This window comes from Desulfoplanes formicivorans (genome assembly GCF_001748225.1).
GTDB classification, from domain to species: Bacteria; Desulfobacterota; Desulfovibrionia; order Desulfovibrionales; family Desulfomicrobiaceae; genus Desulfoplanes; species Desulfoplanes formicivorans.
The window spans coordinates 115,344-230,686 of record NZ_BDFE01000016.1; the positions used below are offsets into that span (position 1 = coordinate 115,344).

The 115,343-nt window shown below is 54.2% G+C and carries 97 protein-coding genes, 1 tRNA gene, 1 other RNA gene and 1 pseudogene (2 of these 100 cut by a window edge); 55 read left to right on the plus strand and 45 right to left on the minus strand.

Features of this window, described 5'->3' with window-relative positions:
- Nucleotides 1-1,545 carry the 3' portion of a phosphoglucomutase (alpha-D-glucose-1,6-bisphosphate-dependent) gene (pgm, locus tag DPF_RS08505; RefSeq protein ID WP_069859058.1) on the plus strand. The gene continues 96 nt to the left of window position 1, outside the view, so the window shows 1,545 of its 1,641 coding nt (coding positions 97-1,641); its start codon lies beyond the left edge, outside the window; the stop codon is at nucleotides 1,543-1,545.
- Between the two features lie 376 nt (nucleotides 1,546-1,921).
- Here the strand turns inward: pgm and DPF_RS08510 are convergent, their stop codons facing one another.
- Nucleotides 1,922-4,102: a glutamine synthetase III family protein gene (locus DPF_RS08510; protein ID WP_069859059.1), complete on the minus strand. Its 2,181-nt coding sequence runs from the start codon at nucleotides 4,100-4,102 to the stop codon at nucleotides 1,922-1,924.
- A gap of 488 nt (nucleotides 4,103-4,590) precedes the next feature.
- Here DPF_RS08510 and DPF_RS08515 point away from each other — a divergent pair, with 488 nt between their 5' ends.
- From DPF_RS08515 to tilS, 5 genes are all read left to right on the plus strand, one after another.
- Nucleotides 4,591-5,280 carry a precorrin-2 dehydrogenase/sirohydrochlorin ferrochelatase family protein gene (locus DPF_RS08515; RefSeq protein ID WP_069859060.1) on the plus strand — a complete coding sequence of 230 codons (690 nt, stop codon included), beginning with the start codon at nucleotides 4,591-4,593 and terminating at the stop codon, nucleotides 5,278-5,280.
- Nucleotides 5,258-6,085, plus strand: a complete 828-nt coding sequence (locus DPF_RS08520; protein ID WP_069859062.1) for a cytochrome C assembly family protein — start codon at nucleotides 5,258-5,260, stop codon at nucleotides 6,083-6,085. The genes DPF_RS08515 and DPF_RS08520 overlap by 23 nt, the downstream gene beginning before the upstream one ends.
- A 168-nt stretch (nucleotides 6,086-6,253) precedes the next feature.
- Nucleotides 6,254-7,615, plus strand: a complete 1,362-nt coding sequence (gene hemA / locus DPF_RS08525) for a glutamyl-tRNA reductase (RefSeq protein ID WP_069859064.1) — start codon at nucleotides 6,254-6,256, stop codon at nucleotides 7,613-7,615.
- A gap of 35 nt (nucleotides 7,616-7,650) precedes the next feature.
- Complete coding sequence (locus DPF_RS08530) at nucleotides 7,651-7,986, plus strand: hypothetical protein (protein ID WP_069859066.1); 336 nt, start codon at nucleotides 7,651-7,653, stop codon at nucleotides 7,984-7,986.
- A gap of 1 nt (nucleotide 7,987) precedes the next feature.
- Nucleotides 7,988-8,989 carry a tRNA lysidine(34) synthetase TilS gene (gene tilS, locus DPF_RS08535; protein WP_069859067.1) on the plus strand — a complete coding sequence of 334 codons (1,002 nt, stop codon included), beginning with the start codon at nucleotides 7,988-7,990 and terminating at the stop codon, nucleotides 8,987-8,989.
- A gap of 71 nt (nucleotides 8,990-9,060) precedes the next feature.
- Here the strand turns inward: tilS and nadD are convergent, their stop codons facing one another.
- Nucleotides 9,061-9,765 (minus strand): nicotinate-nucleotide adenylyltransferase, encoded by a 705-nt coding sequence (gene nadD / locus DPF_RS08540; protein ID WP_069859069.1) that lies wholly within the window; start codon nucleotides 9,763-9,765, stop codon nucleotides 9,061-9,063.
- A 258-nt stretch (nucleotides 9,766-10,023) separates the two neighbouring features.
- Here nadD and DPF_RS08550 point away from each other — a divergent pair, with 258 nt between their 5' ends.
- The gene (locus DPF_RS08550; RefSeq protein WP_176724215.1) at nucleotides 10,024-10,434 is read left to right on the plus strand and encodes a YkvA family protein; all 411 of its coding nucleotides are present in this window, start codon (nucleotides 10,024-10,026) and stop codon (nucleotides 10,432-10,434) included.
- A gap of 72 nt (nucleotides 10,435-10,506) precedes the next feature.
- A complete protein-coding gene (gene hrpB, locus DPF_RS08555) occupies nucleotides 10,507-13,029 on the plus strand; it encodes an ATP-dependent helicase HrpB (RefSeq protein WP_069859073.1) in 2,523 nt (840 codons plus the stop codon).
- Between the two features lie 103 nt (nucleotides 13,030-13,132).
- Here hrpB and DPF_RS08560 read toward each other — a convergent pair whose 3' ends face one another.
- The 5 genes from DPF_RS08560 to DPF_RS08580 form a co-directional block, all read right to left on the minus strand.
- Complete coding sequence (locus DPF_RS08560) at nucleotides 13,133-13,432, minus strand: hypothetical protein (protein ID WP_069859075.1); 300 nt, start codon at nucleotides 13,430-13,432, stop codon at nucleotides 13,133-13,135.
- 263 nt (nucleotides 13,433-13,695) lie between these two features.
- On the minus strand, nucleotides 13,696-15,189 hold the full coding sequence (locus DPF_RS08565; RefSeq protein WP_069859077.1) for an alkaline phosphatase: 1,494 nt from the start codon (nucleotides 15,187-15,189) through the stop codon (nucleotides 13,696-13,698).
- A gap of 258 nt (nucleotides 15,190-15,447) precedes the next feature.
- On the minus strand, nucleotides 15,448-22,275 hold the full coding sequence (locus DPF_RS08570; RefSeq protein WP_083254587.1) for a GDSL-type esterase/lipase family protein: 6,828 nt from the start codon (nucleotides 22,273-22,275) through the stop codon (nucleotides 15,448-15,450).
- A 419-nt stretch (nucleotides 22,276-22,694) separates the two neighbouring features.
- Nucleotides 22,695-24,854, minus strand: coding sequence for a RelA/SpoT family protein (locus DPF_RS08575; protein WP_069859080.1), 2,160 nt, complete (start codon nucleotides 24,852-24,854; stop codon nucleotides 22,695-22,697).
- 83 nt (nucleotides 24,855-24,937) lie between these two features.
- The gene (locus DPF_RS08580; protein ID WP_069859321.1) at nucleotides 24,938-26,590 is read right to left on the minus strand and encodes a peptide-binding protein; all 1,653 of its coding nucleotides are present in this window, start codon (nucleotides 26,588-26,590) and stop codon (nucleotides 24,938-24,940) included.
- A 343-nt stretch (nucleotides 26,591-26,933) separates the two neighbouring features.
- On the opposite strand from DPF_RS08580, the gene DPF_RS08585 reads away from it, so the two are divergent.
- From DPF_RS08585 to bioB, 4 genes are all read left to right on the plus strand, one after another.
- Nucleotides 26,934-30,140: a DEAD/DEAH box helicase gene (locus DPF_RS08585; RefSeq protein ID WP_069859082.1), complete on the plus strand. Its 3,207-nt coding sequence runs from the start codon at nucleotides 26,934-26,936 to the stop codon at nucleotides 30,138-30,140.
- Nucleotides 30,141-30,586: 446 nt separating this feature from the next.
- Nucleotides 30,587-31,882, plus strand: coding sequence for an adenosylmethionine--8-amino-7-oxononanoate transaminase (gene bioA, locus DPF_RS08590; protein WP_069859084.1), 1,296 nt, complete (start codon nucleotides 30,587-30,589; stop codon nucleotides 31,880-31,882).
- A gap of 63 nt (nucleotides 31,883-31,945) precedes the next feature.
- Entirely contained in the window at nucleotides 31,946-32,584 is a 639-nt protein-coding gene (gene bioD, locus DPF_RS08595) for a dethiobiotin synthase (protein ID WP_069859086.1), read from the plus strand.
- A gap of 6 nt (nucleotides 32,585-32,590) precedes the next feature.
- The gene (gene bioB, locus DPF_RS08600) at nucleotides 32,591-33,583 is read left to right on the plus strand and encodes a biotin synthase BioB (protein WP_069859088.1); all 993 of its coding nucleotides are present in this window, start codon (nucleotides 32,591-32,593) and stop codon (nucleotides 33,581-33,583) included.
- A gap of 116 nt (nucleotides 33,584-33,699) precedes the next feature.
- Here the strand turns inward: bioB and DPF_RS08605 are convergent, their stop codons facing one another.
- The 4 genes from DPF_RS08605 to DPF_RS08620 all read right to left on the minus strand — a co-directional run bounded on the left by DPF_RS08605 (nucleotide 33,700) and on the right by DPF_RS08620 (nucleotide 36,766).
- The gene (locus tag DPF_RS08605; RefSeq protein WP_069859090.1) at nucleotides 33,700-34,464 is read right to left on the minus strand and encodes a methyltransferase domain-containing protein; all 765 of its coding nucleotides are present in this window, start codon (nucleotides 34,462-34,464) and stop codon (nucleotides 33,700-33,702) included.
- A complete protein-coding gene (locus DPF_RS14075) occupies nucleotides 34,461-35,096 on the minus strand; it encodes an alpha/beta fold hydrolase (RefSeq protein WP_069859092.1) in 636 nt (211 codons plus the stop codon). The genes DPF_RS08605 and DPF_RS14075 overlap by 4 nt, the downstream gene beginning before the upstream one ends.
- Nucleotides 35,093-36,262, minus strand: a complete 1,170-nt coding sequence (gene bioF / locus DPF_RS08615) for an 8-amino-7-oxononanoate synthase (protein ID WP_069859094.1) — start codon at nucleotides 36,260-36,262, stop codon at nucleotides 35,093-35,095. Before bioF ends, DPF_RS14075 begins: the two co-directional genes overlap by 4 nt.
- Nucleotides 36,263-36,340: 78 nt before the next feature.
- A complete protein-coding gene (locus DPF_RS08620) occupies nucleotides 36,341-36,766 on the minus strand; it encodes a hypothetical protein (protein ID WP_069859096.1) in 426 nt (141 codons plus the stop codon).
- A 199-nt stretch (nucleotides 36,767-36,965) separates the two neighbouring features.
- Between DPF_RS08620 and DPF_RS08625 the strand changes: the two genes are divergently transcribed.
- Nucleotides 36,966-38,456, plus strand: coding sequence for a CDP-archaeol synthase (locus DPF_RS08625; RefSeq protein WP_069859098.1), 1,491 nt, complete (start codon nucleotides 36,966-36,968; stop codon nucleotides 38,454-38,456).
- 212 nt (nucleotides 38,457-38,668) lie between these two features.
- On the opposite strand, the gene DPF_RS08630 is transcribed toward DPF_RS08625, so the two are convergent.
- The 15 genes from DPF_RS08630 to pyrG all read right to left on the minus strand — a co-directional run bounded on the left by DPF_RS08630 (nucleotide 38,669) and on the right by pyrG (nucleotide 50,611).
- A complete protein-coding gene (locus DPF_RS08630; RefSeq protein ID WP_069859100.1) occupies nucleotides 38,669-39,103 on the minus strand; it encodes an iron-sulfur cluster assembly scaffold protein in 435 nt (144 codons plus the stop codon).
- Between the two features lie 165 nt (nucleotides 39,104-39,268).
- A complete protein-coding gene (locus DPF_RS08635) occupies nucleotides 39,269-40,189 on the minus strand; it encodes a manganese-dependent inorganic pyrophosphatase (protein WP_069859102.1) in 921 nt (306 codons plus the stop codon).
- Nucleotides 40,190-40,412: 223 nt separating this feature from the next.
- The gene (locus DPF_RS08640; protein ID WP_069859105.1) at nucleotides 40,413-41,051 is read right to left on the minus strand and encodes a PTS sugar transporter subunit IIC; all 639 of its coding nucleotides are present in this window, start codon (nucleotides 41,049-41,051) and stop codon (nucleotides 40,413-40,415) included.
- A 55-nt stretch (nucleotides 41,052-41,106) separates the two neighbouring features.
- Nucleotides 41,107-41,574: a PTS sugar transporter subunit IIB gene (locus DPF_RS08645; protein ID WP_069859107.1), complete on the minus strand. Its 468-nt coding sequence runs from the start codon at nucleotides 41,572-41,574 to the stop codon at nucleotides 41,107-41,109.
- Entirely contained in the window at nucleotides 41,575-41,982 is a 408-nt protein-coding gene (locus DPF_RS08650) for a PTS sugar transporter subunit IIA (protein ID WP_069859109.1), read from the minus strand. It lies immediately after the preceding gene.
- Nucleotides 41,983-41,999: 17 nt separating this feature from the next.
- Nucleotides 42,000-42,881, minus strand: a complete 882-nt coding sequence (rapZ, locus tag DPF_RS08655) for an RNase adapter RapZ (RefSeq protein WP_069859111.1) — start codon at nucleotides 42,879-42,881, stop codon at nucleotides 42,000-42,002.
- Between the two features lie 3 nt (nucleotides 42,882-42,884).
- Nucleotides 42,885-43,334, minus strand: coding sequence for a PTS sugar transporter subunit IIA (locus DPF_RS08660; RefSeq protein ID WP_069859113.1), 450 nt, complete (start codon nucleotides 43,332-43,334; stop codon nucleotides 42,885-42,887).
- Nucleotides 43,335-43,337: 3 nt separating this feature from the next.
- Nucleotides 43,338-43,880, minus strand: a complete 543-nt coding sequence (hpf, locus tag DPF_RS08665) for a ribosome hibernation-promoting factor, HPF/YfiA family (protein WP_069859116.1) — start codon at nucleotides 43,878-43,880, stop codon at nucleotides 43,338-43,340.
- A 104-nt stretch (nucleotides 43,881-43,984) separates the two neighbouring features.
- Complete coding sequence (gene rpoN / locus DPF_RS08670; protein ID WP_069859117.1) at nucleotides 43,985-45,430, minus strand: RNA polymerase factor sigma-54; 1,446 nt, start codon at nucleotides 45,428-45,430, stop codon at nucleotides 43,985-43,987.
- Between the two features lie 159 nt (nucleotides 45,431-45,589).
- The gene (lptB, locus tag DPF_RS08675; RefSeq protein WP_069859118.1) at nucleotides 45,590-46,312 is read right to left on the minus strand and encodes an LPS export ABC transporter ATP-binding protein; all 723 of its coding nucleotides are present in this window, start codon (nucleotides 46,310-46,312) and stop codon (nucleotides 45,590-45,592) included.
- Between the two features lie 4 nt (nucleotides 46,313-46,316).
- The gene (locus tag DPF_RS08680) at nucleotides 46,317-46,841 is read right to left on the minus strand and encodes an LptA/OstA family protein (protein ID WP_083254591.1); all 525 of its coding nucleotides are present in this window, start codon (nucleotides 46,839-46,841) and stop codon (nucleotides 46,317-46,319) included.
- 242 nt (nucleotides 46,842-47,083) lie between these two features.
- Nucleotides 47,084-47,638, minus strand: coding sequence for an LPS export ABC transporter periplasmic protein LptC (gene lptC / locus DPF_RS08685; protein ID WP_069859120.1), 555 nt, complete (start codon nucleotides 47,636-47,638; stop codon nucleotides 47,084-47,086).
- 5 nt (nucleotides 47,639-47,643) lie between these two features.
- Nucleotides 47,644-48,165: a KdsC family phosphatase gene (locus DPF_RS08690; protein WP_069859122.1), complete on the minus strand. Its 522-nt coding sequence runs from the start codon at nucleotides 48,163-48,165 to the stop codon at nucleotides 47,644-47,646.
- Nucleotides 48,155-48,961: a 3-deoxy-8-phosphooctulonate synthase gene (kdsA, locus tag DPF_RS08695; protein ID WP_069859124.1), complete on the minus strand. Its 807-nt coding sequence runs from the start codon at nucleotides 48,959-48,961 to the stop codon at nucleotides 48,155-48,157. The genes DPF_RS08690 and kdsA overlap by 11 nt, the downstream gene beginning before the upstream one ends.
- A 15-nt stretch (nucleotides 48,962-48,976) precedes the next feature.
- Entirely contained in the window at nucleotides 48,977-50,611 is a 1,635-nt protein-coding gene (gene pyrG, locus DPF_RS08700) for a CTP synthase (protein WP_069859126.1), read from the minus strand.
- Between the two features lie 276 nt (nucleotides 50,612-50,887).
- Between pyrG and DPF_RS08705 the strand changes: the two genes are divergently transcribed.
- The 3 genes from DPF_RS08705 to DPF_RS08715 all read left to right on the plus strand — a co-directional run bounded on the left by DPF_RS08705 (nucleotide 50,888) and on the right by DPF_RS08715 (nucleotide 52,413).
- Nucleotides 50,888-51,697 carry a phosphoribosylformylglycinamidine synthase subunit PurQ gene (locus DPF_RS08705; protein WP_069859128.1) on the plus strand — a complete coding sequence of 270 codons (810 nt, stop codon included), beginning with the start codon at nucleotides 50,888-50,890 and terminating at the stop codon, nucleotides 51,695-51,697.
- A 40-nt stretch (nucleotides 51,698-51,737) separates the two neighbouring features.
- Nucleotides 51,738-52,268, plus strand: a complete 531-nt coding sequence (tadA, locus tag DPF_RS08710; protein ID WP_269433414.1) for a tRNA adenosine(34) deaminase TadA — start codon at nucleotides 51,738-51,740, stop codon at nucleotides 52,266-52,268.
- Between the two features lie 49 nt (nucleotides 52,269-52,317).
- Nucleotides 52,318-52,413 (plus strand) — tRNA-Ser (locus DPF_RS08715).
- 104 nt (nucleotides 52,414-52,517) lie between these two features.
- Here the strand turns inward: DPF_RS08715 and DPF_RS08720 are convergent.
- Nucleotides 52,518-53,957 (minus strand): RelA/SpoT-related domain-containing protein, encoded by a 1,440-nt coding sequence (locus tag DPF_RS08720; protein ID WP_176724216.1) that lies wholly within the window; start codon nucleotides 53,955-53,957, stop codon nucleotides 52,518-52,520.
- Between the two features lie 333 nt (nucleotides 53,958-54,290).
- Here DPF_RS08720 and ssrA point away from each other — a divergent pair.
- The 5 genes from ssrA to DPF_RS08745 all read left to right on the plus strand — a co-directional run bounded on the left by ssrA (nucleotide 54,291) and on the right by DPF_RS08745 (nucleotide 64,116).
- Nucleotides 54,291-54,679, plus strand: a transfer-messenger RNA (tmRNA) gene (gene ssrA / locus DPF_RS08725).
- 593 nt (nucleotides 54,680-55,272) lie between these two features.
- Nucleotides 55,273-55,482 carry a helix-turn-helix domain-containing protein gene (locus tag DPF_RS14235; protein ID WP_069859325.1) on the plus strand — a complete coding sequence of 70 codons (210 nt, stop codon included), beginning with the start codon at nucleotides 55,273-55,275 and terminating at the stop codon, nucleotides 55,480-55,482.
- 17 nt (nucleotides 55,483-55,499) lie between these two features.
- Nucleotides 55,500-58,742, plus strand: a complete 3,243-nt coding sequence (locus DPF_RS08735; protein WP_069859134.1) for a helicase-related protein — start codon at nucleotides 55,500-55,502, stop codon at nucleotides 58,740-58,742.
- 3 nt (nucleotides 58,743-58,745) lie between these two features.
- Nucleotides 58,746-62,273, plus strand: a complete 3,528-nt coding sequence (locus tag DPF_RS08740; RefSeq protein WP_069859136.1) for an Eco57I restriction-modification methylase domain-containing protein — start codon at nucleotides 58,746-58,748, stop codon at nucleotides 62,271-62,273.
- 391 nt (nucleotides 62,274-62,664) lie between these two features.
- Entirely contained in the window at nucleotides 62,665-64,116 is a 1,452-nt protein-coding gene (locus tag DPF_RS08745) for an AAA family ATPase (protein WP_069859138.1), read from the plus strand.
- 59 nt (nucleotides 64,117-64,175) lie between these two features.
- Here the strand turns inward: DPF_RS08745 and DPF_RS14305 are convergent.
- A pseudogene (locus DPF_RS14305) lies at nucleotides 64,176-64,655 on the minus strand (ISL3 family transposase).
- Between the two features lie 179 nt (nucleotides 64,656-64,834).
- Between DPF_RS14305 and DPF_RS08755 the strand changes: the two are divergent.
- On the plus strand, nucleotides 64,835-66,004 hold the full coding sequence (locus DPF_RS08755) for a Fic family protein (RefSeq protein WP_069859142.1): 1,170 nt from the start codon (nucleotides 64,835-64,837) through the stop codon (nucleotides 66,002-66,004).
- Between the two features lie 453 nt (nucleotides 66,005-66,457).
- Nucleotides 66,458-67,102, plus strand: coding sequence for a four helix bundle suffix domain-containing protein (locus DPF_RS08760; RefSeq protein ID WP_069859143.1), 645 nt, complete (start codon nucleotides 66,458-66,460; stop codon nucleotides 67,100-67,102).
- A 142-nt stretch (nucleotides 67,103-67,244) separates the two neighbouring features.
- Here the strand turns inward: DPF_RS08760 and DPF_RS08765 are convergent, their stop codons facing one another.
- Nucleotides 67,245-68,669 carry an MFS transporter gene (locus DPF_RS08765; protein WP_218069976.1) on the minus strand — a complete coding sequence of 475 codons (1,425 nt, stop codon included), beginning with the start codon at nucleotides 68,667-68,669 and terminating at the stop codon, nucleotides 67,245-67,247.
- A 200-nt stretch (nucleotides 68,670-68,869) separates the two neighbouring features.
- Between DPF_RS08765 and DPF_RS08770 the strand changes: the two genes are divergently transcribed.
- Nucleotides 68,870-70,882 carry a monovalent cation:proton antiporter family protein gene (locus DPF_RS08770; RefSeq protein ID WP_069859147.1) on the plus strand — a complete coding sequence of 671 codons (2,013 nt, stop codon included), beginning with the start codon at nucleotides 68,870-68,872 and terminating at the stop codon, nucleotides 70,880-70,882.
- A 53-nt stretch (nucleotides 70,883-70,935) separates the two neighbouring features.
- Here the strand turns inward: DPF_RS08770 and DPF_RS08775 are convergent, their stop codons facing one another.
- Nucleotides 70,936-73,461 carry an ABC transporter permease gene (locus DPF_RS08775; protein ID WP_176724217.1) on the minus strand — a complete coding sequence of 842 codons (2,526 nt, stop codon included), beginning with the start codon at nucleotides 73,459-73,461 and terminating at the stop codon, nucleotides 70,936-70,938.
- Nucleotides 73,454-74,146, minus strand: coding sequence for an ABC transporter ATP-binding protein (locus tag DPF_RS08780; protein ID WP_069859151.1), 693 nt, complete (start codon nucleotides 74,144-74,146; stop codon nucleotides 73,454-73,456). The genes DPF_RS08775 and DPF_RS08780 overlap by 8 nt, the downstream gene beginning before the upstream one ends.
- On the opposite strand from DPF_RS08780, the gene DPF_RS08785 reads away from it, so the two are divergent.
- A complete protein-coding gene (locus tag DPF_RS08785) occupies nucleotides 74,145-74,849 on the plus strand; it encodes an arylesterase (protein WP_069859153.1) in 705 nt (234 codons plus the stop codon). The genes DPF_RS08780 and DPF_RS08785 overlap by 2 nt on opposite strands.
- On the opposite strand, the gene DPF_RS08790 is transcribed toward DPF_RS08785, so the two are convergent.
- Nucleotides 74,803-75,723 (minus strand): DMT family transporter, encoded by a 921-nt coding sequence (locus DPF_RS08790; protein ID WP_069859156.1) that lies wholly within the window; start codon nucleotides 75,721-75,723, stop codon nucleotides 74,803-74,805. The genes DPF_RS08785 and DPF_RS08790 overlap by 47 nt on opposite strands.
- A 210-nt stretch (nucleotides 75,724-75,933) precedes the next feature.
- Here DPF_RS08790 and DPF_RS08795 point away from each other — a divergent pair, with 210 nt between their 5' ends.
- Both DPF_RS08795 and DPF_RS08800 read left to right on the plus strand, forming a co-directional pair.
- A complete protein-coding gene (locus DPF_RS08795; protein ID WP_069859158.1) occupies nucleotides 75,934-76,323 on the plus strand; it encodes a hypothetical protein in 390 nt (129 codons plus the stop codon).
- A 122-nt stretch (nucleotides 76,324-76,445) separates the two neighbouring features.
- Nucleotides 76,446-77,042, plus strand: coding sequence for a hypothetical protein (locus DPF_RS08800; protein ID WP_069859160.1), 597 nt, complete (start codon nucleotides 76,446-76,448; stop codon nucleotides 77,040-77,042).
- Nucleotides 77,043-77,231: 189 nt separating this feature from the next.
- Here the strand turns inward: DPF_RS08800 and coaE are convergent, their stop codons facing one another.
- From coaE to DPF_RS08825, 5 genes are all read right to left on the minus strand, one after another.
- A complete protein-coding gene (coaE, locus tag DPF_RS08805; protein WP_069859162.1) occupies nucleotides 77,232-78,860 on the minus strand; it encodes a dephospho-CoA kinase in 1,629 nt (542 codons plus the stop codon).
- 222 nt (nucleotides 78,861-79,082) lie between these two features.
- Nucleotides 79,083-79,565 carry a cyclic pyranopterin monophosphate synthase MoaC gene (moaC, locus tag DPF_RS08810; RefSeq protein ID WP_069859164.1) on the minus strand — a complete coding sequence of 161 codons (483 nt, stop codon included), beginning with the start codon at nucleotides 79,563-79,565 and terminating at the stop codon, nucleotides 79,083-79,085.
- Nucleotide 79,566: 1 nt separating this feature from the next.
- Nucleotides 79,567-80,679: a molecular chaperone DnaJ gene (dnaJ, locus tag DPF_RS08815; protein WP_069859165.1), complete on the minus strand. Its 1,113-nt coding sequence runs from the start codon at nucleotides 80,677-80,679 to the stop codon at nucleotides 79,567-79,569.
- 14 nt (nucleotides 80,680-80,693) lie between these two features.
- Nucleotides 80,694-80,894: a DNA-directed RNA polymerase subunit omega gene (gene rpoZ, locus DPF_RS08820; protein WP_069859167.1), complete on the minus strand. Its 201-nt coding sequence runs from the start codon at nucleotides 80,892-80,894 to the stop codon at nucleotides 80,694-80,696.
- A gap of 217 nt (nucleotides 80,895-81,111) precedes the next feature.
- Nucleotides 81,112-81,426 carry a 4Fe-4S binding protein gene (locus DPF_RS08825; protein ID WP_069859170.1) on the minus strand — a complete coding sequence of 105 codons (315 nt, stop codon included), beginning with the start codon at nucleotides 81,424-81,426 and terminating at the stop codon, nucleotides 81,112-81,114.
- Nucleotides 81,427-81,666: 240 nt separating this feature from the next.
- On the opposite strand from DPF_RS08825, the gene DPF_RS08830 reads away from it, so the two are divergent.
- The 15 genes from DPF_RS08830 to ispH all read left to right on the plus strand — a co-directional run bounded on the left by DPF_RS08830 (nucleotide 81,667) and on the right by ispH (nucleotide 94,540).
- Nucleotides 81,667-82,416, plus strand: a complete 750-nt coding sequence (locus DPF_RS08830) for a tRNA lysidine(34) synthetase (RefSeq protein WP_069859172.1) — start codon at nucleotides 81,667-81,669, stop codon at nucleotides 82,414-82,416.
- 170 nt (nucleotides 82,417-82,586) lie between these two features.
- The gene (locus DPF_RS08835; protein ID WP_231702162.1) at nucleotides 82,587-83,411 is read left to right on the plus strand and encodes a M23 family metallopeptidase; all 825 of its coding nucleotides are present in this window, start codon (nucleotides 82,587-82,589) and stop codon (nucleotides 83,409-83,411) included.
- Between the two features lie 49 nt (nucleotides 83,412-83,460).
- Nucleotides 83,461-84,234 (plus strand): flagellar biosynthetic protein FliR, encoded by a 774-nt coding sequence (gene fliR, locus DPF_RS08840; protein ID WP_069859175.1) that lies wholly within the window; start codon nucleotides 83,461-83,463, stop codon nucleotides 84,232-84,234.
- 44 nt (nucleotides 84,235-84,278) lie between these two features.
- Nucleotides 84,279-85,340 carry a flagellar biosynthesis protein FlhB gene (gene flhB / locus DPF_RS08845; protein WP_069859177.1) on the plus strand — a complete coding sequence of 354 codons (1,062 nt, stop codon included), beginning with the start codon at nucleotides 84,279-84,281 and terminating at the stop codon, nucleotides 85,338-85,340.
- Between the two features lie 41 nt (nucleotides 85,341-85,381).
- Entirely contained in the window at nucleotides 85,382-87,484 is a 2,103-nt protein-coding gene (gene flhA, locus DPF_RS08850) for a flagellar biosynthesis protein FlhA (RefSeq protein ID WP_069859179.1), read from the plus strand.
- Complete coding sequence (locus tag DPF_RS08855; RefSeq protein WP_069859181.1) at nucleotides 87,474-88,535, plus strand: flagellar biosynthesis protein FlhF; 1,062 nt, start codon at nucleotides 87,474-87,476, stop codon at nucleotides 88,533-88,535. Before flhA ends, DPF_RS08855 begins: the two co-directional genes overlap by 11 nt.
- Nucleotides 88,536-88,634: 99 nt before the next feature.
- Nucleotides 88,635-89,450, plus strand: coding sequence for a MinD/ParA family protein (locus DPF_RS08860; protein ID WP_069859183.1), 816 nt, complete (start codon nucleotides 88,635-88,637; stop codon nucleotides 89,448-89,450).
- Nucleotides 89,443-90,195 (plus strand): FliA/WhiG family RNA polymerase sigma factor, encoded by a 753-nt coding sequence (locus DPF_RS08865; RefSeq protein ID WP_069859186.1) that lies wholly within the window; start codon nucleotides 89,443-89,445, stop codon nucleotides 90,193-90,195. The genes DPF_RS08860 and DPF_RS08865 overlap by 8 nt, the downstream gene beginning before the upstream one ends.
- Before the next feature lie 50 nt (nucleotides 90,196-90,245).
- On the plus strand, nucleotides 90,246-90,626 hold the full coding sequence (locus tag DPF_RS08870; protein ID WP_069859188.1) for a chemotaxis response regulator CheY: 381 nt from the start codon (nucleotides 90,246-90,248) through the stop codon (nucleotides 90,624-90,626).
- Between the two features lie 81 nt (nucleotides 90,627-90,707).
- Nucleotides 90,708-91,433: a flagellar basal body-associated FliL family protein gene (locus DPF_RS08875; protein ID WP_083254593.1), complete on the plus strand. Its 726-nt coding sequence runs from the start codon at nucleotides 90,708-90,710 to the stop codon at nucleotides 91,431-91,433.
- Nucleotide 91,434: 1 nt separating this feature from the next.
- On the plus strand, nucleotides 91,435-91,749 hold the full coding sequence (locus tag DPF_RS08880) for a hypothetical protein (RefSeq protein ID WP_069859190.1): 315 nt from the start codon (nucleotides 91,435-91,437) through the stop codon (nucleotides 91,747-91,749).
- Nucleotides 91,750-91,844: 95 nt separating this feature from the next.
- The gene (locus DPF_RS08885) at nucleotides 91,845-92,261 is read left to right on the plus strand and encodes a hypothetical protein (RefSeq protein WP_069859191.1); all 417 of its coding nucleotides are present in this window, start codon (nucleotides 91,845-91,847) and stop codon (nucleotides 92,259-92,261) included.
- A 2-nt stretch (nucleotides 92,262-92,263) separates the two neighbouring features.
- The gene (locus DPF_RS08890; protein ID WP_069859193.1) at nucleotides 92,264-92,572 is read left to right on the plus strand and encodes a hypothetical protein; all 309 of its coding nucleotides are present in this window, start codon (nucleotides 92,264-92,266) and stop codon (nucleotides 92,570-92,572) included.
- A gap of 23 nt (nucleotides 92,573-92,595) precedes the next feature.
- Nucleotides 92,596-93,549, plus strand: coding sequence for a tRNA dihydrouridine synthase (locus DPF_RS08895; protein WP_069859195.1), 954 nt, complete (start codon nucleotides 92,596-92,598; stop codon nucleotides 93,547-93,549).
- Between the two features lie 133 nt (nucleotides 93,550-93,682).
- Nucleotides 93,683-94,540: a 4-hydroxy-3-methylbut-2-enyl diphosphate reductase gene (gene ispH, locus DPF_RS08900; RefSeq protein WP_069859329.1), complete on the plus strand. Its 858-nt coding sequence runs from the start codon at nucleotides 93,683-93,685 to the stop codon at nucleotides 94,538-94,540.
- Between the two features lie 42 nt (nucleotides 94,541-94,582).
- Here the strand turns inward: ispH and hypE are convergent, their stop codons facing one another.
- The 3 genes from hypE to DPF_RS08915 all read right to left on the minus strand — a co-directional run bounded on the left by hypE (nucleotide 94,583) and on the right by DPF_RS08915 (nucleotide 97,029).
- Nucleotides 94,583-95,587, minus strand: coding sequence for a hydrogenase expression/formation protein HypE (hypE, locus tag DPF_RS08905; protein WP_069859197.1), 1,005 nt, complete (start codon nucleotides 95,585-95,587; stop codon nucleotides 94,583-94,585).
- 139 nt (nucleotides 95,588-95,726) lie between these two features.
- Entirely contained in the window at nucleotides 95,727-96,815 is a 1,089-nt protein-coding gene (gene hypD / locus DPF_RS08910; RefSeq protein WP_069859199.1) for a hydrogenase formation protein HypD, read from the minus strand.
- Nucleotides 96,802-97,029 (minus strand): HypC/HybG/HupF family hydrogenase formation chaperone, encoded by a 228-nt coding sequence (locus DPF_RS08915; protein ID WP_069859201.1) that lies wholly within the window; start codon nucleotides 97,027-97,029, stop codon nucleotides 96,802-96,804. Before DPF_RS08915 ends, hypD begins: the two co-directional genes overlap by 14 nt.
- A gap of 278 nt (nucleotides 97,030-97,307) precedes the next feature.
- On the opposite strand from DPF_RS08915, the gene DPF_RS08920 reads away from it, so the two are divergent.
- The 8 genes from DPF_RS08920 (at nucleotide 97,308) to DPF_RS08955 (ending at nucleotide 105,155) form a co-directional block, all read left to right on the plus strand.
- Nucleotides 97,308-97,853 (plus strand): HD domain-containing protein, encoded by a 546-nt coding sequence (locus DPF_RS08920; RefSeq protein WP_083254594.1) that lies wholly within the window; start codon nucleotides 97,308-97,310, stop codon nucleotides 97,851-97,853.
- Nucleotides 97,816-98,727, plus strand: a complete 912-nt coding sequence (locus DPF_RS08925; protein ID WP_069859203.1) for a D-alanine--D-alanine ligase family protein — start codon at nucleotides 97,816-97,818, stop codon at nucleotides 98,725-98,727. The genes DPF_RS08920 and DPF_RS08925 overlap by 38 nt, the downstream gene beginning before the upstream one ends.
- Nucleotides 98,724-99,980 carry a 3-deoxy-D-manno-octulosonic acid transferase gene (locus DPF_RS08930; protein ID WP_069859205.1) on the plus strand — a complete coding sequence of 419 codons (1,257 nt, stop codon included), beginning with the start codon at nucleotides 98,724-98,726 and terminating at the stop codon, nucleotides 99,978-99,980. Before DPF_RS08925 ends, DPF_RS08930 begins: the two co-directional genes overlap by 4 nt.
- 166 nt (nucleotides 99,981-100,146) lie before the next feature.
- Complete coding sequence (kdsB, locus tag DPF_RS08935) at nucleotides 100,147-100,878, plus strand: 3-deoxy-manno-octulosonate cytidylyltransferase (RefSeq protein WP_069859207.1); 732 nt, start codon at nucleotides 100,147-100,149, stop codon at nucleotides 100,876-100,878.
- A gap of 66 nt (nucleotides 100,879-100,944) precedes the next feature.
- Nucleotides 100,945-102,060: a glutamine-hydrolyzing carbamoyl-phosphate synthase small subunit gene (gene carA / locus DPF_RS08940; RefSeq protein ID WP_069859209.1), complete on the plus strand. Its 1,116-nt coding sequence runs from the start codon at nucleotides 100,945-100,947 to the stop codon at nucleotides 102,058-102,060.
- A 72-nt stretch (nucleotides 102,061-102,132) separates the two neighbouring features.
- Nucleotides 102,133-102,933, plus strand: a complete 801-nt coding sequence (locus DPF_RS08945; protein WP_069859211.1) for a tetratricopeptide repeat protein — start codon at nucleotides 102,133-102,135, stop codon at nucleotides 102,931-102,933.
- Between the two features lie 137 nt (nucleotides 102,934-103,070).
- On the plus strand, nucleotides 103,071-104,156 hold the full coding sequence (gene gmd, locus DPF_RS08950; RefSeq protein WP_069859213.1) for a GDP-mannose 4,6-dehydratase: 1,086 nt from the start codon (nucleotides 103,071-103,073) through the stop codon (nucleotides 104,154-104,156).
- Between the two features lie 72 nt (nucleotides 104,157-104,228).
- A complete protein-coding gene (locus tag DPF_RS08955) occupies nucleotides 104,229-105,155 on the plus strand; it encodes a GDP-L-fucose synthase family protein (RefSeq protein ID WP_069859215.1) in 927 nt (308 codons plus the stop codon).
- A gap of 57 nt (nucleotides 105,156-105,212) precedes the next feature.
- Here the strand turns inward: DPF_RS08955 and dapB are convergent, their stop codons facing one another.
- Complete coding sequence (dapB, locus tag DPF_RS08960) at nucleotides 105,213-105,995, minus strand: 4-hydroxy-tetrahydrodipicolinate reductase (RefSeq protein ID WP_069859217.1); 783 nt, start codon at nucleotides 105,993-105,995, stop codon at nucleotides 105,213-105,215.
- Between the two features lie 285 nt (nucleotides 105,996-106,280).
- Here dapB and DPF_RS08970 point away from each other — a divergent pair, with 285 nt between their 5' ends.
- Nucleotides 106,281-108,119, plus strand: coding sequence for a BRCT domain-containing protein (locus DPF_RS08970; protein WP_069859221.1), 1,839 nt, complete (start codon nucleotides 106,281-106,283; stop codon nucleotides 108,117-108,119).
- Nucleotides 108,120-108,139: 20 nt separating this feature from the next.
- Here DPF_RS08970 and aat read toward each other — a convergent pair whose 3' ends face one another.
- The 4 genes from aat to DPF_RS08990 form a co-directional block, all read right to left on the minus strand.
- Nucleotides 108,140-108,871 (minus strand): leucyl/phenylalanyl-tRNA--protein transferase, encoded by a 732-nt coding sequence (gene aat / locus DPF_RS08975; protein WP_069859224.1) that lies wholly within the window; start codon nucleotides 108,869-108,871, stop codon nucleotides 108,140-108,142.
- 39 nt (nucleotides 108,872-108,910) lie between these two features.
- Nucleotides 108,911-111,127, minus strand: a complete 2,217-nt coding sequence (gene clpA / locus DPF_RS08980) for an ATP-dependent Clp protease ATP-binding subunit ClpA (RefSeq protein ID WP_069859226.1) — start codon at nucleotides 111,125-111,127, stop codon at nucleotides 108,911-108,913.
- On the minus strand, nucleotides 111,128-111,442 hold the full coding sequence (locus tag DPF_RS08985) for an ATP-dependent Clp protease adaptor ClpS (protein WP_069859228.1): 315 nt from the start codon (nucleotides 111,440-111,442) through the stop codon (nucleotides 111,128-111,130). It abuts the gene before it with no gap.
- Nucleotides 111,443-111,649: 207 nt separating this feature from the next.
- Complete coding sequence (locus tag DPF_RS08990; protein WP_069859230.1) at nucleotides 111,650-111,946, minus strand: hypothetical protein; 297 nt, start codon at nucleotides 111,944-111,946, stop codon at nucleotides 111,650-111,652.
- 253 nt (nucleotides 111,947-112,199) lie between these two features.
- Here DPF_RS08990 and DPF_RS08995 point away from each other — a divergent pair, with 253 nt between their 5' ends.
- From DPF_RS08995 to DPF_RS09010, 4 genes are all read left to right on the plus strand, one after another.
- Entirely contained in the window at nucleotides 112,200-113,087 is an 888-nt protein-coding gene (locus tag DPF_RS08995) for a branched-chain amino acid ABC transporter permease (RefSeq protein WP_069859232.1), read from the plus strand.
- Between the two features lie 184 nt (nucleotides 113,088-113,271).
- Nucleotides 113,272-114,003, plus strand: a complete 732-nt coding sequence (locus DPF_RS09000) for an ABC transporter ATP-binding protein (protein ID WP_069859234.1) — start codon at nucleotides 113,272-113,274, stop codon at nucleotides 114,001-114,003.
- Nucleotides 113,991-114,782, plus strand: coding sequence for an ABC transporter ATP-binding protein (locus DPF_RS09005; RefSeq protein ID WP_083254595.1), 792 nt, complete (start codon nucleotides 113,991-113,993; stop codon nucleotides 114,780-114,782). The genes DPF_RS09000 and DPF_RS09005 overlap by 13 nt, the downstream gene beginning before the upstream one ends.
- A gap of 262 nt (nucleotides 114,783-115,044) precedes the next feature.
- Nucleotides 115,045-115,343: the beginning of an FAD-dependent oxidoreductase gene (locus DPF_RS09010; protein ID WP_069859238.1), read on the plus strand. Its footprint extends 1,420 nt past the window's final position; 299 of the gene's 1,719 nt are visible here — the first part of the coding sequence; its start codon is at nucleotides 115,045-115,047; the stop codon falls past the right edge of the window.

Sequence of the window (115,343 nt, forward strand, 5' to 3'; positions counted from 1 at the left end):
GCCGCGGATGCACACCAGCGCATCTCGTTCGGCACCTCGGGGCACCGCGGCAGCTCCCTCAAACAAACCTTCAATCAGAACCACATTCTGGCCATTTGTCAGGCCATCTGCGAGTACCGCCGGGTTCAGGGATACACCGGCCCCCTTTTTCTGGGCAGGGATACCCACGCCCTTTCCCAACCGGCCACCATGACCGCTCTGGAAGTATTTGCCGCCAACAGCGTTGAAACCGTCATCCAGGCAGATAACGGCTATACTCCCACGCCGGTGATATCCCATGCCATTTTGACCCATAACCGAAACCGGACATCCGGCCTTGCCGATGGCGTGGTCGTTACCCCTTCCCACAATCCGCCGGAAGACGGCGGATTCAAATACAACCCGCCCAACGGAGGCCCAGCAGATACCGACACCACCAGATGGATTGCCGACAGGGCCAACGAACACCTGGCCAACAAACTCATGGGAATCAAGCGCCTCCCATATGCCAGGGCCCTGGCCAGTCACCATGTGCATGCGTACGACTTTGTCATGCCCTATGTGCGCGATCTGGCAACCATCCTGGACATGGAAGCCATACAACGAGCCAGACTCAAGATCGGGGTCGATCCCATGGGAGGGTCGGGTATCGGATTCTGGGAGCCCATTGCCGAGGAGTATGGTCTTGATATCGACGTGGTCAACAAGAACGTGGACCCGACCTTTTCGTTCATGCGCGTGGACAGGGACGGCAAAATCCGTATGGACTGTTCCTCGCCCTATGCCATGGCCGGGCTCATCGAACTCAAGGACCGTTTTGACATCGCCTTTGGCAATGATCCCGATTATGACCGCCACGGCATCGTGACCAGACAGGCCGGACTCATCAAGCCCAATGACTATCTGGCCGCTGCCATCTCCTACCTTTTTTCCACCCGAACCGGATGGAACAGCCATCTTGCCATGGGCAAAACCATGGTCACCACGTCCATGATCGACCGGGTAGCCGGCGCCATGGGACGAAACGTGGTGGAGGTTCCTGTGGGCTTCAAGTGGTTCGTGCCCCATCTGCTTGAGGGAACATGCGGATTCGGCGGTGAAGAAAGCGCCGGGGCCTCTTTCCTGCGCAAGGATGGTACAGTCTGGACCACGGACAAGGACGGCATCATCATGGATCTTTTGGCCGCGGAAATGACGGCCGTGACGGGCAAGGATCCGGCCACCCTGTACAAGGAGCTGGAAGACCGATTCGGCACCCCGGTGTACCAGCGGATCCAGGCTCCGGCCAGCCATGAGCAGAAAAAAGCCCTCAAGCAATTGTCTCCGGACATGGTCAAGGCAACAACCCTGGCAGGAGAACCCATTCTTGCCAAACAGACCCGGGCAGCAGGCAATGATGCTCCCTTTGGGGGCCTCAAGGTGGTTGCCCCAAATGGCTGGTTTGCAGCCAGACCTTCGGGCACAGAAGAAATTTACAAGATATATGCCGAGAGTTTCAAAGGGGAAAACCATCTGCAGGAGATCCTGGACCAGGCCCAGGAAATGGTGAACAAGGCCCTGGCATAACCTAGAAGCGCCCCTCTGGGCTGATTTGTGCTCAGATTTGTGCTCATGGCCGGCTTGCCCTGTTCCGTACGGTTTGCAACTCTCTCGCCGGCCTCGTACCATCAAGCCGTTGCTCAATAAAAACAAACCGTATGGGCAAGATGTCAGGCAACGGCTTGATGAACGATGCCTGGCTCGCTCAGACAGTCAAACCGCCCGGAACAGGGCAAGCCGGCCATCATATTCCAGATACCAGCATGATAACAACTGTGCCTTGAGGCACCTCTCCCCATCATCTCTATCATCCAAACGAAAAGACCCGCCATAATGACGGGTCTTTTTCTGCGCACTGCGCACTGTGTACTGCGTACTGAGCATTGCGTACTTTTGTTTTTTTTTACTTGATAAACAGCATCTCCTGGTAGGTCGGCAGGGGCCAGAGATCATCGGCCACCACATCCTCCAGGGCGTCTGCACATTCCCGGACCTTGAGCATGGCCGGGATAACCTTGTCACCCATGTACCTGGCTTTTTCCAAGGGATCTTCCATCTCTGTTTCCAAAAGGACTTCAAGTTCACCAATGGCCTTTTTCAGGCTGCGCATTTTATCGGTGACATCCTCCAGAACCGCCATTTCATAGTCCATACCAACCGACTTGAGGCTCGCACAGGTATCAGCCAGTTCACGCATGTAGCGCACGGCCGCCGGAAGGATCATGGTTTTGGCCATTTTCACCGTCAAAAGCCCCTCAGTGACCAGATGCTGGCCATATTGCTCGAGATAGACTTCCTGACGGCTGGCCAATTCCCGTTCGCTGAAGATCCCGTACTTGGTAAACATCTCGACAACAGGCGCTGACGTCAACACAGGCAGGGCATCAACAGCGGTTTTGAGGTTGGGAAGCCCGCGCCTGGCCGCTTCTTCCTGCCATTCCTGGGAATAGCCGTTCCCGTTGAAAATGATGTTTCCGTGTTTGGTGATGATCTCCTTGATAATCCCAAGGACAGCGTTTTTGAAGGCTTCGGGAGTACTTAGATCCATGGCCTCCAGCTTGGTGGCAATGTAATCCAGGGATTCGGTCAACAGAGCATTGATGGACACCAGAGGGCCGGCAATGGACAGGTTGGAGCCAACGGCCCGGAACTCGAACCGATTGCCGGTAAAGGCAAAGGGACTGGTCCTGTTCCTGTCGCCGGCATCCATGGGCAGCGGAGGCAGGGTGTCCACACCCACACGAAGTTCGCCCTTGGTCTTGCATCCGTTGCACGTGCCCTTTTTGATCTGTTCGAAGATATCGGTCAGCTGCTCGCCCAGATAAATGGACATGATGGCTGGCGGTGCTTCATTGGCCCCCAGGCGATGATCATTGCCTGCCGTGGCCACAACAGCCCGCAAGAGATCCCCGTGCAGATGCACGCCGCGAATGATGGCTGCACAAAAAAGCAAGAACTGCAGATTTTCGTGGGGTGTTTCACCTGGATCGAACAGACTTCCTAGGGACTTGGTACCTATGGAATAATTGAGATGCTTGCCCGATCCGTTGATCCCGGCAAAGGGTTTTTCGTGCAGCATGCAGGCCATGCCGTGCTTTTTGGCCACACCCTTGAGGGTGGTCATCACGGTCTGATTGTGGTCGTTGGCCAGATTGGCCTGCTCATAGAGGGGAGCGATCTCGAACTGGCCCGGTGCGACTTCGTTATGCCGGGTCTTCACGGGCACGCCAAGTTTATACAGCTCATGTTCCACATTCATCATAAAGGAAAGAACACGCTCGGGAATGGCACCGAAATAATGATCATCAAGTTCCTGGCCCTTGGCCGGCTTGGCTCCGAACAGGGTCCTTCCGGTGAGCTGCAGATCCGGGCGTTCAAAATAAAAATTGCGATCCACCAGGAAATATTCCTGCTCGGGTCCGGCAAATGATTGAACCTGTTCATCCAGGTCACGTCCAAAAAGGGCCAGGACCCTTTTGGCCTGGGCATTGAGGGCCTGATTGGAACGCAAAAGAGGGGTTTTCTTGTCCAGGGCCTCACCTGTCCAGGAGACAAAGGCCGTGGGGATGCACAAAAACGTGCCATTGGGATTTTCCAGTATGTACGCAGGATTGGTTACGTCCCAGGCCGTATACCCCCGGGCCTCGAAGGTAGCCCGAAGACCGCCCGAGGGGAAACTGGAAGCATCCGGTTCCCCCTGAATGAGGAGCTTGCCACTGAATTCGGCCAGAGCGCCCCCCTTGCCGTCCGGTGTAAGAAACCCATCATGCTTTTCCGCGGTGAGTCCGGTCAGGGGATAAAAAACATGGGTATAATGGGTCGCGCCCTTGGAAACGGCCCAGTCCTTCATGGCCGATGCCACAGCGTCAGCCATGGAAGGATCAAGCTTGCCTCCGGTCTCAATGGTCTTCTTGATGGAAGCAAAAACATTCTTGGGAAGACGCTCCTCCATGACCTTCAGGCTGAACACATTGGACCCGAAAATCTCGCCGACCCCCTTTTCCGCATAGTTGAGGGGCGCGGAAGCGGGCGTATAGTTGGTCACAGCCTTGATGGCGTCTTGTCTCGATTGATTGCCACTCATGGAAATATCTCCTTTGAACATAAGAGGGTGTGCATGCGCCCGCGCCGGCGGGACACAGAAAAAATCATCAATAATACAGGATCTAACAACTTACAGACCAAATTGCATAAACTCATTAAAAACAAGATGTTATATCCAGAACCATCGCTATTCGCGGAATAAAATCCACAATTTTGCAATCCAAAAGCAAGTCACAAACCCTCTTTTCACAAATTTGTCAAGATGATTATTTTATTACACGAAACAGCACCCTTGTCCTCTCCTGCCTTGCCCGCACCGGGAGATATCCTCAAAAGGCAATATTATCTACATGTTACATTTTTATTTTTATAAATACACCCTATTTTCCTTTTTGAGAGGTCTGCATCCCTTTTTGTCCAAAATTGATATTACCACGACAGGCGCGCAATCCACCACCTCCCGGCGAACAAGATTGCTTGCAGGGAATCATTTTACACCATTTCTTCTCTTTGCTAACAAAGCAGGCCATGCGCTATTACCCCCTGCTTCTTGATCTTCACCACAAAAATTGTCTGGTCGTTGGGGCCGGCACAGTCGGTACACGCAAGATCCGTACGCTGCTCAAGGCCTCGCCCAAACATCTGCTTGTTCTGGATACGGCCCCCTTTTCCACCAAACTGACCCGCCTTGCCGCCCGGCATCCGGAGCTTGTTCTGGAAAACCGCACCTTTTCCGCCAACGACCTCGACCAGAAACATCTGGTCTTTGCCTGTACCAGCAATCGAACGCTTAATGCCGCCATTGCCAGGGGGTGCCAGCAACGCAACATTCTGTGCAACATTATTGACGATCCACAGGCCGGTGATGTTGTTCTCCCGTCGATTATCCAGCGGGGAGACCTGCTTGTGACGGTATCGACTTCCGGAAAATCCCCCGCCCTGTGCCGAACCCTCAGACAAGAGCTTGATTGTCGGTTCGGAGAAGAATATGAGATCCTGCTCGACCTTTTGGGCAGAATCAGGCAGGCAATGCTTCCCTTGGGCCAGGATAGTGATGACAACGCCGAATGTTTCAGATCGCTGGTCAATTCTTCCCTGCTTGCAGCCATCCGCGAAAAGGACACCGACGAAATCCGCACCATCCTGGCCAGACTTCTGCCCAAAGAACTCCACCCTTCCATCGGAGCCTTGACCCATGACCTTTTTCCGTCTCTTTGAGTTTTTGGTCGCCTTCCTGTACTTTGCAGGAGCTCTTGTGTTTCTTGTAGGTCTGGTGACGCACAAAACATCCTTCACAAAAGTCTCCATCTGGACCACGGCGACCAGTTTTGGACTGCACACCATTGATCTTCTGGTCACCTGGCTGCATTCCGGAGGACTTGGGGCGGACCAGGGACCCTTTTATTTCAGCCTGCTGGCCTGGTGTTTTCTGGTCATTTTCTTCGCATTCTGGTGGAGGCTGCGCATGAAATTCCTGGCACTCATCGCCTCTCCCCTCGCCCTCATCGTGTTCACCTCATCTTTGGCCATTTCTCCATCCACCCAGCCCGTTCCCCAGACCTTTGTGGGTCTTTGGTTCGGACTGCACATAGGCGCCCTGTTCGTGAGCATTGCCCTGCTGGCCATGGCCTTCGGGTCCGGGGTAACCTATCTGTATCTGGAAAAAAAAATCAAAACCAAAGCGCGTTTCAAGGGCTTTTCCCGGGATCTTCCCTCCCTGCACACCTGTGACCGCGTCAATCATGTCAGCGTGGTGGCCGGGTTTCCCTTGTACACCGTGGGTATCCTCAGCGGATTCATCTGGGCGGCCTTTACCTGGAAACACATGTTCAGCTGGGACCCCAAGGAAGTTGTTTCCCTGCTCATCTGGCTGATCTTCGCCTATGTCTTCCACCAGCGACTGGCCATTGGCTGGAACGGCCGCAAACCGGCCAAGGCAGCCATCTGGCTCTTTCTTCTGGTGATCGCCTCCATGCTGTTCATCAATTTTTTCGTGCCCACGCACCACCAGTTTCAGATGTAGGAAGAAGACCCGACAGAAACAAGGACAAAAACGGGGAGAACAGGAGACAGCAAGGAACCACGGGTTCAAGAAGGTCTCTACCTTGCGCCTTGTCTTGTTGCTTTTTCCCGCATCCAGGTCATATCCCGTTTTCATCGCCATCACTCTTTATACACACGATTGCCCATAATGAATCAAACCATCTACCTCATAGGCCTCAATCACCGGACAGCCGATGTCTCCATCAGGGAGCAGCTGGCCCTGCCGGATTGCAATCCCTGTTTGCAAGGACTGGTCAGACCTGACGGTCCCATCAGGGAAGCCCTGATCCTTTCCACATGCAATCGGGTTGAATTTCTGGTTGTTGGCGATCCTCAAAAAGACCCTGTTCAGGAAGTGCTCCATTTCTGGGGATCAACGTGCTCTGTAGATGCGCAAACCATCAGCAAACACGCCTACACCTATCAGGGCCTTGAAGCCATCCATCACCTGTTTACTGTTGCGTCCAGCCTGGATTCCATGATTCTGGGAGAACCCCAGATCCTCGGACAACTCAAGCAGGCCTACCGCAAGGCCGTGGAATACGGCAGTGCCCGGGTTATCGTCAGCAGGGCCCTGCACAAGGCCTTTTCCGTGGCCAAACGCGTGCGCACGGAAACGGCCATTGCCTCCAATGCGGTCTCCATCAGCTATGCAGCCGTGGAGCTGGCCAAGCGCATTTTCGGCGATCTTGCACCCCAGCGTGCCATGCTGGTGGGTGCAGGCGAAATGGCCGAACTTGCGGCAACCCATCTTCTGGGAGCGGGTATTCAGGGTATCACTGTGGCCAACAGAACCCTTTGCCGAGGGGAAGAACTGGCTGACAAATTCGGCGGCAAGGCCATCGCTTTTGAAGAGCTGGTCGATCACCTTCCCGAGGTGGACATCATCATCAGTTCCACGGGATCACAGCATGCGGTCATCAGGGCACGGGACGTCAAAAAGGTTCTCAAAAAACGCAAGCACCGGCCCATGTTCTTCATAGACATTGCGGTCCCCAGGGATATCGATCCCGACGTGAACGGATTGGACAATGTCTATCTTTATGACATCGACGATCTCAAGGAAGTGGTGGAAGAAAACCTTGCCGAGCGCAAGGAAGAGGCGGGCAAGGCCGAGCTCATTGTCAAAGAGGAAGTGGACAGCTTTGCCCTCTGGCTCAAGTCCCTGGCCCTCAAACCCACCATTGTGGACCTTTTGGAACGGGGAGAGGCCATTGCCGAAAAAGAGATCAAAAAGACCCTCAAATCCCTTGGTCCCGAGGTATCGCCGGCCGTTCACGAGGCCCTTCAGGTCCTTGCCCATTCCCTCATCGGCAAATTGTACTGCGAACCCATTGCCTATCTCAAACGCCGAAGCAAAGAAGAAGACACCCTTACCAAATGCATCCACGACACCCGCAGGATGTTCAATCTTGACAACGAACAGGTTCCCCAGGACGCCCACAAGGACCGCAAAACCAGAACATGTCCCCACAAGACAGCCAATGAACGATTTTGGCCCCACAAATAATCCCTGTTTGCAGGCACACCTTCAAGGAAACCCGTATGCGATCCTATCAGATAGACGAATTCACTCCCCAACAGATGGAAACCATCAACGCCAGGCTCACGGAAAAGGGATTTGCCAGCTCCATTCCCCAGCTTTTTCAGATTCCCCTTCCCGACGAGCTCATGGAACCGGAACAAAAGGAACATGCTGATTCATGCGGCCCCTTTTACATGGCTGTTGAAACCGGCAAGGATTGGCTCAGGTTGGAATTTCTGGTTCGGGCCCGTCAGATCCTGCGTTGTTCCTGTATTGCCTACGCCACCCCCAAGCAGCGGGACTTCATGATGGACTTTATCGACACCACGCTGAAGGAATGGGATATCCCTGTTTGAGATGACCACCTGGCGCCTTCAGGATCTTCCCCCCAAATGGGCTCATTTCTGTCTGGGAATCGAACGGTTTGTCACCAAAGAGCTGAACGTTCGGCTCCAGGACACAACCCTGGTCATTGCCTATTCCACCGGGGTCGACTCCACGGCACTGCTGTACATTTTCCATATGCTGGCGCCCCGTCTGCACCTGCGTCTGGTGGGAGCCAACCTTGACCACGGGCTCAGACCCGAGGCCGCGCGGGAGCAACAGATAGCCCGACAAACATGCAGCCAACTGGGCATCCCCCTGGAATGCGCCCGCAGGGACATTGCATCCCTTGCCCGCCAACAGAGTCTGGGGCTGGAAGAGACCGGACGCCTGGAACGGTATCGCTTTCTGGAGGCTGTCAGGGCAAAGCACAACGCCGATTTCATCCTCACGGCCCATCAAGCCGATGATCTGGCCGAAGATGTGCTCATGCGGCTGATCCGGGGTGTTGGATGGCCCGGCCTGGCAGGCATGGCCGGGGTTGACCAGGATCGACACCTTGTGCGCCCCCTTTTGCAAACCCCCAAGCAGGTTCTTGAACAATTTCTGACTCATCTGGGCATCACCTGGGAAAAGGACGCGAGCAATGCGGATCCCTCTTTTTTACGCAACCGGGTCCGATCAACCATTCTTCCCCTGTTTCTTCAAGAGAACCCTGGTTTTCTCAAAACCGTGTACCAGTTGTGGCAATGCGGTCAGGCCGACCGTTCCTTCTGGGACCAGCGCCTTGCCCAGCACCTTCAGGGCCGAAAACAATACATCCCTTCCAGCCTGGCCGGTCTGGACAAGGCCGAACGCTGCCGATTGATCAAGCATGTGCTTGAATCCATGGGCCCGGGACAACCCCTGGCAGAATCGATCTCCCGACTTGATGCCCTCTGGCAGAACAGAGCCACCGGGAAAACCGTGCAGTTTCCCGGAGACAAGACCGCAACCATAACCCGGGACGGGATCGAGTTTTCCTGGAAACCATAAGGTCCCGGACAAAACATAGTTTGTCCGGGACCTTGTTCTTATCATGGGGAGCATGCCGCCCTGCCAGAAGATCACACGGCATCCACATCCTGCGGGCTGTTTGCCCCTGCTGGTGAAGTCCCCTCTCCCCAGACCCTTGCCACCTCTTCCCTGTGCTCCTGCACATAGTGTTCAACAGAATCCGGCACGAGATAACGAATGGATTGCCCCTTTCGCCATTTATCCCGGATAAGGGAAGAGCTGATGTCAAGCCGGTTCATTTCAAGGAAAAAAATGGCCAGGTGTCCCCTGGGAAGGTGCCAGCCCGTGGGGGTCATGCGGCTTGCAGGCCATATGTTTCTGATCAGTTCATCAGCTTCCGGGCGATCCACCCCGCCCCTGCAAACAACCACCAGATGGGCCAATTGCGGCAGACACGCGGCCTTGTACCATGAAGACAACAGGACAAGATCTTCGCTGCCCATGATGAAAAAAAGACGATCTTGTGGATCGGACAATCGATACGCCTGCAATGTATCATAGGTATAGGAAGGTCCTTGCCGTCGGGCTTCAAGATCATTGACCCGCATCCCGGCAAGATCCTGGACCGTATCCCTGAGCAGCTTGTACCTGACGGAAAAAGGCAAAAGGTTCCGGGTTTCCTTGTGGGGAGGAACGGCCGCCGGTACCAGGTCGATGCGATTGAGACCAAGCTGCTCACGCACCTCCAGGGCTAGGCGAAGATGCGCGATGTGAGGAGGATTAAAGGAACCGCCCAGAATACCGATTGTTTGCATATGTTCTCCCCAAGGGTTGCAGAAAAAGACACATTGCATCATCGTGCTGCAAGCACATGGCGTCTGATGGCCCTATATGCCCTGTTCCCCTGAATCGCAATCTGCCCTGGAACGCAAAAAAGCCCATGACAACCCTGGCCCCGGCATGGCACTCTGCTGCCGCCATGCGGGGGAACATATCCTTTATGCTTCCCATTGATATGTGGTTCATCGGAACATAAGAGTGATCTGCAACCGCCAACCCCGGAAAATGCGCCTGTGGACATTAACGCCATCCTGAAAAAAATCGACAAGGATTTCATCCTTTCCAAAGCCGAAAAACTCGGGAACACTGATTTTGCCAAGGTTCTCAAGGAATCGGAAACCATTCAAAAACTGGCGGCCAAAGAAGGACCGCTCCAGAAATTTGTCAACGACGTCACCCTGCTCATCGCTCTGGTCAAAGACTATTACACGGGAACCTATCGGGATATCCCCATCAAGAGTGTGGCGGCCATTGCATTCACCCTGCTGTATATTCTCAATCCCCTGGATCTGATTCCCGATTTTCTGCCGGGCATCGGCCAGCTGGATGATGCAGCCGTTGTGGCCCTGTGCCTCAAGATCATCAGAGACGACCTTGACAAATATGCCCAGCACACGACCCAACAACCCGACACCAAATCATGACCCTGGGAATGCTGCCATACGGGCCGTCATGACAATGTCCTCCACGTCTCTTTCCTGCAGCAGCCTGTGAACATGTCTTTCATTTCATTTCCAGATCTACCGATCATTCCGGTTCTAGGGGATCTGACCTCCGCCCTTGGTTCGTGCAATCGCGCGGTTTTGCAGGCCCTTCCCGGTGCCGGAAAAACCACCATCGTCCCCCTGCATCTCATGCATGAACCCTGGCTTGAGGGCCGCAAGATCCTGGTTCTCGAACCGCGACGACTGGCCGCCCGGGCAGCCTGCATGCGCATGGCCGATCTCCTCGGACAGCAGCCCGGGCAGGAAATCGGGTACATCACCCGTCTGGATACGCGGACATCCAAACAGGCTCGCGTGGAGATACTCACCGAAGGCATTCTGACCAAACGTCTCCAGAACGATCCCGAACTTGATGATGTGGGACTGATCATCTTTGACGAATTTCACGAACGGTCCATCCACGCCGACCTGGGGCTGACCCTGAGTCTGGACGTTCAGGAAAACCTGCGTGAGGACCTGCGCATCCTGATCATGTCGGCCACGCTGGATACCAGGAGTCTTGTGCATATCCTTGGCCACAAAACTCCGGTCATCACGGCCCCGGGACAATGCCATCCCGTTGTCACACGATATCTCCCCCCGGAACGATACCAGCGCATCGAACACCATACGGCAGCAGTCATTCAAAAGGTTCTTGTGGACGAACCTGGAAGCATCCTGGTTTTTCTGCCAGGTGTGCCGGAGATTTCACGGGTCCTCGGCCTTCTTGAATCCGCCGATCTGCCTGACCATGTTCGCGTTGTTCCCCTGTTCGGCAATCAGAGCAGGGCAGAGCAGGACAAGGCTCTCAACCCCGCCCCCCAAGGATCGCGCAAGGTGGTTCTTGCCACCTCCATTGCCGAGACGTCTCTTACCATCGAAGGCATACGCATAGTCATTGATGCGGGTCTCTGCCGCGTTTCCAGATACTCTCCCCGAACCGGCATGGACCGGTTGGAAACCCTGCCCGTGTCCACAAGTTCGGCGGACCAGCGCAGAGGCCGGGCAGGACGTCTTGAACCGGGGGTGTGCTTTCGCCTGTGGAGCAAAGCCCGACACGCTTCCCTTCCGCCCCACCTGCCTCCCGAGATCATGACCAGGGATCTGTGCGATCTGATCCTGACCCTTGCTGACTGGGGCACCACCGAGCTGAGCGATCTCGAGTGGATCACGCCGCCCCCGCAGCCCCATCAGGACAAGGCCCGGTCACTGCTGATCCAACTCGGTGCCCTTGACCGACAAGGACGCATTACCCCACACGGACGAGAGATGCAGCTGATGGGTACCCATCCCCGACTGGCCCACCTCATCATTCAAGCAGGCAAGCTGAACATGGCATGGACAGGGTGCGTCACAGCCGCCCTGTTCATGGAACGTGATATCTTCGACCATGCCCGCGGCAACCATAAAGATCGTGATATCCGCCTCAGACTCGACGCTCTGGACCATGTGATCCGCAACAAACAACCTGCTCACCGGATCAACCGTGCCGTGTGCAAACGAATTCTCACTCAGGCACGTCTCTGGAAACGAAAGATCAACGCAAAAGACGATAGGCTCTTCCCCGAATCATGCGGCAATCTTCTTTCCCTGGCCTTTCCCGATCGCATCGCACGCCGCCGATCAGCCAGCACCCATGAAACAGGCTACCAGCTTGCCAACGGCAAGGCAGCCAGGTTCCCGGGAACAGATCCTCTGACCACCTTTCCCTGGCTGGTCATTCCGGAACTGGATGACAAGGGAAGGGAAGCTGTGATCCAGCTGGCCGCGCCCATTGAACAGACCTGGCTGGAAGAGCATCTCCCCCACATGTGGCAAACCCGGAAAGCGTATGCATGGGACCCTGCGCGCAAGGAGGTCATGGCCCAGGAAATCCTTTCCTTTGGCAAGATAACGGTCCGGTCGTCCCGTCTGACCCGTCCTGATCCCCACAAACTCCAGGAGATAACCATCCGGGCCGTTCAGGAACATGGACTTAATCTGCTTCCCTGGAACAAAGCCAGCCGTGTGTGGCTCTGTCGGGTGCGCTTTCTCCTCAACTGCGGGGTGGAACTTCCCGCACATGACGATGCAACCCTACTGCGCGAACTCGAAACATGGCTGGCGCCCTTTTTCCCCCAGCCCATACCCCGGCTGGACACCATTGATCTGGTGGCCGCCCTGAAATCGCGACTCTCATGGGACCAACAGCAGCAGGTGGAAAAACTGGCCCCCACCCATCTGACCGTCCCCAGCGGTTCGCGCATTCCTGTGAATTATGAAGGAGAAGTGCCTGTTCTTGCAGTCCGGATTCAGGAACTTTTCGGATGGCAGCAAACCCCAAAAATTGCCGGTGGCAGGGTTGGTCTCTGCATCCATCTTCTCTCCCCGGCCCACCGCCCCGTCCAGATCACCTCGGATCTGGCCGGGTTCTGGCAGACAGGGTATCCGGACGTCAAAAAAGAACTCAAGGGACGCTACCCCAAGCACTACTGGCCCGACGACCCCTTCACGGCCAGGGCAACGAAAAAAACAAAAAAAGGCATGGGGCTGTAAACCTAGGACATGCAGAAACAAACGGTGTTCCCTTGTCAGGTTCCCCCAAGAAACCCTTGGAATCAGACCGCTGAGGATTGTTTCTGCCGTCAGGTCTGGTCTTTTAGAGCATCTCCTTCATCTGGCCGAAATAATCATCCCGATGAAACAACGATCCGTATGTTGTTTCCAGGTCATCCAGTTTCTCAAGAAACACGGGCCACTCCCAGATTTCATCCACCTTTTTGTTGTCCACAAACACCTTGAACGACGTGCCCCGGGGGCAGGTGCTGAAGATGATCTCAAACGTCTGCCCGTTCTTATAGATCTTCCAGGGTGCCGACCACAGGGTCCGATCTCCTTCAGTCTTTTTGTACTTTTCAAAAAATCTGGTGGCAATACCCTGAATTTCCTGATTATCCATTATCTTTCTCCAGCGTTTATCCGCCCGCAAGGGGCAAGGTTATCCTCCACATCCGGACCAACAACACGTCGAACCGGAAACCTTTTTCATGCCAGGAAGAGTAGCGTTATACAATACGTGCAAGGCATAATGTCCAGGATGCCCCTGAAAATGATCACGTTGTCTCCGGGCCTTTTGAGCCCCGGGGCTCTGCGGATGATACACAAAACAAGTTTCCCGGAAAACAGCCTCGCCCCCTAGAGGTAACCCGTGAACCATCGACGTTATGGGACAACGGCTGCTCGGGATGACGTGCTCTCCAGGGGCGCGGTGCATGGCAGCCCCATGGATCGGGCAATGTATTGGGCAATATCGGTGTTGTCGTAATACCCCCCAAAGGCCTCGGCTCCAACACCAAGGGCCGAGGTCATGACCGGAGTTGCCGTGTGCTTGTACGTGGCCCAGCCCAATCCGGCCTTGTGGTTGAGAACATGGGTCAGGGTGACGGTCAGGGGATCTTCACCGCCGTATGCAAGAGATTCCCGGCGCTTGTGGCGTGACCCGGTACCCTTCTGCCTGCTCAGGTCAAAGGCCTGCCTGATCTGCTCCTGTTCCCGATCGTTCACAACCAGGGGATTGGTAGTTGGATCACCTTCAAATTGCAGGGGAAAATGTCGGGTAATGGATGACCTGGCCGTTTCCCATCCCATGCCCTGCATCGCGATGGGCCGGACCACCCTGTCATGGAATTGTTGAAAAGAGAGGCGTTGCCTGCGCAAAAGCGTGTAAAGGGATGCGTATCCGGTACCTGCGTATCCCAGGCTCAAACCGCCACACTCATGATCAGCAGTAACCACAATCAAGGTCTCGGCAGGATGCTTCGTATAAAAGGCATGGGCCGCATCAATGGCCGCATCAAAGGCTAGGATCTCACCAATGGCTGTTGCGGCATCATGGGCATGGCAGGCCCAGTCGATTTTGCCACCCTCAACCATGAGAAAAAATCCATCATCATTGTCCAAAAGTTCAATGCCCTTGGCCGTGAACTCAGCAAGGGAAATATCATTGGAACGGGCATCAATGGCATAGGGAAGAGCACCATGATCCGGCAACCAGCTGTTGCATGCATAGACCTTGCCGCATCCCTGCTCAAGAGCCATGAACGCCTTCTTGCTGGTGACCAGGCGATACCCACTGTCTTGGATCACGTCCCAGGCATTTCCCTGAAAAACAGTAGCGCCATTTCTGACATTGTCAGGATCGATGAGTCCTCCTCCGCCCAGAAAATCAAATCCGCTTGCAGCCAGGGCCATGCTGATATCATAATATTGTTTGCGTTGTGGCACATGGGCGTAAAAGGCAGCAGGTGTCGAGTGGTTCAGGGATACGGATGAAATGAGCCCCACCTTCATTCCCTTGTCCTTGGCCATGGCCGCCAGAGACGCAAGGGGATGTCCCTCCGGATCCATGCCGATCATGCCCACATTGGTTTTTCGACCACAAGCCAGGGCAGTGCCCGCAGCCGCAGAGTCGGTAATAAACCGATCTGCAGCATACGTTGAGGTCACTCCGTGGACAGGGAACCCATCCATGCGCAGGGGCCTGTCATGAACCTTTGCGGCCAGGGCACGCTGCGCAATCCCCATGCCGTCACCAATAAAAAGAAACACATACTTGGCATTGGCTGCGCCCGCCCCTTGGGGCAGCACCATCACCCACACCATGGCCATCCAAACGGTCACCAGACTTTGCCAACAGCCATAAGTACGCTTGTTCATACCTGCACACCCTGTTTCATGATTCCACCGATATGTCCCCAAGAACATGGTCAAAACACATCCGTCCCATTAATGGGTCCAACATCCCTGTTCTACACGCAATGCCAGCATCTTGCAAAAGGGTATGCCTTGATCCCGGGCAACCCGAGGCGTTGTACAACAGCAGCATGCAGGATGCAGATCCTCACAATAAACCAGGGCACGGATCACAGCCGGTCATCAGCCTGATCCGTGCCCTGGCATGGGTCAACAAGGTGTTTAGTCATCCCCAAAAATCATGTAACCCACATCTTCGTTGTAATGGACCACTTCACTGTCCAGCGATGTTTCCTCATCGATATGAATGGCGGCCCTGGTTCCGGTCAGTTGATCCCGGCGGACATTGGATGGATTATCGCCGTTAAACGACTGCATTATCGCCAAAAAATCCGGACTGGAGGCAAACGCATGACTCCACGAGAGACCATACCCAGAGCTGGTCACCACCGTGCCTGTCCTGCCCACAAGAAATTGCTTGCGGTTGACCACGCCGCTTGATGGCTCCCAGGCAATATACCCGACGGATTCGTTGCCATGAATCTGGTCCGCAGCCTCTTCTTCCTGAAGGGTACAGGTAAATCCCTGCTGGGAAATCCCAGACAAACGGATTACACAGGGAGCCGAATCATTGTCTGTGTTCAGTGCAGCCATGACAACCGGAGCCTGCGTGCTCATCTGGGGAAACCAGACCTCTGTACCGACGTCACTGCTTTGGGACACCTCCGCCATGCCGGCCTGGACCATGGTCCCGTCCTGCAGCACATAGGTGCCCTGCTCCATGACCATGTAGCTCACGGATTCCCTGCCATGGTCAGCGCTCTGGTACGCCCATTTCCGGATACCCATATCGCATCCCGTGGAGGTCACATTGCGAACCCGAATGGTGGCCGGCTCAGGATCGTCATGGCCCAAAGGACCCACAACCACAACAGGTGACGTGTAGGTCCGTTTGAAATCCACATGGATCCAGGAACCATCCATATCGAGCACACCGGTTTCAAAAACCATGCTGGTCATGCTGGGTTCAGTGGAATTGTCATCAGCCGGATCATACCCATCCCTGATTTCAAGACCGTCGAGGTCCCCGTCATTGTCCGCATCAGGATCCAGAAGATTGATCAAGCCATCACCATCTTCGTCCTCATTCCAGGCATCATCCCAATACGCCAGTTCGTCCGCATCGTTTAGGTGATCATTGTCCGAATCCGGATCCTGGGGATCGGTCCCGTACACCTCTGTTTCCTGGGTATTGGACAGCCCGTCATCATCCTGATCCACCTGAAGGGAAGCATGGGTACATGCCAGATAGGCAATACGCTCGCCATAATGATCCAATTCCTCATCCAAAGACTGTTCCTCCACAACAGCCAGGCCAACCGATGCAGCCCCTTTGCTGTCATGTCGCACATTGGCCGTGTTCGGGCCAACTATCCCTTGCATGTTGGCAAGAAGCACCGGAGGCGAGACAAAGCCATCACCCAGGGAGCACTCCTGCATCTCATGGGTCAGCAATACGTCGGAAAGGCCGACATCAAAGCGGAACCCGTTGAGCATACCGGCGAAGCTTTCCCAGGCAATGTATGAAACCGTCTCGGAAGCATGCTGCTGATCACCGGCCTCTTCTTCCTGGAGAAGATAGGTAAATCCCTCCTGACTCACCTGCTCGATTCTCCCCACAACAGCAGCCGCATCATTGTGAGATACAATGGAAGCAAATACCTGGGGAACTTCCTGAAACACCTGGTTGAAGACAAAAAACTGCCCGGGTCCGTCATGGACATCAATATTTTCGGCGCACAGGCGCGTGCCATCGGCCAGTTCGTATTTCCCGCTTTCCATGACCACGTATCCCAGCTGTTCAACTCCATGTTCCTGTGTCTGATAATCCCAGGTCTGGATACGGACATCACAACCGGTTGCATTGAGATTTCTGACCCGGACCAGGGCCGGAGCCTGATTGGCGGAGCCCAGGGGGCCTGCCACAAAAACGGGATCCGTGAACCCAGCGGTAAACTCCACATGGGTCCAGTCATCACCAACAGTGATTTCACCAACCTCGAACAGCACATCGGTACTGCTGGGGGACACGGACAAGGGATCGGCAGGATCCGTACCCATGAGCAGTTCATACCCGTCATGATCGCCATCATTATCCGCATCCGGATCAAGCAGATTGATGACACCGTCCTCATCAATATCATCGTCCCAACGATCTCCCCAATAGGCCAGTTCTTCACCATCCGGCAGACCGTCTTCATCGGTATCATCGTCGTCCGGCCGGGTTCCGAGCACATTGGTTTCCCGATCATTGTCAAGTCCGTCACGATCCAGATCCACGTCATCGGGATTATCGGAACAGGCGATAAAGCCAACCTCTTCCCTGACCACATGTTCCATTTCATCATCCAGGGACTGCTCTTCCTTGACCATCAGGGTGATGGTGCCGGTATCTTTGGTCCCATACCGCAGATTGCACGGATTCACGCCCTGCATCGTCTGCATGTCGGCCACCACAGCGGGTATGCCTGCAAAAGTCCTGGTAAAGGTTGCCTCGCGCAACCCGTGATCCATGATCTTCCCGGTCCGGGCCACATTGACTGCCATATTGCCCACGATTCCGGAAAAAGGCTCCCAGGCAATGTAGGCGACCGTTTCAGCCCCGTGTATGCGAGTGCTTTGTTCTTCTTCCTGCAGGAGATAGGTGAATCCCTGTGGCGTAATCCCGGATATTCTGCCCACAACAGGATTGGCTTCCCTTTCCGTGACAACAGATGCCATGACTACAGGTACAACGGAACAGGAATTGCCAAAACCAACCCAAAAGGACTCCCCGCCCTGAATGTCCTCATATCCCGCGCTGACCCGAGTCCCGTCATCAAGCACATAGTCACCATGCTCCATGACCATGTACGTCAAGGTCTCGGATCCATGCACATCATCCTCGTACATCCATTCCTTGATCCGGACATCAAAGCCCGTCCCATTGACCTGGCGGATACTTACGGTTGCAGGCGCCTCATCCTGCAAGCTCATGGGGCCGGCAACAACCACCGGATCCCGGAAGGTTTTGGGAAACGTGACTCGTTTCCAGGTGCTGTCTACTGTTGTCTCGCCAAAGGCAAAAACAATGGCTCCCTCATCAGGCGGAAAAGAATCCGCATCCTGGGGGTCATACCCGTACAGTTTTTCATACCCGTCCAGAAATCCATCCCCATCCGAGTCCGGGTCAACGAGATTGACCAATCCGTCATCATCCGGATCAAGGTTCCAGGCATCCCCCCAGAAATCCCGTTCCTCGCCGTCAACAATGCCGTCGCCATCGGTATCGGGATTGGTGGCGTTGGTGCCGTAGATGGAGGTTTCGTCGTCGTTACGCAGGCCATCATGGTCCACGTCCTCATCGACCATGTACCGGGGCAGGACCATGTACCCCACCTGCTCTCCCACATGATCCATTTCCGTGTCCAAGGACTGTTCTTCTTCAACCTTGATCTCCACGGTGCCGGACGTTTTGTTGCGATATCGAAGCGTAGCCGGGTTGTCGCCGTTAAAGGTCTGCATGGTAGCCAAAAATACCGGTGGCAGGGTAAAAGACTGGTCAAAGGTCATGACCTGAAAAGAGTGAGTCACCTCCAAAGGATGTTTGAGCACGCTGAAAGCCGTACCATCCACGGTACCAGAAAATTCCTCCCAGGCGATATAGGCTACCCGTTCACCGGCATGATCCTGATCCTCGGCCTCTTCTTCCTGGATCAGATAGTCAAAACCGGTTTTGGTCACACTTCCCACTCGTCCCACGGCTGGCGTGGCATCATTTTCCGTTATGATCGAGGAAAACACCACGGGAACGGAGTTGAATTGCTGATTAAACGCAAAACGAAGCAAACCGCTGCCATAGGTATCAATCATGCCGCCGCAAACCCGTGTTCCATCGGCCAAGGTGTATTTGCCCTGTTCCATGACAAAAAAGCCCACATCCTCCAAGGCGTGGGCACCGTCTTCATATGCCCACTCCCTGATGGCCATTTCACACCCCGTGGCATTGACATTGCGGATTCTGACCACGCCGGGATCGTTTTCCGCAAAACTCAAGGGGCCGGCAATCACAACGGGCTGCACAAATGTACGCCCGAATTCCACCCGCTGCCACGTGGTCCCCAGCTGGACCTCTCCCATGGCAACAATGAGATCCAGCTGGTTGGGAGAGCTGGAATTGGCATCCCCGGGGTCATAACCGTTTTCGATTTCATAACCGTCCAGATCTCCATCTCCATCAGAATCCGGATCAAGAAGGTTGATTATCCCGTCATCATCTGCATCCTGGTCCCATAATGTTCCCCAATACTCCAGCTCTTCACCGTCAAGCAGGCCGTCATTGTCAGAGTCCGGATACTCGGGGTTCGTCCCGTATATTACTTCCTGCACATTGGAGATGCCGTCTCCGTCACTGTCCACATCCTGGGGATCCGTGGAAAAGGCAAAATAGCCCACCGACTCCTTGCCGGGATGATCGGTTTCTTCATTGGCGGACTGCTCCTCATCAATAAGCACCTCCATACCCGTCGTCGTTATGGAGGCAGCCCGCACATTGCACGGATCGGTCCCGAGCATGGTCTGCATATGGGCCACGCACCCGGGTTGGGCGGCAAACGTCGTGGCAAAAGGAACCGAACTCAGCGCATCGGTAATGACCGTGTCCGTCCTTCCCACTTCAAAAGCCGTGTTGCCCACGATGCCCGAAGACATCTCCCAGGCAATGTATGAGATAGTTTCCTGGGCATGGGTCTGATCGCTCTGCTCTTCTTCCTGCAAACCGTACTCGAACCCGTAGGCGGTAATGTCGGCAATCCGCCCCACAACGGCCTCACTCTCATTGACACTGTTGATGGTGGTGAACACCACGGGAACCTTGCTGAAAACCTGATTGTAATCGATCTGCTGTCTGGCTCCCGAGGCAAGGGTGACAAATCTGTCCGCACATATGCGTACCCCTCCGTCCAGGGTGTACTTGCCCCGTTCCATGACCAGATAGGACACGGTTTCCGCTGCATGCAGATTGTCCTGATACCCCCATTCCTGGACCATAATTTCAAATCCGGTACTTTCCACATTGCGGATGCGAAGGGTTGCCGGCTCATCCTCGGCAAGGCTCAAGGGCCCGGCCACAAGCACAGGGTCGTTGAATTCCTGTTTGAAATCCACCCGCTGCCATTCACCGGTCACGGTGATCCGGCCGGCTTCAAAAACAGGCAGAACCGTGCCTTGGGAAACAGATGCCGGATCCAGGGGATCATACCCGTTATTGATCTCGTACCCATCCGTGTCGCCATCATTGTCCGAATCCGGATCAAGAAGCTGGATGAGACCATCATGGTCATTGTCCTCATTCCATAAATCGCCCCAATAGGCGACTTCGTCCCCATCATCCATACCGTCATCGTCCGTATCCATACGCGAAGGATCGGTTCCGTACACATTTCTCTCATCCGAATCCGAAATGCCGTCCCGATCGGCATCCACTCCGGATTTTTTGGAAAAAAGGGCTATATAGCCCAGATCCTCGGCCTTGTGACTGACCTCGGCATCAAGGGAACGCTCTTCCTGTGCATACAGGGAAATGGCTGATGCACTTCGCTGATCCCATCTTAAAGTACAGGGATCTGATCCCGCAAAACTCTGCAGCGTACCAACCAAGACCGGTGTACCGTCAAAAGGCGTTACAAAATTCAGGGAAGACGGGATATGGGTAATGGCTGCATCCACACGGCGCACTTCATAAGAAATATCGTGCAATGTACCGTTGGAAGGTTCCCAGGCGATATAGGCAATCCGTTCAACATCATGCACCTGATCATGACCTTCCTGCTCCTGCATCTTGCAGGTAAATCCCCAGTTGTGGACGTCTTCTATGCGCAACGAAACGCCCTGGCCATCATGGGTGGAACTCACACTGGCCATAACAACAGGCGTCACGGCAAAGGTGTAGGCAAAAAGGACCTCGTCAAAATCAACACATTGATCCGTATCCACATATCCGGCACTGATCATGGTTCCATCGTGCAGGGAATAGGTTCCCTTTTCCATGACCATATACCCTACCTGCTCAGGACCGTGATCGTCGGCCAGATAATCCCAGGCCTGAACGCGGATTTCACATCCCGTTGCATTGACGTTTCGAATGCGGACAACAGCCGGGTCCGCATCGCTGGTCCCCATGGGGCTGACCACCACAACGGGGTCAACATACGTGCGCTCAAAATGAAGGCGTTTCCACTCATAATCGGCAGCAAATTCGCCCGCCTCCAGAGGAGGAAGATTCGACTGATCAAGGACATCCTTGAGAGGCCAATACCAGGTGTCGGCTATTTTCTGATACCCGGCTTCCGATGGATGCCGCATGTCGTAAAAATAGGGATATTCCGCATCATAATTCAGCACATGCTCCATGTTCACCAGAGCCAGGTTACTGCCTGCATCAATGCGTGACTGAATCATCTCGGCCAGTAAGTCATTGAACTGTGAGGTGTAGGTCCTGTAGGGTTCTGCTCCATCCTCATCCACCAGGTTGATGATCTGGGCCACGAGCACCATGACCTGAGAATGATAGCGCTCGATTTCATCCAGAATGTTTTCCACTTCCGAGACAATATCTTCCGGGGATTGATGTGCGGTAATGTCATTGGTTCCCACATGCAAAAGAACAATATCCGCAGGATTGCTTTGCAGCCAATCATAGATATTGTCGGCCAGTTCATCGGCCGTCCGACCCCCATAGGATTCATGATCAGGATCTTCAAACCGCCCGTCCTGTTGCAGCCCCACAAAATCGATATCATAACCTTCCTGACGCAAGGCTTCATACAGGGGGCGTCTGTAACCGTTGTAGAACATGCCATCACTGTCCGACTCACCGTATCCCCGTGTAATGGAGTCGCCAAGGGGCATGATGCTATACGCAGGTGAGTAAAAGGCCATGGCTCTGAAAATACAAACAAATTGCAATAAACAGAACAGACTCACCATTTTTACGGAGCACAATCGATTCATCAACCCTCCAGGTGCATGCGGAATCGTTTTTCATGAAAACAGGTAGCGACATACGTATCCGTACATTCGCAGGAACCAAAAATGTCCTGTTTCCTGGTAGACAAGGAATATCCGAAGACCTGCTTGCATTTTTGTCTCCAAAATCAACATATTTTTTTGTTTGTTTTTCAAACTAATTGCGCAACCCATACAAAAAAGCCCGGGAACATTCCCGGGCTTTTTTGTCCATATAAACCAGAATAATGCGAATTTAGTAGACATGTTTGAGGTATTTTAGCCTACAACCTGACTAGTGCATACTACAAGATTTTGCCAATTACGGATTATTTATGCTATTATAAATATCCCACAACAACAAACCGCCTGCACGATACGTTGTACAGGCGGTTTGCAAAGGATCACAATACAATCCGTTTTTTCTAATCCGTTGTTCGGCGAATAACCTCCAACACCGGGGGAAGTTTTCTCAATTTATCAATAGTGTCATAAAGATGGGTGGTGTCACGTACCTGGACGGTCATAAGGATCTCTGTGTTGCCATCGATATCCGACCTGAAGTTTCCCGATTCAATATTCACGTCTTCCTCGGAAAGGCGTGTGGCCACGGTTGCCAGAACCCCCCGCTGGTTTTTGCACTTCATCTTGATCTTGACGGGCAAGCGCTGATGACCGGAATTTTCCCAGCTGACGTCAAGGAGTCGTTCATCCTCCATGTTGGCCACGTTGGGACAATCCTGGGTGTGAATGGTCACCCCCCTGCCCCGGCTGATATACCCGACAATGGGATCTCCGGGAACAGGGTTGCAGCATTGGGCAAACCGTACCAGAACATCCTCGACCCCACGTACCCTGATGGAATCCGAAGCCAAACGTTTTTCTTCCCTGGATCGTACCGCTTCCAGTTCCCTGGCTTTTTCCGCTTCCTTTTCCGGCAGCATCTCTTCCTTGGGAAGAAGCTGATGCAGGAGCTGTTTGGGGGTAATGCGGGCATAGCCAACAGCAGACAGAAGATCGTCAACCGTCTTGAGGGACATTTCCCGGGCAATGGGCTCGAGATCACCGTTCTTGAGGGCCTTGACAAAATTGATACCCAGTTTGCGGCCCTCTTTTTCCAGGACCTCTTTGGCCAGGGAAATGGACCGGGCCCGTTCCTCGGTGCGCATCCAGTGCTTGATCCGGGTCCTGGCCTTGGCTGTTTTCACAAATTGCAGCCAGTCGCTGCTGGGATGACGACCTTGCGTGGTGATGATTTCAACGGTGTCCCCGTTGACCAGAGGCGTATTCAAAGGAACCAGCCGTCCGTTGACCTTGGCTCCTGAACACTGGTTGCCCACTTCCGTGTGAATGGTGTAGGCAAAATCCACGGGCGTGGCGCCTTCGGGAAGTTCCCTGACCTGGCCCTGGGGGGTGAACACGTAGACCTCGTCCTGGAAAAGATCGAACCTGAGGGACGACATGAACTCCCTGGGATTCTTGAGCTCTCCCTGCCAGTCCAGAATCTGCCGGAGCCAGGAAAACCGGTCCGCATCCTTTTCCTTGATCCTCGAACCTTCCTTGTAGATCCAGTGAGCCGCAACACCATATTCGGCGAGCTTGTGCATCTCTTCGGTCCGGATCTGGATCTCGATCCGTTCCCCTTCGGGACCAATGACCGTGGTATGCAGACTCTGATACATATTCGCCTTGGGCATGGAGATGTAATCCTTGAATCTCCCGGGCACGGGTTTCCACAGGGAATGGACCAGCCCCAGAACCGTATAGCAATCCTTGACCGTCTTGACCTTGGCCCTGAAGGCAATCAGGTCGTAGATCTGGTCAAAGGTCAGTTTCTGGGTCTTCATCTTGTGGTAAATGCTGTAGGCATGCTTGATCCTTCCGGAAACAGACCCCTCAACATTGTTATCCGCCAGCAACTTGCCAATGAGCGTGCACACATTGTCGATGTAGCCCTGACCGGCGACCTGATGTTGCTTGAGCCCCTCCTGAATCTGGTTGTAGATGTCCGGCTTTTGATACCGAAGACTCAAATCCTCGAGCTGGATCTTGAGAATATACAAACCAAGACGATTGGCCAGGGGGGCATAGATATCCATGGTTTCCTGGGCAATGAGTCGCTGCTTGATGTCCTTTTGAAACTCCAGGGTCCGCATATTGTGCAGACGATCGGCAAGCTTGACCATGATCACCCGGATATCATCGGCCATGGCCAGAATCATCTTGCGGATGTTCTCGGCCTGGGCCTCTTCCCGTGAATCAAACTTCATCTTGCTGATCTTGGTCACGCCTTCCACGATCTTGGCCACATCCTCGCCAAACTGTTCCACGAGATCCTCGCGCGTTGCCACGGTATCCTCAATGGTATCATGCAAAAGCCCCGCGGAAATGGTGGGAGCGTCCAGCTGCAGACCTGCCAGAATGTTGGCCACCTCCAGGGGATGGGACAGATAGGGCTCCCCGGACAAACGGATCTGGCCGGCATGGGCCGAGGCAGAAAAAATATACGCCTTCTGGATGAGGCCCTGCTCGGAAGGAGATAGATACAGGCCGACCTTGTCCAGGATTTCATTGATTCGAATCATTGTACTAGGGGTTTGCAAAAAGTTGATGGTAAAAAAAGGATGCTATTCCCAAATGTTCGCGGGTGCAATCATTTATGGAACCCTTACCGTGTCAGCTGCAGGGTCTTGGGGATCCACCAGTCATTGAAGTTGTACGTGATTCCTGCCGGCGCCGGCTCTATGCCCCTGAACCGTTTCTGGACAATGGGCAGGGACATGGGGACGTAGAGAAAACAATACGGTTGATCACGATGCAGGATTTCCTGGATGCGATCGTACACGGGCTTGCGCTCCCTGGGGTCCATGAGCCTTCGCCCCTTATCCAAAAGCGCATCCAGTTCCTTGTTCTTGTACCCCACGAAATTGAGACCTCCGGGCACGGCCTTGGATGAATGCCACACATTGTAGATATCCGGATCCTGGAGGATGTTCCACCCGAGAATCAGGGCATCAAACCGCCCCTTGTCCACAAATTCCTTGATGAACGTGGCCCACTCCACGGTTCGGATCCTGACGTCGATACCGATCTGCTTGAGCCGATACTGGATGATGGTGGCGGCTTTGATGCGCAGGTTGTTGCCCTGATTGGTAAGAATCGTGAATCTGAAAGCGTGACCGTCCTTGTCCAGCCAGCCATCCCCATCCCGATCCTTCCACCCTGCCTGGGCCAGAAGCGCTCTGGCCCTTTCGGGATCATGGACATAATCCCTGATGGATGTATTGTAGACCCATGTGCCGGGTTTGTAGGGTCCGATAGTGGACTGCCCCTGACCAAGAAGCACTCCCTTGACAATTTCCTCCTTGTCAATGGCATGGGCAATGGCCCGTCGAACCCTTACATCGGCAAACAGGGGCCGTTGCAGATTGTACCCCAGATAGGCGTAACTGAACGAAAGGTAGGTGTACTTGGCAAATCCCTGCTCCCAAAGGGGACCTTTGGTCTGGTAAAGATACTGCTGGGGCGACAGGTTCATCATGTCCAGGTTCCCGGACTTGAGTTCCATGAACATGGTGGTCGTATCCGGAATGAAACGGTACACCACCGTGTCAATATTCGGCCTGCCCTCAAAATAATCCTCATTGGCTTCCAGCACGATCCGTCTGCCGGGTTCCCACTCCTTGAGCCTGTAGGGCCCTGCGCCCATGGGGTTTCTGCTATAGGGTGTATCAAGAAGGTTCTCCTTTTCCAGCACGTGCTTGGGCAGGATAAGGGACGCCCAGGTGAGCAATGCCCGGGCAAAGGGCCTGTCATAAGTGACCTCAAAGGTATACTTGTCAATAAGGTTAAAGGACTTGATGGCCTTGAAATTTTCCGCATAGGCCGTTGGGGTCTCGGGATCGATCATCAGCTTGTAGGTGAATTCCACATCTTCTGTTGTCAGGGGCTGCCCGTCAAACCAACGAATATCATCGCGAAGGGTGAACCTGAGCCGTTGACCACCATCCAGGACCTCGTAGGATCTGGCAGCCCAGGGCTCAAGCTCAATGTTCTTGTTGTAGCGCAACAAGGCCACATACAGATATTCGGCCAGTTCATGGGAGGCACCATCCGAGGCCAAGGGAGGGATGAGATTGCTGGGTTCGCCAATGGAACCGAGAACAATCCGCCCGCCAGGAACAGCCTGTTCGTCAGCAATTTCATCCATTGCCATTGCAACATGCTGACCATGGGAAATCGAGGGAGGACTTTCAAAGGAATCACATCCCATCAACAGACAAACAATAATCACTGGCCAAACAAGACATATATCTCTCATCGCGATACCCTTGATATCTCTTTTCATTTCTTGTTCTGCTGGCAAACATCGCCACAGGCTGCATAATTTTCACGAAGTGCTTGAAAAAAATTCCGACTTTGATTAAATGGATGAATCGTTTGTTGCTCGCTAAAGATTTGTATGACAATTTAAGGGTAACATTTCCCGTGAATGTATGACATCGTGGGATCAAATCCTTTTGCAAGAATACCCGGGACAAAAAAACCGACGCTTGAGGTCCCATGTGGCGCGCTGGTGAATGCCCATGACAATCCCCCCAGGCGATCTGCACGCAAAAAATTGTAAATTCTCATAGATAGAGTTTCAAGGAGAGAATAATTTCATGAAAAATCAAGAAGAGCACAGGATCAAAACTCTTCTCAGCGATTACATCGATGACAATATACCCGAGTATATTCTTGAAGGTGGCAAGGCCATTGTCATGGATGACCGCATCCAGAAGCTGAACGTCCAGAAAAACGAATTTTCCTGGGATGTTGAGGGCCAGATCCAAGGTGATGATTTTCAAGTATACAACTCGGAAATAGGAATCAACCTGGATCAGGGCAATGTGACGGTCTACTGCAATTGCGCCGAGGCCTTTACCGGTGCGTGCAAACACGCTGCAGCAACCCTTCTCAAACTTTCCGACCAATTGTCCGGTGACCAGGAAGAGGATCTGGTCAAGCCCAAGGTCGATTGGAAACAGAATTTCAGGATCTTCTTTTCTACAGAACTGGAACCCGAAGCCGGTCAGCACTATCTCATCTACCGTTTTTTCCCGGAAAACGGTCGTTTGCAGATCGAGTTCTACCGGGCACGTCAAAACAAATCAGGGCTTTCCACGGTCCAGAATCCCATCACCCTGGAACAGATCATCCGCAATCCCAACTGGTGCGAGGTTGCTCCCCAGCTTCCCCGCGTATGCGAACAGATCGGGCAATACCTGGACTACTACGGTCACCGTGTGGAAATCCCCTTTGGGCTTCTGACCTGGTTTTTCTGGGCCATCCGCAAGGAATACTACCTCTTCTGGCAGGATTCCGAAACCCCTGTGCGCATCGAAAGCACGCCCATGCGCTTGCAGGTCAGCCCCCGGATCAACGACGAAGGATTGGGCTTTGAACTCATGCTCGGTCGCGAAGGCAAAGTACCCTTTTCCATTACCAGCCATGAGGTCTATTTCTACGGCAACCTGCCCCTGTGGGTCTGTTGGAAGCACAATTTCTATCCCCTGCAGACCGGCCTGTCCCCGCAGCTGGTCCAGGAGCTGGTCACGGAGCAGCCGGTTATCCCTAATTCGGACATCTCCGAATTTCTGGATCGGGTATGGACCAAAATCCCTTCGTCCGACCTCTATGGCCAGGACGAGTTTCTCGAACGCATGGCCCCCATTTTTGTCCCGGCCACCTATAACCCCAAGCTGTTTCTGGGCGAGGAAGGCAGCCTGCTGACCCTGGAAATTCAGAACATCTACGAAACCGAACACGGGGAGATCACCCTGCCGGGTCCCAATCAGGATTTCCAGACTGGAAGCTACCAGTTTGAAGGCAAGTCCTTTCTTTTACGCCGGGATCAGGACAGCGAAGAAAAGCTGTTGACCATGCTCATGGATATGGGCTTTCAATCCAGGAGCAACGCCCTGTGGTTTCTCGAACCCGAGGAAGCCATTGTCTTTCTGTTGGACGCCTATCCCAAGGTGGTGGAGGAATACCGGGTTTATGGAGAAAAGGATCTGACCCGCTTCAAGGTCAGACTGACCCCGCCGAATGTGGTGGCCAAGATCGAAACCCAGGACGAGGACAAGTGGTTCAACCTGGACATCAATGTGGAATACGAGGACTTGAGCGTCCCCATCGAAAAAATCTGGAAAGCATGGACCAATGGCAAGCGCTATGTTCAGCTCAAGGATGGTTCCTACACGGGTCTTCCGGAATCCTGGCTGGAAAAGCTGGGCCACAAACTCCAGGCCATGGGCCTGGATCCTGAAAAACCGCCCAAGAAAAAATTTGAAAATTTCGAAGCCCCTGTCCTGGACAAGATCCTCGAGGACATCCCGGATACCCAGTCCGACCCCTTCTGGGACACCCTGCGGGACAAAATCCACCAGTTCAAGGAAATCAAGCAGCTGGAAACCCCGCCTGAAGTTCAGGCCACCCTGCGTCCCTACCAGTGCCAGGGGCTGAGTTATCTCAATTTTCTCAAGGAATACCACTTCGGGGGCATTCTGGCCGATGAAATGGGTCTTGGAAAAACCATCCAGACCCTGTCCTTTCTCCAGTACATGAAGAATCAGAAGGTCAAGGAACCCAATCTGATCATTGTGCCCACATCGGTTCTGCCCAACTGGGAACGTGAAGCCCAGAAATTTGTGCCCAACATGAAACGCTTGGTCATCTACGGTTCAAGACGTGAAGGGTTGTTCAAGAAAATTCCCAAATCCGAACTGGTCCTGACCACCTATGCCCTTTTGCGCCGGGATCTGGATGAAATCCTCAAATACGAATACAATGCCGTGATTCTGGACGAGGCCCAGAACATCAAGAACCCCAACACCATCACCGCTCGTTCGGTACGCAAGATCGACGCCAAACTCAGGCTGTGTCTTTCGGGAACGCCCATTGAGAACAATCTGCTTGAACTCTGGTCCCTGTTCGAATTTCTCATGCCCGGTTTTCTGGGGTCCCAATCGGCCTTTCAAAAGGGATTCATCAAGCCAATCAAGGATGGCGACCAGGAAAGCCTGGACTACCTCCAGGCCAGGGTCAAGCCATTCATCCTGCGCAGAACCAAGTCCGAAGTGGCCAAGGACCTGCCGCCCAAGGTGGAAAACGTGTTCTACTCTGCTCTGCTGGAAGAACAGACCGAACTGTATTCCGCCCTGGCCAAAAAACTCAAGGAACAGGTCATGCAGAAGGTGGACGAAAAGGGCGTGGCCGGCAGCCAGATGTCCATCCTGGACGCTTTGCTCAAGCTCAGACAGATCTGCTGCCATCCGAGACTCCTCAAGCTGGATATGCCAGGGGTGAACACGAACATGTCCTCGGGCAAGTTCGAAGCCTTCAAAAACCTCTCCCAGGCCATCATCGAGGACGGACACAAGGTGCTGGTATTCTCCCAGTTCGTGCAGATGCTGCACATCATCCGTTCCTGGCTGACCATGGAAGAGATTCCCTTTGCCTACCTTGATGGAACCAGCAAGGACAGATTCGAACAGGTGGACCGGTTCAACAACAATCCGGATATTCCCATCTTCCTCATTTCCCTCAAGGCAGGTGGTACCGGCCTCAACCTGACATCGGCCGATTACGTTATCCACTACGATCCTTGGTGGAACCCGGCCGTGGAGGCCCAGGCCACCGACCGAACCCACCGTATCGGCCAGACCAGACAGGTCTTTTCCTACAAGATGATCTGCGAAAACACGGTGGAAGAAAAAATCCTCAAGCTCCAGGAACAGAAAAAAGGCATTGCCGATTCCATCATCCCCGGACAAAGCGCCTGGAAATCACTGACCAGGGACGACCTGGAGATGCTGTTTGAAGTATAGAAAAGTGCGCAGTGCACAGTGCGCAGTGCGCAGAAAAAACCACACGAATCGTTTCTCACTGTGCACTGTGTACTAGATGATCTGCGAAAACACGGTGGAAGAGAAAATTCTCAAGCTCCAGGAGCAGAAAAAAGGTATTGCCGATTCCATCATCCCCTGCCAGAATGCCTGGAAATCACTGACCAGGGCGACCTGGAGATGCTGTTTGAAGTATAAAAAAGAACGCAGTACACAGTGCGCAGTGCACAGAAAAAACCACACGAATCGTTTCTCACTGTGCACTGTGCACTTCTGTGTACTGTGCCCTGTGCACTGTGCACTTCTGTGTACTGTGCCCTGCGCACTGCGTACTTCAGTGCCCTGCGCACTGTGCACTGTGCACTTCTGTGTACTGTGCCCTGCGCACTGCGTACTTCAGTGCCCTGCGCACTGTGCACTAATATTATATGACCAACCCATCCATGGACAATCTTCTTGCCTTTGACCGTGAACATATCTGGCATCCCTACACCTCCATGAGCAACCCTCTGCCGGTTTTTCCGGTTCGCTCGGCCAATGGAGTACGCATTACCCTGGCCGACGGGAGGGAACTCATCGATGGCATGTCTTCCTGGTGGGCGGCCATTCACGGATACAACCATCCGGTACTCAACCAGGCGGCTACCCAACAGATCCAGACCATGTCCCATGTCATGTTCGGAGGCCTGACCCATGAACCGGCAGTCACCCTGGCCCGTCTTCTAACGGATCTTGCTCCAGAGGGTCTGACCAGGGTTTTCCTGGCGGACTCGGGTTCTGTGGCCGTGGAAGTAGCCTTGAAAATGGCCCTGCAATACTGGTTTTCCCAGGGGCAGAAACAGAAAAACCGCCTGATGACCATCCGCGGAGGGTATCACGGGGATACCTTCGGGGCCATGAGCGTGTGCGATCCGGTTACCGGGATGCACGAAATCTTCCGGGGCGTTATGCCTGAGCATATTTTTGCCCCCCGACCATCCTGCCCCTACGGGGAGACCTTTGCCCCCGGCTGCATGCACGCCTTTGAAACCCTCATCAAGGACCATGCCCATGAGCTGGCAGCGGTTATTCTGGAACCCATTGTCCAGGGAGCCGGGGGCATGTGGTTTTATGCGCCCGAGTATCTGACCCGGGTCCGGGAACTCTGCAACGCCCACAACGTGCTGTTGATCGCCGATGAAATCGCAACGGGATTCGGCCGCACCGGGACCATGTTTGCCTGCGAACATGCTGGTATCACCCCGGACATCATGTGCGTGGGCAAGGCCCTGACCGGGGGCTACATGACCCTTTCCGCCACACTGACCACCGACAGGGTTGCCGAAAGGATTTCCCAGGGATCGGTTCCCTGCCTGATGCACGGCCCCACCTTCATGGGCAATCCCCTTGCCTGCGCCATTGCCTGCGCGTCCATCAAACTCCTTGTTGCCACGCCGTGGCAAAAAAGGATTCAACACATAAGCGATCAATTGCGTCAGGAACTCGAACCGTGCCGTGCATCCCGCAAGGTTGCCGATGTCAGGGTCCTTGGCGCCATAGGCGTGGTTGAAATGCATGATCCCGTGGACATGGCTGCACTTCAGGCGTTTTTTGTTGATCAGGGCGTGTGGATACGCCCCTTTGGCCGACTCGTGTATGTCATGCCGCCCTATATCATCCAACCCGACGATCTGAGCCGGGTCACCCGGGCCATCAGGGCCGTTGCAACCGGGGACCATGATTGACAGGGGATCATCCATGGGAGCATGTGTACAGGTTGAACAACACTGCAACCCTTCACACATGCCATGATTTTTCCCCAACGTTTTTGTATTACAGGTACGGATACGGATATCGGCAAGACCGTTGTGGCGGCCCTACTCACCAAGGGCCTTGGGGCCAGCTATTTCAAGCCCATTCAAAGCGGCACCGACCAGGGATCAGACACGGATACGGTCAGACACCTGACCGGCCTGCCCCAAGACCACTTTATCCCGCCCGTCTACACCTTCAAGGCGCCCCTTTCTCCCCATCTGGCTGCCGAGCAGGAACAGGTTCACATCGATCTTTCCAGGATAACCCTGCCGTCCCAGGCGGGCCCACCAGCTTCACGATCACATCTTGTGGTGGAAGGAGCAGGCGGACTCATGGTTCCCCTCAACGACAGGGAACTGATGATCGACCTGATCGGACAACTGGCTCTTCCCGTTATTCTCGTGGCTGCCAACCGTCTGGGTACCATCAACCAGACCCTGCTGTCCCTGCAGGCTCTGGCCCTGCGATCCATACCCGTTATCGGGGTCATCCTGAACCTGGGGAGAGATGACAACAATGCCAGGGCCATTGCCCATTTTGGCAAGGTCCCCATTCTTGCCCAGATCCCCCGGCTTGACCCCCTGTCCCCCTCAGCTCTTGCAACCGGCTTCAACCGTTTCTTTGGCGACTAACTGCCCATGTCCATATCCACATACCGCATTCTTGATCTGGCTGAAAAAGCCCTGACCATCAGGCTCACCCGAGACGAACTCCTCCAGCTGATCCCCCTTCCCGACCAGGCCCTGACAGGACTCTGGGCGGGGGCCGAACGGATCCGAACCCATTTTTTTGGCACATCCATCCATTTGTGCACCATATGCAACGCCAAATCCGGTCGCTGCTCGGAAGACTGCCACTACTGCGCTCAGTCAGCGCATTTTGACACCCATGTTGCGGCTTATCCCCTGTTGCCCCACGACCAACTGGTTCAAGACGGCATGCTCGCTGCACATTCTCCCATCCACCGCTATGCCATGGTGACCTCCGGCCGGAGACTCCCCAAACAGGAAATCCCCCAGGTGGCCAAGGCCATGGGGGATCTGCAAGAAGCCAACGTTAATCTGTGCGCATCACTCGGCATTCTTGATAAAGAGGACCTGCTAACCCTCAAGGCCCATGGCATGACCCGATACCATCACAATCTGGAGACGTGTCGGGAGCTTTTTCCACGCATCTGCACCACACATGGTTTTGAGGAACGTGTAGCAACCCTGCGCATGGCCAAAGAAATCGGTCTTCAGGTGTGCTCGGGAGGTATTTTCGGCATGGGCGAAAACCTGGAACAGACCCTTGATCTGGCCCTGACCCTGCGAGACATTGATGTGGATGCAGTGCCCATGAATTTTCTCATTCCCATCCCGGGAACCCCTCTTGAAAATACTCGTCCATTGCAGCCTCTTGAATGCCTGCGCCGCATCGCCCTGTTTCGCTTCGCCCTTCCCGACAAGGAAATCATCATCTGCGGCGGCCGGGTGGCCAACCTCAAGGAACTTCACCCCATGGTCTTCCAGGCCGGAGCCAGCGGCATCATGACCGGCAACTATCTCACCCGCCAGGGAAGAACCCTCCAACAGGATCTCGACCTTCTGGAACATCTCGGGCTTGAGCCAAGAAAACCATCAGGCCATTGATAACCCCTTCATGACGGCCCAGACAGGCTCATAAGGGACAATCCGGCCTCCAGCCCCCCATAACCTTCACGTCTGAACGATTCGAGACAAACCCGGATCTTTTGGCGTGCCCGCTGTCACTCCCTTTCCCTGTGTCCCTGGAGATAGAGCACCTCATAGGTGGCCCGCACCCCGTCCTTGTCGCGATACCTGGCTGCATACTCCCTGCAGAATGCGGCATATCGACGACGGCCGATTCGACCCATGCCCGGAGTAGCCTTGGCCCCTGTTCCCTGTTGGGACCGAAGAAAGGTTCCAACGGAATCATAATGCCAGACCAGCTCCCGGGTATGCCCCTTCCAGCGTATTCCCCTGATCCCGGACATGATCCGTTCATAAAAGGCAACCGAGTGCAGGGGAAAAACCGAACCAAAACCGGTTTTCCGGCTCACCTCACCCAGTTCCTTCAGGGTCCCGTCAACAAACAGGGCCAGAACAAAATCCCCACCAGGACGAAGCAGGGCAAGATTGGCAGGAATCGAACGCTCCGGGTCAAGATACCATTGCAGGGAAGAGGCGCTGACCAAAAGATCGATGTGCAGGGGTTGCAAAGGCGGGGTTTCCCCGTCACCCACCAGGGGCATTACACAGGGCAGGGAAGAAAAAATCGGTTTTTTGACCATGCCATGGGCCAGATCCAGGGCCAGATAGACGCGAGGCCTGATCCTGGGAACAAGGAGCCCGGTCAGGAACCCGGCACCCGAACCGATCTCAAGAACCGTGTCATAGGTTGTATCGGCTACCAGTCTGGCACAATCATGAGCTACATCCTGCTGGACAAGGGCCCACTTCTCATACGACCGGCTGGCACGATCAAAGGCGTTTCTGATACGGGATTTCAAGGGATGCTGGACTCCACAAGGGAAGTGAGGAGATGGTCGGGAACAAAATGGCCACAGGGAAAACAATGGACCTTTGCCCGGGGCAAAAGGGAACCAACACGGGCAAAAGCCCTTTTGGGAACAATCCGGTCCTTTGAACCGTGCACAAGATGAATGGGTGTTTGGACGTCGGCCAGAAGGTCGGGAATGCACCGGGACCTGACAAGATAAGCAAGTCCCCTTATGAGCTGGTCAACATGCACCCCTTCAAGGGGCACAGCAAGATCACTCGGCACCCCGCAATTGGCATAAAACGCCGTGAGTACACCAGGCCCTTCCTGTTCAAGACGCGCCTGCATGTTTCTGATAATCCGACAGGGAAGGCATGCGGTAAAATCCAGAAACGGGGCGACCAGCACAACCCGCGCAAACCGGTCAATGATATCTGCTCCCCATTTGAGGACCATGTGCGCTCCCGTGGACCAGGCCACAAGGGTCTGGTCCCCATCCTGACCCAGCAGAATGTTTCTTATGGCCTGTTCGCCATGGGGAGCAAAGGGAACATAAAAATGAGGCAGCCTGCCCAAAAAGGGAAACAACTCCCTGTACCCGGCCCAGCCCGAAAGGAAACAGATAGGCTGCAGACCGCTCATGCCATGGCCTCCTGCAGGCGAACAAAGGCCGTACGGACCTTGGCTAAATGCTCCGGCAGCATATCCGCCCTCAGGGCCAACCGAAGGCGCGAAGTCCCTTGGGGAACGGTCGGCGGCCTGATGGCGGCAACAAGGACGCCGGATGCCAGAAGATGATCCCGGGCCCACAAGGTTTTTGCATTGTCCCTGATGATCACGGGAATGATCTGCGTGGTCGATGGACCCACATCAAACCCCAGGGAAGCCAGGAACCCGCGAAACCGGGCTGCAAGCTCCAAAAGCCTGTCCCCTTCCTGGGGATGGTCCTGCACCCAGCGTACCCCGCAAAGCCCGGCACCGATCACTGATGGGGGCAAGGCCGTGGAAAAAACAAACGACCGGGCCAGATTTTTGAGCAGATCAACCACTTCCTGTCGGGCACACACAAAGCCTCCGTAGCTTCCGAGCCCCTTGCTCAAGGTTCCCATGTGCAGATGGATTTCGCGTTCAAGCCCCAGCTCACAGGCAAGGCCCCTGCCCTGTCCCACAATGCCGGTGGCATGGGCCTCGTCCACGGCCATGATCACATCATGTTCCCTGCATAATGCCACAAGGGCACCCAGGTCGGCCCGGTCACCATCCATGCTGAACACGGAATCGGTGATGAGAAACTTCTCGCGGATATCCCGGTTTTTTTTCAGACAATAGGCCAGATGATCCATGTCGTTGTGCCGGTAGCGCACATGACGCGCCCGAGACAGGACGATCCCGTCCACAATGGAGGCGTGATTGAGGCGATCGGAAAACACAACACTCCCGCGCCCTGCCAGAGCGGTCACCAGCCCCACATTGGCGGCATACCCGGACCCGAAAACAAGGCAGGCCTCCTGTTTCTTGAGCTCGGCCAGGGCGGACTCCAACTGGTTGTACAATCCAAAGGTCCCGGTAACCAGACGGGAAGCACCACTGGAGGTTCCGTAGGCCATGACCCCTTGCATGGCGGCCTCTTTCATGGCCTCTTGTCCGGCCAACCCCAGGTAATTGTTGGAGGCCAGGTTGATGACCTGCCGGCCGTTCAGGGAAACAATCAGATCCGCCCCATGATCAATATCCGGGATTTCACGCCACCTCCCCCCGGTCTTGAGGCTGTTCCGTTTGGCAACCAGCCACTCATCAAAAAAACTCATTCATCATCCCGCCTGCATGGACAGCAAGTCGATTCACTCGAAAACAACCCGGCCTGCGCGCTCATGATCCTTGATCCATCATTTTACGGAAGCAGCCTCCCACGCCTCGTCAATCCGCTTTTCCACATAGGCCAAAAGGGTTTCTTCATACCCGTCAATATCAAAACAACAGGCGTCCTCGCCAAAAAGTCCTTCAGGAGCGTACTCGCCAAGCTCGTCAGGATCGTTGATCATATGGGCATAAAAACACACGGACAGCCATCGTTGGGTAGGATCGTCATCAATCACGTCGATCATGACAAACAGGGGACGAGTGGACTGGTTGGCATGCTTGGCGCGCAAGGAATAGGTCACTCCGGGCCGGGCACTGAATTCCAGGTTACAGGTTGCACGTCCGCATACATAATCCCGAAGGCGCATGAAGGCCTTTTTGGGCCGAGCTTCGCTTTCCTGCCACTGAGCCAGAAACGCATCAACCTGAGTAAGTGCATCATTTGCAGCCATGAACAGCTCCTTTTGGGTAGAAGGGTTTGCCAATTTCCTTGTCGCTAGGACAGTTTCATGCCGCAGTGGATTTACACCTTCATGCTGACAAAGAAAAGTCCCCATGCAAAAAAACCGAAATCCACATCACCTATTGTCACACATGGCGAAACCAGCTAGCTTGGCATGAACAACTAAAAACCATTACCGGCTGTTCATCATGCTTGTGTATCTCAAAATCCTTATTCTCCTCTGGCTCATCAATTTCGCCCCTCCCCTTGCCGCCTATTTTTTCGAGGACAAGGGCAATCTCCCTGTTGACAGAGGAAAAGCGTGGCTGGACGGAGAACCCCTTCTGGGCTCCCACAAGACCTTTCGGGGGCTTGGGGCAGGATTGGTCTTTGGCCTGTTTTTCGGATATGCGTTGGGGCTGACCCCATGGACGGGTGGGATTTGCGCCCTCTTGAGCATGCTGGGCGATCTGTGCTCGAGCTTTGTCAAACGACGGTTGAAAATCCCCAGCGGCAACGACCGTCCCGGACTGGATCAGGGGGTGGAAGGTTTCTTGCCCCTTGTGTACCTCAGGTACCACCTCGGTCTGCCGTGGGTGGATCTCGTCTTGATGCTGGTCGTATTTTCCGGCGTGGCCTATGTGGGGTCGCGCATGTACAAGGCGTTTTTGCAATCCGCAACAAGCAGATACGCCGACTACCCAAGGCCTCTCAATCCCCGGGTTCTGACCAAGGAGTTGGCGTCCTGCCACCTGCAGTCAAGGTTCTGGCGCAGCTGCATCCATTTTGAAGATGCCATCTACTACCATCTGATCATTCAGACGGTGTTTAAGACCTTGGGACTCTACAATCGCGGCAAGGCCAATGCCCTGTGTTTTGAACGCAACGACATGGAAATCCAACTGGACCATCTTCCCGCACCTTTTGACGAATTTCGCATCCTGTTCATGAGCGATCTCCATCTCGACGGTCTTCCCGGTCTTTCCGAACGTCTGGTCAGCCTGCTGCCCAAAATCAAAGTGGATTTGTGTCTTTTGGGCGGAGATTACCGCATGGCCACCCATGGCAGCTACCGCGATTCCCTGACCCGACTTGAAATGGTCATGGCCGCGATCAGGTCACGACACGGCATATGTGCCGTTCTTGGCAACCACGATTGCATCGAGATGACCGACGCCTTGATGGGCATGGGAGTCCAGGTGCTGGTCAATGATGCCCTGTGTATCAAAAAACAGGGAGAATACCTGTGGATCGCCGGGGCCGATGACCCCCATTACTACAAATGTCACAACATTGATCAAACCTTTGAAGCCGTCCCCCGGGGGGATTGCACCATCTTCCTGGCCCATTCCCCGGAATTGTACCGGGAAGTCTGCTCCAGGGCCGATCTCTACCTGGCCGGTCATACCCATGGTGGCCAGATCCGGATTCCGCCCCTGGGCCCGGTGTTCACCCATTGCAAGGCTCCCCGGCGAGTGTGTTCCGGCCGATGGTTGGAAGAAAGCATGCAGGGGTATACCAGTAACGGGGTCGGTGTGTCGGGAGTTCCGGTCCGGTTCAATTGTCCCGGAGAAATCGTGGTCCTGACCCTGCGGTGTCCACCCCAAACAAGAGAAACAGGGAAACCAGGCACGAATCAACGCCAAACAGACGCACGCCCGCCCCAGACACATGCAGACCAGGGTCACAAAATGCCATAGAAAAAACCAGGCAGTTCCGGGGTAATCCGGGATATGCAAGGGTTGTCGTGCCATGCGCGATTGGAGATCCCAAACGAAAACCATGCCGCCTGCTCGTCAGGGCGAACAGACATGACACCGTCCACCCTGCAATCCACCACCAGACGTAAGCGGTCATCCCACAAGGTCACGGCATGGGGCCCGCCGTCTTGAACCCGGTCCCCTGTTCCGGCCTATGCGTTCTTGCCCTCCAGGTACTTGCGAACCGCCTCGCGCAGGGTCTCGGCAGCAAGATAGGCACAATGCTCGTTTTCTTCGGGCAGGCCTCCCAGGGCTTCAAGCACGTCCTTGCCGTCAATCAGGCCGGCTTCTTCAACAGTTTTGCCTTCGGCATATTCACAGGCCACTTCCCCGCTCACCTGGCTCGAACCACATCCCGTGGTTTCAAAAAGGGCCTTCTTGACCATATCATCCTTGATCTCAAGGTACACGGTAAGCGTGTCCCCGCAACTGCCCTGAAGGGCGGCCCAGGAAGAAGGAGAATCCATCCGCTTGAGATGGACGGGATTGCGCCACCGTTTGTACACTTCTTCACCCATGTTCTCCAGGGTATCTTCAAAAACACGATTTTGCAGATCGTCCAGAAAGGAATCCAGAGTGTTGCTCATTGTTGCTCCTTGCATGGATAAAAGGTGAAAGCCCGGTTTAAAAGGAAAATCCATGAGAGGCAATGGGTTTTTGCCGGACATCCAGACCAGGATCGGCCATACAAAAAGGCCTGCTGCAAACATGTGCAACAGGCCCTTTCTTGTTACAGCAGAGAGGATCGTATTCTAGGCAAAGGCTTTTTCAAAGTTGGGCACAACCTGTTTCTTGCGGCTCATGACGCCGTCAAGCCAGACTTTGCCGCCTTCAGGCTTGGCACCAAAGGCCTTTTCGACCACGGAGGGGTCGTCAGAAGCAATAAGCAGCTCGGTTCCTTCCTTCATGATGTCGGTGAGCATCAGGAATACGGAATGACGGTTGCCTTCTTCCTTGAGGGCCTGAATGTCCTTGGCCAGGTCTTCCTTGATGTCGGCGACCAGGGCGAGATCAACCAGTTCAAGCTGACCAATGCCGACCTTGTTGCCGTTCATGTCGAAATCCTTGTAGTCACGTTCCACCAGTTCACGCATGGGCGTACCCTTGATGGCGGACTTGACTTCAAACATCTTCATGCCCAGGGCCTGAAGATCGGATTCGCCAGCGATCTTGGCCAGTTCTTCAGCAGCCTTCTTGTCCTTGTCCGTGCAGGTGGCGGACTTGAAAATGACGGTGTCGCTCAGGATGGCACAGAGCATGAGCCCTGCGATGTTCTTGGGGATCTCCACGCCGTAGAAATCGTACATGGCCTTGATTACGGTACAGGAACAACCAACAGGCCAGATCCAGCATTCCAGAGGATTGGGGGTGGTCACGTCGCCAAGCTTGTGATGGTCAACAATACCGAGGAGTTCGGCTTCCTTGAGATCGTCGGGGCTCTGGGCCAGATCCGAATGGTCCACGAGCATCACTTTTTCGCCGGCAAAGGACGTCTTGACCTCGGGAACGGCAACACCGAACTTGTCCAGAATAAAGGCAGATTCGGGATTGATTTTTCCCTGGGTGACGGCAACAGCTTCCACGCCAAGCTTGCTCTGCAGGTCGGCAAGGGCGATGGCACCACAAACGGTATCAGAATCGGGATTCTTGTGACCAAATACATACACTGCCATGATTAACCTCCTCAAATGAAAGAAAAGAATGTACTGCTTCAATAGGAATGGATTCCAATGCATGAAGAACGCTTGTGCTAAATATCACAATACCTCACGGATGCCAAGTCCTTATTGGAGAAAAATTTCACAAATTTTGATCTGGTTCCACCTGCAGTCCTGTCCGACAATCCCGGTCACCACCCTTGTCTGATCACGGACCGGACAGGTCCACCCTCATTGTTTACACAAAAAATCCCGACCACAAAACCAGCTCCACCAGACCAATGCCTCCCAGCATGTACAAATGGGCATTGCGAAATCGCATGGCAATAACACCACCAAGGCTGGCTATGAGCCAGAGGATCGGCCATGACACCCAGGGCACAATGTGCACATGTTCAAGAGCATAGCCCAACAACACGTGAAGCAGAGCAAGGATGCCCAGACAGGCCACAGCCTGGATCAGAAAGGTGTGCACGATCCCCTTGCGGATAAACTTCTCCGGGGCAAAGAGACTCGCATTGCCCCGGCGCGTCGCCACCACGAGAAGATTGAATTCCCTGTTCTGCCACATACGCTGCCTGGCTTCGAGCCAGGACATGAAAGACGCAAACGGGGTCGTGGCTACCAGCACCATGAAAATTTCACTGGGATGCTGCAGACCGAGCACGTGCACAAGGGTCAGGGAGGCAATGGTGGAGAAAAGAGAGGCGGGCGGGATGAAGGTGCCCACAGGAATGCAATCAAGCCAGAGAAGCTCGAAAAAAAAGGCCACGCCCAGACCGGTTGACCAGGAACCGGTCACCAGGGACCAGCAGGCACCCGCAACAAGGGGCCGGGACAGCAATTGAACACTTACGCAAAATCTGAACAGGGACAAAACGGCAAAAAAAAACTCCCTGCTCCAAGGACCATAACGATGTATGCGTGGGAACCTACCATGCTGCTACCTGCACTGGTTTGGTGGGGACACACCTGAAATCAAGCTCGATTCCCTGTTTGGAAAAAAATTTCAGGCAGGTAATATCTTCGGCCCCCAGGGCAACATGATCACAAATCTGTTTTTTCCCTGGACCATAATGGAGATTGCCTATGTTCAATTGGGAAAAGGTTACGCCGTGATTATAGGCGATTTTGGCGTCATTGCAGGTGGAAAAAAGGAGCAGAATGGATGCATTGTGCCGGAGCTGACGGGCCTGGGCAATGGCCTTGTCGGCCTTGACCACCTTGGAAAAAACAAGGGAGATATCCTGAGGAATGGCCAGATGCATGATTTCTTGACGGATCATGTCGTCGGCCAGTTCATCGTTGATAACGATAATGGTTCGCGCCTTGGTGTAGGGGAGCCAGGTCTCGATGACCTGTCCGTGCACGAGTCGATTATCTATCCTCACCCAGAGCATTTATCCCTCCACCCTCCTTCGCAAGACTTCACCGGCCACAAGAATTCCCTGTTTACCGGCCGACTTGGCTTCAGAGGCAAGCTTGTGCAGCTCAAGATCTCTATGGGCCAGGACCTTGAGCAAAAGAGGAAGATTGACCCCGGTAACGACCTCCAGTTTTCCGGCCACAAGAAGCGAAAGGCTGATGTTACTCGGCGTCCCACCAAACATGTCCGTCAGAACCAAAACACCGCGGCCCTGGTCACAGGCCTTGGCCGCATCCTTAACTTCGGCGAGAATGGCGTCCATGCCTTTTGAAATATCAATGCCCACACACTGACAATACGGCGTTTCTCCCACAATGGTCCTTGCCGTTTCAAGGAGAACATCGCCCAGTACACCATGGGTTACCAATACGATACCAATCATTCAAGCATACTCCCCGACTAGCCTAATTCAAGATGACGGTGTTCCAGGGAAACGACAAACCCTTTTTGACGAAGAATGGTGAACATTTTCTCTGTCACAGCCACGGATCGATGACGCCCGCCCGTACAGCCAAAACCAATGGTCAAACGGTAGCGCCCTTCCTTGGCATATAAGGGCAACAGGAAAAGGAGAAACCCCTGGAGTTTTTCAAAGAACTCCCGGGCAACGTCCTGGGCAAAAACATACTTGGCCACGGCCTCATCCTTGCCGGAAAAGGGCCGTAATTTTTCATCAAAATACGGATTGGGCAAAAACCTCAAATCCAGCACGATATCTGCTTCCGCCGGCACACCGTATTTGAATCCAAAGGAAATGAGATGAACCCGTAAACCCGAGGCGCTCTCCCTGGAAACGGTCCAATGTTCCTGGATGATTCGGCGCAGATCATGGACCGAATACGCAGATGTGTCCACTACAAGATCGGCCTGTTCCCGAATGGGAGCCAGGATTTCCCGTTCCATGGCCACGGCCTGCTCCAGGCCGGCCACGCGGTTTTCAAGGGGATGGGGACGTCGGGTTGTGGCGTAACGACGCAGCAGAACATTGGTTGCGGCTTCAATAAAAAGAATCCTGGGAACGACCCCCAGCTTGTCCAGTTCTTCCCGGGCAAGAAGCCACTGGTCCATGAAATCCAGTTGCCGCAGGTCCATACCCAAGGCAATCCCCCTGTATTTGCTGTTTTTTTCTTGAGCAAACAGAGTGACCAGGGCGGTAAGGATGCTTGCCGGAAGACCATCGACACAAAAAAAACCGAGATCTTCAAACACGTTGAGAGCGGTACTTTTGCCTGCCCCGGACAAACCGGTCAAAATGACAACAGGGGGTGTGATCGAACTCACAGGCTACGCCTCCTTGAGGAGGTTGCACAAGGCCATCTTGTCAGACGCATTGAGAAATGCCTGCCGAAAGGAAACATCTTGAAGGAGTCGGGAAATATGGGCCAAGATCCGCAAATGCATTCCTGCCACATGTTCCGGTGCCAGCACCAGAAAAAAGATACGGCAGGGCTTGTGGTCCAGCGCGTTGAAATCCAGTCCTTCGAGGCTGCGACCAACAACAAGCCCGACCTCCTGGATCCCCTCCATCTTGCCATGAGGGATGGCAATGCCGTCACCTATCCCCGTTGTCCCGAGCTTTTCCCTGTCCAGAAGAACCGAAAGTATCTTTTCCTGATCAAGTTCGGGCCACCTTGCCTTGAGGGGTTCAATAAGTTCGGCCAGGACCTCCTCCTTGGTCCTGGCCTGCAAGTCAGCGATTACACATGCATCATCGAGAAAATCAGCAAGTTTCATGTATCAAATCCCAGGATCAATAAGACCGAAATCTCCGTTTTTGCGGTGATAGATCACATTGACCCGTTCTGTTTCAGCATTGAGAAAAACCAAAAAATCATCTTCGAGGCTGTCCAGCTGCATGGCCGCTTCATCCACGCCCATGGGCTTGGGAGAAAAACGGTCCGAGCGGACAATAGTCGGGGTTTGCCCCTTGAGTTCCGTTTCATCGGAAAAACTGATGACATCAAATCTGCCGGTTGCCCCCTTTTTCCTGACCTTCTTGCCCTTGTCGCGTACACGGCGCACCTGGGCCTCGAGCTTGTCAAGGAGCAGGTCCACCGTGGAGTACATGTCTTCGCTCTGCTCGTTGGCCGACAATCGGAGGTTGTCACCGGTGAGGACCACATCTGCCCGATGACGAAACTTTTCCACTTCAAGATTGACCTGGAGATCAGCGTTATCCGGATTGGGGACATACTTGGCAATCTTGCCAAAACGACCCTTGGCATACTCGCGCAGATGATCTGAAGGCTCGAAGTTCTTGAAGTTGAAGTTCATATTCATAGAATACCTCCTGGATAAAGGTGGGTACACGACAACACATGTATGCCGTCCCAAACACGGCTCCAAGAAAGTTTCCTTGTACTCCGGAAAAAGCCCTGGGAGAATCAGAAAAATTTTTTGCGCCTGGAAGACGATTCAATATTCAGGGCCGAACGGTACTTGGCCACGGTCCTGCGCGCAATATTCACCTCAAGAATGTCCTTGAGCATTTTGGAAATTTTTTCGTCGCTGTACGGCTTTTTGGGATCTTCTCCTTCAATGATCTTCTTGATGGCCACCTTGACACTTTCCGAACCCACCTGGGTCCCGTCGTCCAGATCCAATGCGCTGTTGAAAAAATATTTGAGTTCAAAAATACCGTGAGGTGTTGCCAGGTACTTGTTGGTGGTGATCCGGCTGACCGTTGACTCGTGCATGTCAATATCAGCAGCCACATCCTTGAGGATAAGGGGTTTGAGGCGTGTGGGTCCGTAATCGAAAAAATCATGCTGAAACTTGACGATACTTTCCACCACCTTGAACAGGGTCCGCTGACGCTGCTGCAGACTCTTCATCAACCACTGGGCAGCACGCATTTTTTCATGAAGATAGGATGAGTCTTCCTTGCTTGTCCGCCCCTGCATGGTCTCCATGTAAAAGGGGTTGAGCTGCAATTTGGGCAAACCATCGTCATTGAGGACAATGATATAATCATCGTCATACTTGTACACGTAGGCATCAGGGCTGACATAAACCGAGGTGGAAGATCCGTAACTGGCACCGGGCAGGGGATCCAGGGCGGTAATGACGTCAAGATATTCCTTGAGATCGTCCTTGGCGAGCTTGAACTTGCGCAAAAGGGGCTTGTACCGGCGTTGCTCAATGTCTTCCAGATGATCCTCGATAAGGGACCTGAGGATGGGATCATGGTCGTCAACAGCATCAAGCTGGATGAGCAAACACTCCTTGGCCGTGCGGGCAGCAATGCCAACGGGGTCAAAATGCTGGACAACCCCAAGCACCCGCTCCACGGTTTCTTCCGATACCCCAAGCTGTTGGGCAAGGTCTTCCACACTGGCGGCCAGATATCCGGAAGAGGTGAGGCTGCCAATGATCATCTCACCAATGCGACAATCTTCTTCGTCTATATCGGAAAGATGGAGCTGCCAGAGCAGATGACCCTCAAGGGAGGGCTTGGCCGAAACGCGGCCTTCATAGGAACTGATCTCTTCCAGGGACTCACTTTCATACCCCTGAACCTGTCGGGTGGTACTGGAAAAATCTCCCAGATAATCTTCCCATTCGGCATTCTTGAGGAAATCTTTTTCCTCAGTTGCCAATTCCTTCTTGTCATCCTGTCCTTTGGTCTCGGCCTCCTGATTGCTCTCCTGCTCGGACTTGTTTTCGCCCTGACCTTGTTCGTCGAGCATGGGATTTTCCAGCAGTTCTTCCTGAATCACGTCCAGCAGCTCTACCCGCGATAGCTGTAAAAGCTTGATCGCCTGCTGCAATTGAGGGGTCATGACCAGCTGCTGAGTGAGCTTGAGATTTTGTCGTAATTCCAGAGCCATAAGTATTCTCGTCGAGGCAGGACTACCCGGGCGTCAAAGAGTGCCCGGCTAAAGAAAGGTTGCAAAAATGTTATGAATTATTTCAATAAAGTGAAAAAAGGATCATTCAAGTTTGCCTGCACTTTCCTTGTGCCACAGAAGCAAACCCCTTGCAATCATCTAAAGGGTGAAATCTTCTCCAAGATAAATCTGCCGCGCCTTGGGATTATTGACGATCTCGTCAGGGGTTCCTTCAAGGATGATCTGCCCATCATACACAATGGAGGCACGATCGCAGATATTGAGGGTCTCCCGGACATTGTGATCCGAAATGAGCACTCCAATACCCAACTCCCGCAGGGAACGGATAATCTGCTGGATATCCTCCACAGCCAAGGGATCAATACCGGCAAAGGGTTCGTCAAGAAGGATGAAGGTGGGGTCCTGAATCAGGGCGCGAGCAATCTCCAGGCGTCGGCGTTCTCCTCCGGACAAGAAGGCTGCCTTTTGATGGGCAAGGCGGGTAATACCCAATTGCTCAAGGAGATGATCGGCTTTTTCGTTGCGCTTTTTCCTGGACAGGCCCGTGTATTCCAGAATGATCATCAGATTCTGGCGAACAGTCAGCTTCTTGAAGATGGAACTTTCCTGGGGCAGATAACTGACGCCGCTTTTGGCCCTCTGATGCAAGGGCCACCGGGTGATTTCCTGGTCCCCCAGAAACACCGAGCCCCCATTGGGCCGAATGATTCCAACAAGCATGTAAAAGGTGGTGGTTTTCCCGGCACCATTGGGACCAAGCAGACCGACAACCTCACCATCCTCAACCTGGATGGTGATGCCTTTGACAACCCGTTTCTTGCCGAAAATTTTTACGAGATCATGAGCCCTGAGAATCGCCATGGTATCACTTCGTCTGTTGGGGGCGGGAAAAGAAAATGGCCTCGACCCGTTTTTTGCCACCAATGATCTCGCTGCGATTATCCCGCGTATACAGCTTGATGATTTCCCCGCTGATGGTGTTCTTGCCGTCTTCAAGGCGGGGACTTTCTTCCATCTGCAACATCTCCTGCTGCTGAAAATAGATGGCCTTGCCGCAGAACCCTTTTTTGCCCTGACTTTCCAACCGGACATTGTTCAGGGCCACAATCTTTTCAACATTGGAAAGATCCTGGGACGGCTGGTCATTGCCCGGGGTGGCCGTGGAAGTGGATGTTTCATTCTCGGCAAGATAAATGATCAATTTCTCGGACCAGATCCTGAAATCATCGCGCACCACATGCACATTGCCTTCAAAGGAGACTTCATTCTTGTCAGGGCTGTAGAACATGCTGTCCGAGGTGATGGTGGTTGCCACCCTGGCCTCCTGGGCCATTCCCGGTCCGGGCCACAAACAGATAATCAGGGCCAGCAATCTGCAAAGATAGTTCACGCCAATGTCCTTGGTTGTAAGCTGAAAACGGTTGACTGATATACATCCGAAACCATCCGGCCCTCGCTCATCTCAACGCCGGTGGCGGTGCAGGGAGAACCGGAATGCAAAGATGATCCGCCATCCCCATGGGATCCGCAAAACACCTGTGCAATTCTTTGGGCAAGATATCCGGAAGAGACGATCCCGTGCATCGCCATTGTTCAATGATGTCGTGACTGCTGCACATCCCGCCTGCAACGCTAGGGTGAAGGCAGAGGCGAATCAGCCATCAAAACCGCCTTTACCTGCCCGTGGGCCTGCACGCGTTTGGTTGCCAGTTCCAGAGTGGCCCTTTGGGAAGTCAGGACCATATCCTTTCTGCGGATCTCCACATCCTTGTTGCACAACAAAAGGGAGCTTGTCCCGTTGTAGTGCAGGCTTTGGGTGGTCAGCACACTGCCCTGGTACCGCACCAGCACATGGGACCAGATATCCGCCTGATCGTTCTTCTGATCAATCCGGCCATGATCGCCTTCAACATACACCGGGGTGCTTTCTTCTTCCTGGAAATAAAGGATCTCGGGATCCGTGACGAACACGACGCCCTGGTCCTTGCGGTAATCAGCACTGGTGGCATTGAGGGTCCACAACAGGCGGCCCTTGCTGCCCTGACGCAGGGTGACTCCCTGCAGTGAAAGATCCATATTGAGGGACGGCGTTTCCGGGGAGACGGACACATCTTTCCGAAGATGCCAAATGGTCAGAACAATGCCCGCAACGGCAACAACAAGAAAAAGGCAGATTGTCTTTTTCATGCTGCTCAATCTGCCCAGGTTCGCCACAGTCCATCCAACCGTTGCTGGGACTGCAGGATGAAACGAATGGCCTCTCTGACCGCCCCCTGCCCACCGTGAGCGTTGGCGATCCACAGGGCCATGGATTTGATCTCGGGCTGGGCATTGGCAACGGCCATGGGCAGACCAACCACTTCCATGGGACCGACATCCACCCAGTCATCTCCCACATAGGCCATTTCCGAAAAGGCAATCCCGGACTGCTCGCTTATTTGGCGCAAAACCGGAATCTTGTGATGATGGCCCGGATAATAGTACTCAATACCCAGTTCCCTGACCCGGGTGGCCACGGCCTTGGAATCAAGTCCGGAGATGACCCCGATGGCAAGGCCTGCCCGCTGGGCCAGCTTGATGCCCAAACCATCCTGAACATTGAACCGCTTCAGGATGTTGCCCTCCTGATCATAATACAAGCCGCCGTCCGTCAGCACCCCGTCCACATCGAGCACGAGCATCCTGACCCTGGCGGCACGTTCCTCAGCATTCATGAGGCACACTCCAATGAGCCATCAATTCCTTGAGCAGGGTTTTGGTGGTACGCAAAGGCCAACTGTTGGGACCATCACAAAGGGCCTTGTCCGGATCAGGATGCACTTCCATGAACAGGCCGTTACATCCTGCAGCAGCTGCCGCACGGGCCAGCAAAGGCACGAACTCCCTGCGACCGCCCGAAGCGCTGCCCAGGCCTCCGGGAATCTGAACCGAATGGGTGGCATCAAACACCACAGGACAGGCAAACTCCTTCATGATGGCCAGTGACCTGAAGTCAACAACCAGATTATTGTACCCAAAGGACGCTCCCCGCTCGGTCAGCCAAACCTTGTCGTGGCCCACGGAACGCATCTTTTCCACAGCCGGTTGCATATCCCATGGAGCCAGAAATTGGCCTTTCTTCACATTGACAATCTTGCCGGTTTGGGCCGCTGCGACCAGCAAATCGGTCTGACGGCATAAAAAAGCCGGAATCTGAAGGACATCAACAACCTCGCCCACAGGTCCAGCCTGCTCGGGAAGGTGAATATCCGTTATCACGGGCAGACCGCTCTCCTCCCTGATGCGCCCCAGCCATTCCAGTCCCCTGGAAAGCCCAGGTCCTCTGAAACTGGTTACCGAAGTGCGATTGGCCTTGTCAAAGGAACTCTTGAAAACAATGGGCAACCCGAGTTCCCCGGCAATGGCAGCAAGTTCCAGGGCGGTATCCCTGGCCAATTCAAAACTTTCCAGGGCACAGGGTCCGGCAATCACAAAATGCCTGGTCAATGAGAGTTTGAAGAGTTCATTCATGCCAAAAGGGGGTTGTTACTGCTTGTATTCAATGGTTGCCTTGACAAATTCCCGAAACAGCGGATGGGCGTGCAGGGGATTTGAATTGAATTCAGGATGGAACTGGCACCCCACAAACCAGGGATGATCCTTGAGTTCCACGATCTCCACCAAGGTCTCGTCAGGAGAAAAGCCGCTCAATATCATGCCATTGGCCTCGAAATCCTTGGCATACGCCTTGTTGAATTCAAAACGGTGACGATGACGCTCGCTCACCTCGTTCTGGCCATACGCCTCAAAGGCTCGAGTACCCTTTTTCACCCGGCAGGGATAGGCCCCAAGGCGCATGGTTCCGCCCTTATGGGACTCCTTGTTGCGAACCTGCAGGCTCTGCTTGCGGATGTCGAACCACTCCTTCATCAGATAAATGACCGGATAGGGCGTCTTCTCGTCAAACTCTTCCGAGTTGGCTTTCTCGTACTTGAGCACGTGACGGGCAAACTCAATGACAGCACATTGCATACCAAGACAAATCCCGAAAAAGGGGATCTTGTTTTCCCTGGCATACCTGATGGCTTCGATCTTGCCTTCCACGCCCCTGTTGCCGAATCCTCCGGGGACAAGAATACCTTTCACCCCGGCCAATTTGGTTGCGCAATTTTTGGCAGTGATCTCTTCGGAATTGACATAGACCAGATCCACGGCATGGTCATTGGCCACGCCCCCGTGAACCAGGGCCTCGTGAAGGCTCTTGTAGGCCTCCTTGAGATCAACATACTTGCCCACAATGGCAATGGACGTCCGTCCGGAAGGATTATGGACCTTGTGGACCAGCTCCTCCCAGGTGCGCAAATTGGGATTTTTGGCGGAAAGCCTGAGCAGAATGGCGATCTTCTGATCAACGCCCTCTTCGTACAGGCTCAAGGGGAGATCGTAAATGCTGGCAACATCAATGGCCGTGAACACGGCGTCCTGATCCACATTGCAGAACAGGGCAATCTTGGCCTTGATATCTTCATTGAGTTCCACTTCGGATCGGCACAGGATGATATCCGGCTGAATGCCTATACCTCTGAGTTCCTTGACACTGTGCTGGGTCGGCTTGGTTTTGATCTCTCCGGCCGTCTTGATGTAGGGAACCAGGGTGAGATGAATGTACAGGACATTGTCCTTGCCAAGATCAGTGCGAAGCTGCCGAATGGCCTCAAGAAAGGGCTGACCTTCAATGTCACCGATGGTGCCGCCGATTTCCACGATGGCCACATCCAGATCATCGCTGGCCACACTCAGGATGGAAGACTTAATCTCATCGGTAATGTGCGGGATGACCTGCACGGTGCCTCCGAGATAATCGCCCCGCCGCTCCTTGGAGATGACCGTATGGTAGATCCTGCCGGAGGTAAAGTTGTTGGCCTGGCCAAGATGCTGGTCAAGGAACCGTTCGTAATGCCCCAGATCGAGATCGGTTTCCGCCCCGTCATCGGTCACATAAACCTCACCATGCTGGAAAGGATTCATGGTCCCGGGATCAACATTAATGTATGGATCGAGCTTGAGAATGGTTACATTGAGTCCCCGAGCCTTGAGTAAGGTGCCAAGAGAGGCGGCAGCCAATCCCTTACCAAGGGAGGACAGCACCCCTCCCGTGACAAAAATAAATTTGGTTTTCATACTTCCCCGCAAGTTCTTAATCCAGCAAAATCAATAAACAAATGGGCCGCCACCGTTGTGCAGCCCACCCAAAGGAAAACGTAGTACAGCCTGTCGAGCATCTGGTTCATTAGACAATGATTTTTCACCTTGTCAAGAATCTTGAATCTCCAAATATCCCTTGCTTCTTGGACCCATGAAAGCTATCTAGAAAGACCCATTTGTTTTTGCACAGCATTTTCTGCATTCTCCCCACCTACGGAGAGCTTCACCACAGCATACCCTTCAGGAGGACCAATGGCCAAGGTCAAAACCTTAGTCATTACCGGATACGGGACCAATTGCGAAAAGGAAAGCGCTTTTGCCGCAACGCAAGCCGGTTCCGACCAAACCGATATTGCCTATTTTTCCGATCTTGTTGCGGAAACCTATTCCCTGACTGATTACAATTTCATCATCTTTCCCGGTGGGTTTCTTGATGGTGATGAGCTTGGCGCGGCCCAGGCGGCTGCCCTGCGCTGGCGGTACATGAAAACGGTCTCCGGCATATCCCTTGAGGATGAGCTCAAAAACTTTCTGGCCTCACAAGGCATCATCCTGGGCATTTGCAACGGCTTCCAGTTGCTGGTCAAACTCGGACTTCTGCCTGCTGCCGGCGGCCGGTATTTCGAGCGACAGGTCTCCTTGAGCCATAATGATTCGGCCCGGTTTGAAGACCGCTGGGTCCATCTGGTCTGCAATCCTGATTCCCCATGCGTTTTTACCAAGGGTCTTGACCAACTCTATCTCCCTGTCCGTCATGGGGAAGGCAAGCTCATTGCCAAAAGCGAGCAGGTGCTTACGGAACTTCAACAGGCCAACCTCATTGCCTTGCAGTATATTGATCCCCAAACCGGGCAGCCAACCCAGAAGTATCCTGAAAATCCCAATGGCTCCCCCCTGGGCATCGCAGGCCTGACCGACCCTTCGGGGCGCATCCTTGGGCTTATGCCCCATCCCGAAGCCTACAACCACCCCACCAATCACCCTGCTTGGACCCGGGGCAAGACAACCATGCTCGGCACAGCACTGATGGAACGGGGAATCCAGTACCTGCGCAGATTGTAAGGTTTTTTTCGCGGACCCAACATAATCCTTGCCTCCCATCATGGAATTCATTAAGGAGTCACCTCCGGGTAACTGGTCCAGCTGGGATACACTCATGGACGCAGCCCTTGACCAGGCCAGACAGGCGGCTCAGGCGGAAGAAATTCCCGTGGGAGCGGTCCTCATTGACAAAGAAGGTCTGATTATCGGCCAAGGGTACAACCAAAGTATTTCCCGGCACGATCCAACAGCGCACGCGGAAATACTGGCCATTCGTCAGGGATGTCAAAACGAGCGCAACTATCGGATTCCAGGCTCCACCCTGATCGTTACCCTTGAACCCTGCATCATGTGCCTTGGAGCGATCATGCATGCGCGCATAAGCATGGTTGTCTTCGGTGCCCATGATCCCAAAACCGGAGCCCTTGGTTCCCGATTGCTGGGCAACATGCTTCCCTGGTCCAACCATGCGTTCCAGGTTGTTGCAGGCATCAGAAAACAGGAATGCAGCACTCTTTTAACGGATTTTTTCAGAAAAAGACGCCAACAACACAAATCACCAACCGTGGCACCGTCTGAATCGCCCACGTGATCTTTGTCCATCACCGCCAGGGACACCTGTTGTACGTCCTTGCCATATTGGAGAGGTAGCGAAGTCCGGCCGTAACGCGCTCGACTCGAAATCGAGTTAGGGGTTAACAGCTCCTACGTGGGTTCGAATCCCACCCTCTCCGCCACAAAATCAAAAGGGTTACATCGTAACGATGTAACCCTTTTTTCATGCGGATGTTTCAATCTGATCTGTACCCATATCCCGGCGACCCTTCGTCTGGACCCAGCATCATTCCTCTGCCTCAGGGGATTTTTCCAGGGGAAACACGGACAATGAACCCGTAAGGGCAGCACGTGATTGTTTTGCCCTCATGGTTTCCCGGCGAGCATCTTTTGCATCTCCATCTGTTGGAACCTCAATGGAATCACCATCCCGCAAGGGGCAATCCAGGGTAACCACCCGGCCATTCACCTTGACCACGTTATTGCGGGGAAGGCGGGCATTGATGATCTTCAGGTAATCCTGCACCGTTGCCCTTTCTTCCAAACGCACAATGCGACCCCCATTCCCAAAGACCACCAGATGATCCTTGAACACCTGGTGGTGCAACCGCCGGATAAAGGCCTCACTGCTGGGCGCTTCACGGTGCTGCACCACCAGGCTGTGCATCCATTGGGTCTGCTGCTGGTCCCGGATCATGCCCTGCCCGTTTTTGTATCGCCAGTGGGCAGCTGTGCCATGTTCGGCTTCCAGGTGCATCAGCTCGGTACGAACCTGAAATTCAATGGGTTTGTGGGAGATCTCGCGGATGGGATAGACACAGGTGTGCAGGGACTGGTACCCGTTGTTTTTGGGAAGACCGATGTAATCATCAAACGTGCCGGGAATCGGCTTGAAATGGGCGTGCAAAAGGCCCAGCACGGCATAGCATTCAGGCACCGAGGATACAATGACACGCACTCCCACCCGATCCATGATGGCATCCAGGGATTTGCCTGTCCGCTGGATCTTGCGATGAATGCTGTACAAACTCTTGGTCCGTCCCTGCACACGACAGGGAATGTGATTGTTGGCCAATAAACGTTGCACACCGATCATCAAGAGATGCAGACATTTGTCATCTTCCGCACGGATGGGCGCCACGCGTTGTTCCAGACGTTCATAATGCGGCGTATCCACAATGCGAAAGCACGCATCTTCCAACCGGCGCTGCAACGCTCCCAGACCCAGGCGGTTGGCAATGGGAAGCAGGAGATCAAGGGTTTCCCGGGCAAGACCTTGCAGGGAATCGGAAAAGGGAGAAACGGCCTGCTCAAGGGTCAGCAGACGAAAAACAATAAGCAGCAGGGCCCGGCGGGGCGTCCCGCGGATAACCGTCAACAGCGACTGAATATCTTCACGGGAGGGATGAGTACCTGATCCACCATGGTGAATAGCAGATGGCAGCAAATCTTCCAGGGTATCGGCTACGTCAACCCCAAAACGCTTTTCAATGTCAGTTGAATCAATCAGACCCTGCCACACCAGGGGAGCAAGCAGGGCGCTGGCTATGGATATGGCGTCAGCCTGCTGTTCCAGAAGCAGGCAAGCCGCCTGCAAGCCAACCCCCTGGTCTTGCAGTCTGGACCTGGCCAAGGCGTGGGCCCGTCCCACCAGGTCTGCGTCCGCTGTATTGAAAGACTGGCGCACCTGTTCAAGAAACCCGCTGTCACCAGTGCTTTTCGCCATCTCCTGTTTCATGTGTCCACAATATCCAAAAAAACGTTCACTCATGTTCATGTTGCAGATACCGGCAAGAGCCCTGGGTTCGCCAAGGCCGGCAGCCATACGCCGGTGTTTTCTTCATCCCGAACTCATACCTTGGCCGCCCTAACGACCTGCCTGGAGCAGGGCTGCACGTCCTCTGGCACAACCCCATAAATCTAAGACACGACCCCACAAACGCAAGATCACGACGGCATTGGTTCACCCACCTTGCACATCTCCTGCCCTAAAGCGCCAATCACAAACTACTTGCCAAACCCGATGAGCGCACTATATATAGACCACTGTTCTTTGAAAGGGGGCGCACTGGTTTCGACGGGGATAGTTGAGGCCGGGGTCGCAGGTCGAGGTGCTGTGAGGTCCTCGTTAAACACACAGCAAACCATTAATTGCCAACAATGACAATTACGCTTACGCAATGGCTGCCTAGCAGTTGTTCGTAACACTGGCAGCTTCGGCTGCCACGTCCCGCCGGCTGACGCCTGATACGCTGAACGGGGCGCCATCTCATCAGGCTGGTTGGTGATTCACGTCTTAGGGATCACCAATGAGATCTTACTCAGACTGGATTTCGGGCCGCCGGGGCAGGGGCTCTCCCGAAATCGAGATGAAAACCTGTCCTAAGCCTGTAGAAGCTCCGAGCCAAGTATTTTCGGACGCGGGTTCGATTCCCGCCGCCTCCACCATCAAATTTAAGACGAACTGATCCAATTGCTAATTACGGCATATCGGAAGGTTCGTTTTTTTTTGTGGCAAAGGGTTACGTTAATACTTGCCGCAGTTGGCTCGTGTTGCCAACATCTTAACCCGGTTTTCTGGAAATCAGGATAATTTTCTTCCTCTGCCAGACCTTAATTTCCCGCTTTCTCAAGGTTCACTTTTGGGACTTGTCCGGTTTTTGGATCCTTTTCTCGCGTTCTTTCCTTTGCAATTTTCTTCGAAACACGACCCACTAAATTGATAATCTCATAAGAAGAGTTATTCATTCCAACAAGAAACATTACATTTCTTATTCTCTGTCTATATTTACAGTAAAGATATAGAAAGTATCGGAATCAATTTGTATTCTAACAAGATATTATACTTGGTATTTGCCATAAATTACTTACCTGGAGTACCGATGAACTGTCGAAATTTAGGAAACATTTCCTCTTGCACGTGACATGTCACCTGTTATATTGTATCTTTTCAATCAGATGGATTGTCTGCAACTGACTGAGCATGAATTAACACTTGTTTGCTTGCAGAAGAAAACGGACATGCAAATGGCAAAAGGATATTGTGGATCGAAAGCGACAAAACATGCCTGGAACTGATCAAAAAAGGCCGCAGACAACAGGGAATCAGCCAGGAAAACCGGGGCTACAAGCTGGGGATGAGCTTCCCCACCATCAACCGCTGGGAAAACGCTAAAACAAGGCTGGTTAAGCTGGCCAGAACGCAGTCTGATCGTTTCTGCAGCAAGATGATCCGGCAGGAGAAATTATAATTGCCCGGGGGAGACGCATGAGCAGCAACAAGACTGATCTGACTTTTTTCACCAACGATGCCAACCAAACGCTGCTGGACCGTTTCAAAGCGACACTGGCTGACACGCGACTGTTCGATATCCTCGTCGGGTATTTTCATGCCAGTGGATTTTATCAGCTTTATGATTCAATCGAACCACTCGATAAGACCCGTATTCTTGTCGGTTTGGGAGTTGATACGGAAGTGTACCGCGCCCTTTATCCGGATGACGGACAAATGAAAATCGACTTAGAATCCCACGCCAACACCAAAAAACGGTTTCAGGATGAACTGGTTCACCAAATCGAGAATGCCCCGGACTCCGACAAACAGCTTGAAGTCGGTCTGAAAAAGTTCATTGAGTTTTTGCAGGTAGATTGCCCATTTGCCGAAAAGGATAAACAGCAGGGGGGGAATGGAAAAAAGCTGGAAATTCGAGCATTTCCGTCACGAAACATCCATGCCAAGGTCTATATCGGCCGGTTTGCGCCTGAGGACCGTGATTACGGGTTTGCCATCACCGGTTCAAGTAATTTTTCCTATTCCGGACTAATCGCCAATCGGGAATTCAATGTCGAACTGCGTCAACGCCGGGATGTGGAATTCGCGCTTTCCCAGTTTGAGGATCTCTGGCGTCAATCCGTAGATATCTCGCAGGAGTTTGTCCATACCATACAGCACAGAACCTGGCTCAACGACACGATCACCCCTTACCAGCTCTATCTCAAGCTGGTTTACGAGTACTTACAGGAGGATATAAACCTGCAAGAAGATATGGAAATCTTTTTGCCCGAAGGGTTCATGTCCCTGCAGTATCAGAAGCAGGCGGTGCAACAGGCGATCAAGAAGCTCAACGAGTACAACGGTGTCTTTCTGGCAGATGTCGTGGGCCTTGGTAAAACCTTCATCGTTGCGCAAATGCTCCAACAGCTCAAAGGGCGGATTCTGGTGATCTGCCCTCCGGTCCTCAAAAATTACTGGGAGGAAAGCCTGCACGATTTTCGGGTACCAGCGCGGGTCGAGTCCCTGGGAAAATTAGAAAAAGTAATTCGGTTTGGTCTTGACCGTTTCGACTACGTGGTAGTCGATGAGGCCCACCGTTTTCGCAACGAGGCGACCCGTTCCTATGCCGATCTGCTTGATATCTGCCGCGGCAAGAAGGTCATCCTGGTAACAGCCACGCCGCTCAACAACACCATCGACGATATTTACGCCCAGCTCAAGCTGTTCCAGGCACCGAAGAATTCGACTATCCCCGGCATCCCCAACTTGGAACGCTTTTTTGCTTCTCTTCGCCGCCGTTTCAAAGGGCTGGACCGTACCGATCCGGCCTACAAGCAGACAATCAAAACGGTCTCTCGTGAAATCCGCGAACGCATTCTCAAACATGTCATGGTTCGCCGCACCCGCGCCGATGTTGTCACCTATTTCAAAAAGGATATCGAGAGCCAGGACCTTTTGTTCCCGGAAATTCAGGATCCTCGGCGAATCATATATTCATTCGAAGGCGAATTGGAAACAACCTTCAGCCGAACCATCAGCGAGCTTCAAAAATTTCGTTATGCGCGGTATATTCCACTGCTCTATTACTGCGGTAGCAAACGACTTTCCGCATTCGAGCGGCAACAGCAGCGCAATGTGGGCGGTTTCATGAAGGGAATCCTGATCAAGCGCCTGGAAAGCAGTTTTTATGCCTTTAGAAAAAGTATCCGCCGGTTTATCAAATCCTACGAGCGGTTTATCACCATGTATGATGGTGGTACGGTGTACATCAGCAAAAATATCGATGTGTATGACCTGCTGGACAAAGACGATGTTGACCTTCTTGAAAAGTACGTTGAACAGGAAAAAGCCGCAAGGTACGCCTCTGAGGACTTCCGTAACGAATTCAGGGATGATCTCGATTATGATCTAGCATTGTTGCGACGAATCGAAGATTTCTGGAAAGATGTCGATCAGGACCCCAAATTGGACGCTCTTAACACTCAACTAAAAGAAGACCCAACGCTGCAAAATCGCTTGATTGTCTTCACCGAGTCCAAAGAAACCGGTGATTACTTGTTCGAGCAGATCAACCGGCAATATCCCGGCCAAGTCATGTTCTTTTGCAGCCAAGGGGGCAGGGCAGGCGCTCCGCCCACAACTCACGTCCCCACCATTGCACGAGATCGGATCAAGGCCGCCTTCGATCCCAACCAACGGAAGAATGACAACAGCTTACGTATCCTGATCTCCACCGACGTCCTTTCAGAAGGGATCAACCTGCACCGGGCCAATGTGCTGGTCAACTACGACCTACCCTGGAACCCCACTCGCGTGCTCCAACGCGCCGGGCGCATCAACCGTCTCGGTACAAAACATACCGACATTTATATTTACAACTTTTTCCCCACTACCCAAGCCGACGCCCACTTGGGCCTTGAAGCCAACATCACCAACAAGATCCAGATGTTTCACGACATTCTGGGCGAAGATGCCCGGTATCTTTCCGACGGCGAGGAAATCGGCAGCCAGGAACTGTTTGACACCCTGAATCGCAAAACGGCGTACACCGGCGAAGAGGTCGAAGGGGATTCTGAATTGAAGTACCTGGAAATGATGCGTAAACTACGAGATGAACAGCCGGATCTGTTCGAAAAGATCAAGCGCTTGCCCAAAAAAGCGCGTTCCGGGCGCCGGGCAAACGACCTTGCAACGGATCATCTGGTCACCTTCTTCCGTATCGGACCCTTGAAAAAATTCTATTGTGCCCAAGGAGGCCAAGGCCGCGAAATCACCTTCTTTGAAGCAGCTGACATGCTCAAATGCGCACCAGATACGCCTCGCCTACCGGTTCCCAACCGATATTACGAATGGCTGGAAACCAACAAGCAACAGTTTACGCAAGATACGATGCAGGAACAGGGGCCTTCCCGCGCGGCCGGCGGTCGCTCCAATATGGCGTATATCGAAAAACGGCTCAAAAACAAAACGTTCCGCAACTACCCAAAGTTCACCGACACGGACGAGGAATTTGTCGAGTCGGTGCGACAAATGATTGCTCAGGGTCTCATGGCCAAAAAGACCGCTCAATCCATCAAAAAAGAATTGGAAAAGACTTTAGATCCTCTCGAAATGCTTGCCATTCTTCGCAAGCATATCCGTACTGTTGAAAACACCGCAGGTCGGTCAACCCGCCGGACTCAGGCGCGGCGCGAAGTGATTCTTTCCGGCTACCTGATCGCAGGAGGAGACGCATAATCCATGGACACCAGCCAGGCAAAAGAACTGATCCGCAATCTGTTTACAAACCCCTTCGGCCGGCAGCGCTATGAACACTTTTTACGCAACCTGCTCAACCGTTTTGAACCGCGCAGCCGCCACTACACCGGCAACTACATCCCCGACGCCTTCAAGCCACATGTGAACCAATATTGGCGCATCGGAAAATATGTGGACCCGGACGGCGAGCCGCTGGATCTGCTGGTGGTCGAAGTCAAAACCCTGGCCAAGCTGGAGCGGGCTCGCTCTGCCCTACGCAACTTTGCCGTCAACCGGCTCAAGCAGTTTGAAAAGGAGGCGTCGCTGATCGCTTTTTATGCCAGGGACGACGAAGGCGCGGACTGGCGTTTTTCTTTTGTCAAGATCGAGCACGAAGCCTACAAGGACGATAAAGGCAAGGTCCGGCTCAAACAAGAGCTGACCCCGGCGCGCCGTTATTCTTATCTGGTCGGCGTGCATGAAAACAGCCACACCGCAGCCCGGCAACTGCTACCCATTTTAACCATGGATTACGCTGATCCACGCATCGACCAGATCGAGGCGGCCTTTTCCGTAGAAAAAGTCTCGGACGAGTTTTTCGAGCAGTACAAGCAGTTGTTTCTCAAGCTGGCCAGTCATCTTAAAAACCAGAATTTTTTTCAGTGCAAAACCGAACCAGAGACCGATCAGGCTGTCAGCCGCTTTGCCAAAAAACTCCTCGGCCAGATCGTGTTTCTTTATTTTCTGCAAAAAAAAGGCTGGCTTGGCGTGCCCAAAGAAAAAAATTGGGGCGAGGGTTCCAGGCGATTCCTACGTGAACGCTTCGACCAGATTGTGCAAAGCAGCGGCAGTTATTTTCATGACTTTCTGCAATACCTTTTCTACGAGGCCTTGGCCCTGGAACGTCAAGGAAAAAACCCGAACTACTATTCCCGCTTCGACTGTAAAATCCCCTTTCTAAACGGTGGCCTGTTCGAGGCCGAATACGACTGGCAAAATGAGTCCATCGATCTGCCCAACAACCTGTTCCACAACAACGAAAAAAACAAGGCGGGCGATACCGGCACCGGCATCCTCGATGTTTTTGATCGTTACAACTTTACCATCAAAGAAGACGAGCCTCTGGAAAAAGAAGTGGCCATCGACCCGGAAATGCTCGGCAAGGTGTTCGAGAACATGCTGGAGATCACCGAACGCAAATCCAAGGGCGCCTTCTACACCCCCAGGCAGATAGTCCACTACATGTGTCAGGAAAGCCTGATCCACTACCTGGACAGCAGGCTGAACAGCTACCCTACGAGCTACCAAAAGATCGATTCTCCCCTGACCAGCCCATTCGGCAACGAAGGCCGCAAGAACCAACTCAAACGAACCGCCGAGCATCAGGACATAAAAGTTCCAAAAGAGGATATCGAAACCCTGATCCGCAAAGGACACCTGGCCCTGGAAAACGATACCCGGGTGCTCAACAGAGGCAAGGAAACCAGGGAATACAAATTCCAGTTACCTGAGGCAGTGCGGAAATACGCTAAGGAGATCGACCAGGCATTGGCCGAGATCAAGGTCTGTGATCCAGCCATCGGCTCCGGCGCCTTCCCCGTGGGGCTGCTGCACGAAATCGTGGCTGCCCGGATGGCTCTAGCCCCGCATTCCGACAACACCAGGAGCGCCTACGAACTCAAGCGTCACGCCATTCGGGAATCTATCTACGGCGTGGACATCGACCCTTCGGCCATCGACATCGCCCGGTTGCGCCTGTGGCTTTCCATGATCGTGGACGAGGAACGTTACGACACCATCGAGCCCCTGCCCAACCTCGATTACAAGATCGTGTGCGGGGATTCGTTGCTTGGCATAGAGGTTGATCTGTGCAACCGCCTGCTCTTCAATGAACTTGAAAAGAAAAAAAAGGATTACTTCAACGCTACCAATCGGAATGATAAGAAACGATTACACGAAGAGATCGAAACGCTCATAACCCGGATAACCAACGGCAGGAAAAATTTTGATTTCAAGGTCTTTTTTTCCGAGATCTGGCACGAAAAGGGCGGTTTTGACGTGGTGATCGGCAACCCGCCCTATGTGCAGATCCAGAAATTTTCAGGACAACAGATTCAAAAGGATTGGGAAAAACAGAAATATCAAACTTTTGCCAAGACCGGCGACATCTACGGTCTGTTCTACGAGAAGGGGCACAGCATTCTGTGTGACAAAGGTGTTCTAGCCTTCATCACCTCCAACAAGTGGATGCGGGCAGCCTACGGCAAGAAGTTGCGAAAATTTTTCAGCACGGAAACACAGCCGATCACCTTGATCGATTTTTCCAGCTTCCAAGTCTTTGAGACCGCTACTGTGGATACCAACGTCCTGCTCTTTGAAAAACGCAAACGGACCAAACCGGTTCGCGCCTGCCTGATCAGCCCGGCCTTCACCCGGGGAACACCGCTGGATACCTTTGTGGCAAAGCACAGCATCGAGCTGGACAATCTTTCCGGCGAGAGCTGGGTGATCAGCGACAAGCGCCATTACGAAATCAAAAAACGCATCGAGCTGGTCGGCACCCCGCTCAGGGAGTGGAACATCGCCATCAATTACGGTATTAAAACCGGCTTCAACCAGGCATTCATCATCGACGGCAAAAAAAAGGACGAGCTTATCGCCGCCGACCCCAAATCCGCCGAGATCATCAAACCCATCCTGCGCGGGCGCGACATCAAGCGCTACCGGGTGGATTTTGCGAATTTGTGGCTGATTGCCACCTTTCCCGCTTTGAATCTGAATATCGACGATTATCAGGCCGTGAGGGATTACCTGAAATCATTCGGTCGCAAACTGCATCAGACCGGCGAGGTCATCAGCAGGGACGAGAAAGGCAATGTCGTCAAAAGTCGTAAAAAAACAGGAAACAAGTGGTTCGAGACCCAAGACCAGATCGCCTATTATGGTGAGTTTGCGAAGGAGAAAATTGTCTGGGGAAATCTTGCCCTCAGCAGTCAATTCGCCTTGGCCCCAGCAGGCATGCATATCAACGCACCAAGCCCCCTCATTGCCGGTGGTGATCGCTTTCTGCTTGCAATTCTCAACTCGACAGTTGGAGATTATTACATTCGTTCCTTAGGCGTTACCCGGAATGGGGGCTATTTTGAGTACAAACCCATGTTCGTTGAAAATCTACCGGTTCCGAAATTAGACACCCCCCGAAAAAAACCATTTGAGATATTGGCCGACTACGCTCTCATCACAACGAAAAAAGACCAGAAACTCCAATCCGCCTTTTTCGAACAACTCATCGACGGTCTGGTCTATGAACTTTACTTCCCCGAAGAGATGCGGGCCGCGGGGAAAGAGATCCCCTCCCGAATGGGCGAACTTGCCCCCATCAACGACAACATGAGCGATGAAGAAAAACTCACCATCATCCAGCGCGAGTTTAACCGTCTGTACGATCCGACCCATCCGGTACGAAACGCCATAGAAACTCTGGACAGCGTCGAGGTGGTGCGAACCATCCGGGAAGCGATTAAAAAATAGTGAATTGGGATGAAAAAAAAATTAAAAAACAATAGGACTACATTTTCTGCGTAAGCCACAGGCGAAACTGCAGATAAAAGTTGCAAACTAATAAAAGCTCTTTATCCAACTTCAACAAAAGCAAAAAGAGGCGAAATAAATCCAGAGAAACATATTCAGAACTATCTTCAAATACGAGTTCATTGAGATGGTCATCAAGCACAAACTACAAATCAATAAATAGAAATATTGGTTTACCATTCAATATAAAAAACTTTTTTTAGTAGATTAAAAATAAAGAATGAGGTTTATAATATGACTTGATAATACATTGTGCTATAGCAGACCACTGGTGCAGATGAACAGTAAAAAAGCGTTGCGCAACAAGGATACTGCCGGACAGGTGTAATTCATGAAAATTCATACCATCGAAGTCACCAACTACAAAGCCTTTCTTGGCACCCACAGAATCGACGTGGGGGGAAAGAATCTCTTTATCTATGGAGAAAACGGCAGCGGCAAAAGTTCACTTTACTACGCCCTGAAAGATTTTTTTCAATCGTCCATGGAGGACATTGACCTCGCTCAACTGGAAAACCTGTTTGTCCCATCAGACAAAAGCGGTAAGACTGCCGTCAAGGTTACTTTCAAACCGAACAACCTGGGGCAGAAGCGGAAGAAAACCTATCGCTTTGATTGCTCTACAAACGATACTCGCGCCGCAGGCGACACCAGCATTCGGGATGGCAACCGGCTTAAAAGCTTCCTTACTTACAAACATCTGCTGGCCATTCACCACCTGAAAAAAGACGACGAGATCAACCTGTTCAATCTTCTGGTCAAGGGAGTGCTCAAACATTTCAAATACTCGCTCACTGCAGGCAAGGAACTGGGCGCACTTTGGGACGATGTCGAGGAGGCTGTTGTCCGCAGCACTGGCAAGGAGTACCCAATCAACAAGAAAAGATCAGACGTGAATGCGGCCATCAAAACGTTCAACGAGGCCTTTGGTGAACTGTTTCATCCGGACAGCCCAGAATATATTCTCAAACACGCGCGGCCCTTTCTCGATTATTTCGGCCACAACGTCGAGTTGGTGCTTCGCTTTGCCCAGGTACGGCCCACTAACGATTACCAAGGGTTAGAAGGTAACCAGGTACGGGTTGAGCTCAGTTATGCCGGCAAGCGTATTGAAAAACCCCACTTATTTTTGAACGAGGCGCGGCTGTCGGCCATTGCCATTTCCATTTACCTGGGCATGATCAAGCGCCATGTCCAAGGTATCCCCTGCAAAGTACTCTTTTTGGATGACATTTTCATTGGGCTTGATATTGCTAATCGTCTGCCTTTACTAAAAATTTTGGAAAAGGAATTTCCGGAATACCAGATTTTTATCACCACCTATGACAAACCTTGGTTCGAATACGCCAAAAGCTTCCTCGAGGGAAAATCCGAATGGAAAACCATGGAGTTTTATGTTTCGAGCAGTTATGAGGGATTTGAAGTTCCGGTGATTTTCGACAACCAGAATCTGCTCACCAAGGCGAAAAAACACTTGGGACAAAACGACTACAAAGCGGCTGCAGTGTATGTTCGAGCCGCCTTTGAAAAAATCATCAGGCAGTACTGCGAAAAGAAAAAAAAGGCCGTGGTGTTCAAATCTAAGCTCAATAAGTACACAACAGAAGATTTTTGGAATGTAATGAAAGAGGACATAGATCCTGATTTGAAAGCAAAAATAGAAACCTATCGATCCCTGGTGTTGAACCCTTTCTGTCATTACAATACTGAGCGCTACGAAATCCGTACAGAACTTGAAAAAACCATACAGATGGTTGCGAAACTGAAAGATGAACTGAAATGAATTAGTTTCGACTTAATATAACACTTCCTCTTGAAATAGAGAAGGTTCTCCTTTTTGGTTCATCCGATAATAGCGTACTTAGCCTCATGGATTCCCAAGATTCTGAGCTTGAAGAATTCCATATCCCTGAAGCCGTATGCCTGTCTTTTCATTTTTTTGATTTTATTGTTTGTGCCTTCCATGGGCCCTGACGAGATAGGATGATCATACCAATCAGGGATACTCCGACGATGTAGGGCCATGGTTTTTCCCATTTTCACGAGCTGTTGTATATCTGAGGACAGCGCCGTCTCGATCCAGGATTCCAGAACTTTTTCAGCTGTTTGTTTGTTGGGCTACTCCCATATCTGGCGTAAATCCTCTTTCATGTAATACGCTGTGGCTAGTGGCTCGTTGAGCCGTAAGGCTTCCTTCAGGAGTTCCTGCTCATCACGCTCTTTACTGAGGTTGTCGGGATTCTTCATCAGAATCCAACGTGATCCCTTCAAGACTTTCTTGCGCATGGTGTCATTTAGTTCCCTGTAGAGGCTCCTTCGGATACCCCCTGTGTCAGGAAAGTTGTCGCCTCAATTGATCACCCACAAAAGGGGGCTTTTTGAGGAAATCGAAACGGCCAATGGGGAAATCCGCTTGATTTTTCCTTCTCGATTCTTTATTTTAGGATATGCAGTGAAAATAAAATAAAGACAAACCTTATTTTAGGTTCGAGGCAGGCAGGATGAAGCGAGAACTCCAAGGCAAATACGTGACCATATCGACGGTGGGTGAGAAGGCCCAGGCCTTCGTTCCCGCGCCGTTGCCGCCATATCCACCCATCAACTGGTCGCCGGAGCTGCGCAGCAAGTTCGACCAGGCGCTGCTGGCGCTCGGGCGTCTGGACAGTGTCTCGACCTTGCTGCCGGACACCTCGCTGTTCCTCTACATGTACGTCCGCAAGGAAGCGGTGCTCTCCTCCATGATCGAGGGGACGCAATCGTCGCTTTCCGACCTGCTGCTGTTCGAGCTGGATCAGAAACCCGGCGTGCCACTGAACGACGTGCGGGAGGTCAGCAACTATGTTGCGGCCCTCGACCATGGTCTGCGCCTGCTGGAGGAAGGTCTGCCGCTGTCGCTACGCTTGTTCCGTGACATCCACGGTGTGCTGCTGACCAAGGGCCGGGGAAGCAATCAAACCCCTGGCGAATTGAGGCGCAGCCAGAACTGGATCGGCGGCACCCGGCCGGGCAACGCGGCCTTTGTTCCGCCTCCGCCCGAAGATGTACTGGAGTGCATGAGCAAGCTGGAGCTCTTCCTCCATGACCAACCGGAGCCGACCCCGGTGCTGCTCAAGGCGGCGCTGGCCCATGTGCAGTTCGAGACGATCCACCCATTTCTGGACGGTAACGGCCGTCTCGGTCGACTGTTGATCACGTTACTCCTATGCGAGCAGAAGGTGCTGCGGGAGCCGATGCTCTACCTCAGCCTCTATTTCAAGACGCACCGCCAGTATTACTACGAACTGCTCAACAACGTACGGATGACCGGCGATTGGGAGGCTTGGCTCGACTTCTTCGCCGAGGCCGTGATCGTCACCGCCACCCAGGCGGTGGAAACGGCGCAGCAGCTTCTCGACCTGTCGAACCAGGACCGTGACAAGATCAGTGGTCTGGGACGGGCTGCGGCATCCACCCTGCAGGTTCACCGGGCGCTTATGGAGCATCCCATCGCCACCTCGGGCTCGTTGGTGGAGAAGACCGGCATCACCCCGGCCACGGTCAACAAGGCACTCGGCCACTTGGAACAGCTTGGCATCGTCAAGGAGCTGACCGCCCAGAAGCGTAACCGCCTGTTCAGTTATGTCGACTATATCGAGATCATGAGTCGCGGTACGGAACTGCCGGGTAGGTAGGCCGGTTCGATTCCGGTTTGCGGAATCGAACCGGATGTACGGAGAAACAGGACAGGGTTGTGACGAGGCCGTTGGTATCCGATTATGCTGCAAACCCAGCATCCTCGTTTGGAGCTTGGAAATCGGGAGAGAAAAGTTGCTTCCCGGGTGGGAACTTGGGGCGTGACTCGACTTTCTATGTGAAGCCCTTATTTTCAATGTGTTACGGGATGGTTTGCGGTCGGAGACAGGGTCGCGGTCGAGAGCTGTTTGCTCCACCAGTCCCTTGTTTTTGTATGTCCAAAATATACCGCTTAGACTTGAACGCGTTGAAATTTCAAGCTAAACGGTTTTTTTGTGCCTGTTACTTTCCAAGGGTGTAACGCTGAACCCAAAAAATTTGGGGGTAACTTGCAGGATCAAACGGGGTGCGACCTGGTGGACGGTGTGGGCGGAACGTAACAGGGGGGAACCATGTCTGAGCTGATTCCCAAACATGGCGGGTACCGCAAACTGAAGAGCTTCCAGGTGGCGCAGCTTGTCTATGACGTGACGGTGCGGTTCTGCAACCGGTACATCGACCGCCGCAGCCGCACCCATGACCAGATGGTACAGGCGGCGCGCAGCGGGGTGCAGAACATCGCCGAAGGGTCGCAGGCGTCGGCCACCTCAAAAAAGATGGAACTTAAGCTCACCCAGGTGGCACGCGCCAGTTTGGAGGAATTGAAGCTCGACTATGAGGATTTTCTGCGCCAGCGGGGGCTGGCGCAGTGGGAGAGGGATAATCCGCTGCGGCAGGCGTTGATCGATCAACGTTGCCGAACCGCCGACGAGGTGGCGGCATGGGTGGTGAAAGTGGTGAAGAAAAGTGGCCAATGTGGACAGGATGGGCGGTGTGGACAAATCCGGAAGCCGTCCACCGCGTCCATGGCGTCCACGCTGTCCACCAGAATCTACCCCGAACTTTCCGCCAACGCCGCCCTGACCCTGCTGACGGTGGCCTGCTCACTGCTTGATCGCCAGGTCGAGCGGTTGGCTCAGGACTTTGAAACCCAAGGCGGATTTACCGAGCGTCTGTACCGGGTGCGCTCGGCCAAGCGGAGGAGGCAGGGGCAATGACCCCGACTCCCTACACCGAAGACACACTGGTCCAGCATTTGTTTGCGCCCCGTTGTCCCGTTACATCGTTCCAGGATCACTGGGTCTCCACAGCATTGTTGCAGGATCAGCAAACTTCTTTGCCGATGCAGCGCCCTCCTCTTTATCCATGGATCTTTCCCCGCACCAGGGAAAAAATGATCCCCACCGCGCACATGCATGCAAAAACAAGAAAACACAGCCGCACTGTGTGCAGAAAAATCGGGTACGTCGCCGGTTCAATGGGGGCTGTTCCAAGCATGGCGGCAAAAAGAACCGTTGAGGTTCCCATGCTTACCAGCATGCCCAGGGTACGCATGGTGGAAGAAATGCCTGCGGCCAATCCATAATTTTTCCTGGTTACCGAACCCATGATGGCGTTCATGTTGGGCGAAGAAAACAAGGCAAACCCGATGCCCATGAAACAAAGAATGCTCATGATTGCCAGCAGGGGAAACCCCTCGTCCAGAAAGGCGAACCCAATCAATCCCAAAGCGGTCATGCCCATGCCCACCGAGGCGATGATACCGGGTTCCATCCTGTCGGACAGGCGGCCGGCCAAAGGAGATAGCACGGCCTGGAACACGGGTTGGCAAACGAGGATCATGCCGGCCGTATGAGCCTGCATCCCCTTGATGTACTGCAAATACAAGCTGAGCAGAAACATAACCGCATACGAACCGGAATAATGGATCAGGGCGGCCAGGTTGGAAAAAGCAAACACCCGATTTCCGGTAAAGATACGCATGTTCACAACCGGGAAAGCCCCCTGCTTTTGCATGCGGATGAAAACCACCAGCCCGGCCACACCGCCCATAACCAGCAGCCATCCGGATAGCCCGGGGAGTCTGGGCGCCCCAATGACCAGACCAGCCAGGGAAAGGCCATAGATCACGGAACCGGCCAGATCGAATCTTTCCCCTTGCGTTGTGTCCTCCTCCCGGGGAAGCCGGACACACGCCAGCCCAAAAGCGTACAGTCCCACGGCCGAACCCGTCAGAAAGACTGATCTCCATCCCAGCATATTGGTCATCCAGCCCCCCACAAAAGGTCCCAGGGAAAGCCCCAGATACACGGACGCCACCTGAAATCCCATGGCCCGCCCCCTGAAGGCGGGCGGGAACACGCAGGCCAGTATGGCCACCCCTGTGCACTGGATCATGGCCCCGCCAAGGCCCTGCACCACCCGCATGGCAAGAAGCATGGACATGGATCCGGCAAGGCCGGAACCAAGGGAAGAAACCACAAAGAGCACAACACCGGCGAGGAAAAATCGCCAACGGCCATACATGTCGGCCAATCGGCCCATGGGAACCAGAAACACCGCTGTTGCCAGGAGATAGGAAGTGGTCACCCAGGAAAGGGCAACCGCACTGCTTGCAAAGGTCGATTGGATGTGAGGCAGGGCAATATTGATCCCCGAAAGCATGAAAGGGGTCACAAAAGTGGTCAGACAGACCACCATGAGCACGGACCGTTCAAGATCCGGATTCTCATGGCAGCCCATAAGGGGTTCTTGGGGCTTGTCTGATGGGTTGGTTACATGCATAATGGGAGCCTTTGCGCCCTTCTTGCGGGTTTACGGGGATACGGGTATATTCCTCATACCCATTTCCTGACCGGATAGTTTCATGATAACAGGATGTTAAAAAACACACCCCACGCATCCTCTCCGGCGCATCCATCAAATACAAAGAAGACACGGGTTCGGCCAGAGGCCGTTTCCCCTCTTTTGGGGACATACCAGATATGGGCATTACAACCGACATCATCCTTCTTGTGGTCACCTCGTTTTTCAGCGGCCTGCTCATGCATCGGTTGGGTCAGCCGGTCATTCTGGGCTACGTCCTGGCAGGAGTGCTCCTTGGCCCCCACACCGGCGGACTGACCGTCTCAAGCACCCATGAAATCGAACTTTTGGCCGAAATCGGTGTGGCCCTGCTGCTTTTTGCCCTGGGCCTGGAATTTTCCCTCAAGGATCTCAAACCGGTCAAAAAAATCGCCCTCATCGGGACGCCCATTCAAATTCTCTTGTGCATCGCACTGGGTTTTGGCATCGGACAGACCATGGGGCTGGCCTGGCGCCAGTCCTTGTGGATTGGCGGACTCATCTCCCTTTCCAGCACCATGGTCATCCTGAAGACCCTCATGAATCAAGGATGGCTGGGAACCCTTTCCAGCAAGGTCATGATCGGCATGCTCATTGTCCAGGATCTTGCCGTGATCCCGCTCATGATCATCCTGCCCAAGCTGGACAATCCGGACATGGGACTGTCGGAACTGGGCTATGCAGGGATCAAGGCGATCATCTTCATCGCGTCCATGATCATCCTGGGGACCCGCCTTTTGCCTCGACTCATGACCCATATCGCCCGGATGGGTTCCAGGGAACTCTTTCTCATCGCCATCACCGCCATCGGCCTTGGCATCGGCTACCTGACCCATCTGTTCGGGCTTTCCTTTGCCTTTGGGGCCTTTGTGGCCGGCATGGTTCTCAGCGAATCCGAATATGGGCATCAGGCCCTAAGCGACATCATTCCCCTGCGCGATCTGTTCGGCCTGCTCTTTTTCGCCTCAGTGGGCATGTTGCTTGATCCCCGCTTCCTGTTCCATCATTTCGGAGAAATCCTCATTCTGGTTCTGACCATTGGATTCGGCAAGGGAATCATCTTTGCCACCATCGCCAGGGTGTTCAAGTATGGCAATGTGATTCCCCTGGCCGTGGGGCTGGGCATGTTCCAGATCGGTGAATTTTCCTTTGTTCTCGCCCGCATCGGCGTCAACCAGGGATCCATTGACCGGGAGCTCTTTTCACTGATCTTGACCCTTACCGTGGTCACCATGGTCCTTACCCCCCTTGTCTCCTCCATGACAGCCAGGTTGTACGCCCTCAAAAAACGCTACTTCAGGCACGAACGCCTGGAAACCATCAATGTCCCGCCCAGCGGTCTGCATCATCACGTCATTGTGGCCGGATACGGCCGCATCGGCTCCCAGGTTGCCAGGGTGCTCTCCTGCCTGAATCTTCCCTTTGTGGTCATAGAACTGGATCAAAACCGGGTGGAACTGGCACAAAAAGACAATATTCCGACAATCTACGGGGATGCAACCCATGAGATCGTTCTGGAGGCAGCCTCCCTTCACGCCGCTTCCCTCATGGTCATTACCCTGCCGGACACCCTGCAGACCAGAAGCGTGGCCGTCAGGGTCAGACAACACCACAAAGACCTCCCCATTGTGGCCCGCACTTCCACCCGGGAATCCTTCAAGGAACTTCAGGAACTCGGTGTCAGCGAAATCGTGCTCCCCGAAGTTGAAGCAAGCCTTGAAATGACCCGCAAGACCCTGGTTCATCTGCATATCCCGGCAACGCGCATTCATGAGTACATACAAACCCTTCGTGAACGGTGGAATGCAACCCCCGAACAGCATGAAGAATCCAGCCTGTTTGAACGCATGCAGACGGCAAGCGACATGTTTGATCTCCAATGGGTCACCATAGATGCCAAAAGCCCCCTGGCCGGCCGCACCCTGGAAGAAAACGCCATCCGCAAAACAACCGGCACGTCCGTTCTCGGGGTGGTCCGCAACCAGGAGCTCATTCTCAATCCCGGAGCCGATTTCACCATCCAGGGAGGTGACACCCTGGCCATCATCGGCACGGACAAGGCCAGGGAGACTTTTTTTGCCACCTTCAGCCCGGGTTCATGGTCGCCCATCACCATGCAGGACCCCGGCCCTTTGAACCAATGCCGTTCATGAACACCATGGTCTGACTCGGGTCTCCCCTGGCGCGCCCACAACGTTGCACCGGGTTACTCGTTGCGCAGGTACCCGGCCGGTTTCTTGCCAAGGGCCCGGATGGTTCCCAGAAGTCCCAGGCCCACAGCCATGACAATCCCGGCAATCACCGTGGTCACGGCCAGCAGGGGATCCACCACAAAGGGCATGTGCATGAACCCGGCAATCACCCCCCAGGCTGCCAGGCTGCCTGTCAGGCAGCCGATACACCCCGCTCCCAGCCCTATGACAGCGAATTCCGTCATCAATGCAAGGATGATATCCTTGCGTGTGGCCCCGCAGACTTTGTAGATGACGGCATCATAGATCCTGCGGTGCTGATCCGCTGAAAAGGCCCCGGCAAGAACCAGAAATCCGCTTACAAGGGCCAGTGCCGACACGGATTGGAAAACACGGGCCATGCGCCCGAACAACGCGCCCACATGATCAAGAACATCCTTGATGCGGATGATGGCAACCGTGGGGAAGAGATCACTGACCACGCCGAAAATCCGCGATTCCTGCTCGGGAGTCGCCCTGACGGCTGCCAGAGTGGTTCCCGGGGCCTTGTCCAGCACACCCGGGGCAAAAATGATGGCAAACTGCATGGCCAGAGTGGTCCAGTCCACATCCCGGATATTGGCGATGGTTGCGGTGATGTTGCGGCCAAGCACATTCACCGTCAGGGTATCGCCCACATCCACGCCAAACCCCCGGGCAAGATCAGAGGTCAGGGAGATGAGGGGCTTGCCCTTATAATCCTCCGGCCACCAGATTCCCCGGGCAATGATCGTATCCTCGGGCATGGCACCGGCATAGGTGAGCATGCGATCGCCCCGAACAGCCCAGGACACCTCGGGATCAATGACGACCTGTTCCACGTTTTTCCCGGCTATTTTCATGATCCTTCCCCGGATGACCGGGCGTGCACTCATGTTTTCGGGACCGCTTATCCCTCCAACAACCTCCATGAACCGGGCGGTTTCATGCTGCTGGATATCCATGAAAAAAAAGCTCGGTGCCTTGTCGGCCACGTCCCTTGAAAGGGCCCGGGTCAGATTGGCGTTGACCAGGGCAACCGCAACCAGACAGGTCAGTCCAAGGCCCAGAGCAAATACAAGACTGGTTGTGGGTGCACCAGGCCGGACAATCTGGCCCAGGCCAAGACGCGCCCAGGCATAGGGCAGATACGGAACATGGGCTGCCAGCCAGCACAATCCCCTGGCTGCCAGGGCAAAAACCACGAAACATCCCAGAGTGCCCAGAATGAATCCCAGGGCCAGGCGGGTGTTTTCGGTAAAGGTCATCACAAAAATGACGAGCAGGGCAAAAAACAGCCCGGGCAAAACCCTGGCCAGAAACCCGCCGCCCTGATCCTGATCCACGTATCCCCGAAACAGGGTGGCTGGCGATACGCTCACCGCCCGAACCAGAGTTCCCGAACAAAAGGCCATGGTGGTGCATATGCCGAATAAACCGGCCCGAATCATGGGTTCCACATACACGCCCGTACGCAGGGAAATGGGCAGAACCTCCGAAAAGAACAGGGCCGCCAGGGTCGGAACCAGAGCGCCCAGTACCATGCCGATCCCGGATCCCAGGGCGCCCAGCAGCAGGATTTGCAGAAAATAGGCCCACAAAAGTACGCCTGCGGTCCCCCCCACGCATTTCATCACGGCAATGCGTTTGATGCGCCTGCCAATATACCCCCTTACCGCACCGGAAATGCCCAGGCCGCCGATCAGCAGGGCCGCCAGGCCCATGAGGGTCAAATTGATATCTAACCGCTCCAGAAGTCTGCGTATACTGGGCGCGGCCCGGGAAAAATCACGAATAGCCCAGCCGGCATGGGGAAAGCGCTCCTTGGCCAGGGCCACAAGCTGTTGGGCGTCACCCCCATCCATTTTCACCCGGTAGCGATACCTGACCAGATTGCCCGGCTTGGCAAGGTCGGAACGATTCAAGTCCTTGAGAGCCACCATGACCCGGGGCCCCAGGGAAAACGCCTGGACAATCCTGTCGGGTTCAAAAGTGAGCACGCCGCCAATGCGAAAGGGCATCCCGCCCACGCCAATGACTTCACCCACATGCACCCCGAGACGATCTAGGAGCAGGCCCTCCACAAAACACAAGGGGAGATCCCCCTCATTACCCAAAAGCGCACCAGGTTCTATTCCTTCACGTGTTTGAACCTGTCCATACAAGGGATAGTTGCCATCGACCCCCTTTAATTCCACAAGAAGGGCATCATCCCCGAAACGGGCCATGGTCCGGGTCTCGGCCACCTGACTTATGGTTCCAAAACCCGCAAAAAACGCATGTTGTTCCGTTGTCATCTGCCTGGAGGTGAGCATCACCTCCACATCTCCGCCCATAATGGACCGGGCGTCGGCAAGAAGCCCCTGGCGGGCTGCCTGGGAAAAAGAGCCCACCCCGGTTATGGCAAAGACCCCAAGGATCAGGCAGGCCAGAAAGACCCCGAATTCGCCCTTGCCCTGCCGGAGCTCGCGCCAGCAGATGACCAGGGCGGGCGGCACCAGGCGTGTCCCGGTTCTAGGCATATTCATCCTCCCCGATATCCTGCACCTTGCCCGAAATCATGCGCAACGTTCGCGAACACAGCTTGGCAAGCCCCTGATCATGGGTGATGAGAACAAGCCCGGTACCATGGTTTCGGTGAAGCTCGAACAACGTCTGCATGACCCGTTTGCCGGTATCCTGATCCAGGTTGCCGGTGGGCTCATCGGCCAGGATGACCTTGGGCCGGGTGACAAATGCCCTTGCCAGGGCAACCCGCTGCTGCTCGCCACCGGAAAGCTGGGCCGGATAATGGTTGCTCCGTGCGGCAAGTCCCACGGCGTCCAGGGCCTCGCGTGCCCGCTTGAGGGGGTGGGGCTTGCGCGCGAACTCCAGGGGCAGGGCCGTGTTTTCCAAGGCGGTCATGGAACCGATGAGATGAAACGACTGAAATACAATGCCCATATTCGCCCGCCTGAACCGGGCCAGCTGATTTTCGGTCATGTTGTCCAGACGGGTGCCGGCAATACGCACCTCACCGGAAGTGGGACGTTCAAGACCGGCCATGACCATCATGGTGGTGGTCTTGCCCGAACCCGACGGGCCCACAATGGCCAGGGTCTCCCCCTGGGGAAGAACAAGATCGATTCCCCGCAGGATATTGACCTCACCGCCCGGCCCGGTTAGCGTTACATGGATGTTAACAAGTTCGACAACGGGTGATTTCATGACACCATTCCTGTGGGGAGCATGGACTCGCATCCTGCTCCTTGTTGGCTGTTTGTTCATCGTTCCTGCCGGTCTGCCGGCACACGCTCAATCCCCGGATTCAACCCCAACCATGCACATTCTCGCCTTTGGAGACAGTCTGACTGCCGGATACCGCCTTGGCCCGCAGAAATCCTTTGCCTCCCGGCTCGAGGCCGCCCTGCTCCAGGAAGGATATGATGTCCGGGTGACCAATGCCGGGATTTCCGGAGACACCACCAGTGCGGGCCGATCCCGTCTGGCCTGGTCCCTGGAAGACACGCCCCACCTGGTCATTCTGGAACTGGGAGCCAATGACGCCCTTCGGGGCATCGACCCGGCCATCATACGCGACAATCTTGCAGCCATGATCAAGGCATGTCTTGCCACAGGAAGCCGCGTGCTTTTGTGCGGCATAACACCGCCCGGCAATTTCGGGCCCCAATACGCCCGGACCTTTTCCGCCATGTACGAGGAACTGGCCGAACAATTCACTATTCCCCTGTATCCTGCATTTCTCAAGGACATTCTGGGCAACCCGCGCCTGACCCTGGACGACGGTCTCCACCCCAATCCCCAGGGCGTGGACAAAATGGTTGCCAACATCCTGCCCCAGGTAACATCCCTTCTTGACGATATCATGTCCGAGTCTGTTCACTCCCTGGAGCACGACCGTCCCGACTGATCACCACCCCGACCATGACGCAAGCGGCTCCCACCCATTGCAGGGGCAGCAGAGTTTCTTCAAAGACCAGCCAGCCCAAAAACAGGGCAAAAACAGGAACAAGATTGGTAAAGGCCGAGGCCTGGCCGGCAGGAAGCCTGCTCACGCCAAAGTTGTACAACCCATACGCGCCCATGCTCACGGCCACGGCCAGATACACAATGGCCAGAACCGGGATAAGGGGAAGGGTCTCGGGAAAATGAATCCAGGGCAGACTCACAACAGGAACCGTAAAAAAGACACTCCCCACCAGTGTCTGGACCGCCGTGAGAAAAAGGGGTGGATACCGCGCACTCAATTTTTTCAGACAGATGGTGTATCCCGCTCCCCAGCACATGGCACCCAGTTCGAGAATGTTCCCCAGAAGCGGACGGGGCGCACCGGCCTCGGGGGTTCCGTTCAGACTCATGAGCACCGCACCGGAAATGGCCACGCAAAACCCGGTCATGGTTCGCCTGCTGATGCGTTCTCCGAGAAAAAAACGGGCCATGAGGGCAACGATCAGGGGAAGCATGGCCGTGATCATCCCGGCCTGGGAGGCAGTTGTCTGGGTCAGGGCATAGGCCTCAAAGGTAAAATACATGCAGGGTTCGCACAAGGCCATGAGCACGAGATATTTCCAGTCCCCGGGCAGATACACGACCCGGGAAAACCGTTTCCATACACAGACAAAGACGAAAAAGGCAATGAGCATCCGTGCCCAGATGGTCACCAAAGGATCGAATCCGGTAAAGGCAATCTTCAAAGCCAGAAAAGAACTTCCCCAAAGCAGCATGGCCAGAATCAAGCCGAGAACCGGCATTGTGTCAGAGCCAAAAAGACTGAATGTTTTCACCACGAATATTCCCTGCATCTTGCAACAAGCACTACAACAACATACTGCATCTGATCCTCAAGGATTCTGCCAGCAAAATGATCAGGCAGCATGATGCGCATAAATCTTCAGCATAATGCGCTTACGCCTCCAACCGCCTTTCCCTTGACCATTGGCCCGGGAAAACTTACCCAAACACCGAAACAATTCCCATAAGCCCTGGTGGATCGCATGGCCAAAATCAGAAAACAATATCGATTGTCCAAAAGATACCATACCTGCACCTGCGATGAGCACGAATTTGTCATTGACTGGAGTTCAACAGAACTCGTTGATATCAATTTCGATACGCCCGAGCTGTATATCCCGGAAGGCCGGACCATGTGGTTTGTCAGCACATGCAAGACCTGCCACAACAAGATTCTGCACGGCCGCCGATTGTGCGACCCCAGAATCACGGGCAAACGGCTTATCCTGGAAGCCGTGCGCACGGCCAGCATCAACCTGCCCCTTCGCAAACAAAGCGGTCTGCCCCGCAGGATTAAGGCCTTGTGGGAGAAATACAATTCCTCTCTCTACCACCATGAAATCCAAACCTGCTTTGCCCACCATTGTCCGTAACCGCATATCAAACCCCAAGGCTTGACAATATCCATTTCGTACACATTCTCAAAGACCGGATACATCGGCCTTTCCAGAAACGTTATACGTCCTGATCTTCCTACACCTTCCAAGAGGTTTCCATGATTTGTCACAAATGCCACCAAGCAGAATACGAAGATATCGTCACCCAGTACAAGATGGAGTGCCAGAACAGATTGTTCAACTTTGAAAACGTACCCGCCAAAAAATGTCCGCAATGCGAACACCTTTTCATTGAAGAATCAGTGATCCGTACGTTGCTTTTCAGGACGCAGAAGGTCAATCAATGTCCCGGCATTGCCTATCACAAGGCCAAATGGGGCCCGGAACTGGAAGAAGAAGCCCTGCAGGCCAAGACAGGCAACACGGAACCGGATACCCGGGACAGCCTCAACAAGGTCATCCGCTACATCGACAAGAACAAAAAACGCCTGCAGGACACCAAAACAACCAAAAAGAATATTCTCAAACTCTTCAAGTGGACTTTTGACCAGGAAACCGGCGTCAAAAAGGACCATGTTGTCAATGAAATCCTCCTGAAAATCCGGGAACGTCAGCAGGGCGTATCCACCTTTGCCTGCAAAACAACCCCCACAGCAGCCTTTGATACCTTCGAGTACATACTGGCTGTCACCGAAGAGGATGCCTGGTTTTTTGCCCGGCACGACACAACAGCACCCATCTACCATCTGATCTGATCCCTTTGCCCCGGCAAGGCGATGCCTGCCAGGGGGTTCTTCCCGTAACGGCGCCAACAGGACACCCCACCACGTCACAACATGGTGGGGTGTCCTGTTGGCGCATCTGCTGTCTTCCCGCCCTTTTCACGGTAAAGCCGGTGCCGGGCATGGCTGCAGGCAACGCCAGGTTTCTGCAAGGCAAAGACATCACTCCCAGCCGGTATGCACAAACCCGTCAAGCCATTGCCACCATGCGCGGACCCGTTTGCGACGCCATGACCGAAGCAGACAGGCAGCGCGGGCAACCCTGGATTCGAGTCGTGTTCTGCCTGCGTCATTGGCAATGATCAGATCGCACTTGGCAAGCTTGTCCCCTTGGGACCACTGCCAGGAATCCACAAGAGACATGGTCTCATCGGACCAGCCCCGGTCCTTGAGCCGTGAAGCCCTCAAGGAATCCGGACAAAAAATACCCAGGATATGGTCGAACAGATCCCTGTGGTGCCAGCCCGACTCCATGAGCAAGGGCACCTCGCTCACGGTCATCCGGGCATGAGCATGTTCGTCCAGAAACCGCTCAAGATCCCATTGGACCATGGGATGGATCATAGCTTCGATTTCCCGACGCAGACCAGGATCACTGCACATGGCCCGGAAAAGTTTCCCCTTGTCCACGGGTGCTGTTGCGCAGGGAACAAAACGCTCGCCAAACCGGGCACGCATAACCTCCCATCCGTCCCCGCCCGGGGCATACAGGCGGGCAACGCATGCGTCCGCCGACCAGACCGGCACGCCCAGACCGGCAAAGGCGGCAAGGACCGTGCTCTTGCCGGATCCGCTCATGCCGGTGAGTCCCACATGCTGGGGCCTTCTGCTGGCAAGCACAAGGGCACGCACCATATCCCTGGGCGGCTCCTTGACAAAAGAACAACGCTTTTTCGTGGTCGGATGGACAAAGCCCAACCGCCAGGCATGGAGCATCTGACGATCAACCACCCTGTCAAGCAAGGCCGCGTTGACAGAAGGTGACGTGTGCCCGAGGGCGTACACCCCGTCACCCACCAGGGGATGACCGATACGGGCCATGTGGACGCGTACCTGGTGCGTACGGCCGGTATGAATACGCACGCCCACCAGACTGTAACAGCCATCAGGACTCGCCCAGACAACCTTGTAGGTGGACCTGGCAGGACGCCCGCCCTTGTCAACCACGGCCATGCGCGTCCTGATGGAAGGATGGCGGCCAATGGGATAGTCGATCTCCCCCGTGGAGGGCGCAGGCACACCATGCACCATGGCCAGGTACTCCTTGTCCATCTCCCGTCGGGCAAAAGCCTTGATAAGGGCAAGTCGTGCGGTCTCGTTTTGGGCAACCATCATCAGGCCGGAGGTATCCTTGTCCAGTCGGTGAACAATGCCCGGACGCTCGGGATCCATGGAAGCCATGTGGGGAAAATGGTACAGCAGGATATTGACCAGGGTCTGACCAGTCACGCTGGGGGCGGGATGCACCGTGAGTCCTGCTGGCTTGTTGATGACCAGGATATCATCATCCCTGTACACCATATCAAGGTTGCCGCCTCTGGGAGCCGCTCCCTGTTGCAGGCTTTCGGCATCCAGACGCACCTGCTGACCGGCTCCCAGCCGGGTGTTGGGTTTTGTGCATATCCTGCCCTCCACCCAAGCGCGTCCGCGCCTGATCCATTTCTGGATCTTCGACCGGGAGATACCCTCCCCCTCAAGCACGACAGACCAGAAAACATCCAGCCGGTCCCCGGCATGGACATCGTCTACGATCTTGTTCCATTGGACCTCGTTGTCATCCACGCGTTTCATCCTGGCTCCAACCGCAAATATTGATTCCCATGCATGCGGGGCAAGGTTCCAGCCACCCCGATGTTTCCCTCTTGCACAAGGGGTGCATGGCCTCTTGTGAAGATTCCCTCGAACATGCCCCCATGATACGTCATGTCAGCACATCCAAAAAGACCGGGCCATGCTTACATGACCCGGTCTTGCCGTATCTCGGAAAGGATGGACACACCATGGCCCCGACCTTTATCCGGAGTATTCATAGGTTCCGCTACGACCCCCGCTCTTGTGGAGCAGTTTGCAATCGGTGATGACAATATCCCGCTGTACCGCCTTGCACATGTCGTAGATGGTCATGGCAGCGCATTGGGCGGCCACCAGCGCCTCCATCTCCACACCTGTTCCTGCCGTGGTTCTGGCTTCAGCCTGGATGTGGATTATGTTCCTGGAGGTGTCCACCTCGAACCTGACGTCAAGAAAGCTCAAAAGCAGGGGATGACACATGGGGATGAGTTCCCAGGTCTTCTTGGCTGCCTGGATGCCGGCAATCTTGGCGGTTGTCAGGACATCGCCCTTGGGAAGGGCCTTGTTCATCAGCAGTTCCATGGTCCTGGCATTGACCACCACACTGGTTCCGAAAACGGCCTTGCGCAGGGTGTTTGGCTTGTGGCCCACATCCACCATGGTCACATTGCCGTCTTCATCAATATGCGTCAGCCCCTGATCCATGTCAGTCGCCCATAACCTTCTTTGATGTCTTACGGAAAAAATCCTTGACCTTTTCCATGGGTTTTTCCTGATCGAGTTTCTCGAATTCCCGAAGCAGTTCTTCCTGGCGTTTGGAAATGCGTTTCGGGGTGAGAACCTTGATTTCCACCAGAAGATCGCCCTTTTGCCCTGTGTTCAAATAGGGAATGCCCATGGATGGAAGCCGCAGCACCGTGCCGCTTTGCGTTCCCTTGGGAATATCCATGGGAACGGGATCATCCAGAGTGGGTACTTCAATGCGAACCCCCAGGGTGGCCTGAACAAAGGTGATTTCTGCAGAGGTGATCAGATCCTGGCCCTGACGCTTGAAAACCTTGTCCTCTTCCACATAGATGACCACATACAAATCACCATGTGGTCCTCCGTTGGAACCGGGTTCACCTTCTCCGCGCAGACGCAAGCGACTGCCGTTGTCCACTCCTGCAGGGATGCGTACGCTCAATTCCTTGTTGACATTGACCTGTCCCCGCCCGCGGCACTTGGAACAGGGATGGGCAATGACCTCGCCACGACCATGGCAGACAGGACAGGCCACGGCAATGCGGAAAAAGCCCTGGCTCTGGTACACCTGGCCCTGGCCATTACAATGCCGACAGGTTTCAGGTGAGGTGCCCGGTTCGGCACCGCTTCCCGCACATTGGTCACAAACTTCCTTTTTGGGGATCTTGAGTTTGGCCTCCATGCCCTTGGCCGCATCCCGAAAGGAAATGGTCAGGTTGTACCGAAGATCCGCCCCTGCCTGGGGCCGTGGTCCCCTGCCGGAAGCTCCAAACCCGAAAATATCGCCGAAAATATCGCCAAAAGCGCTGAAAACGTCTTCCGTGGATTGGAAGCCCTCAAAACCGTTTCCGTTCATGCCGGCATGGCCAAACTGGTCATACCGTTGACGCTTGCCCTCATCCCGGAGGACTTCATAGGCCTCGGCGGCCTCCTTGAACATGGCCTCGGCTTCGGGATCATCCGGATTGCGATCAGGATGATACTTCAAGGCCAGTTTGCGATAGGCTTTTTTGATCGCATCTGCGGATGCGTCTTTGGGTACACCAAGGACCTCGTAATAATCCCTTTTGGACATATGCTTCCTCGCCCTTATTCCGGATCAGTAGTCTTGGCAGGACGAACCTTCCCGGCTGCGATCTCCCGCAAGGCCGTGACAATTTCCTTGTTGTCACATTCGATCATTGGTCGGTAACCTTCCCGGTACTGCTTGACCCGCTCGATAGCCAACTGGCAAACCATGAATCGGTTGTTCACCTTGGCAAGGCAATCTTCAACAGTAATTCTCGCCATGCAACCTCCCTTGCAACGAGCAGCAGGACGTTTCTGGTGGCCCGCACACGGGTGATCACCACAAAAGCCGCACTGCATATTGGATATGCTGATTTAGATATTGACGTGGAAAACGAAAAAAAATAGGGGACAACGCTCCACTTGTCAACCGCAAACAGGTCCGGAACCAGCTCCAGACGTCTTGTGATCGACCCTGAAGAACGTCCTCCGGAAACCGCTAGTTCCCTGCAGGAATCGTGGCCGAGGCAACGGCCTTGGATATGTAGTCGCGAATATTGTCAGGGCTGAGTCCCGGCAGAAAAAGGGCCTCCTTGGGGCATGTTGCCTGGCAGACCCCGCATCCCTTGCACAGGCGGGGATGAACAAAAACAACCTTCTTGCCCGGTCGGTTCCTGTTGGGCACAATTTCAAGCGCATTTGTAGGACAGGTATCAACACACATGGAACACCCATCGCATCGATCACGGTCTATGTGGATGACCTGATCCTGGGATACATCAGAAAACACATCATCATTGACAACAAATTCCATGTCATTTCTCCAAGCCTCTAAAATATTTTTTCCACGAACCCTCTGTGGCACCAACCGGCTCCGGAGTTGTCGCCCAAACAGCCCGATATTACCCTGTCCGTTCCATGCCCAACATCCTCAACCTGCCGATTTCATTGAAATGGTGATTGAACGACCCGGCCTGTAACAGACAACACGCAATACCGTAAAGACATAACGAGACATGGGCAAAAGTCAATGGCCCCTACAACGAGACACGTCATGCTCAAACGCAGAAACCTCACCTTTGCCCAACGAAGCTGTATCGGCAAAAGCGGAAAGATCATCCAGCAAACCGGCATGCTGCACCAAGGCGCCCGCGTGGGCGTGGCCGTTTCAGGCGGCAAGGACAGCTGGGTTATGCTTCAGGCCCTTCGCATGCGCCAGAAAATCCTTCCCTATCCGTTCGAAATCATGGCCCTGCATCTCAACCCCGGATTCGACCCCAGGGACCATGCCCCCCTGCACCAATGGCTGGCAAAGCACAACATTCCCGCCCACATCGAGCTCACCGACTACGGTCCCCGGGCCCACTCGCCGGAAAACAGAAAAAAATCCCCCTGCTTTTTCTGTTCCTGGTTTCGGCGCAAACATCTTTTTGACCTGTGCAGACGCTACCGGTTGACCCACCTGGCCCTCGGGCACACAAGCGACGACCTGGTCCAGACCTTTTTCATGAACCTGTTCAAGACAGGCAAGGTCGCGGGTCTCTCCCCCAGGGAACAATATTTTGACGGTCGTCTCGTTCTGATTCGCCCCATGCTCCTTTTGGATGAAAAAACCATCGCCACTGCAGCCAGACAATGGAAATTCCCGATCACGACCACATCATGTCCCTCGGCAGGCACGACCCAGCGGAGCCGGACCGGGGAGTGGCTCAAGGAACTTACACGCAAAGATCCAACCCTCAAAAAAAATATTTTCAATGGATTGCGCCGATGGCAACTTGACGAAACAGCAAAGTTTTCTTAGCCACCACTATCCAATGCACGATGGGAGGTTGATGATTCCGCTTTCCCTTTTTTCCGCGTGCCATAAAAAAACCCCAAGGCGACATCATGCTCATGGACAAGTATAAAATAGTCATTTTTCATGGAACAAAAGGATCATGCCGCCAAATTTCCTGCAGCAAATGGTTCCTCATGTTTCTGATTGTCTTCATCACGGGGCTGCTGGGGAGCAATTTCTATCTCTATCGCCATTGGTCAAAAGCTCGTCATTGTCAGCGCCAGTTGGCTGCGGTAACCAAAGAAAATCGAGAACAAAAAATCCAACTTGCCAGCTTCAGCAGTAAATTCAAAAAGATGGCTGAAGATATCAACCGTCTCCAGGAATTCAACACACGCATTCGGGTCATGGTCGATCTTGATCATCCCTCCTTTGAAAATAGCATGACCGGTCTTGGCGGTCCCCGCAGCAAGGATTTGGACAACGAATTCTTTCCCCTGTACCAGACAGAACGTTTGGCAAGAAGGATGCATTCCTTCATTGATCAATTGTCAACCAATGCCAAGCTCGAAGAACTACGCCAACAGGAAATCATTTCCATCATCCAGAAAAAGGAAGACATTCTGGCCCGGACACCTTCCATCTGGCCCACCAAGGGATGGCTGACCTCCAAATTCGGATACCGTAAATCCCCGTTCACGGGTCAGCGGGAATTCCACAAAGGACTGGACATTTCGGCTCCCAAGGGAACGCCCATCTACGCAAGCGCCGAAGGCAAGGTTGTCATGGTCCACCGGACGCATGGCTATGGCAAAAATATCCTGATTGACCATGCCAACGGCATTGTCACCCGCTATGCCCACTTGAGTAAATACGCTGTCAAAAAAGGGGACCGGGTCAAACGTGGCCAACTCATTGCTTATGTGGGTAATACCGGTCGCAGTACGGGTCCTCATCTTCACTATGAAGTCCGTGTCAACGGCGTCCCCGTCAATCCGCTCCGCTATATTCTTGACTGATCCCGCCCGCCATACATCTTTATGGTCCATGAATTGCTAATATAAATCCATGGACCTTTTTCATTTTGACCCCCTAGCGATTCTGAGCTTTCTGCTCACGCTTTTCCGCATCAGTCTCCTTGTTTTTCTATTGCCGTTTTTCGGGGGCGATGGCGTACCCACGTTGGTCAAGGGAGCCTTGTGTCTTCTTCTCAGCTTTGCCTTGTGGCCGACATTGTCCTTTTCCGGCATCACTTTTCCGGCGCATCCTTTTTCCATTGCGCTGATGATCGGTTCCGAGATCCTGCTTGGCCTGACCATTGGCCTTGTCATCAGATTTCTGTTTGCTGCCATTCAGACCGGCGGTATGCTCATCGGCTTTCAGATGGGCTTTTCCATGGTCAATGTGGTTGATCCGGACAGTGGTGTTTCTGAATCGGTCACCGCGCACTTTTTGTACATGATTGCCCTTATGACCTTCCTGTCCATCAACGGTCACCTGTATCTTCTGAAGGCTTTGGCCCTGAGTTTCAAGTTCATCCCCCCAGGGGGCATGGTCATCACCCCTCAAATGTACAAAGGCATCCTCTCTTTTTCAGGTCAAATTTTTGTCCTTGCCATCAAAATCGCAAGCCCGGTGATGATCGCCATTTTTCTGGTGGACCTGGCCCTGGCCCTTATTTCCCGAGCTGCGCCCCAGATGAACGTGCTCATTGTGGGGTTCCCCATCAAGATTGCTGTCGGCTTCCTGTTCCTGGGCGTCCTCTTTACCATCGTGTCCATGCTGTTGAACGATTTTGTCGCCACCATCGGCCCGGCCTATCACCGCCTTCTCGCGCCCTGACCATTTTCTTTGCGGCGCAGGGCATTCCCTAAATCCCAGACATCATGCCCCAGAAAGACCCGAGCAAAACAGAAAAAGCCACTCCCAAACGAAGAAAAAAAGCACGGGAGGAGGGAAATGTTCCCAAGAGCCAGGAACTTTCCAAGTCCGTGCTTCTCATAGGCGGCGTGCTCGCTCTTTATGTGACCATCGGATTTTACTATCAGCAGATCAGTTCGCTCATGCGCTGGTTCCTGGGTCCGGGCATGCAGACATCGTTCACCCAAGGCAATGTCTATAATATGTTCATTCAGGTGAGCAAAGCCCTGGCCATGATGCTCCTGCCCACCCTGCTCTTTCTGGCTCTGATCTCCTTTCTGGTCATGCGCCTCCAGGTGGGCCAGCTGTGGTCCTCCAAAATCCTCAAGCCCAAATTCAAATTCAACCTGCTTCAGGGCATCAAGCGGATGTTCTTTGATGTCCAGACCATTGCCCGCCTGCTCAAAAGTATTCTCATGGCTGCGGCCGTAGCCGTGGCCCCTTACCTGATACTCAAGAGTGAATTCTTCAAGCTCGCGCCCCTCTTCTACCAGCCCCCCGAAGCCATTGCCGTTCACATGCTTTCGGTGGGAGCCAAAATGGCCCTTTATGCCCTAGTTCCTATGACCATCATCGGCATCGGCGACCTCATCTACACCCGATGGGATTACGAACAGAACCTCAAGATGACCAAAGACGAGATCAAGGACGAACACAAGCAGGCCGAAGGCGATCCCAAGATCAAAAATCAACAGAAGCAAAAAATGCTCGCGGTGTCCCGGCAGCGGATGATGCAAAAAGTGCCCGAGGCAGACGTGATTATCACCAACCCGACCCACTTGGCACTGGCCATCAGATACAAGCCATCGGAAGCACCAGCCCCCCTGATCCTGGCCAAAGGAGCCGACCGGGTAGCCCAACGCATCAAGGACATTGCCCGTGAACACGGGATCCCCATCAGGGAGAACAAGCCCCTGGCACGTGCCTTGTATAAAACCGTCGAGGTCGGGGACATGATCCCGGAAGAAATGTTCCAGGCGGTAGCGGCTATCCTCGCCCAGGTCTATAGCGCCAGGAACCGCAACTGATCCGACAGGTTCGAACCTCCAGCACACACAACGTCAAATATATGGCAACAGCAAACCCTTCCTTCAAGATTGATTACGCCAAATTTGCCAAGCAGGGTGACCTTCTGCTGGCCGGCGGCGTGGTGGTCATCCTCTTCGTCATGCTCATCCCCATGCCGACGATGGTCCTTGACGTCCTGCTGGCCTTCAACATCTCGTTTGCCCTGGTCATTCTGGTCACCTCCATGTTTCTCAAGTCACCTTTGGAATTCTCCATTTTTCCCTCCCTGCTGCTGGTGACCACCCTGCTTCGCCTGGGTCTCAACATCGCCACAACCCGGGTCATCTTGCTCCACGGCAGCGAAGGAACGGCCTCGGCCGGCAAGGTCATCCAGGCCTTTGGGCAATTTGTGGTCGGTGGCAATTACGTGGTGGGTGTGGTCATCTTCCTCATTCTCTTCGCCTTGAACAAAATGGTCATCACCAAAGGCACCACCAGAATCGCCGAAGTGGCGGCCAGATTCACCCTGGACGCCATGCCGGGCAAGCAGATGTCCATTGAGGCTGATCTCAATTCCGGCCTGATTACCGAGGAAGAAGCCAAGAACCAACGCAACGACATCCGACGGGAAGCTGACTTCTACGGAGCCATGGACGGTGCGGGTAAGTTTGTCGAAGGGGATGTCATGGCCGGCATGCTCATCACGGCCATCAACATTATCGGCGGGCTGTTCATCGGTGTTCTCCAACAGGACATGTCCTGGATGGATGCGGCACAAACCTACACCCTCCTGACCATTGGTGACGGTCTTGTCTCCACCATCCCGTCCATCATCATTTCCACATCTGCAGGCATCATTGTCAGCCGGGCCGCTGCCAGCGCCAAGATGGGCGAAGAATTCATTGCTCAGCTGACTTACCAGCCACGTGCTCTGCGCCTGGTTGCAGGCGTATTGCTCCTGTTCGCCCTGGTTCCGGGCATGCCCACCGTGGCCTTTCTGGTGATTGCCAGCGCTCTGTTCGTGCTGGCCCGGATAGGACCGGATTCCAAGGCGGCCGAGGAAGCCGAGGCCAAAGCCAAGGCCAAGGCAAAACCGAGTCTCGACAGCCCCGAAGAGGTCAGGTCACTGCTGCCTCTGGACATCATGGAACTGGAAGTGGGATACGGCCTCATCCCCCTTGTGGACGAAGAGCAAAACGGCAACCTGCTTGCACGCATCAGGTCCATTCGTCGCCAGTTTGCCCTGGACATGGGGGTCATAATCCCGTCCCTGCACCTGCGTGACAACCTGGAATTGAAACCCGGGGAATATGCCCTGCTCATCAAGGGCAACAGAGTGGGACAGGCCGAGATTCTCATCGATCATCTTCTGGCCATGGATCCGGGCGATGCCAAGCACAAGATCAAGGGCATTGAAACCCTGGAACCCGCCTTCAACCTGCCTGCCGTCTGGGTGCCGGAAAGTCGGAAAGAGGAAGCCATGGTTGCCGGTTATACGGTGGTGGATCCCTCTACGGTCATAGCCACGCATTTAACAGAGATCTTCCGACGCAATCTCCACGAATTCCTGGGACGTCAGGAAGTCCAAAACCTGCTTGACAATGTGGCCCAACGATCACCCAAGGCCGTGGAAGAACTTGTTCCTGGAACCCTGACCCTGGGGGCCGTGCAAAAGGTCTTGCAGAACCTGGTACGCGAAAATATCTCCATCAGGGATATGCTGACCATTGTCGAAGCCCTGGCTGATTTCGGTCAAAGCATCAAGGATCCCGATCAGCTCACGGAATTTGTTCGCCAACGCCTAGCCCGAACCATTGTCAAACCCTATATCGGCCCGCAAAGCGGGACTCTTTCCATCATCAATCTGGGTGCGGATATTGAACAGGAATTCCAGTCCAGTCTCCGTCAAACCGATCAGGGTACGTTTCTGGCCATGGATCCGGGCATGGCCCAGAAAATCATCAAGGCCATCAACCAGGCTGCTGAAAACGCCGTGGCCGCCGATGGTCAGCCTGTTTTGCTCACAAGTCCGCAGACACGGCCACACCTTGCACAACTTGTTACCAGATTCATTCCGACCCTTCCTGTCATTTCCCAGGCTGAGATTCCCGCCGAAATCCGGCTGGAATCCCTTGCAACCGTGAGTCTGAACAATGCACGTTAAAACCTATCAGGGCACAACAACCAGCGAGGTCATGGCCGAAATCAAACAGGATCTCGGTCCTGACGCCGTTATCCTGAGTTCGCAAACCAAAACCGTGAACGGCTGCAAAATCTGTGAAATCATGGCCGCCCTTGAAAGCGATCCCGGCGCCCAAACCAATGGGAATCCTTTGCCTACCGTCGATCAGCCACCCTTTGACTGGCAGACCATGCAAAGGGAATGGATGGAGCTTCGCGAGCAATGTCTGAGCGTTCTGCGTCCGAAAATGGACCTGGAGCTGCTCCCCTCCAAACACCGCCAGGTCATCCGATATCTGGACAAGGAAGGGGTTTCTTCTCCGTGTTTGTTTACCATCTGGAAACGACTGGTCGAAAACGCCGATCGTTCGGCCTTGCGTGTTCTCGGCGACCTCCTTCCCATTACCGCATGGAAGACAAAAGCCCCCCAAAACACAGTGCACGCCCTGACCGGACCCTACGGATGCGGCAAGACCAGTACTCTCCTTAGAATGGCACTAGGCGTGAAAAAGCATAACCCTTCGGCACGAATCTGTATTGCCAATGGGGATCACTACCATAGCAAAGGGCGACTTTTTCTCAAACATTATGCAGATATATCAGGTTTTTTCTACCGAGATCTCACAACGGATGCCGACTGGAGAGAGATTATCGAACATAAAGCCCAGTACGATACCGTGCTCATCGACCTTCCGGGCCTGAACAAAGGGCAATCCATGGCCGCATGGATGGAGGCCGAATGCCCGGGCATCAGCAGTGCCATCAGGTATCATCTCGTCCTCAGCCCTCTGTACGCATCGTCCCAACAAACCGCGTTCGTCAACCGCTTCCGCATGCCCAACACAACCAGCATCATCTGGACGAAGCTCGACGAAGCATGTACATTCGGTGACCTCGTGAGTCAGAGTTATGCCACGGGATTGCCCATCTCGCTCTTTTCCTTTGGTCCTGGCATCAGAAACACCATTGCCGAAGCATCTCACAAGGATGTATGGCGATTGCTTTTTAAACACCAACTTCCAGCGGCCCGATGATACCAATCAACCCATTAACCCAACACTTATTCCATCAACCCCTGGAGCCCTCATACTCCCATGCAGCGCTCGCCAATACCACGCACAAGGAATCCTGACATGAACGGCAACCTCCCATTGGTATTTTCAGTGACATCCGGCAAGGGTGGCGTCGGCAAAACAAACATTTCGGTCAATCTCGCCTATCACCTCCACAAGCTCGGCAAACGGGTCATCCTTCTGGATGCCGATCTGGGATTGGCCAATGTGGATGTTCTTTTGGGACTCGCCCCCGCCTATAACCTGTTCCATCTTTTTCACGAGCAGATTCCCCTTGAAAAAATTCTGTACAAAACCAAGTACGGATTTTCCATCCTTCCGGCAGCCTCCGGAGTCAGCTCCATGATGTCCCTGTCAACGGGACAGAAGCTCGAACTTCTGGAATCCATGGATTTTCTCGAAGACACCACTGACTTTCTCATCGTGGACACAGGGGCAGGCATCAACGACAATGTCTTGTACTTCAACCTGGCGGTGCAGGAGCGCGTGGTCATCCTTACTCCCGAGCCAACGTCCCTCACCGATGCATACGCATTGATCAAGGTTCTGAAGCTGGGTCATGGTCTGGAGCATTTCCGCGTCATTGTGAACATGGTCAAGGATATTAAGGAAGCAAAGGGGGTGTTCGCAAAACTCTATGAGGCCTGCGATCATTTTCTCAGCGGGGTCTCCCTGGACCTTGCCGGATTCATTCCCCTAGACCCGGGAGTCCGCAAGGCAGTGACCGAACAGGTCCCTTTTTCCCATTACGCACCCACATCTCCGGCAGCTATCCATGTAGCCCAGGTGGCCCAAAAAATCACCACGTGGAAAACACCTCGACGACTTGACGGCAACATCAAATTCTTCTGGAAAAAGCTTCTTTTCAATGAATAAACCCTGGCTTATCCTTGAGAAACAAGGCACGGCCTTTGCCGAACTTGATCCTGCAACCCAGCAGGAAATGGTTCGTGCCTGCAGTGTCATGGTTAAGGCTCATGCCCTGCGGCTCAAGGCAAAACTTCCCAACCACATTGATTTCGAAGAACTCCTAAGTGCGGGTTCCCTCGGCCTCATGGAGGCACTCTACAAATACGATCCTGCCTCGGAAAACCGTTTCGAAACCTATGCGGATAAACGCATCAAAGGGGCCATGCTCGATGAGCTCAGAAAAATGGATTGGCTCTCCAGAGGGATGCGTCAGAAAATAAAAAAACTTGAATCCGCCATGCAAATCTGGGAAGCCAAACACGGTGCCATGCCCTCCCATGAACAACTTGCGTCCATAACGGGCTATCCCCTTCGCGAAGTTGCCCGGTGCATGGAGGCCCTGGAGAATCAATTCTGTCTGGATATCGACGCTATTGAAGATACAACCCGGTTCCACCTTTCGAGTGATCCCTTTACCCAACCGTTCAACCAGGCCGCCCAACACGAGATCATTGACAAATTGGGCAGACTCATTGAACAATTGCCTCACAAAGAAGCCCTTGTCCTCTCCCTGTACTACACTGAAGAACTGAACATGCGTGAAATCGCCCAGGTTCTTGAAGTCACCGAGGGAAGGGTCTCGCAACTTCATTCCCAAGCCATCAAAAAACTGAGGGAAAAATTTTCCACAGCATATGGCAGTATCGCCTAGATGGCCCCGTCCATCTTCAACCTTTTTTACAAACCGTAAGGGAGTCATGCATGGCCACTCATACCAATATGCGCATTCTCGTTGTTGACGATTTTTCCACCATGCGTCGGATTATAAAAAACATCCTGCGTCAGCTGGGCTACAACAACATTGTCGAAGCTGACGATGGTTCCACGGGCTGGGATATCCTGAACAAGGACAAAATTGACTTTATCATCAGCGATTGGAACATGCCCATCATGAGTGGCATCGAATTGCTCAAGAAAGTCAGAGCCAGCGAAGAATTCGCCGATCTTCCCTTTCTCATGGTCACGGCCGAGGCCCAGCAGGAAAACATTATCGAAGCGGTCCAGGCCAAGGTATCCAACTACATTGTCAAGCCTTTCACGGCAGAGACACTGGGTCAAAAAATCGACAAGATTTTTGCCTGATTTTGTCAGACCACGTCGTGCATCTTGTATCCCCAAAGAAAACCATTTGCTTCCATTGCGAAGTAAACGGATTGAGGCATCATGGCAGACGATCAAGAAGACATTGTATCACAAAATGTGAACGAGTCTCCTTCTGAGACGGACCAGCAGCCCAAGGTAACCCTTGATACGGGTAAAATCGGCGCGCCCTCGGGCAGGTCCCTGCAAAAGGTCGAGCTCGATCTGGATGATGCCGTGTTTCTTGATGTGGAGGACGACGAGGAAGAGGCTTCGTCCCAACCGCAAGACCCTCTCCTGCAGGACAAACATGAGGAACCGGGCCAAAGGCAGCCGAAACAATGGAATTATAAAAAAATCATCATCTTTGCGGGAATAGCATTTGTCTGTATCGCAATAATCATTTCCCTGTGGATGTTGCTCCGACCAGAGCCCGAGGCCCCTCCTCCAGCCCCCATCCAAAACAAGAAAACGACTTCTCCCCCCCGGAAAGAACCGCCTGAACTCACCGAACATGTGATGGCATTTGATCCTTTCTGGGTCGAATTCAACGTCAACGGAACGAACCGATTCCTCACCTGCCGGTTCTCGTTTCCCGTCAAGGGAGACCTGCTGCAATACGAGGTGAACCGCAAACGAATCATCATCCGCGATGCCGTATACTATTATTTCAAGAACAAAGATCTTGTCTTTCTTGCCAACAAGAACAATGGTGACAAGTTGAAATCCGATCTTCTGGAGATCATCAATCAATATCTCGGCAACGGCCAACTCGAGGAGATTCTGATTCAGGAATACAGGGTGCAGTGACATGGGAGCCTCCATCAATTTGCCGGTCATGCTCAACCAGACACCGCACGTGCAAAAGATGCAGCACGCAGCGCAGTCACATCCCGAACACCAGCAAGTGCTCGTGGCCCAGGAGGCAGTGGAAAAAAGCAAGCGCGAGCAAACCTCGGTGCCCAAAACGGAGAAAAGCCAGGGGGGATTGAGCGTTAAAAAGGACAAGGACAGAAAAGACGAACAGTCCTTTTCCGGCTCCCAAGACAGGGATAAGAAGGACAAGGATCAGGAACAGGACCTGCCTGCAACCGGAAGTGGCAGGATCATCAACCTGACCGTGTAGAAAGCCGGCGTCAGCCATTTCCTCCACTGCCCGTTCCCCTTTTTTCCTTTTCCGGACACAACCCTCTTCAACCATCATGTACAGGCATAGACGGCATGTCATCCTTTCAATGGCTCATCATTCTATCGGGACTGTTTGAAATCGTTCTCATTGCGATCATTGTTGTCATTTTTCTCAAACTGCGCAGATCCCAATCACTTATCCTCCAATTGCAGAATAAGCAGGAAGATTTCCTGGCCCGCCTTGATTTCAATGCCAAGCTCGAACAGGAACTGGTCACCAGCTTTGAAGAACGCCAAAAGCAGTTGAGCCGTCTTGATGCCCGTCTGGAGCAACGAGCCAACACCCTGCAGGGACTTCTGGAACAGGCCGACGCCTTTACCCATTCACCTGCCTTTTTGAAACAGACGGTCCTTACCGGCTACCGGCGCGGCCAATCCATTGAGGCGCTAGCCCGGTCCACCGGGTTGAGCATGGACGAGATTGAAGTCATCATCGAACAGGAAGGCTAGCCATGCGCATTGGCGATCGGCACCATTCCTTTTCCTCGGGCAGGGACCGCAAGGAATCCGACCGGCAACGAACGTTCAGATCGACATACAGGGTGGGCGATCTTGTGCTCGGAACCCTTGTGGACTACCAGACCGATTCCATGGCCTGGGTACAAATTGATGAGCTCCGCGTCCTTGCCCAACTGACCCGAAAATACTCCCCGGGGTCGCAGATAGGTCTTGTGGTCACGGCCCTGCACCCCGACATCATCCTGCGGGAAGCCCGCGACCAGGACCGAAAACGCCCCCAGGGACTTCACCTCATTGTCTGATCGCACATCTGCCGCTACTCATTATGTCATCACTTTTCCCCATAAGCCCCCATCATCCCTGGCTGGCGCCCCTGGCCGGTTTTACCGATCTTTCCTTCAGACTCTTGTGCAGGGAGTTGGGGGCATCCGTGGCCTGTACCGAGATGATCAGTGCCAAGGGTCTGGTATTTGGCAGCAAGGGCACTCGTGATCTCCTGGCCACCTGCCCGGAGGATACGCCCCTAGTGGTCCAGTTGTTCGGGGCCGAACCCGAGTACATTGCCAGGGCCATGGATATTCTTCTTGAGCAGGGATTTCGTTATTTTGATCTCAACAGCGGATGTCCGGTCAAAAAGGTGGTCAAGACGGGAAGCGGTGCCGCCTTGCTCAAAACCCCTGCCCTGCTTGTCCACCTGGTGAAAATCATGGCGGATAAGGCGGGTACAAACCGGGTGGGCGTAAAAATCCGCCTGGGTTGGCGCACTGATGAACCCGTTTATCTGGATCTTGCGCCCCAACTGGAAAAGGCCGGGGCCGCCTGGATCACCCTGCACCCCCGTTCGGCCAGACAGGGATTTGCCGGACAGGCCGACTGGACCTGCCTTGCCGAACTCGTCAAACAGGTATCTGTTCCCGTCATCGCCAGCGGCGATCTTCTCCACGCCGAGGATGGTGTTCGCTGCCTCGAACAAACGGGCGTGGCCGCCATCATGTTTGCCCGGGGTGCATTGAACGATCCGGCCATTTTCAGACGGTTCCATGCCCTCATGCAGGGAAAGCCCCTGCCGCCCAAGACCGCTGCCGAGCTGGTAACGACCATGGAACGATTCATGGCACTAAGCGCCGCCCACGGAAGCGAGGCCAGAGCCCTGTTGCGCATGCGGACCCTGGCCCCCCGCTTTGTCCGGGATTTTCCGGGATCACGCGCGGCCCGAAGCTACCTGACAGGCTGTCGCACCTGGGAGGATTTTGCCCAGGGCATTCAACGTCTGGTGTGAACGATCAAGGAGACCTCAGAAAGGGACAAGGGAACCCGCAAAAGTAACAATGTGTTTTCAGAAAACGACACAGGTTTATCTGCGCACCGTTTCCCTTCCAGACCGCACCATTTCAAACCTCAAGCCATACCCCATGAAAACAATCCATCTCGCCCAGACAGCTGGTTTTTGCATGGGCGTCGCCCTGGCGCTCAAAAAACTCGACCAGGCCCTGGCCGGCAAAAAGGCTCACCAGCACATTGTCACCCAGGGACCCATCATCCACAATCCCCAGGTGCTCAAATACTATCAAGCCAAGGGGGTCTTCGAGTGCCAATCCCTTGATGAACTCAATGCCCGGACAGTGGTGGTCATCCGTGCCCACGGGATTCCCCTTGACATGCAGCACGCCATCCAGGCCACAGGGGCCACTCTGGTGGATGCCACTTGTCCCAAGGTCAAAAAAGCCCAGATCCTCATCGGCAAAAACTCCGAGCAAGGTCGCCATCTTCTCCTCTTTGGTGAAAAAGAGCATCCCGAAGTCAAGGGGCTGGTCAGTTATGCCCAGAACGGATTCACGGTTTTTGAAAGTCTTCAGGAACTGGAAACCATCCTTCCGCACATTGCCCAGCCCTGCTTTCTGGCGGCCCAGACCACCCAGGACCGGGAAGAATTCAAGACGATCCAGGCCCGACTGACCAACATTCTGGGAGACATTCCGGTCATGGACACCATCTGCACAGCCACCAAGGAAAGACAGCAGGAAGCCATTGCCATAGCCAGACAGGTTGATTTCATGATTGTTGTGGGAGGCAAAAACAGCGGCAACACCAGGCGGTTGGCCCAAGTGGCCGCTGCAACCCATACTCCCTGCTGCCATGTGGAATGCAGGGAGGAAATCCCTGTGAAAGACCTTGTCTCCTGCAGAACCATCGGCTTGACTGCCGGGGCTTCCACCCCACAGCATGTCATCAATGACATTGTCATGTATGTGCGACAATTGCAGGCTTGATCTTTTCCCCAACTTGTTCCCCTGATGCCCATGTAGGATCCCTTAACAAATCCGGGGCAACTGCGCCCCTTCGAGCATATCCAGAAGCCTGTGCCCTCCAATGGGGGTCTCCAGAACCACCTTGCCGGGATGATCCTTTCTGACTTCACCGATCTGTTGCGCATTGGTGGCAAGGACATCGCTGCGCATGATCTCCAGGGCCTTGTCAGCAAATTTTTCGGGAAGAATACAGATGAACTTGCCCTCGTTGGCCAGGTACAAAGGATCAAGCCCCAAAAAGGAACAGCCCCCGGCCACGGCCTCGCGAACGGGAATATCCTTTTCCCGAATAAAACATTCCACATTGGACTGCAGGGCGATTTCGCTCAGGGTCGTTGCCAGACCACCCCGGGTGGGATCCCGGAGCACATGGATTTCGGGAATTTCCTGGAGAAGACGTACAATGAGATGATTGAGGGCTGCGGAATCGCTTTCCACCGGGGCGTCAAAGGAAAGCCCTTCCCGCTTGGACAGGATGGTCAGTCCATGATCTCCCATGGTTCCGCTGATCAAGATGGCATCACCCGGCTTTGCGCTGTGGCCGCTCGGGCCGGGCGTGACAAAAATCTCTCCCACGCCTGTCGTGTTGATGAAAATCTTGTCGGCAGCTCCCCTGGGAACCACCTTGGTGTCCCCGGTGACCACCTCCACTCCGGCGTTTCGAGCCGCCCGCCCCACGGAAGCGATAATCCTCTCGAGCACATCCATGTCCAGACCTTCCTCAAGAATCAGGCCGCAGGTAATGAAGCGTGGCCGTGCCCCGAGCATGGCCACGTCGTTGACCGTGCCATGCACGGCCAGAGATCCGATATCCCCTCCGGGAAAGAACAGAGGGTCGACCGTAAAGGTGTCCGTACTCATGGATATCGGTCCGGAAAGTTCGAGAAACGCGGCGTCGTCCAGTCGATTGAGTCGGTCATTGCCAAGATACTTGAGGAACATCCCGGAGATGAGACGCTGGGAGGCCTTGCCGCCACTGCCGTAATCCAAAAGAAGTTTCTGACTCATGGGTTGTGCACTTCCTTAACAAACCGGTTGTACAGGCGAACCAACCATGTTGGAGCACCAAGGGCATACGCGGACACAAGTCCTGGGTTGTCTGGAAGGGATCGTGTGTCCCACCGGTTGCGGTAATTGGGTGGAAGAATCAAATCTGATACTTGTAATAGGCTGCACAGGAGCCTTCCGTGGAGACCATGCATGGTCCCACCGGATTGGCAGGCGTGCAGACCTTCTTGAAAAGCGGGCACTCATCGGGACGGATCTTTCCCCTGAGCACATCACCGCACTTGCATCCGGCCAGGGGCGGAACATCCGGCAGGGTCAGACCAAGGGCGCGTATGGCGTCAAAATCCCCGTAGGCTTCCCGGATGCCGAGTCCGGCAGCAGGGATGGAACCCATGCCCCGAAACAGGGCATCACAGGGCTCAAAGACCTCGTTCATGATTGCCTGGGCCTTGGGATTTCCGCCATCAGCAACCGCCCGGACATACCCGTTGGTCACAGCGGCCTCGCCCTTGTTGCGCATGCGTATAAAGGTCAGAATAGATCGCAAAATATCCACGGGTTCAAACCCGGTCACAACAGCCGGGATACCGTGCTTGTCCGCCAAAAATCTATAGGGTTCCAGCCCCGAAACCATGCAGACATGGCCTGGCAGCATGAACGCATTGACCGCAAGCTCCGGATCTTCAACCAGAACCTTCATCACCGGAGGAACAAGTTTGTGAAAGGAGAGAACCAGAAAATTGTTCACGCCCGCTTCCTGGGCGATCTTGATGGTCGCGGCAATGGTCGGGGCCGTGGTCTCAAATCCCACACCCAGGAAAACCACCTTGTCCCCTGGATGCTCTTTGGCCAGATTGACGGCGTCAAAGGGGGAATACACCACTTTGATCCTGGCCCCTTCGGCCTGGGCCGCCTTGAGATTGCGCTTGTTGGGACCTGGAACGCGCATGAGATCGCCAAAGGTGGCCACAATAACATCCTTGCGTTCGGCCAGGTCCAGAAACGCGGCCACCTCCCGCTCATGGGTCACGCAAACCGGACAGCCCGGACCGGACAGATGAATGATCCCGTCAGGGAGCAGGGAACGGACACCGCTTTGAAAAATGGATACCGTATGGGTTCCGCAGACCTCCATGAACCTGAGTTCCCCATCAAGTTCCTCGTTGATCCTGCCAACAATGGACCGGCACAGCTTGGGATCTTTGAGTTTTTGTTCAAGTGAGTTCAAGGTTCAACCCCTCTTCAAACAGCTTGATGGTTTCAAGGCCCTCCTCCCTGTCGAGACGGCGCAGGGCGAACCCCGCATGAACAATGACAAAATCCCCGACCTTTGGCTCCTCGTCGATGAGCTCGAGACGAACCTCATTGGCGACACCGCCGACTTCCACCTGGGCGACATTGTTGCTGATACTCTTGATTTCCATGGGAACTGCCAGGCACATAGGCTGTTTTCCTCCTTTGCTTTTTATGACAGGTGTTGATAAGCTTCCGCATATTGCGTGTCAACCAAGGGGCGCTGACATGCTTTTTTCCCACGCAATCGGGCACGACCATGACGCCCGGACAATCCGACCACTTTCCACTCGCCCTGCCCACGCTCATGACGCAAGCATCCCCTGCTTCCTTCACGACCCCATCCGGTTCATTATCCTGCGATCTTCCCAAGGTGCCTCCGTTACGTATCAACCCCTCCTGGAGGATTCCGACGCCCTCGCAGTGCATGACCTGGTGGGACACCTACGCCATGCTGGACAACATCCGTGATCACAGCCTGGCGGTTACCCATGTGGCCACAACCATTACCCGCATGACCCTTGAAAAGGCGCCGAACCTGCCTGCATCCTGCAATCTTCTGGAAACGGTCACGGCCGCCGCACTTCTTCACGATCTGGCCAAAACCTACTGCATCCGTCACGGCGGCAATCACGCCCAGGTCGGTGCGGCATGGGTTGTGGCCCTGACCGGCAATCCGGCCATTGGTCATGCCGTGTTCCATCACGTTTTCTGGCCCGGCAGGATTGATGTCAGAAATCATTTCATCCCTCTGGTGGTCGCTTATGGCGACAAACGGGTCAGACACAACGAGATCGTTTCCCTTGAAGACCGCATGGAAGATCTCATGCTCCGCTATGGAACCTCTACCTCTCGCAGGAAGATGATCCTCAGGGCCCACGATCAAATCATAACCATTGAACAACAACTTGAACAACTCACGGGAGTTCCGCTTCATGCGCATTCTTTTGATAGCCGGCGGCTGGTCCAGTGAACGGGAAATCGCCCTGCTCGGGGCCCGGGAAATCACCAAGGCCCTGCACGACCTTGGCCATGACGTCGTTTTTCTTGATCCTGCTCACGACCTTGGCAATCTGATTTCTGCGGCTGAATCATGCGATTTTGCCTTTATCAACCTGCATGGATCCCCGGGCGAAGACGGCCTTGTCCAGTCTCTTCTCGACACCGTCCCCATCCCCTACCAGGGAGCAGGACCTGCGGCTTCCCAACTGGCCCTGAACAAGGTGGCCACCAAAATGATCTACCAGCGCCATGGGGTGAACACCCCCAACTGGGCCTTTATCCCGGCTGTGGATCGAAAAAAACCATCAACGATTTCCCTGCCTTTTCCCCGGGTCATCAAGCCCTGCACCGCAGGATCCAGTGTCGGTATCTTTTTTGCCCGATCCCCCCAGGACTTTGAAGCAGCCCTGGGGCACGAGGCCCTTGCCGGCCAGGATCTTCTTGTGGAAGAACAGATCAGGGGCCAGGAAATCACCTGTGCGGTTCTGGACGACACCCCCCTGCCTCCCGTACTCATCATCCCCAAGAAGGGGACCTTTTTCGATTATACGAGCAAATACGAAGACCAGGGAGCCGAAGAGATCTGTCCGGCACCCTTAGAGGACAGCCTGCTCGCCGAAATCCAGCACATGGCCCTGACGGCCCACAGGATACTCGGGATCAAGGATTACAGCCGAACGGACTTTATTGTTGATGACAGACAATGCGCTTTTGCCCTTGAAACCAATACCCTGCCGGGAATGACCAGTGCCTCGCTGTTGCCCAAGGAAGCCCTTGCCGCGGGCATGTCCTTCAAGGATCTCATTGGACGACTGATCACCCTGGGCATGAGGAAAAGCACATGAAAACATCTCTGTTCTTGGGGCTGTACACCCTGCTTTGGACCCTGGCCCTTCCTCTTGTTTTCCTGAATAAACGGCTCAGGGAACATTGGTTTGCTCGACTGGGATGGAGCATAGGGCGCAAGCATCATGACATCTGGATGCAGGCCGCCTCTGTTGGCGAAGCCTTTCTGGCCATATCCCTTGCCGACCATCTTGCCAGGGAGCATCCCGAGCTTTCCGTACTCATCACCACCAACACCTCCCAGGGGTACGACATCCTCACGGAGCATGCGCGCAAATGTCCGGAGGCAACCCGCCCGGCCATCAGCATCTGCCCGCTTGATCACCCCTGGATCATCAGCCGTTTCATGCGTCGCACAACGCCCGGGGCAGTGGTCCTTCTGGAAACCGAACTCTGGCCGGGCATTCTCGGGTACTGCAAGCGGCACAAATGCCCGGTGCTCGTTGCCAACGCCCGCATGAGTCCCACAAGTTTTGCTGGCTATATGCCTTTGAGCCCGATTCTTGAATCCCTTGGTCCCACCGATATCATGGCCATATCTTCGGCCGATGGTGCCCGGTTTTCCCTGCTTTTCAAAGATGCCCGGGTGACGACCATGCCCAATATCAAATTCGACCGCATTGGTGAAAACCCGACCATCCCGTATGTGGCCAATCCCTTGTCCCGTTTTTTCAGACCATCGGCCAAGCTCGTGGCCCTGGGGTCCATCAGGGAGGAAGAGGAACCGGTTATCAGCGCCGCCATCACCCAACTTGTCAGCCATCACCCGGCAACCATCATCGCCCTGGTTCCCCGGCATCAGCACCGGATTTCTGCCTGGAAAACATTTCTCAAATCTACGTCCATTTCCTGGGTGCTGCGGTCGAAACTTGTCGGACCCGTCAAACCGGGAACGGTTGTCCTCTGGGATCGATTCGGCGAACTGCAGCACATTTACGCCCTGGCCAAGACGGCCTTTGTAGGCGGCAGTCTGGCCCCACTGGGTGGCCAGAATTTTCTCGAACCCCTGGCCCAGGGCGTTTGCCCGGTCATTGGCCCATTCTGGAAGAACTTCCACTGGGTCGGCCAGGAACTCATTGACCAAGGGCTGGTTACCGTGGTCTCAGACCACCAGCAACTGGCCAACGAACTGGGTGCGGCAGCCTCCATGTCCCGGGAAAAAGTCCGGGCCGCAGCCGAGGCCTATCTTGCCTCCCGCAGGGGGGGCACCGCCCTGGTTGGAGCACGGATCGCCAGCCTGCTGAACCTTTGACCCAGCGTGACGCCCCCGGGACAGGAGATGGTCATCTGAAGCAGGATCCTGCCGACATTGGCCGGAATCCTTTGAACAAGCTCTTCAGCACGCCCTTTTGTCTCCACCAAGGTAACACCGCACACACTCCCACTTTGTAAACCCAACAACCTCAACACAAAATCCCATGTCCCAACCCATATACGGAATCATCCCTGCCAGGTACGGCTCTTCCCGTTTCCCGGGCAAGCCCATGGCCGAAATCCTGGGCAAACCCATGTTCTGGCATGTATATCAACGTGCCGTGCGCTCCACATCGCTGACCCGCGTGGTCCTGGCCACCGACAGCACGGTCATTGCCGACAAGGCAACAGAGCTTGATATCCCGGTAATCATAACCAGAGATGATCACACCAGCGGCACCGACAGGGTTCTGGAAGCGGCCACCAAGATGGACGTGGGACCCGAGGCCATCATCGTCAACATCCAGGGCGATGAGCCTGTTCTCGAACCGGCCATGCTCGACCAACTCACGGCACTGTTTGCTGATCCCCATGTCCAGGTGACCACCCTGGCCAAGGCCATTACCCCCGAGCAGGCCCGGGATCCCAACCTGGTCAAGGTGGTCCGCTCGCAAGATGGCCGGGGTCTGTATTTTTCCAGGGCCCCTGTTCCCTTTGCCCGAGACGGTTCCTCCTCATTCCTGGGACACATCGGTTTGTACGGATTCAGGTTTCCCGTGCTTGAAAAATTTCAGACTTTGGGCGAAAGCCCCCTTGAGCGCATGGAAAAGCTGGAACAGCTGCGACTTCTCGAAGCTGGCATTCCCATCCATGTGGCTCTTACCGAGTATCCCTCCATTGGAGTGGATACGCGTGAAGACCTGGAAAAGGTACGCGCACTGCTTGCCTCGTCCTGACACGTTACACACAACCTTTCGTTCACCCATACAACAATGGCGCCTGCCATGTCGGAGTTACCCTCTATGCAAGCGATTCTCGCCCTTGAAGACGGCACTTTCTTTGAATGTTCATCCTTTACCGGCCCGGGAGAAACCCAGGGAGAAGTCATCTTCAACACCGGCATGACCGGTTATCAGGAAATCCTGACCGATCCTTCCTACCGAGGCCAGATGGTCTGCATGACCTATCCGCTCATGGGCAACTACGGGGTCAATCTCGAAGATGTGGAATCCGACAGGATCCAGGCAGCGGCCCTCATCTGCAAGGAGTGCTGTGCCAAGCCCTCCAATTGGCGCTCGACCCAGAGCCTGCCCGAATATCTCAAGGAACACGGGGTCATGGGCATCCATGACCTGGATACCAGAGCCCTGACCAAACATCTGCGCATCCACGGCGCCATGCGGGCCGTCATTGCCACGGGCAAGAACGATCCCCGGGAACTGGTGGCAAGGGCAAACAGCATCCCTGCCATGGAAGGTCAGAACCTGGTTGATGTGGTTGCCCCCACAAGTCCTTACCAATGGGTCAACGGCCACCCGGACAAGCTTCATGAACCAGTGACCCCGGCCGCATGGTCCGGTTGCGGCCCCAAGGTGATTGTCTATGATTTCGGGATCAAGTGGAATATCCTCCGCCTTCTTGCCGCCCAGGGACTGGACATGATCGTGGTTCCCCCGACCTTTACCGCCCGGGAAGTGGACCAGCTGGCACCCGACGGCATCTTTCTCTCCAACGGACCCGGCGATCCCGCGGTTCTGACTCGGACCATCGCCACGGTGGGGGAACTGGCCTCCAGATATCCCATTGCCGGCATCTGCCTGGGGCACCAAATCCTGGGGCTCGCTCTGGGCGGTACCAGTTACAAGCTCAAGTTCGGTCACCATGGCTGCAACCACCCGGTCAAGGATCTGACCACCGGAAAAATCGAAATCTCCTCCCAGAATCATGGATTCTGCGTGGATGTTCAGGGTATTGACACCCTTGAAATCACACATGTCAATCTGAACGACCAGACCCTTGAGGGATTCAGACACACCACAAAACCCATCATGGCCGTGCAGTATCATCCGGAATCCGCACCCGGCCCCCATGACAGCAGGTATTTTTTCGCCCGATTCAAGGACATGCTTACCCGGTAACCTTTCGAACGTCACTATGTTCCCTGTATTAACCGCCCCCACGAACAACCCGTTCAAGCTTGGGAGACCATTATGAGCAACACAGCATTCATTAAAATCAAACAACAGCTTGCCGGGGTCAACACACTGCTCAAACAGGGAAAGCTGTATGCGGCTGTCAATTCCCTGCACGAGGCATTGGCCTTTTTCCTGCGTACAACGTTCCTGAAACACGAAAAAAAGGAATTTGAACAACAAATCGAGCGGGCCGTTTATCAGCTTGGTCATGACCAGGAACTCAAAAAAATTTTCCCCCTGCTGATTTCCTATACCCCGGGGACAGAAATGGAGCTCCACGAAACCATCAACGAACTCCTTGCAACCCTTCAGGATGAAAAGAACAAGGAAGCTCTGGCCAAACTCGAAGAGTGGAAAAATAAGAAACAAAAGGCGCTGGACAAAGCCCAGGCAGCTCTGGACGGCAAGGAATACGAAAAGGCCAGATATCTTTTTGCCAAACTGTGTCAGGAATTCAACGATGACATGGAACTCAAGGCAGAGGTTGGAGAACGCTTTCTGAATGCAGAGCTCTATGACGAGGCGATCCACTACCTCAAGGCCGCCTATGAAAACAATCCCGAGTCCCCCCGGGTATTCAACAAGCTGGGCATGGCCCTTCGCCGAAGTAAAAAATTTGAAGAAGCCGAACGATTCTACCGTCACGCCTTAGCCACTTCACCCAACGACGAATATATTCTCTTCAACCTGGGACGGGTGTATATTGACTGGCGGCAATGGAAAAACGTGGAAAAAACAGCCCTCAAAGCGCTGGAGATCAATCCTGATTTTGTAGAGGCACAAAAGATGCTTAAGTTTGCCAGGAAGTATGTCTGAAATCAGGCAGGCTAAACGTCCCTCGGATGCACCAGGCTTTATGCATGGTGCATCGTTGCGGACCCGACCTGCACAGACGAGCTGACAGCAGACAGTCAAGCACCACAACCTTTTCCTACTCTCCATGGGATGCCTTCATGAAAAAAGCGCTCATCACCGGTCTGACCGGCCAGGACGGATCGTACCTGGCAGAATTTCTTCTTGAAAAAGGCTATGAAGTCCACGGTATCAAACGGAGATCATCCTCGTTCAATACCGCCAGGGTGGATCATCTCTACAAGGACCCCCACGAAAAAGACGTCCGGTTTTTCATGCACTACGGGGATCTGACCGATTCCACCAACCTCATCCGAATCATCCAGCAGGTCCGACCCGACGAGATCTACAACCTGGGTGCCCAAAGCCATGTCCAGGTCTCCTTTGACACCCCCGAATACACGGCCAATTCCGATGCCCTGGGAACCCTGCGCCTGCTGGAAGCCATCCGGGTACTGGGTATGGAGCAATCCACCCGGTTCTATCAGGCCTCAACCAGCGAAATGTTCGGCAAGATCCAGGAAACCCCGCAAAAGGAAACCACGCCCTTTTATCCCAGAAGCCCGTATGCCGCGGCCAAGGTCTATGCCTACTGGATAACGGTCAATTACCGCGAAGCCTACAACATGTTTGCCTGCAACGGCATCCTTTTCAACCATGAATCACCCCTGCGGGGAGAAACCTTTGTCACCCGCAAGATCACCCGGGCCGCCGCCCGCATCAAGCTCGGCCTGCAGGACTGCCTGTATCTCGGCAATCTTGATGCCCAAAGAGACTGGGGCCATGCCAGGGATTACGTTCGAGCCATGTGGCTCATGCTCCAGCAGGACACTCCCGAGGATTATGTCATTGCCTCGGGAGAGGCCCATTCGGTCAGGGAATTTGTGGAAAAAAGCTTTGGCGAGCTGGCCATCTCCATTGTCTGGGACGGTCAGGGAATTGATGAAGTGGGCAGGGATGAACGTACCGGCAAGATCCTTGTGCGCGTCGATCCGCGATACTTCAGGCCCACGGAAGTGGATTTTCTGCTGGGAGATCCCACCAAGGCCCGAGAAAAACTTGGTTGGAAACCGGAATCGGATTTTGACGGACTTGTCCGGGAAATGATCCAGACCGATCTCAGGGAAGCCGACCGGGACAACCTGTGCCAAAAGGCCGGTTTTTCCGTACTCAATCACAATGAATGATCCCGGGGTGGCCGATACGTCCTTGACAGGTCATCCCACGATCACATCCCATATTCCATGGGGGAGCTGATCATGCAACCTACCGATTCCATTTATGTTGCCGGCCATCGAGGCCTTGTGGGCTCGGCCCTGTGCCGGGAACTCAGACGCAAAGGCTATACGAACATCATCACCCGGACCCACAGGGAGCTCGACCTGTGCAACCAGCAGGCTGTCAATGCCTTTTTTGCAAGCCAGCGTCCGGATCATGTGTTTCTGGCTGCAGCCAAGGTCGGGGGCATTCATGCCAATGACACCCATCCGGCTAGGTTCATCTTTCAGAATCTGGCCATTGCCACCAATGTCATTGACGCAGCCCATCGCCATGGGGTCAGGAAACTCCTCTTTTTGGGTTCATCATGCATTTATCCCAAGCTGGCGGACCAGCCCATCAAAGAAGAGTACCTGCTCACCTCGGCCTTGGAACCCACCAATGAAGCCTATGCCATTGCCAAGATCGCCGGGCTCAAGATGTGCGAGTTCTACAACCAGGAATACGGCACAACCTACTGGTCGGCCATGCCCACCAACCTGTATGGCCCCGGAGACAATTTTGATCTGGAAACCAGCCATGTTCTCCCGGCCATGATCCGCAAATTTCACGAAGCCAAACTGGACGGCCACCGGCCCGTCACCCTCTGGGGCACAGGTTCGCCACGGAGGGAATTCCTGCATGTGGATGATCTGGCCAGGGCGTGCGTCCACCTTCTGGAACTCCGGGATATGGCTCCCCGTCTGGTGAATATCGGATGCGGCAAGGATCTGACCATCAGGGAACTCGCCCATATGGTCCAGTCATGTGTGGGACATGAAGGTGAAATCTTCTGGGACACAACCAAACCCGACGGCACCCCCCGAAAACTTCTGGACATCTCGACCATACGGGGGCTGGGCTGGAAACCTACAATCGATTTGGAAGAGGGTATCATGCGGGTCTACCAGGAATACGCCCGGCAATGACCCGCACGCCTCTTGTTCCAGCATGGCACCAGGTGCACGGGGGAACAGGCCGGCCAACTAGCCCAGCATGTCAGCCATGGTATACAATCTTCCCGGTTGCTGGGAACCGATCCACTTGGCGGCGCGCAGGGCCCCACTGGCAAAGGTCTCTCTGGAGTGAGCCCGGTGGGTGATTTCAATGCGTTCCCCGGGTCCCAGGCAATACACCGTATGATCCCCCACCACATCACCCCCTCGCAGGGTCTGCACCCCTATCTGGCCCTTGGGTCGTTCCCCGATGATACCATGCCGGGAAAAACAGCCCACGTCATCCAGTGCCTTGTTCCTGGCCTTTGCCAGACATTGGGCCAGCTTGAGAGCGGTCCCGCTGGGGGCATCCTTTTTGTGTTTGTGATGGATCTCCATGACCTCAAGGTCATAGTCCTCTCCCAGGATGCGAACCAGATCCGGCAGGCAGCGAAGCAGGGCATTGACACCCACGCTCATGTTGGGGGCCCAGAACATGGGGGTCCTTGAAGCCAGTTGCTCGAGTCGATCCAGTTCTTCCTGGTTCAACCCGGTTGTTCCCATGACCAGGGGGACTGACCTCTCGGCTGCCTTGGCCGCCACATCCATGGTGACTGCAGGGGCCGTAAAGTCGATGACCACGGCACCTGAAATATCCAAAAGCTCCCGGACATCCTCAACCACCGGACACCCGAACCCCTCCAGCCCGTGTTGTCGTCCTTTCCGTTCCACCAGACCAGCCAGTTCCAATTCCGGATCATGAACAGCCATGTGGCTCAATGTGGAGCCCATGCGTCCATTGGCCCCCATGATGATGACAGGTACTGCACTCATTATGATGCTCCTTGAATGATTATGGGCACAAAACCCCAAACAACCTTGCACCCGGACCATTTTCAACCGCGGTCTGATGACCGCAATTACGCCATATATCGAAGAGTATACAGGATGACAAATGGGTTTGTGGCTTGAAAAAGGGCCATGGATTGTTCTTGGCAAATCCCGCGGTATCCCTTAAAAACCCATGTTTCCAATCCTGCACCCATGCTGAACCCCTGGCAGGACATGGATTGAACTTCTTCGGCCCTCGTACCCAACATCCAACCCCCACAATCCATCATGCCTGATTCATCCTCCATCGCCATTCTGGTCCAACGCCTGAACACGTACAACAAGGCCTACAGGGCCGGGAACCCTCTTGTGAGCGATGCGGAATACGACAATCTGGTCGAGACCCTGCGCAGGCTTGATCCGGACAACCCCTTTTTGCACCAGGTCGAGCCCGAGGTATTCAGCAACAAGCAGGAAATCCGCCATCCCGTGCCCATGCTTTCCACGGACAAGGCCTACACCATCGCCGAACTCCAACGGTTTGTGGATCGGGTTTACAAGGAAGCCGCCCCCCTGGAACCCCAGCACATCACCTTCAGGGTCACGCCTAAACTGGACGGTCTTGCCGGACGCGACGACGGCCATATTCTTGCTTCGCGGGGCAACGGATGGACCGGGTTCGACATCACTTCGGCCCTGGACAAGGGGGTCGAGGTGGTTGGTCAACGGGGCCTGGGTCTGGGCGAGCTGGTCATCTCCCTTTCCTATTTTCAGGAACACCTTGCCGACAAATTCGAGCATCCCAGAAACCTGGTGGTGGGCATTGTGTCATCGGATACGGTGAACACCCTGGCCCTGCAGGCTCTGGAGGACAAGGCCGTGCGTTTTGTCCCCTACGCAACCCTTCCCCAATGGACGGGAAACGGTGACGAGCTTGTAAAGGCCATTGAAACCATCAAACAGGACCTCAGGGAAAAAGTGGACTATCCCATGGATGGGTTGGTGGTCGAGGTCGTGGAACAGGAGATCAGGGACGCCATGGGCGCCACCAACCACCACTACCGGTGGCAAATCGCGGTCAAGGACAAGGGAGAGACCGCCAGAACACGGGTCCGGAAAATCCTCTGGCAGGTGGGCAGAACCGGCAAGGTTACTCCGGTCATGCTGGTGGAACCCGTGCCCCTGTCAGGGGCAACCATCAAACGGGTCACGGCCCATAATGCGGGTTTCTTGAAAAAAAGGCGTATCGGCAAAGGGGCCATCATTGAAATCATCCGAAGCGGTGAGGTCATTCCCAAACTCGAGGCCGTGATAACAGAAGCAAAGACCATGGACATTCCCCACACCTGTCCGGTCTGCTCCACCCCGCTTGTGGAAGACAATGATTTTCTCATCTGCCCCAACGCGCAATGTCCGGCGCAAATCCGTCAGGCAATCGAGCATTGGTTCAACATCCTGGGCACGGCCGACTGGTACGGAACCAAGACCGTAGAAAAGCTGGTGGACAACGGGGTACATACCCTGGAACAGGTCTACGCCCTGACCCAACAGGATTTCATACGCATGGGATTTGGCCCGGTGCAATCCCGAAATCTCCATCAGGCACTGACCATCAGCAGGACCAAGCCGGTGGAAGACTGGCGGTTTCTGGCCGCCTTTGGCATTCCCGATCTCGGCAAGGGGGACAGCCGCAAACTCCTTGAACACCATCCCATTGATACCATCACCCGCATCACGGCCGGAGACATCCTGGCCATCAACGGATTTGGCGCCATCACCAGCCAATCCATTTCCAGGGGCATACAACGGATCCGATCAACCATTGAGCATATGCTGGCCTTGGGGTTCAATCTGCAGCACACCCCCCTGGCATCCGAGATGGCTCAGATGGATTCTCCCATCAAGGACAAGGGCATCGTGTTCACCGGAAAGATGGTCCACGGGACCCGACAGGACATGCAGAACATGGCCCGGACCATGGGGGCCAGGGTTCAAAGCGCTGTTTCCAAAGCAACAGACTATCTGGTATGCGGTGAAAAGGTAGGAGCCACTAAAAAAGCCCAGGCAGAAAAGCTGGGCACCAAAATCATTTCCGAACAGGAATTTCTGGATCTGATCACATCCTGAAACCCGGCATTCACGGGCCGTTACGCCAGAACACAATCCGTATACTCCGCCAGATCGCCCTGCAAAAGCAACTCGCGACCAAAATGCGTTTGCAAACGGCATCCCCGGATACCGTCCCTGATCCCGGCAAGAAATTGTTGCCGCGGAATTTCCTGCGCTCCGAAGCGGACCATGTGTGCCGTGGTCTGCTGGCAGTCGACCATGGTAAATCCCAATGAGGCCAGATGGCGGACAAACAGAACAAAACCGACCTTGGCCGCTTCGGAACAGCGGTGAAACATGGACTCCCCGAAAAACACCCTTCCCAGGGCCACTCCGTAGAAACCTCCCACCAACTCTCCGGCCTTCCAGACCTCCACGGAATGGGCATAGCCGTGGCGGTACATGTTTTCATAGGCCTCGATCATTTCCGGAAGAAGCCATGTCCCCTGGTTATCCCCGCGATCCATGGTGGCACAGGCCTGAATGACCCCGTAAAAGTCACGATCAACCGTTACTCGAAAGGGATGTTGCCGCAAAAAACGCTCAAACCGTCTGGGTACATGGAGCTTTTTCGGAAAAATGACCGGACGGGGGTCTGGCGACCACCACAGGATGGGCATGCCCTCACTGTACCAGGGAAAGATCCCCCGGGAATAGGCGATGACCAGGCGATCAAGCTGCAGATCACCGCCAACGGCCAGCAGGCCGTCCGGTTCGGCCAATTCCGGATCCGGAAACAGGGGATCGCTGGACAGATAGAAAACAGGCATGAGGGTTATTGGACAGCAGGGTTAATCATTGGCGCCCCATTACTTGGCTGCACTGGCATAACGGAAGGTAAGCCCTGACTTCTTGGAAAATCCCACGGTGACCACACCGCCCTTGGCGAGCTTGCCAAAAAGGATCTCGTCGGTAACCACGTCTCCAATCTCTCGTTCAATGAGCCGGGACAGGGGCCTGGCGCCGTAAGCCGGATCATATCCCTTGTCAGCCAACCATTTTCTGGCCTGGGGGGTCAGCTCCAATCGGACCTTGCGCGGAGCCGAACGTTCATTGAGCTCGGCAATGTACTTGTCCACCACCTTTTCCATGACGGACTGATCCAGGGAATGGAATTGGACAATGGCATCCAGACGGTTTCTGAATTCCGGACTGAACAGCTTTTCGGCCGCCTTGAGTCCCCGATCGGAAACATCCGAAGCGCTGGTGGCTCCGAATCCGATGGGAGACGCAGCCATCTCCCGGGCCCCCACATTGGAGGTCATAAGCAGAATAACATGACGGAAATCCGCCTTGCGCCCGTTATTGTCCGTCAGGGTGGCATGGTCCATGACCTGAAGAAGGATGTTGAACATGTCTTCGTGGGCCTTTTCGATCTCATCCAGCAGGAGAACGCAATAGGGATTTTTGCGCACTGCATCCGTGAGAAGGCCCCCCTGCTCAAACCCCACATACCCGGGAGGGGCACCGATGAGCCGGGCCACGGCGTGCTTTTCCATGTACTCGCTCATGTCAAAACGGACAAACTCCACGGCCATGGCCTTGGCCAGCTGACGGGCCAGTTCGGTCTTGCCCACACCGGTAGGACCGACCATGAGGAAGCATCCCGAAGGCTTGCGCTGATCCCCGAGCCCTGCCCGGGACCGCTTGATGGCCCGGGTCAGGGTCTTTACAGCTTCATCCTGTCCATACACCTGGGAGGTGATGCGGGCCTCGAGATTGCCCAGCTGGTCCTTTTCCGAGGAGGTGATGCTCTGGCTTGGGATGCCGGCCATGCGGGCAACCACCTTTTCCACATCGGTTTTGGTGATGCTTTTTTTGGAGGACGAGCTCAACCGGAACACGGCTCCGGCCTCATCCATGACGTCAATGGCCTTGTCGGGCAAAAACCTGTCGTTGATGTGCCTGGCGGCCAGTTCCACGGCCGCGCGCAGGGCCGTGGGCCTGTATTTGACCTGGTGGAAATCCTCGTAATGGGGACGCAGCCCTTCAAGAATTTTCACGCTCTCCTCAATGGACGGCTCATTGAGATCGATTTTCTGAAACCGGCGTGACAGGGCCCGGTCCTTTTCAAAATGGTTCTTGTACTCTTCAAAGGTGGTTGATCCGATGCACCGGAGTTCTCCTGATCCCAAAACAGGCTTGAGGATGTTGGAGGCATCCATGGTCCCGCTGCTGGTGGCCCCGGCCCCCACAATGGTATGGATTTCGTCAATGAACAAAATGGCCTCGGGAATTTTGGTGATTTCCTTGATCACGCCCTTGAGACGGGCCTCGAAATCCCCCCGGAACTTGGTTCCAGCCAAAAGGGCCCCCATGTCCAGGGCAAAGATGCGCACATTCTTGAAGGGTTCAGGCACATCCTGCTTGGCGATGCGCAAGGCCAGCCCTTCGGCCATGGCGGTTTTGCCCACGCCGGGATCGCCCACAAAAACAGGATTGTTCTTCCTGCGCCGGGCCAATACCTGGATGACCCGCCGCAGTTCGTCCTCACGTCCCACCAGGGGATCGATCTTGCCCTCCTGGGCTTTTTTCACAAGATCCACGCAGTATTGGGCAAGCATGGACTTCTTGCCAGGCTTGGCCGAGGCTTCCTCTTCCTGTCCGGGATTGTGGGAAATGTATTCGAGCACTCCCAGCCGGGTGACCCCCATGGAAGTCAGATAATACACGGCAAAGGAATCCTGCTCCTCAAGCATGGCTGCCAGGAAATCCCCGGACCGGACAATCTCCTTGCCCGCCGAACGGGTATGGTTCATGGCCCGTTGCATGACCCGCTGAACCCCGATGGTCTGGACAATCTCGTAATCCGTGTGCGGCTGGACCTCCACATGCTCCTGGAAAAACCGGGTAAGCAGATTCTTGAGCCGGTGGACGTCCGCGCCGACACCGTCCAGCAGTTCCTTGCCCTCGGGATCAATGGCAAAGGCGAACAAAAGATGTTCCAGGGTCAGAAATTCATGGTGACGCACCTTCACCTCCCTGATGGCCAGGGCGATGATCTTTTCCAGTTCTCTGCTGATCATTTACACCTCTTCCATTGTGCATTTGAGGGGATATCCCTTGCCATGAGCCATGGAATGCACCAGCGAGACCTTTGTCTCGGCAATTTCGGCCGTGTAGATTCCGCACAGACCGACCCCGTTCTTGTGAATATTCATCATGATCAGGTTGGCTTCCGCCTCGTTCTTGTGGAAGACGCGCTTGAGGACCTCGACCACGAATTCCATGGTCGTGTAGTCGTCATTGTGCATGAGCACCTTGAACCGTCTGGGTTCGTCGAGCTCGTCCTCAATCACGTCCTCGGGTTCCAGTTCCGGCATGTCGTTGTTCCGGGCCATCACATCCCTCTTCGATCAAAAGGCTGATTAAAGAAACATACCACCATGGCGTCTTGTCCCCACGAGCAGGCATCCCGGACATCCTCCGGCATGACACCCAACCGGTATATTCTCATGCAAAAAAATGTCCAGGATACAGGCCGCCCCGGTTCAATCGCCGGTACAGTACCGCATGCGCTCGCGCCTGTTCCGGGTTGGGCCATTGCCCTATTCCTCCACCTCGTCCATCCACTCCTGAAGTTTGGCAACAATCTCCCTGGCCTGTTTGACCGAAGAGATATTGAACTTGGAGTGGGGAAGATACCGGCCATTCTTTTTCTGGTAACGTCCGACCCGGAATTTGACAGGCCCGAATTCACCGGTTTGACGATTGCGTTCCTCATAGGCGAACATGATCGTTGACCAGGCTCCCTTGGTCAGGACATGCTTCTTGATCTGCCTGACCTGCTGTTCTCCGTCCTCATTAGTCCAATCAATGCTTATTTCGTCAACGGTTTCCGCCATTTTTTTTGCTCCTGATGTTTGTGACCGGTCGATTTTTCCTGGAAAAATCCGATCATTGTATTTGTGTAATCCCTTCTTTGGGCTTGTAAAGTCAAAACAGCAGCGCCCTGATCAGGGAATCACGATCATTGTGCATACCACGTCAAATTTCAACCAAAATTCCATCCCTCCCCGGGATGCCTCCATTTTGCATCTTACGATTTGCAGCAAAACATGCTAGGGAGCACCCTTCATTCACGCCAAGGACACCACCATGCTTCACTACATCCTTCACCTTGCCACCCTCGGGGGTATCTATGTCTTGCTGGCCTCAAGTCTGAACATCATTGTCGGACTTTCCGGTCAGGTCTCCCTGGGCCATGGCGCGTTTTTCGGCATGGGTGCGTACACATCCGCCCTTGTGTCACAGGCCTTTCCCCATATTCCTTTTGCCCTGCTCATGCCCCTTTCCGGCATTCCCGCCCTGGTGTTTGCCCTCCTCCTCAGTCCTCCGGCCCTCAAGCTCAAGGACGAGTATCTGGCCGTGGTTACCCTGGGCTTCGGGATCATCTGCGAACTGACTATCAAGAATCTCGAATTCACCGGCGGCCCCGACGGTCTGTACGGATTGGACAATTTCGGCCTGTCCGCAGCCGGATTCCTCCTCCCGGTCTGGATCTGGGTTGGTCTCTGCCTTCTGGTCACCTGGCGCATGCGTTCAGGCCAGTTCGGCAGAAACCTGACCGCCATCCGGGAAGAAGAACAAACCGCCAGAACCATGGGCATCTCTCCCTTGCCCATCAAGGTACTCTGCTTCGGGATTTCCGCCTATTTCGCGGCCGTGGCCGGCTCCCTGTACGCCCATTTCATCACCTTTATCCAGCCCGGCGTATTTGGCCTGTCCACATCCATCCTGCTTTTGTGCATGGTCGTTCTCGGCGGCATGGGCACGGTGTTCGGGCCATTGATGGGCGCAGCCATTCTCTTTCTGCTGCCGGAATTCCTCCAGGCATTTGCCGACTATCAGGAACTGATCTATGGCCTGCTACTCATCCTGACCCTTATCTTCCGCCCCCAGGGCATTGTCGGCAAAACCTCGGGGCCGGATCACGGTTTGATCAATGTGTTGGCCAAAACGTTACGCAGGGAAAAGGCAGTTTGAGACTGCACATGTCAGATGGCAGCCCAGACAACATGGAATCAGGTGCTCCTGTGCACCTCTTGCCCGCCTGGAATGCAAGGCGGATTTGTATACCGTCCATGCCGAAACACCATACAGGCAACCAGGCACAAAGAAAAACCATACTGTTCCTGGACACATTTCCTAACACCTAACACCAAAACTCATGCTCAACGTCCGCAGTCTGCAAACCTATTACGGACGGATTCATGTTCTGAAGACCGTCTCCCTTCACCTCCATCCGGGCGAAATCGTTGCGGTCATCGGGGCCAATGGCGCCGGAAAAACCACCCTTTTGAAAACCCTGGTGGGGCTTCTTGTCCAGCAATCCGGGACCATCCTGTTTCGGGACAGGGATATTTCGCACCTGCCCACGGAAAAGCGCCTGCAGGCCGGACTGGTCCTGTGCCCGGAAGGCCGCAAGCTCTTTGGTGACCTGAGCGTTCAGGACAATCTTGCCCTTGGGGCCTTTTCCAGAAAGGACCGCCAGGGAATCAAGGCCGACATGCAACGGCTCCGGGATCAGTTCCCCATTTTGAACAAATTCTGGACTCGGCCTGCTTCCAGCCTGTCCGGCGGAGAACAGCAGATGGTCGCCTTGTGCCGTGCCCTCATGTCCAACCCCGAGGTTCTCCTGCTGGACGAACCCTCTCTGGGCCTCTCGCCCCTGCTTTCCCAGGAAATTCTCAAGGCCATTGTCAGCCTCAACCGGAACCAGGGACTCAGCGTCCTTTTGGTGGAACAAAACGCCAGGGCGGCCCTCAAAATCTGTCACCGGGCCTATGTACTGGAAACGGGACGGGTTGTCATGGAAGGGGAAGGCCGGGAACTGTTGAACCACAAGGGAGTCCAGCGAGCCTACCTGGGCAAGGGATATGACAAGATATGGGAACGATAGCCATGGACGATCACACCAAACACCCCCTTCTCGTTCTGGACGGGGTGAGCAAACATTTCGGCGGGGTCCAGGCCGTTTCAGACGTGAGCTTTTCCATTCCCCAGGGACGGATCACCGGACTGATCGGCCCCAACGGAGCCGGCAAGACCACCTTGTTCAACCTCATTTCGGGAACCATTCTCCCCAGTTCCGGAACCATCTTGTTTGCCGGGCGCGACCTAACCAGACTTCCGCCCCAGACCCGCAGCAGACAGGGCATGATGCGCACCTTTCAGAACTTAAGCCTGTACCCCGAGCTTTCCTGCCTGGAAAACGTGACCATCGGTGCCAATGCCTGGTACCGGCCCGGGCTCCTGTCCCTGGTGCGTCCGGGCGGCGGTTCCATCGAACACACCATCATGACCCAGGCGCGGGAACACCTGGACCTTGTGGGCCTGGCCGACAAAAGCGAACTCCCACCGGATGCCCTTTCCTACGGAGATCAACGCAGACTGGAAATCGCCCGGGCCATGATGGGCAATCCCCAGCTCCTTCTTCTGGACGAACCAGCAGCCGGGCTGAACAATCAGGAATCCCAGGAACTGGCCGAACTCCTGCTTGCCCTGCGCAAGGAGACAGGGCTGACCATATTGATCATCGAACATGACATGGATGTACTCATGACCGTTTCGGACATGGTCCTTGTCCTGGTCGAAGGCCAGCTGCTTCTCGAAAATACCCCGCGCAAGGTCCAGCAGGACCCGCGCGTGATCGAGGCGTATCTGGGCAGAGAGGGATGAAAACCTACGCAATGTACAGGAGCCAGTAGGCAGAATCGATTACCGTCCGCATGCATCCCAGACATCACGACGCACATATGGACACGCATTTAATCAACATTTCAACCAGCTCTCAAAGCTCATGACACTGATCAGTACATATGGTCACACGATTATTTTCATTGATTGCGCACTGCATAATGTGCACTGTGCTCTGCGCACTATAGTAGTACACTGATTAACAGCTCATCTCCATACTTTATTTTTAATGCAGGAGTACACCATGTCCCAACACGTAGTCATAATAGGCGGCGTAGCCCTAGGCCCCAAAGCGGCCTGCCGACTCAAGCGGGTCCAGCCCGACGCCAGAGTGACCATGATCGATTCCCAGAAGATCATTTCCTATGGCGGTTGCGGCATCCCCTATCTGGTTTCCGGTGATGTCAGCGATCCCGATCAGCTTCGGACCACCAATTTCCATGCCCTGCGCGACGAGGCCTTTTTCAGGCAGGCCAAGGGCGTGGATGTGCTCTCCGAGACAACCGTCCTCAAGATTGATCGCGCCCGCAAAAAGGTTCTTGT

Excerpts from the sequence above, each read along its gene's own strand:
- DPF_RS08620 (WP_069859096.1), bottom strand. The coding sequence starts at position 36,766 with ATGGCTGCAAATGATGCACTTACTCAGGTTGATGCGTTTCTGGCTCAG.
- bioA (WP_069859084.1), top strand. The coding sequence starts at position 30,587 with ATGACCAACCCATCCATGGACAATCTTCTTGCCTTTGACCGTGAACAT.
- DPF_RS08855 (WP_069859181.1), top strand. The coding sequence starts at position 87,474 with ATGCACGTTAAAACCTATCAGGGCACAACAACCAGCGAGGTCATGGCC.
- DPF_RS08860 (WP_069859183.1), top strand. The coding sequence starts at position 88,635 with ATGAACGGCAACCTCCCATTGGTATTTTCAGTGACATCCGGCAAGGGT.
- DPF_RS08745 (WP_069859138.1), top strand. The coding sequence starts at position 62,665 with ATGAAAATTCATACCATCGAAGTCACCAACTACAAAGCCTTTCTTGGC.
- DPF_RS08800 (WP_069859160.1), top strand. The coding sequence starts at position 76,446 with ATGATTTGTCACAAATGCCACCAAGCAGAATACGAAGATATCGTCACC.
- DPF_RS08825 (WP_069859170.1), bottom strand. The coding sequence starts at position 81,426 with ATGGAATTTGTTGTCAATGATGATGTGTTTTCTGATGTATCCCAGGAT.
- aat (WP_069859224.1), bottom strand. The coding sequence starts at position 108,871 with ATGCCTGTTTTCTATCTGTCCAGCGATCCCCTGTTTCCGGATCCGGAA.
- DPF_RS08660 (WP_069859113.1), bottom strand. The coding sequence starts at position 43,334 with ATGAAACTTGCTGATTTTCTCGATGATGCATGTGTAATCGCTGACTTG.
- DPF_RS09005 (WP_083254595.1), top strand. The coding sequence starts at position 113,991 with ATGGGAACGATAGCCATGGACGATCACACCAAACACCCCCTTCTCGTT.
- DPF_RS08755 (WP_069859142.1), top strand. The coding sequence starts at position 64,835 with ATGAAGCGAGAACTCCAAGGCAAATACGTGACCATATCGACGGTGGGT.
- DPF_RS08775 (WP_176724217.1), bottom strand. The coding sequence starts at position 73,461 with ATGCCTAGAACCGGGACACGCCTGGTGCCGCCCGCCCTGGTCATCTGC.
- DPF_RS08735 (WP_069859134.1), top strand. The coding sequence starts at position 55,500 with ATGAGCAGCAACAAGACTGATCTGACTTTTTTCACCAACGATGCCAAC.
- DPF_RS08760 (WP_069859143.1), top strand. The coding sequence starts at position 66,458 with ATGTCTGAGCTGATTCCCAAACATGGCGGGTACCGCAAACTGAAGAGC.
- DPF_RS08920 (WP_083254594.1), top strand. The coding sequence starts at position 97,308 with ATGACCTGGTGGGACACCTACGCCATGCTGGACAACATCCGTGATCAC.
- DPF_RS09000 (WP_069859234.1), top strand. The coding sequence starts at position 113,272 with ATGCTCAACGTCCGCAGTCTGCAAACCTATTACGGACGGATTCATGTT.
- rpoZ (WP_069859167.1), bottom strand. The coding sequence starts at position 80,894 with ATGGCGAGAATTACTGTTGAAGATTGCCTTGCCAAGGTGAACAACCGA.
- DPF_RS08830 (WP_069859172.1), top strand. The coding sequence starts at position 81,667 with ATGCTCAAACGCAGAAACCTCACCTTTGCCCAACGAAGCTGTATCGGC.
- DPF_RS08585 (WP_069859082.1), top strand. The coding sequence starts at position 26,934 with ATGAAAAATCAAGAAGAGCACAGGATCAAAACTCTTCTCAGCGATTAC.
- hypE (WP_069859197.1), bottom strand. The coding sequence starts at position 95,587 with ATGAGTCAGAAACTTCTTTTGGATTACGGCAGTGGCGGCAAGGCCTCC.
- DPF_RS08635 (WP_069859102.1), bottom strand. The coding sequence starts at position 40,189 with ATGGCAGTGTATGTATTTGGTCACAAGAATCCCGATTCTGATACCGTT.
- DPF_RS08915 (WP_069859201.1), bottom strand. The coding sequence starts at position 97,029 with ATGTGCCTGGCAGTTCCCATGGAAATCAAGAGTATCAGCAACAATGTC.
- clpA (WP_069859226.1), bottom strand. The coding sequence starts at position 111,127 with ATGATCAGCAGAGAACTGGAAAAGATCATCGCCCTGGCCATCAGGGAG.
- DPF_RS08835 (WP_231702162.1), top strand. The coding sequence starts at position 82,587 with ATGTTTCTGATTGTCTTCATCACGGGGCTGCTGGGGAGCAATTTCTAT.
- moaC (WP_069859164.1), bottom strand. The coding sequence starts at position 79,565 with ATGGATCAGGGGCTGACGCATATTGATGAAGACGGCAATGTGACCATG.
- DPF_RS08970 (WP_069859221.1), top strand. The coding sequence starts at position 106,281 with ATGCCTGATTCATCCTCCATCGCCATTCTGGTCCAACGCCTGAACACG.
- DPF_RS08990 (WP_069859230.1), bottom strand. The coding sequence starts at position 111,946 with ATGGCGGAAACCGTTGACGAAATAAGCATTGATTGGACTAATGAGGAC.
- DPF_RS08945 (WP_069859211.1), top strand. The coding sequence starts at position 102,133 with ATGAGCAACACAGCATTCATTAAAATCAAACAACAGCTTGCCGGGGTC.
- kdsA (WP_069859124.1), bottom strand. The coding sequence starts at position 48,961 with ATGAATGAACTCTTCAAACTCTCATTGACCAGGCATTTTGTGATTGCC.
- DPF_RS08645 (WP_069859107.1), bottom strand. The coding sequence starts at position 41,574 with ATGCTCTGGGTGAGGATAGATAATCGACTCGTGCACGGACAGGTCATC.
- DPF_RS08510 (WP_069859059.1), bottom strand. The coding sequence starts at position 4,102 with ATGAGTGGCAATCAATCGAGACAAGACGCCATCAAGGCTGTGACCAAC.
- ispH (WP_069859329.1), top strand. The coding sequence starts at position 93,683 with ATGAAAACAATCCATCTCGCCCAGACAGCTGGTTTTTGCATGGGCGTC.
- DPF_RS08515 (WP_069859060.1), top strand. The coding sequence starts at position 4,591 with ATGCGCTATTACCCCCTGCTTCTTGATCTTCACCACAAAAATTGTCTG.
- DPF_RS08925 (WP_069859203.1), top strand. The coding sequence starts at position 97,816 with ATGCGCATTCTTTTGATAGCCGGCGGCTGGTCCAGTGAACGGGAAATC.
- DPF_RS08765 (WP_218069976.1), bottom strand. The coding sequence starts at position 68,669 with ATGCATGTAACCAACCCATCAGACAAGCCCCAAGAACCCCTTATGGGC.
- flhA (WP_069859179.1), top strand. The coding sequence starts at position 85,382 with ATGGCAACAGCAAACCCTTCCTTCAAGATTGATTACGCCAAATTTGCC.
- DPF_RS08580 (WP_069859321.1), bottom strand. The coding sequence starts at position 26,590 with ATGAGAGATATATGTCTTGTTTGGCCAGTGATTATTGTTTGTCTGTTG.
- dnaJ (WP_069859165.1), bottom strand. The coding sequence starts at position 80,679 with ATGTCCAAAAGGGATTATTACGAGGTCCTTGGTGTACCCAAAGACGCA.
- DPF_RS08885 (WP_069859191.1), top strand. The coding sequence starts at position 91,845 with ATGTCATCCTTTCAATGGCTCATCATTCTATCGGGACTGTTTGAAATC.
- bioB (WP_069859088.1), top strand. The coding sequence starts at position 32,591 with ATGTCCATATCCACATACCGCATTCTTGATCTGGCTGAAAAAGCCCTG.
- tadA (WP_269433414.1), top strand. The coding sequence starts at position 51,738 with ATGGAATTCATTAAGGAGTCACCTCCGGGTAACTGGTCCAGCTGGGAT.
- kdsB (WP_069859207.1), top strand. The coding sequence starts at position 100,147 with ATGTCCCAACCCATATACGGAATCATCCCTGCCAGGTACGGCTCTTCC.
- DPF_RS08880 (WP_069859190.1), top strand. The coding sequence starts at position 91,435 with ATGGGAGCCTCCATCAATTTGCCGGTCATGCTCAACCAGACACCGCAC.
- gmd (WP_069859213.1), top strand. The coding sequence starts at position 103,071 with ATGAAAAAAGCGCTCATCACCGGTCTGACCGGCCAGGACGGATCGTAC.
- DPF_RS08740 (WP_069859136.1), top strand. The coding sequence starts at position 58,746 with ATGGACACCAGCCAGGCAAAAGAACTGATCCGCAATCTGTTTACAAAC.
- DPF_RS08560 (WP_069859075.1), bottom strand. The coding sequence starts at position 13,432 with ATGGATAATCAGGAAATTCAGGGTATTGCCACCAGATTTTTTGAAAAG.
- flhB (WP_069859177.1), top strand. The coding sequence starts at position 84,279 with ATGCCCCAGAAAGACCCGAGCAAAACAGAAAAAGCCACTCCCAAACGA.
- bioD (WP_069859086.1), top strand. The coding sequence starts at position 31,946 with ATGATTTTTCCCCAACGTTTTTGTATTACAGGTACGGATACGGATATC.
- DPF_RS08955 (WP_069859215.1), top strand. The coding sequence starts at position 104,229 with ATGCAACCTACCGATTCCATTTATGTTGCCGGCCATCGAGGCCTTGTG.
- tilS (WP_069859067.1), top strand. The coding sequence starts at position 7,988 with ATGACCACCTGGCGCCTTCAGGATCTTCCCCCCAAATGGGCTCATTTC.
- DPF_RS08770 (WP_069859147.1), top strand. The coding sequence starts at position 68,870 with ATGGGCATTACAACCGACATCATCCTTCTTGTGGTCACCTCGTTTTTC.
- DPF_RS08785 (WP_069859153.1), top strand. The coding sequence starts at position 74,145 with ATGACACCATTCCTGTGGGGAGCATGGACTCGCATCCTGCTCCTTGTT.
- DPF_RS08795 (WP_069859158.1), top strand. The coding sequence starts at position 75,934 with ATGGCCAAAATCAGAAAACAATATCGATTGTCCAAAAGATACCATACC.
- hpf (WP_069859116.1), bottom strand. The coding sequence starts at position 43,880 with ATGAATATGAACTTCAACTTCAAGAACTTCGAGCCTTCAGATCATCTG.
- DPF_RS08565 (WP_069859077.1), bottom strand. The coding sequence starts at position 15,189 with ATGAACAAGCGTACTTATGGCTGTTGGCAAAGTCTGGTGACCGTTTGG.
- fliR (WP_069859175.1), top strand. The coding sequence starts at position 83,461 with ATGGACCTTTTTCATTTTGACCCCCTAGCGATTCTGAGCTTTCTGCTC.
- DPF_RS08570 (WP_083254587.1), bottom strand. The coding sequence starts at position 22,275 with ATGAATCGATTGTGCTCCGTAAAAATGGTGAGTCTGTTCTGTTTATTG.
- DPF_RS08630 (WP_069859100.1), bottom strand. The coding sequence starts at position 39,103 with ATGAGCAACACTCTGGATTCCTTTCTGGACGATCTGCAAAATCGTGTT.
- pyrG (WP_069859126.1), bottom strand. The coding sequence starts at position 50,611 with ATGAAAACCAAATTTATTTTTGTCACGGGAGGGGTGCTGTCCTCCCTT.
- nadD (WP_069859069.1), bottom strand. The coding sequence starts at position 9,765 with ATGCAAACAATCGGTATTCTGGGCGGTTCCTTTAATCCTCCTCACATC.
- DPF_RS08520 (WP_069859062.1), top strand. The coding sequence starts at position 5,258 with ATGACCTTTTTCCGTCTCTTTGAGTTTTTGGTCGCCTTCCTGTACTTT.
- lptC (WP_069859120.1), bottom strand. The coding sequence starts at position 47,638 with ATGAAAAAGACAATCTGCCTTTTTCTTGTTGTTGCCGTTGCGGGCATT.
- dapB (WP_069859217.1), bottom strand. The coding sequence starts at position 105,995 with ATGAGTGCAGTACCTGTCATCATCATGGGGGCCAATGGACGCATGGGC.
- DPF_RS08530 (WP_069859066.1), top strand. The coding sequence starts at position 7,651 with ATGCGATCCTATCAGATAGACGAATTCACTCCCCAACAGATGGAAACC.
- DPF_RS08995 (WP_069859232.1), top strand. The coding sequence starts at position 112,200 with ATGCTTCACTACATCCTTCACCTTGCCACCCTCGGGGGTATCTATGTC.
- DPF_RS08650 (WP_069859109.1), bottom strand. The coding sequence starts at position 41,982 with ATGATTGGTATCGTATTGGTAACCCATGGTGTACTGGGCGATGTTCTC.
- DPF_RS08870 (WP_069859188.1), top strand. The coding sequence starts at position 90,246 with ATGGCCACTCATACCAATATGCGCATTCTCGTTGTTGACGATTTTTCC.
- DPF_RS08875 (WP_083254593.1), top strand. The coding sequence starts at position 90,708 with ATGGCAGACGATCAAGAAGACATTGTATCACAAAATGTGAACGAGTCT.
- DPF_RS08895 (WP_069859195.1), top strand. The coding sequence starts at position 92,596 with ATGTCATCACTTTTCCCCATAAGCCCCCATCATCCCTGGCTGGCGCCC.
- DPF_RS08690 (WP_069859122.1), bottom strand. The coding sequence starts at position 48,165 with ATGAATGCTGAGGAACGTGCCGCCAGGGTCAGGATGCTCGTGCTCGAT.
- DPF_RS08780 (WP_069859151.1), bottom strand. The coding sequence starts at position 74,146 with ATGAAATCACCCGTTGTCGAACTTGTTAACATCCATGTAACGCTAACC.
- DPF_RS08890 (WP_069859193.1), top strand. The coding sequence starts at position 92,264 with ATGCGCATTGGCGATCGGCACCATTCCTTTTCCTCGGGCAGGGACCGC.
- rpoN (WP_069859117.1), bottom strand. The coding sequence starts at position 45,430 with ATGGCTCTGGAATTACGACAAAATCTCAAGCTCACTCAGCAGCTGGTC.
- hemA (WP_069859064.1), top strand. The coding sequence starts at position 6,254 with ATGAATCAAACCATCTACCTCATAGGCCTCAATCACCGGACAGCCGAT.
- hrpB (WP_069859073.1), top strand. The coding sequence starts at position 10,507 with ATGTCTTTCATTTCATTTCCAGATCTACCGATCATTCCGGTTCTAGGG.
- DPF_RS08575 (WP_069859080.1), bottom strand. The coding sequence starts at position 24,854 with ATGATTCGAATCAATGAAATCCTGGACAAGGTCGGCCTGTATCTATCT.
- DPF_RS08720 (WP_176724216.1), bottom strand. The coding sequence starts at position 53,957 with ATGGCGAAAAGCACTGGTGACAGCGGGTTTCTTGAACAGGTGCGCCAG.
- carA (WP_069859209.1), top strand. The coding sequence starts at position 100,945 with ATGCAAGCGATTCTCGCCCTTGAAGACGGCACTTTCTTTGAATGTTCA.
- coaE (WP_069859162.1), bottom strand. The coding sequence starts at position 78,860 with ATGAAACGCGTGGATGACAACGAGGTCCAATGGAACAAGATCGTAGAC.
- DPF_RS08985 (WP_069859228.1), bottom strand. The coding sequence starts at position 111,442 with ATGGCCCGGAACAACGACATGCCGGAACTGGAACCCGAGGACGTGATT.
- DPF_RS14075 (WP_069859092.1), bottom strand. The coding sequence starts at position 35,096 with ATGAGCGGTCTGCAGCCTATCTGTTTCCTTTCGGGCTGGGCCGGGTAC.
- DPF_RS08865 (WP_069859186.1), top strand. The coding sequence starts at position 89,443 with ATGAATAAACCCTGGCTTATCCTTGAGAAACAAGGCACGGCCTTTGCC.
- DPF_RS08705 (WP_069859128.1), top strand. The coding sequence starts at position 50,888 with ATGGCCAAGGTCAAAACCTTAGTCATTACCGGATACGGGACCAATTGC.
- DPF_RS08625 (WP_069859098.1), top strand. The coding sequence starts at position 36,966 with ATGCTTGTGTATCTCAAAATCCTTATTCTCCTCTGGCTCATCAATTTC.
- lptB (WP_069859118.1), bottom strand. The coding sequence starts at position 46,312 with ATGGCGATTCTCAGGGCTCATGATCTCGTAAAAATTTTCGGCAAGAAA.
- DPF_RS08930 (WP_069859205.1), top strand. The coding sequence starts at position 98,724 with ATGAAAACATCTCTGTTCTTGGGGCTGTACACCCTGCTTTGGACCCTG.
- bioF (WP_069859094.1), bottom strand. The coding sequence starts at position 36,262 with ATGAGTTTTTTTGATGAGTGGCTGGTTGCCAAACGGAACAGCCTCAAG.